Raw genomic sequence first — 113,782 nt, forward strand, 5'->3', positions numbered from 1 at the left:
ACCCGCGTGGCAGCGCAACAGGGGGAGACACAGGGCTGGGCGCGCAGACTGGCCGGTTACGCATGGCGTCACCGCACGGACGTCGTCCTCGCCCTCGGCTCCTCCCTCGGCGGCATGGCCGTCCTGGCGCTGGTCCCCCTGGTCACCAAGGTGATCATCGACGACGTGATCGGTGACCACAGCCGGGACATGGCCCCCTGGGCGGGCGCCCTGATCGCCGGCGCTGTCGCCGTCTACGTCCTCACCTACATCCGCCGCTACTACGGCGGCCGCCTCGCCCTCGACGTTCAGCACGACCTGCGCACGGCGATGTTCGGGACGATCACCCGTCTCGACGGGCGCCGCCAGGACGAGCTGTCCACAGGCCAGGTCGTCGGCCGTGCCACCAGCGACCTCCAGCTGATCCAGGGCCTGCTCTTCATGCTCCCGATGACCATCGGGAACGTCCTCCTCTTCCTGATCTCCCTGGTGATCATGGCGTGGCTGTCGCTGCCGCTCACGCTGGTCGCCCTGGCCGTCGCGCCCGCCCTGTGGTGGATCGCCAAACGCAGCCGCACCAAGCTCCACCCCGCCACCTGGTACGCCCAAGCCCAGGCCGCCGCCGTCGCGGGCGTGGTCGACGGTGCCGTCAGCGGCGTACGTGTGGTGAAGGGCTTCGGGCAGGAGGACCAGGAGACCGGCAAGCTCCGGGAGGTCGGCCGCCGCCTCTTCGCGGGGCGCATGCGCACCATCCGGTTCAACTCCCGGTACACCCCGGCCCTCCAAGCCGTCCCCGCCCTGGGGCAGGTCGCGATGCTCGCGGTCGGCGGCTGGCTCGCGGTCGGCGGCCACATCACGCTCGGCACGTTCGTCGCCTTCTCCGCCTACCTCGCCCAGCTCGTCGGACCGGTCCGCATGCTCGCCGTGGTCCTCACGGTCGCGCAGCAGGCACGGGCCGGCACCGAACGCGTCCTGGAGCTGATCGACACCGAGCCGTCGATGACCGAGGGCACCAAGGAACTCCCCGCCGACGCGCCCGCCACGGTCGAGTTCGACGACGTGTCCTTCGGCTACGACCGCGCCTCCGGCACCACCAGCCCCGTCCTCGACGGGCTGAGCTTCGAGATCCGCCCCGGCGAGACCCTCGCCGTCGTCGGCTCCTCCGGCTCCGGCAAGTCGACCGTGTCGCTGCTGCTGCCCCGCTTCTACGACGTGACGCGCGGCGCCGTCCTCATCGGCGGCCACGACGTCCGCGAGCTCACCCTCGACTCGCTGCGGGCCGCGATCGGCCTGGTCCCCGAGGACTCCTTCCTCTTCTCGGACACGGTCCGCAACAACATCGCGTACGGCCGCCCGGACGCGACCCAGGAGGAGATCGAGAAAGCCGCCCGCGCCGCCCAGGCGGACCGTTTCATCAGGGACCTCCCGGACGGCTACGACACCACGGTCGGCGAGCACGGCCTCACCCTCTCCGGCGGCCAGCGCCAGCGCGTCGCGCTCGCCCGCGCGATCCTCACCGACCCGCGCCTGCTGGTCCTGGACGACGCCACCTCCGCAGTGGACGCCCGCGTCGAGCACGAGATCCACCAGGCGCTCCAGCAGGTCATGCAGGGCAGGACCACGCTGCTGATCGCCCACCGCCGCTCCACCCTCAACCTCGCCGACCGCATCGCCGTCCTCGACGGCGGCCGGCTCGCCGACCTCGGCACCCACGAGGAACTCCAGCAGCGCTCCGCCCTCTACCGCCGCCTCCTCACCGACCCGGACGAACTCGGCGGCGTCTCACCCGGCCACACCCGGCCCGCGGAACCGACGGAGGACACCTCGGTACGGGACGAACTGGACGCCGAGTTCGACGCCGAGAGCGGCATCACGCCCAGGCTCTGGGCGGGGGAGCGCGAGCGCCGGGACATCGCGATGGACGGCAGCCCGGCCACCCCCGAGCTCCTCGCCCAGGTCGAGGCGCTGCCCCCGGCGACCGACACCCCGGGCGTCGACGAGGCACGGGCGGTCGCCGCCGAGGAGTCGTACGGCCTGCGCAGGCTGCTGCGGGGCTTCGGCCTGCCGCTGCTCGTGAGCCTGGCCCTCGTCGCCGTGGACGCGGGGACCAGCCTGCTGCTCCCGGTGATGATCCGGCACGGCATCGACGACGGCGTCACGGACATGGCCCTGGGCGCGGTCTGGGCCGCCTCCCTCCTCGCCCTGCTCAGCGTGGTCGTCCAGTGGGCGGCGCAGGTCGGCGAGATCCGGATGACCGGGCGGACCGGCGAACGGGTCCTGTACTCGCTGCGCCTGAAGATCTTCTCCCAGCTCCAGCGGCTCGGACTCGACTACTACGAGCGGGAGCTGACCGGCCGGATCATGACGAGGATGACGACGGACGTCGACGCCCTCTCGACCTTCCTGCAGACCGGCCTGGTCACCGCGTTCGTCTCGGTCGTCACCTTCTTCGGCATCATGGGCGCCCTGCTGGTGATCGACGTACAGCTCGCCCTCGTCGTCTTCGCGACCCTGCCCCCGCTGATCATCGCCACGTTCTTCTTCCGCCGGGCGAGCGTGAAGGCGTACGAACTGGCCCGCGAGCGGGTGTCGGTGGTCAACGCCGACCTCCAGGAATCGGTGTCCGGGCTCAGGATCGTGCAGGCCTTCCGGCGTGAGCGGGACGGGGCGGCGCGGTTCGCGGCGCGCAGCGACAGCTACCGGCGGGCGCGCATCCGGGGCCAGTGGCTGATCTCGATCTACTTCCCCTTCGTGCAGTTCCTGTCGTCGGTCGCCGCCGCCGCCGTACTGATCGCGGGCGCGGGACGGATCGACGCGGCGACCCTCACGACGGGCGCCCTGGTCGCGTATCTCCTCTACATCGACCTGTTCTTCGCCCCCGTCCAGCAGCTCTCCCAGGTCTTCGACGGCTACCAGCAGGCGACGGTGTCGCTGGGCCGGATCCAGGAGCTGCTCCAGGAGCCGAGCTCGACCAAGAACGCCGACGAGCCGCTCGAAGTCCTCTCCCTGCGTGGCGAGATCGCCTTCGAGGACGTGCACTTCAAGTACGGCCCCACCGACGCACCCGAAGAGGCCCTGACCGGCATCGACCTGCGCATCCCGGCCGGCCAGACGGTCGCCTTCGTCGGCGAGACGGGCGCCGGCAAGTCGACCCTGGTCAAGCTGGTCGCCCGCTTCTACGACCCGACGGGCGGCCGGGTGACCGTCGACGGCATGGACCTGCGGACCCTGGACCTCACCTCGTACCGCCACCGCCTCGGAGTCGTCCCGCAGGAGGCGTACCTCTTCCAGGGCACCGTCCGCGACGCCATCGCCTACGGCCGCCCCGACGCCACCGACGCCGAGGTCGAGGCGGCGGCCCGCGCGGTCGGCGCCCACGAGATGATCGCCACCCTGGAGGGCGGCTACCTCCACGAGGTCGCCGAGCGCGGCCGCAACCTCTCGGCCGGCCAACGCCAGCTGATCGCCCTGGCCCGCGCGGAACTGGTCGACCCGGACGTCCTCCTCCTCGACGAGGCGACCGCGGCCCTGGACCTCGCCACGGAAGCCCAGGTCAACCAGGCCACCGACCGCATCGCGGGCCGCCGTACAACCCTCGTCGTCGCCCACCGCCTGACCACGGCGGCCCGCGCGGACCGGGTGGTCGTCATGGACCACGGACAGGTCGCCGAGGACGGCACGCACGACGAGCTGCTCGCGCGCGGCGGGCGGTACGCCGAGCTGTGGCGGACGTTCGTGGGGGAGGACACGCCCGCGGCGGCCTGACCGACCGAGGTCGCGCGGCTCGGTGACGGCCGCGCAACCATCCGACATACGTCCCGCGTCCGTACACCAGTACGCTCATCGCGCGATACGGGAGGGACGTCTGTGAACACGGGTGCTGGGATTCGCCGGCGGCTGGCGCTCGGCTTGGCCGTGCTGACCGCCTCCGGGCTGCTCGCCCTCGCCGCGCCGGGGGACGCACAGGCCGCCGCCTCGTCCTGCGCGGGACGCAAGGTCAGGACGTTCTCGTTCGCCACCGGCACAGTGGAGGTGTACAAGCGGCGAGGGTACGTCTGCGCGGTCACTCTGGCCAAGCAGCCCGGCACGCGGCGGTACATGATGGTCAGCGTGCAGGCCCGGGGCCTCCAACCGGTCGTGGACGAAGGGCAGTTCACCCACCGGGCCGGCCCGAGGACCGTACACGCCGGTCACCGCTGCGTGCGGGTCGAAGGCGCGGTGGGCGGCGGATCGTACGAATCCGGCTGGATTCTCTGCTGAACCACGGCTTTCCTACAGGGTTTTCCCCATCAGAGCCCATCTCCCCTGGTGCTGAGGCGACTTGCTCCGCTAGCTTCCGGCGCACATCTGTACTTACTGGGGAGGGTGCATGCGCAAGGCGCTCAGATGGCTGCTGGCGCTCACGGTGCTCATAGGCACGTTGAGCACGGCGGGGGCGGCCACCGCCGCCGAGCCGGAGGCCATAGGCACCACAGGTACCACCGGCACCACCGCGGCCACGGACATCAAGGAACAACTCCTGTCCATACCGGGTATGAGCCTGATCGAGGAGAAGCCCTACACCGGCTACCGCTTCTTCGTCCTCAACTACACCCAGCCGGTCGACCACCGGAACCCGTCCAAGGGCACGTTCCAGCAGCGGATCACCGTGCTGCACAAGGACGTCTCCCGTCCGACGGTCTTCTACACCGGCGGCTACAACGTCTCCACGAACCCGGGCCGCCGCGAGCCGACCCAGATCGTGGACGGCAACCAGGTCTCCATGGAGTACCGCTTCTTCACCCCGTCCCGGCCCGACCCGGCCGACTGGACCAAGCTGGACATCTGGCAGGCCGCCAGCGACCAGCACCGCATCTTCAAGGCGCTGAAGAAGATCTACACCGAGAACTGGGTCTCCACGGGCGGCTCCAAGGGCGGCATGACCGCCACCTACTACGAGCGCTTCTACCCGCGCGACATGGACGGCGTCGTCGCGTACGTCGCGCCCAACGACGTCGTGAACAACGAGGACTCGGCCTACGACCGCTTCTTCGCCGGCGTCGGCACCAAGGAGTGCCGCGACCGGCTGAACGCCGTGCAGCGCGAGGCCCTGGTGCGCCGGGAGCCGCTGGAGAAGAAGTACGCGGAGTACGCCGCCGCCGAAGGCTTCACCTTCGACACCATCGGCAGCCTGGACCGGGCCTACGAGGCGGTCGTCCTCGACTACGTCTGGGGCTTCTGGCAGTACAGCCTGCTCTCCGACTGCGACTCGATCCCGGCGGACGCGAAGACCGCGACCGACGACGACATCTGGACCTCGATCGACACGATCTCCGGGTTCTCCTTCTACACCGACCAGGGCCTGTCGCCGTACACGCCGTACTACTACCAGGCGGGCACCCAGCTCGGTGCGCCGACGATCGTCTTCCCGCACATCGAGAAGAAGTACATCCGCTACGGCTACCAGCCGCCCCGGAACTTCGTCCCGCGCGACATCCCGATGAAGTTCCAGCCGTACGCGATGCGTGACGTGGACAGCTGGGTGAAGCACAACGCCCGCCACATGCTCTTCGTCTACGGGCAGAACGACCCGTGGGGCGCGGAGCGCTTCCGTCTCGGCAAGGGTGCGAAGGACTCGTACGTCTTCACCGCCCCCGGCCTCAACCACGGTGCGAACGTGGCCGGTCTGGTCCCCGACCAGAAGGCGCTGGCCACCGCCCGGATCCTGCAGTGGGCGGGCGTCGCCTCCGCCACCGTCCAGGCGGACCCGTCCGCGGCGAAGCCGCTGGCGAAGTTCGACGCCAAGCTGGACAAGCGGGACGCGGAGCGCGAGCCCGCGCTGCGCCCGTAACTCCCGTGCTGCGCCCGGCCGTCGGACCCCTCGCGGGTCACACCGGCCGGGCGCAGCCCACCGGGTGCTCGCCGCCGAGCTGGACGTACAGGGCCGTCGACAGCGGGCACTCGGTGCGCTTGCCGACCGCCTTGGTCACCTTGTACTCCGGCCTCTCGCCGGCCGTGCCGTCGCACGCGGTCTCGCGGACCCGGCCGTCGCCCAGCCCGTAGACGCAGTCGCCGACGATGGTGCGCGGCCCGCCCCCGCCGCCCGGGTCGCCGGGATGCGGCGGGCCCAGGTTGCGCATACAGGCGTAGCCCTGCGGTATCGCCCCGTCGCCGTCCTCGTCGGACACCTGGCTCTGTTCGCTGATGTGCAGCACGAAGTCCGTGGTCCCCGGGCACTGCGGCCCGTCGGCGACCGTGCCGTCGTGACGGGCCACGACCCGGGCAGCCGCGCGCTCACCGTCGCAGGCCACCTCGGTGAAACTGGTCGTGCCGAAGGAGCTGCACTCGTCGACCGCGAGGAACACCGCGCCGTACCCGGACGTCCGCGACGGCGAGGGCGACACCGCCGTACCCAGCAGCCCGTCCTCCTCGCCACCGCCGCCCGCACCGGACGCCGACCCCGAACATCCCGTCAACAGGGCGGCCAGCAGCGCCAGCAGTGCGCACACCGCCCCCACGGAACATCTCTCGCGCATCGCCATCCCCCCGGGTCCCCTCGCCCAGCGTGACCCGCCACGGCGGGCGCACGCCAGGCATACAGGGTGCTTTGAGCCTTTTGGGGGGCGTGCGCCGGTTGCGCGACGTACGGGCGCTACGCCCGGAGCGCTACCACTGGTCTACCTCCGGTACGACAGCCCGTGACCCACCGGATACAGCTCCCGCGCCGGATCGTCCGCCCGCGGCACCGGCACCGGCAGCTTCCCGCGCGGCGCCACCCGCCCCGCGATCACCCGGGCGGCGGCCCGCAGCTCGACGTCGGTCCAGGAGTATGCCGCCAAGCAGGCGCGTACGGAGGGCAGTTGGGCCACGTCGTACGGATTGCGGATCGCGACCGCCACCACCGGCTTCCCCGACGCCACCAGTTGCTCGACGAGCGTCTTCTGCGCACTGGCCGCGGTGACGTTGTACGTCCCCACCACCACCGCGTCCGCAGCACGCGCCGCCGAGACGGCCTTGGCGATCGTGGCGGCCGAGGGGTCCGCGCCCGTCGACAGGGCGGTGGCCGTGAAGCCGAGTTCGGTGAGCGCGCCCGCGAGCACCCCGGTGGGCGGCCCCGTCGTCCCGGACGGCGAGGCGGGATCGGCGCCGACGACGAGCACCTTGGGATACGTACGCCGGGACAGCGGCAACAGGCGCCCCTCGTTCACCAGCAACGTCGTCGTCCGCTCGGCGATCCGGTCGGCCGCCGCCAGGTGCGCCTCGATCCCGACGGTCTCGGTGACCCCGCGCTGACTGACGTACGGCTCCTCGAACAAACCCAGCTTCGACTTCAGCCGCAGTAACCGCAGGACCGACTCGTCGAGCCGTGCCTCGGTGAGCTCCCCGTCCTGTACGGCCTTCAGGACCGCGTGCCACGCGATGTCCAGGGACGGCGGGTTGAGGAGCTGGTCCGCACCGGCCTTGAGCGCGAGCACGGGGACGCGGTCGTCGCCGTACTTGGTGCGTACGCCCTCCATGCCCAGCGAGTCGGTCACCACGACCCCGTCGTAGCCGAGTTTCTCGCGCAGGATGCCGGTGAGGATCGGGCGGGACAGGGTGGCCGGGTCGCCGATGGGGGTCCCCCCGCTCGAGCGAAGTCGAGAGTGGGGGACATCGAGGGCCGGGACCATGATGTGCGCGGTCATGATCGAGTCGATGCCGGCGCGGATCGCGGCCCGGAAGGGCGGCGCGTCGAGCTCTTCCCACTGTGCGCGCGTGTGGTTGATGACCGGGAAGCCGTAGTGGCTGTCGACGGCGGTGTCCCCGTGCCCCGGGAAGTGCTTGGCGGTCGCGGCGACCTTGGCGCGTTGGTAGCCGGCGACCTCGGCGGCGACCAGTCCGGCCACCGCGTCCGGCTCGGAACCGAAGGACCGTACGCCGATCACCGGGTTCGCCGGGTTGACGTTCACGTCGGCGACGGGGGAGTAGTTCTGCCGGATGCCCATCGCCCGCAACTCCCGCCCCGCGACAAGACCGAGGGTGCGGGCATCGGCCCGCGAGTGGCCGGCACCGATGGCCATCGCCCCCGGGAAGAGGGCGGCGGGCTTGCCGACCCGGCAGACGATGCCGTGCTCCTGGTCGGTGGAGACCAGCACCGGCAGCCCGCGCGGCTGTTCCAGGGACGCCCTCTGTATCCCGTTCGACAGGTCCGCGAGCTGATGCGGGTCGCGGGTGTTGTGCGCCCAGGTGAAGTAGATGATCCCCCCGACCCGGTACTCGGCGATCAGCTCCGCGGCCGTGCGCACGCCGAGTTCCTCGAGGTTGGCGTCGATGTCGGCCTGGTCGGGGGCGGTGGCGGAGTGGCCGTAGACCCGCGTCACGAAGAGCTGGCCGACCTTCTCCTGCAGGGTCATACGGGAGATGAGGGTGCGGAGGTACTTGTCGTCGGGGACGGCGTACGACGTCCCGTCGACCGCCAGCGCGGCGGTGACGCCGGCGGTCGCGGCGAGGACGGTACGTCTGGAGGGGCGTGCGGTGTTTCCCGTGCTTCCGGTACTGGAGTCGCGCACGTGCGCTCCTTCCCTCATGAAGGAAACTTCCGAGGAGTCACCAATATCCGGGGAGTTTCTGCCGGTCAAGGGTGCGCACAGCAAGGCGGGAAGGGGTCGATACAGGCCAGGCGGCGTTGTTGGGGAACGAGTCGGTACCGGGCCGGCCGCAGGTCGGAGAGGGGCCGCCATCGGCGCTGTTGGAGGGGGGCGCGCCGATGGCGGCACGCTGCCGGCCGCGGTTCGGCGGAGAGGGTGGGTCAGCGTTCGCAGCCAGCAGCGAGGCCGACACCGGACCACGGTGACTCTCCGGCAGCTTGCGGGTTGGACGAGCGGGGTCGGGGCGGGGTTCCCGGTTCCCGGAAGTTGGTGCGGGCGGGCTCAGGGGGGCAGGAGGGGCAGAGGCGCCCGTCGACCTGCCCGGCACGTTGAATTCCGCCAACCTTCCAACATTCAACGGCTCTTGGCCGCATGATCTCCCCCAAAGGGACCCCGATTCCCGGCCGAGACCAGCCGAGAGAGCCGATCCCGGCCGACACCAGGAGGCAGCACGTGAGCACGAAGACCGGCCCCCAGAGATTCCCCGGCGCCAGCCGTGCCAATTGGTACCAGGACGACTATCCCGGTACGGCGATGGAGGTCGACGTCGTCGTCCTGCACACCACCGAGGGCCGCAGCCTGCCGGGCTACGGCGGCGGTTCCTCGGCGCCGAACCTGACGGCCGTGCCGGACCTCGCCGCCAAGAAGCTGAAGTGGTACCAGCACTTCGACATCGAGAGCTCGTCCAGGGCCCTCGTCAACAAGGCCCTCGGCGTCGAGACGAACACCCTGAACGTCTGCCAGGTGGAGCTGGTCGGCACCTGCGACCCCAAGACCCACACCAAGTGGAAGGCTGCCGGTCAGGCCCACATCTACTGGCCGGACGCCCCCGACTGGGCCCTGCGGGAGGTCGCGCGGTTCCTGGCGTGGATGCACGAGGAGCACGGCGTGGCGCTGTCCGGCCCGAAGGCGTGGCCGGCGTACCCCACGTCGTACGCGGACGGTGGCGACCAGCGGATGTCGTTCGCCGAGTGGAAGGGGTTCAAGGGCATCTGCGGCCACATGCACGTGCCAGAGAACGTCCACGGCGACCCCGGCGCGATCGACTTCGCCCGGGTGGTCAAGTACGCCAAGGACGATCTCGACCTCGGCGACGACACCCCGCCGCAGACCACGCCGTCGAAGCCGTCCAAGCCCACGGTGCCGGCGTTCCCCGGCCGCAAGTACTTCACAGAGGGGGCCTCGAACCAGTACGTCCTCCAGCTCGGCAAACAGCTGGTGAAGCGTGGCTTCGGCGACCACTACAAGGTGGGCCCCAGCCGGACGTGGGGCGAGGCAGACCGGCTCAACGTGCGCGACTTCCAGAAGTCCCGCAAGGAGCTGCGCGGCGACGCGGACGGCCGGCCGGGCCCGCTGACCTGGCGGCTGCTCTTCTCCTGACCGCCCGGGACCGCGGACCGTTCCAGGTCCACTCCAAGGTCCACTTCGCGGACGTTCCGGCACATGGGCCGGGGGTCGGGTCAGCATGGCCCCATGGCCGTCCGCTGACCCGGGCCCTGCGCGACCTGGGCGTGGACCTGCGCCACGAGGAGGCCGAGGGCCACCACCCGCTGACGGTGGTGGCGGCGGGCGTCGAGGGCGGCGAGGTCACGCTGGACGCGGGCCAGTCCTCGCAGTACCTGACGGCGTTGCTGCTGCTGGGCCCGCTGACGCGGACCGGTCTGCGGATCGCGGTGACGGACCTCGTCTCGGCGCCGTACGTGGAGATCACGCTCGCGATGATGCGGGAGTTCGGGGTCGAGGTGCGGCGGGAGGGGAACGTCTTCGCCGTCCCGCCGGGCGGCTACCGGGCCACGACATACGCGATCGAGCCCGACGCCTCCACCGCCAGCTACTTCTTCGCGGCGGCGGCCCTGACGGGCGGCGAGGTCACGGTCCCCGGCCTCGGCGCGGGGGCGCTCCAGGGCGACCTCGTCTTCGTCGACGTACTGCGCCGGATGGGCGCCGAGGTGACGATCGGTGCGGACGCCACGACGGTCAGGGGAACCGGCCGCCTGAACGGCCTCACGGTCGCCATGCGGGACATCTCGGACACCATGCCGACCCTGGCCGCGATCGCCCCCTTCGCCTCCGGCCCGGTACGGATCGAGGACGTGGCGAACACCCGGGTGAAGGAGTGCGACCGTCTGGAGGCCTGCGCGCAGAACCTGCGACGGCTGGGGGCGACGGTGGAGACGGGCCCGGACTGGATCGAGATCCGGCCGGGTGGAGCGGCTGACGGCCTGGTGGGTTCCGAAATCACGTCGTACGGCGACCACCGCATCGTGATGTCCTTCGCGGTGACGGGACTGCGCACGCCGGGAATCTCGTTCGACGACCCGGGCTGCGTACGCAAGACTTTCCCCGGTTTCCATGAGGAGTTCGGGGCGCTGCGCGCACGGTTGTGAGGGACGGCGAGGGTGAGCTTCAAGCTGGAGGGGCCTGTCCTGGAGGGCGCGTTGGTCCGCCTGGAACCGCTGGAGCACCAGCACGCGGCCGGGCTGGCGCAGGCGGCGGAGGAGAACCGGGACACATACGCGTTCACATGGGTCCCCCGGGCCGACGAGGTCCCCGCGTACATCGACGCACAGCTCGCCCGCGCGGCCACGGGACGACTCGCGCCGTACGTCCAGATCTCCGCGCGCACGAGCCGGGTGGTCGGCGCGACTTCCTTCTGGGAGCCCCGCTGCTGGCTGACCGACGACCAACTGGACGCCGTCGAGGTCGGCTTCACCTGGCTCGCCGCCTCCGCCCAGGGCACGGGCATCAACACCGAGGCCAAACTCCTGCTCTTCCGGCACGCCTTCGAGGAGTGGGACGTGTCCCGGGTCGACCTCAAGACGGACGCCCGCAACGACCGCTCCCGCGCGGCCATCCAGAAGGCCGGCGCCCGCTTCGAGGGCGTCCTGCGCAACTGGTCCCGCTCCTGGGCGCCGGGCGAGGACGGCCGCTTGCGCGACTCCGCGATCTTCTCGATCACGGCGGCGGAGTGGCCCCAGTGCCGGGGTCGGCTGGAGGAGCGGGTGGCGGGGTTGGCGGCGGGTGGGGGCCAAGCATCGCCTGCCGCTGGGTGAGCGCACCTACACCTGCACCGCGTGCGGAGCCGTCTCGCCCAGGGACAAGAACTCCGCCGGCGTGATGCTCGTCCGGGCTGGTCTCAACCCGGCTGATGCTGATGGCGCAAGAACTCCTGGAGCGCTGCTCCAGGAGGCTGCCTGAGCCATCCCCCTCGTTCACGAGGGGGAAGGATTCAAGCGCTGTCGTTGAGCAGCCGGGCCAGATGGTCGTGGCCCGCGCGCAGCAGGTCGGGGAGCGGGGTGGCCGCCTCGTACCAGCGCTTCTCGTACTCCCAGCACAGCCAGCCGTCCCAGCCGTGGCGGGAGAGGACGTCGACGCACTCGGTGAGCGGGAGGACGCCGGCGCCGAGGCGCAGGGGGGTGGTGTCGTCGGGGGAGGCGATGTCCTTGACCTGGACGTACCCCAGGTAGGGGGAGAGGGCTGCGTACGTCTCCGAGGGCTGTTCGCCGCCCAGCCAGGTGTGCATGACGTCCCAGAGGGCGCCGACGTGCCGATGGCCGACCCGGCCGAGGACGCGGATCGCGTCGGCGCCGGTGCGGTGCGAGTCGTGGGTTTCGAGGAGGATGCGGACGCCGAGGTCGGCGGCGTACTCGGCGGCCGTGCCGAGACGCCGGGCGGCCGTGGCGTCGGCCTCCTCCCGGCTCTGCTCGGCCGCACCGCCGGGGAACACCCGGATGAAGGGGGCGCCCAGGTCGCGGGCGAGGTCGAGCAGGCGGCGCATCTCCTCGATCACGGGGGCGTCGTCGCCCGGCGCGGCCACCCGCGCATACCCCGCGATCCCCAGCACCTCCACGCCCGCCGCCTTGAACTGGGCGGCCACGTCGGCGCGTTGGCCCAGATCGAGGCCGGGGTGGACCGGCTCCTCCGGATCCGCGCGCAGTTCGACGCCGTGGTAGCCGTACGTGGTGGCGAGCCGCAGTACTTCGGGGAGGGGCAGGCCGGGGACACCGAGGGTGGAGAACGCCAGTTTCATGGTCCCTACTGTCACTCGCCGGTCCCGGTGAGGTCCAGGCGCCAGTCCTGGCCGATCAGGTCCTTTCCGAACGAGCGGTGGGGTTTCTCGGCGACGAGGGCGAAACCGTGGCGCCGGTAGATGTGCCGGGCGGCGGAGAGGACGTCGTTGGTCCACAGGACCAGGTCGCGGTAGCCGACTCCGCGCGCGAAGTCGACCACCGCCCGGACCAGCCGGTCACCGATGCCGAGCCCCCGCGCGTCCGGCTCGACCAGCAGCAGCCGCAACCGGGCAGTGGCGGGCGCCTCGTCCCGTACGCACATCACGCAGCCCACCGGCCGCCCGTCCAGCTCGGCGATCCACACCCGCTCCAGGTGCGGATCGTGGTCCTCCGCGAAGTCGGCGACGATCCTCGCGACAAGCCCCTCGTAGTCGGCGTTCCAGCCGTACTCCGCCGCATACAGCGCGGCGTTGCGCTGCACGATCCAGCCGAGGTCGCCGGGGCCGGGCTCCCGCAGGACGACGTCCTCGCGGCGGGGCGGGCGCCCCTCGGAGAGGAGCTCCCGCACGGTCCGCATCGCCGCGGAGAGGCGGGGACGGTCGGCGGACGGGACGGTGGCGAGCAGCGCGCCGACGCTTTCGTTCGCGCGCTCGGCGAGCAGGTCGGCTCTCTCGCGTCCGCGCGCGGTCAGCGAGACGCGGCGCCGGCGAGGGTCCTGCTGGGAGGGGGCCCGCTCGATCAGCCCGTCCTGCTCGAACTTGTTCAGGATCCGGCTCAAGTACCCGGCGTCCAAGGAGAGTTCGGTGCGCAGGTCGGCCGCGTCCGTACGCGGGGAGTGCGCGAGTTCGTACAGGACGCGGGACTCGGTGAGCGTGTAGGGGGCGTAGAGGTGGCGGCTGTAGTCGAGGGCGCCGATGACGTTCGTGTAGAAGCGGTTGAAGGCGCGGATGTCCTGGACGGTCATGTCGACCCACCCCCGATGGTCCGATGGTTGACTCAGTCAGAGATATCGCTGAGTCGAGCGTAGGCCGCGGGGAGGCAACCCGTCCATGCCCTTGCGGAGCGAGCCCGCTGCGGGGGGCCGGGGACGGAGCCCCCTGAACAGGGCCCGCCCCTCGACCGACCGAGACGGGCGCCAGGGTGGGCAAAGGCCCCGGGGGTCCGGGGCAAAGGCCCCGGAGCGCCAATGCCGGTTCACCGCGCAAGCGCCGGCAAGCTCACCCCCGCGGCACCCCGGAGGACCCCCGCACCATCAGCTCCCCCCGAACCGTGGCGATGCCCCCCGGCGGCGGCTCCTCCCGCCCCATCGCGATCCGCCCCGCCCGCGCCCCCGCCTCCGCGAGCGGCAACCGAACCGTCGTCAGCGCGGGCACCGCGTCGATGCTGAAGGGGAGATCGTCGAACCCGGCCACCGACACGTCGTCCGGAATCCGCAGCCCGGACTCCCGCAGCGCCGCGCACGCCCCCAGCGCGACGGAGTCGTTCGCCGCCACCACCGCCGTCAACGACGGATCCCGACGCAGCAGCTCCAGCGTGGCCTCGTACCCGGACCGCCGGTCGTAGCGCCCGTGAACGGTCCAGCGCGGGTCCTCGTCGATGCCGTGGGCCTTCAGGGCTTCCCGGTGCCCCTCCAGCCGGTGACGGGTCGTCGTCCGTTCCTCGGGACCCGCGATGTAGCCCAGCCGCCGGTGCCCGAGCCCGATGAGGTGTTCGGTCAGCTCCCGTCCGCCCCCACGGTTGTCGAAGGTCAGCGCGATCGCCCGGGTGTCCGGCGCCGGCGGTCTGCCGCACAGCACCACGCGCGTCCCCGCGTCCGCGAGTTTGCGCAGCTTCGAGTTCATGGCCGCGGCGTGCGGCACGTTCTCCACCGCACCGCCGGTCAGCACCACGGCCGCCGCCCGCTGCCGCTGCAGCAGCGTGAGGTAGGTCAGCTCGCGCTCCGGGGAGCCCCCGGTGTTGCACACGACCGCCAGCCGCTCGCCCCCCGCGCGCCCGCCCGGTCCCCCGATCTCCGACTGGATCGCGCCGGCCATGATCCCGAAGAACGGGTCGGCGATGTCGTTCACCAGGATCCCGACCAGGTCGGACGTCGCCGCCGCGAGGGAACTCGCCGGGCCGTTGAGTACGTAGTCCAGCTCGTCCACCGCTCGCAGCACCCGCTCGCGGGTGGAGGCGGCGACGGGGTAGTTCCCGTTGAGCACGCGCGACACCGTCGCGGGGGAGACCTGGGCGCGGGCCGCCACGTCCGCCAGGGTCACCGTCATGTCGTCGTCCTCCGGTCGCGCATCTCGTCGTACCTCGTCGTACCTCGTCGTACACGGGCCTGCGGGCCCCACCGGTTCCCGCAGCCGTGAGTCGGCCACGGGTCAGCACCGGCCTGCCCTGGGTACAGGGTGAGTCAATGGTGTCGACCAGACCTTAAGGCTCCGACCCCCTGTTGTTCGCCCCCTCGAACAACTCAACCGCGTCACGGTCTTGTCTGGACCGCTGGTCAGAGGCTAGCTTCTCATCAGATAGAAAGCGCTTGCTGTAACGCTCATCAGCAGGGCGGGAATCCGACGCCCCGGCCTAGGCGTACGCGGCGCGCACAACCGCGTACGAAACGCGCGCGAACGCCGCGTACGACGCCTACGAAGGGAATGACGTGACACGCAAGACGGTGCGTATCGCCATGAACGGCGTGACCGGGCGCATGGGCTACCGCCAGCACCTGATCCGCTCCATCCTGGCCCTCCGTGAGCAGGGCGGCCTCGACCTCGGCGACGGCACCGTGCTGTGGCCGGAGCCGATCCTGGTCGGCCGCCGTGAGTACGCCCTGCGCGCGCTCGCCGAGCAGCACGGCCTGGAGCACGTCTCCACGGACCTCGACGCGGTCCTCGCCGACCCGACCGTGGACATCTACTTCGACGCCCAGGTCACCTCCGCCCGCGAGGAGGCGCTGAAGAAGGCGATCGCCGCGGGCAAGCACATCTACACCGAGAAGCCCACGGCCACCGGCCTCGAAGGCGCCCTGGAGCTGGCCCGCCTGGCCAACGCCAAGGGCATCAAGCACGGCGTCGTCCAGGACAAGCTCTTCCTCCCCGGCCTGCTCAAGCTCAAGCGCCTCATCGACGGCGGCTTCTTCGGCCGCATCCTGTCCATCCGCGGCGAGTTCGGCTACTGGGTCTTCGAGGGTGACTGGCAGGCGGCCCAGCGCCCCTCGTGGAACTACCGTGCCGAGGACGGCGGTGGCATCGTTGTCGACATGTTCCCGCACTGGGAGTACGTCCTGCACGAGCTGTTCGGCCGCGTGAAGTCCGTCCAGGCCATCGCCACCACCCACATCCCGCAGCGCTGGGACGAGAACGACAAGCCCTATGACGCCACCGCCGACGACGCCGCGTACGGCATCTTCGAGCTCGACGGCGGCGCGATCGCCCAGATCAACTCCTCGTGGGCGGTCCGCGTCAACCGCGACGAACTCGTCGAGTTCCAGGTGGACGGCACGGAGGGCTCGGCAGTGGCCGGACTCAGGAACTGCCGGGTCCAGCACAGGTCCGCCACCCCCAAGCCGGTCTGGAACCCGGACATCCCGGCCACCGAGGTCTTCCGCGACCAGTGGCAGGAAGTGCCCGACAACGCCGAGTTCGACAACGGCTTCAAGGCCCAGTGGGAGCTCTTCCTCAGGCACGTCTACGCCGACGCCCCCTACCACTGGGACCTCCTCGCCGGCGCCCGCGGCGTCCAGCTCGCCGAGCTGGGCCTGAAGTCGTCGGCCGAGGGCCGCCGTCTCGACGTGCCGGAGGTCACGCTGTGACCATCCGACTCCCCGACTTCAAGGGCGGATCGAGGACGTACGAGCCCCGCCCCGACCCCCTCGCCGTCACCTCCGGCACCGCCTTCACCTCCCGTACGGTCTTCTCCGCGGCCCACGTCGTCGCCGACCCGTACGCGGACGTGTCGCCCGACTCGCCCGCCGCCGTCGACTGGGACGCCACCCTCGCCTTCCGCCGCCACCTGTGGTCCCACGGGCTCGGCGTCGCCGAGGCCATGGACACCGCCCAGCGCGGCATGGGCCTGGACTGGGCGGGCGCGGCCGAGCTGATCCGCCGCAGCGCGGCCGAGGCCAAGGCGGTCGGCGGCCTCATCGCGTGCGGCGTCGGCACCGACCAGATCGCCGCCGGGACGCTGGAAGGGGTCCGCGCGGCCTACGAGGAGCAGCTCGCCCTCGTCGAGGAGTCCGGCGCGCAGGCGATCCTGATGGCCTCCCGCGCGCTGGCCGCGGCGGCCAAGAGCCCCGAGGACTACCTCGACATCTACGGCCACCTCCTGCGTCAGTCCACCGAGCCGGTGATCCTGCACTGGCTGGGTCCGATGTTCGACCCGGCGCTGGAGGGCTACTGGGGCTCGACGGACCTCGACGCCGCCACCGACACCTTCCTCGAGGTCATCGCCGCCCACCCCGACAAGGTCGACGGCATCAAGGTCTCCCTCCTGGACGCCCAGCGCGAGATCGACCTGCGCCGCCGGCTCCCGAAGGGCGTGCGCTGCTACACGGGCGACGACTTCAACTACCCCGAGCTGATCGCGGGCGACGAGAAGGGCTTCAGCCACGCCCTGCTCGGCATCTTCGACCCGCTGGGGCCCCTGGCGGCCGAGGCGGTACGGGTGCTGGACACCGGGAACGTGGCCGGCTTCCGCGAACTCCTCGATCCCACGGTCGAGTTGTCCCGCCACCTCTTCCAGACGCCGACCCGCTTCTACAAGACCGGCGTGGTGTTCCTGGCCTGGCTCGCGGGCCATCAGAGCCACTTCACCATGGTCGGCGGCCTCCAGTCGGCCCGCTCCCTCCCGCACTTCGCCCGCGCTTACGAACTCGCCGACGGCCTGGGCCTGTTCCCCGACCCGAAGCTGGCGGAGGAGCGCATGAAGACGCTGCTGAGCCTGTACGGAGTGACCCAGTGAGCACCGCAGATCTCTCCCGCTTCTCCATCAACCAGATGACCGTCAAGCAGCTGTCGATGCCCGAACTGGTCGACACCTGCCTGGAGCTGGGTGTACCGGGGCTGGGCCTGTGGCGCGAACCGGTCCAGTCGTACGGCGTGGAGGCGACGGCGAAACTGGTCCGCGACGCGGGCCTGAACGTCACCACCCTCTGCCGCGGCGGCTTCCTCACGGCCATCGACCCGGACGAGCGCGCGGCGGCCCTGGCGGACAACCGCCGAGCCGTCGACGAGGCCGCCACCCTCGGCACCGAGGTGCTGGTCCTGGTCTCCGGCGGCCTGCCGGCCGGCTCCAAGGACCTGCACGGCGCTCGGGAGAGGATCGCCGACGCGCTGGCCGAGCTGGGTCCGTACGCCGAATCCCACGGCGTACGGCTGGCCATCGAGCCGCTGCATCCCATGTACGCCGCCGACCGCTGCGTGGTCTCCACCCTCACCCAGGCCCTGGACCTCGCGGAACGCTTCCCGGCCCGGCAGGTCGGCGTCACGGTGGACACGTACCACATCTGGTGGGACGACACGGCCCCCGCGCAGATCGCCCGGGCCGGCGCGGGCGGCCGTATCCACACCTTCCAACTCGCCGACTGGACCACCCCGTTGCCGGAGGGCGTCCTCAACGGCCGCGGCCAGATCGGCGACGGCTCGATCGACATGCGGGAGTGGAAGGCGTACGTCGAGGCGGCCGGTTACACCGGCCCGATCGAGGTCGAGCTGTTCAACGACGCGTTGTGGGCACGGGACGGGCGCGAGGTGCTCGCGGAAACGGCGGCACGGTTCGTGGAACACGTCATCGGTTGAGCGACTGACGGCCGCCGGGTGGTGGGAGGCTCCCGGCGGCCGGATCTCGCTGGATCCCCTGTGTATAGGCTGTTCGCGTTGTGAACAGAACAGCGGAGAGCAAACACGGGGTGCGGATGCGTACGCGCAGGACGATGGCAGGAATCGCGGGGGCCGGTGTGCTCGCGATGGTGGTGACGGCGTGCGGGACGGGGTCGTCGGACTCGGGTGGTTCCGGTGACGGCGAGGGTGCCGATTCCGGCAAGGGAACGAGCAAACCCGTGGCGCTGGCGGTCGAGTCGACCGTGCGGGAAGGGACGTGGACCGGTTCGAGCGCCACGCAGCGGGTGAAGATCGCCCCCAAGCGGCTCGCACGCGGCACGGCCGCCGATCTCGAGGACGTGAACCTGGATGACGACCTCAAGGGCAGGGTCCCGTACTACCTGACCGTCGGCTACACCAACACCGGCTCGGACGCGGTGACTCAGCCGGGACCCGAGGGGAACTTCACGGTCACCCTCGCCGACGGCACGCCGGGCACGCCGGTCTCCCTGTGGAACACCAACCCGCTCGCCACGGGATCCGGTTCGGGCCTGCCGGACGACTGCGACAAGGGCGGTCCCGCCTCGGTCCCGCCGGGCGGTACCGCCACCGTCTGCCAACTGGTCATGGTGCCTGAGGGACATGAGCCCGCGACCGTCGCCTACTCCGACGAGACCGGTGGCACCCTGCTGTGGAAGGTCGGCGACGGCAAGGGTGACGACGACGGTCTGCTGGCCGCGGGCACCACCGCCGAGTCGTCCTGGAAGGACGGCACCACCAAGGGCGGTGCCGTCCCGATCCGCGTCACTCCGAAGAGCGTGCGCGCCGGAAGCCTCACCGACCTGAGCGACTACGACCTGAGCGACACGTCCAAGAACACCGTGCCGTGGTACGTGTCGATCGACTACCGCAACGCCGGCAAGGAGAAGCTGCTCCCGGTCATGGACGACGGCGTGGGCCTGCGCAGCGCCGGCGGCCGCGACGTGCGGCCCCTGCCCCTGCTCGACCTGTCCTTCTCCGCTTCCGGGGAGGGAGAGGGCATCGACCAGTGCCGCGGCAGCGTCCCGAACACCCGCCTGCAGCCGGGCTCCACGCTGACCCTGTGCGGCATCTACCTGCTCCCGAAGGGCGACCGCCCGTCGATGGTGTCGTTCCAGGGAGAGGGCACGGGAGTGAAGCCGCTCAGGTGGCGGGCGGGCTAGCGGAAAAAAATCTTCAGGACGCGTACAACCCTTCCCCCACCTGGCGGGTCGTATGTGGTGTCAGGGCTTCTCGGAGGGGGATCCGGGGGGATCGCGGGGGACCTGATGCGGAGGGGAAATCCCGAGGGGGCGCGGTCACTGACCGGGCCCCCTCGAAGTTTGTCCATGGCCGACGGCTCAGAAGGACCGACGGCTCAGAAGAAGACCCCGCACCGCAGCAGCACGTTCGCGTACGGCCGTGCCTCCCCGGTCCGTACGACCAGACGCGCGTCCCCCGACAGCTCCTTGAGCTTCTCGTGCGCGACCAGGGCCAGCTCCGGGAAGTGACCGTCCAGCAGCCCCGAAGCCGCCGGATTCGCCTTGCGTACCTCCGTCGCCGCCGTCGCGCCCTCCACCACCAGCTCGGCCAGCAGTCCCTCCAGTACCTCGGCGAAGGACGGCACCCCGGCGCGGAAGGCGAGGTCGACGACACGAGGGCCGTCGGGTATCGGCATGCCGGCGTCGCACACCAGCACGCCGTCCCCGTGGCCCAGCTCGGCGAGGGCCCCGGAGAGATGGCGGTTGAGGATTCCGGCCTTCTTCACAGCGAGGCCACTTCCGCCGCCGTCGGGAACGACTCCTGCGCGCCCCGTTTCGTCACCGCCGCCGCCCCGACCCGGGACGCGTACGCCGCCGCCTCCGCGAGCGAGGCGCCCGCGCCCAGCCGCCACGCCAGCGCCGCGGTGAAGGCGTCTCCCGCGCCGGTCGTGTCCACGGCGGACACCTTCACGGAAGGGACCCGGGTCACCCCCTCCGCGGACGCCACCAGCGCACCCTGCGCACCCAGCGTCACCACCACCGACCGCGGCCCCTTCGCGAGCAGGATCCGCGCCCAGTCCTCGGGCTGCTCGCCGACACGGGTGTCCCCGAGGATCACCTTCGCCTCGTGCTCGTTGACGATCAGCGGGTCACAGGCCGCCAGCAGCTCCGCGGGGAGCGGACGCGGTGGCGACGGGTTGAGGACGAAGCGGCTGTCCGGCGTGAGATTGCGTACGACCTCCACGACCGTCTCCAGCGGGATCTCCAGCTGCGTCGACACCACGCGGGAGGCGTGGAAGAGGCTCCCGGCCGCCCGGACGTCCCCCGGTGTCAGCCTGCCGTTCGCGCCCGGCGAGACCACGATGCTGTTGTCGCCGGACGGGTCCACCGTGATCAGCGCGACACCGGTCGGCGCACCGCCCACCAGGACGCCCACCGTGTCGACGCCGGCCGCCCGCTGCGAGTCGAGCAGCAGCCGACCGTGCGCGTCGTCGCCGACCCGGGCCAGCAGGGCCGTACGGGCGCCGAGGCGGGCGGCGGCGACCGCCTGGTTCGCGCCCTTGCCGCCGGGGTGGACGGCCAGGTCGGAGCCGAGGACCGTCTCTCCGGGCCCGGGCCGTCGTTCGACGCCGATCACCAGGTCGGCGTTGGCCGACCCTACGACCAGGAGGTCGTAGTCGTACATGAATGGACTCCCCTTGTGAGTGACCCGGGGCGGGCGGCCCGGTGGCCGCCCGCCCGCTCGTCGATGTCAGCCGCTGAAGCCGGCCACGTTCTCCTTCGTGACCACCTTCACCGGCACCTTCACCGTCTCCTCGACCTTCTTGCCCTCCAGCCCCTTCAGCGCGTTGTCCACGGCGATCCTGCCCAACTGGGTCGGCTGCTGCGCCACGGACGCGTACAGCGTGCCCGCCGCGACCGCCTCGAGGCCGTCCGGGGTGCCGTCGAAGCCGACGACCTGGACGGACGTGCCGGCCTTGGAGCCCAGCGCCTTGATCGCGCCGAGGGCCATCTCGTCGTTGGCGGCGATGACGCCCTGGACGTCCGGGTGGGCCTGGAGCAGGTTCGACATCACGTCGAGGCCCTTGGTGCGGTCGAAGTCGGCCGGCTGCTGGGCCACCACCTGGATGCCCGGATAGGCCTCGAGGCCCCTGGCGAAGCCCTCGGCGCGCTCCCGGGCGGCGGAGGTGCCCGCCTGGCCCTGCAGGATCACGATCTTGCCCTTGCCGCCCAGCTTCTCGGCGACCGTCTTCGCCGCGAGCTCACCGCCGGCGACGTTGTCGGAGGCGACCAGCGCGTCCACCGTGGCCTTGTTGACGCCCCGGTCGACCGCGATGACCGGGATCTTCGCCTTGTCGGCGGCCTCCACCGAGTTGCTCGCCGCGTCCGAGTCCACCGGGTTGACGATGATCGCGTCGAGGCTCGAACTGGTGAAGTTCTGCAGCTGGTTGGCCTGCTGGGAGGCGTCGTTCTGCGCGTCCGTGACGGTCAGGTCCACGCCCAGCTTCTTCGCCTCGGCCTGGGCGCCCGCCCGGATCTGTACGAAGAACGGGTTGTTGAGGGTGGACAGCGACAGGCCCATCTTCGGGGTCGAGGACGACGAGTTGCCGCTGTGCAGGAACGAGGTCGCGCCGACGATCGCCACGGTGACCACCGCGGCCAGCGCGTACGTCGTCGCCTGCTTGCCCCCGCCTCCGCCGGACGCGCCCGCGGCCACCGGGGTCGCCCCGGCCTTGCGGCGCAGGGTGTCGAGCAGCACCGCCAGCGCGATCACCACACCGATGACGACCTGCTGCCAGAAGGCGGACACCGAAAGCAGGTTGAGCCCGTTCCGCAGCACCGCCAGGATCAGCGCACCGATCAGCGTCCCGGACGCCTTGCCCGTACCGCCCGCGAGCGAGGCGCCGCCGATGACGACCGCGGCGATCGCGTCCAGCTCGTAGCCGTCCGCGGCCTGCGGCTGTGCGGAGGACAGCCGGGAGGCGAGCACGATGCCCGCGGCGGCGGCGAAGACCCCGGACAGGGCGTAGATGGCGAGCTTCTGCTTCTTCACGCGCAGGCCGGACAGCCGGGCGGCCTCCTCGTTGCCGCCGATCGCGTACATGGAGCGGCCGATGTACGTCCGGCCGAGCACGAAGGCGGCGATCAGCCCCATCACGATCATCACGAGCACCGGCACCGGCAGCCGGCCGCCGAGTGTGTCCCCGAGATGGGAAACGGACGCGGGGAAGGCGATCGGCGAGCCCTCGGAGATCACCAGCGACAACCCGCGGGCCACCGACAGCATGGCCAGCGTCGCGATGAACGGCGGCAGCTTGCCGTAGGCGATGAGGAAGCCGTTGACCAGGCCGGCCGCGATGCCGGTGGCGACCGCCAGCACGACCGCTACGACGACCGGGACGCCGTGCGATGTGGCGCTCCAGGCAAGAACGGTGGCCGACAGTGCCGCCACCGAGCCCACCGACAGGTCGATGCCCGCCGAGACGATCACGAAGGTGACGCCGAAGGCGAGGATGGCGGTCACAGCCGCCTGGACACCGACATTGAGCAGGTTGTCCGTGGTCAGGAAGTCGCCCGACAGCGCCGACATGGCGACGACGAGGACGATCAGCGCGGTGAGCGCGCCGTTGTCGAGGAGCAGACGGCGGACCGCCGCGGCGCCACCGGCGCCCGTTGTGCTTTTGAGCGTGTCAGCGGCCACGGCCGGCCTCCAGTTCACTTGTGGATGTGCTTACGGCGAGTGCCATCACCGCGTCCTGCGTGGCCTCGTCGGCGGACAGCTCGCCCGCGATCCGGCCCTGGGCCATCACCAGCACCCGGTCGCTCATGCCGAGCACCTCGGGCAGATCGCTGGAGATCATCAGGACGGCGGCACCGGCGGCCGTCAGTTCGTTGATCAGCTGGTAGATCTCGACCTTGGCGCCGACGTCGATGCCGCGCGTCGGCTCGTCGAGGATCAGCACCTTGGTGTCGGCGAGGAGCCACTTGCCGATGACGACCTTCTGCTGGTTGCCGCCGGACAGGGTCCGGACGTGCTGGCCGAGGCCCGCCATCCGCACGCCGAGCTGCTCGGCGATCCGCGCGGCCGACGCGTGCTGCCCCTTGAGGTCGACGAGCCCCGCGCGGGTCGCGGCGCGCATGGTCACCAGCCCGAGGTTCTCCTCGACGGACGCGTCCAGCACCAGGCCCTGGCCCTTGCGGTCCTCGGGAATCAGCCCGATGCCGGCGCCCATCGCCGCGTTGACGTCGTACTTGGGGACCGAGGCACCGGAGACCTTCACAGCACCCTTGTCGTACGGGTCCGCCCCGAACACGGCCCGCACGACCTCCGTACGGCCGGCCCCGACCAGCCCCGCGATACCGACGACCTCGCCGGCGCGCACCTCGAAGGTGACGTCGTGGAAGACACCGTCCCGGGTCAGCCCCTCGACCGTGAGCAACGCACCTCCCGTGTCGGTCCGTTCGCGCGGGTACTGCTGCTCGATCGAGCGCCCCACCAGGAGGCGTACGAGCTCGTCCTGGGGCGTGTCGGCGGGGACCTGCCCGACGCTACGGCCGTCACGGATGACCGTCACCCGGTCTCCCAGGGCGGCGATCTCCTCCAGGTGGTGCGTGATGAAGACGATCCCGACGCCGTCCTCGCGCAGCGTGCGCACGATGGAGAAGAGCTTCTCGACCTCCTCGGAGGTGAGTACGGCGGTCGGCTCATCCATGATCAGCACGCGCGCGTCCAGGCTCAGCGCCTTCGCGATCTCGACCATCTGGAGGCGAGCGATACCGAGTTCACGCACCCGCGCGCGGGGGGGCACGTTCACGCCGACCCGTTCCAGGAGGAGGGTGGCATCCGCCTCCATCCTCTTCCGGTCGATCATCCCCAGGCGGCGCGGCTGCCGCCCCAGGAAGATGTTCTCGGCGACCGTCAGATCGGGAACGAGGTTGAACTCCTGGTAGATCGTGGCGATCCCGAGACGCTCGGAGTCCTGCGCACCATGGATGCGCACCTCCTCGCCGCCGGCCAGGATCCGCCCGCCATCGGGCGTGTAGGCGCCGGAGAGCATCTTGATGAGGGTGCTCTTGCCCGCGCCGTTCTCACCGAGGAGTACGTGCACCTCGCCCCGGCGCAGGTCGAAGTCGACGCCGTCGAGCGCGACCACGCCGGGAAAGGTCTTCCTTATGCCCTCGATGCGCAGCAACTCGTCCTGGTTGCTCACGACTGGCTCCTTCTTACGGGGGACCGCACAGCGGGGGACTGTGCGGGGGGCGGCTGTGGGGAAGCCGGTGCCTCAGGGGAAGTCGGCGGCACCGGGGAAGTCGGCGGCACCGGGGAAGCCGGTTCGCCGCACGAGCGGCGTACGACGAGACGGGCGGGGAGCGTGACGGACCGCGGCGTCCGCCCCTCGATGCGGTCGACCAGCGCGCGCACCGCGGCCCGCCCCAACTCGCCCGTGGGCTGGGCGATCGCGGTGATCGGCGGATCGGTGTGCACGAACCACGGGATGTCGTCGAACGCGGCCAGCGCGATGTCCTCGGGAACCCGCAGCCCGCGCGCGCGGATCGCGTCCAGCGCGCCCAGGGCCATCAGGTTGTCCGTCGCGAAGACGACCTCGGGCGGCTCCGGAAGGTCGAGGAAGCCCTCGGTGACCCGCCGCCCGCTGTCGGCCTGGAAGTCGCCCTGGCCGATGTAGACGTCGGGGAGATCGAGGCCGTACGCGTTGAGCGCCACCCTGAAGGCCGTCACACGCTCCTGGCCGGTCGTGGTCGCCGCCGGGCCCGCGATGATCGCGAGCCGCCGGTGACCGAGGCCGTGCAGATGGGCGACGAGGTCGCGCACGGCCTCCAGTCCGTCCGCCCGGACGACTGGCACCTCCACGCCCGGAATCCACCGGTCCACGAAGACCATCGGCGTCCCTGCGCGCGCGGCGTCGAGCATCAGCGGCGAGCCGCCGTCGGTGGGGGAGACGAGGAGGCCGTCGATACGGCGGTCCAGCAGGTTGCGTACGTGGTGGTCCTGGAGGTCCGGCCGCTCGTCGGCGTTGCCGATGATGACGCTGTAGCCCAGCGCGCGGGCCTCCTCCTCCACGGAGCGGGCCAGCTCGGTGAAGTACGGGTTCATCACGTCGCTGATCACCAGGCCGAGGGTGTGGGTCTGGTCGGTGCGCAGGGAACGGGCGACGGCGTTCCGGCGGTAGCCCAGCACCTCGACGGCGGCCTGCACGCGTGCGCGTGCCTCCGCGCTGACCGACGGATGGTCGTTCAGGACACGCGAGACCGTGGCGACCGAAACGCCCGCCTCGGCAGCGACGTCCTTGATGCTCGCCATCGCCGCTCCACCTCCTTGTGGAACTCGCTCATGGAACTCGTCCGGAGCCCATGGAATCGATTACATCCGTGTGTAGAGAGGATTGGAATCGATTACACGCGAGTAAACAAGACCCCGAGACCGGATCGTGATGTCGCGGCGTCCTCCGGGGCGGTTCACGCTGGAGATGCGGGGTCGTTTCCTCGAGGGTCCTGGTGGGCCGGAACGGAGGACTCATGACGTCGGCGACTCGTAACGACGTTCCCATCGCGCTCGAAGGCGATGGAGTGGAGGTGCGCATCAAGCCCATCGGGGGCGGCCTCTCGGTCGGCTACGTCAGCCTGCCGCAGGGCACGGACATGGGCCCGGCCCTCAAGGGCATGCCGGGCGACGCGTGCCAGTGCCCCCACTGGGGCTACCTGCTCAAGGGGCGGCTGAAGATGCTCACGGCCGACGGTGAGGAGGAGTACGAGGCGGGTCAGGCGTACTACTGGGGACCCGGCCATGTCCCGGTGGCCCTGGAGGACTGCGAGTTCGTGGAGTTCTCCCCGACCGAGGACTTCCAGAAGGTCGTCGACCACGTGGTCGCCCAGGCCGGGTGAGTTGTCGGTGCCGGGCGGTCTTGTCGGTGCCGGGCGGTACCGTCGGATCATGGCTCAGGAAACGGGGAGCGGGGAGCGGCGACTCGCCGTGCTCGAAGGCGTGCTGGAGCGCATCACGTACGCCAACGAGGAGAACGGCTACACGGTCGCCCGGGTCGACACCGGCCGAGGGGGCGGCGACCTCCTGACGGTCGTCGGCGCGCTGCTCGGCGCCCAGGTCGGCGAATCCCTGCGGATGGAGGGCCGTTGGGGCTCCCACCAGCAGTACGGCAAGCAGTTCACCGTCGAGAACTACACGACCGTGCTCCCGGCCACCGTCCAGGGCATCCGCCGCTACCTCGGCTCCGGCCTGGTCAAGGGCATCGGCCCGGTCTTCGCCGACCGCATCACCCAGCACTTCGGCCTGGACACCCTCCAGGTCATCGAGGAGGAGCCCAAGCGCCTCATCGAGGTCCCCGGCCTCGGCCCCAAGCGGACGAAGAAGATCGCCGACGCCTGGGAGGAGCAGAAGGCGATCAAGGAGGTCATGCTCTTCCTCCAGACCGTCGAGGTGTCCACGTCCATCGCGGTCCGCATCTACAAGAAGTACGGCGACGCCTCGATCTCGGTCGTGAAGAACCAGCCGTACCGCCTGGCGTCCGACGTCTGGGGCATCGGCTTCCTCACCGCCGACAAGATCGCCCAGTCCGTCGGCATCCCTCACGACAGCCCGGAGCGCGTCAAGGCGGGTCTGCAGTACGCCCTTTCGCAGTCCACCGACCAGGGCCACTGCTACCTGCCCGAGGAACAGCTGATCACCGACGCGGTCAAGCTCCTCCAGGTCGACACGGGCCTGGTCATCGAGTGCCTCGCCGAGCTCGCGGCACCCCCGGAGGAGGGGGAGGACCCCGGTGTCGTACGGGAGAAGGTGCCGGGTCCGGACGGTGCCACCGTCACCGCGGTCTACCTGGTCCCCTTCCATCGGGCCGAACTCTCCCTGTCCGCCCAGCTGTTGCGCCTCCTGCGCACCGATCAGGACCGGATGCCCGGCTTCCGGGACGTGGCCTGGGACAAGGCGCTGGGCTGGCTCGCCTCGCGCACCGGGACGAAGCTCGCCCCCGAGCAGGAGGCGGCCGTGAAGCTGGCGCTGACCGAGAAGGTCGCCGTCCTCACCGGAGGCCCCGGCTGCGGCAAGTCCTTCACGGTCCGCTCGATCGTGGAGCTGGCCCGCGCCAAGAAGGCCAAGGTCGTCCTCGCCGCTCCCACCGGCCGCGCCGCCAAGCGCCTCGCGGAACTCACCGGCGCCGACGCCTCCACCGTCCACCGCCTGCTGGAACTGAAGCCCGGTGGCGACGCGGCCTACGACAAGGACCGCCCGCTGGACGCCGACCTGGTGGTGGTCGACGAGGCGTCCATGCTCGACCTGCTGCTCGCCAACAAGCTGGTGAAGGCGGTGCCTCCGGGCGCCCACCTCCTCTTCGTCGGGGACGTGGACCAGCTGCCCAGCGTCGGCGCCGGCGAGGTCCTCCGTGACCTGCTCGCCGACGGCGGCCCGATTCCGGCCGTGCGCCTCACGCGCGTGTTCCGGCAGGCCCAGCAGTCCGGCGTGGTGACCAACGCGCACCGGATCAACTCCGGGCAGCACCCCGTCACCGACGGCATGAAGGACTTCTTCCTCTTCGTCGAGGACGACACGGAGGAGGTCGGCCGCCTCACCGTGGACGTGGCGGCACGGCGAATTCCGGCCAAGTTCGGCCTCGACCCCCGCCGGGACGTCCAGGTCCTCGCGCCCATGCACCGGGGACCCGCCGGCGCGGGCAACCTCAACGGCCTGCTCCAGCAGGCCATCACCCCGGGCCGCCCCGAACTGCCGGAGAAGAGGTTCGGCGGCAGGGTCTTCCGGGTCGGCGACAAGGTCACCCAGATTCGCAACAATTACGAGAAGGGCACCAACGGTGTCTTCAACGGCACCGTGGGCGTGGTCACCTCGCTCGACCCGGTCGACCAGCGCCTCACAGTGCTGACCGACGAGGACGAGGAGGTGCCGTACGAATTCGACGAACTGGACGAGCTGGCCCACGCGTACGCGGTGACCATCCACCGATCGCAGGGGAGCGAGTATCCGGCCGTGGTCATCCCGGTCACCACCAGCGCCTGGATGATGCTCCAGCGGAACCTCCTGTACACGGCGGTCACCCGGGCCAAGAAGCTGGTCGTCCTCGTCGGTTCACGCAAAGCGATCGGCCAGGCCGTGCGCACGGTGTCCGCGGGACGCCGCTGCACGGCACTCGACTTCCGGCTCTCGGGACTGTGACCACAAAAAATGATCGATCAAATGAGTCATGTGGGTCACAGAGCCCTTCCGGAAGCGGGTTGGGGAGGGGCAGGATGAGCAAGTTGGCGGCACTCAGTGCCGCCGATAAGCCCAATGGTCGACCCCGAGTGCACTCTCCTGCGCCAAATGGGGGATGGTAGAGACAGTCAGGGCAACCTCGAAGAAGAGGCACAACGTCGGTGAGGGATGACGTGAGCGACAACTCTGTAGTACTGCGGTACGGCGACGGCGAGTACACCTACCCGGTGATCGACAGCACCGTCGGCGACAAGGGCTTCGACATCGGGAAGCTCCGTGCCCAGACCGGTCTGGTGACGCTGGACAGCGGTTACGGCAACACCGCCGCCTATAAATCCGCCATCACCTACCTCGACGGTGAACAGGGCATCCTCCGGTACCGCGGCTACCCGATCGAGCAGCTGGCCGAGCGCTCCACCTTCCTGGAGGTCGCCTACCTGCTGATCAACGGTGAGCTGCCCACCGTCGACGAGCTCACCGTCTTCCGGAACGACATCACGCAGCACACCCTGCTGCACGAGGACGTCAAGAACTTCTACCGCGGCTTCCCGCGCGACGCCCACCCGATGGCCATGCTGTCGTCGGTCGTCTCCGCGCTGTCGACGTTCTACCAGGACAGCCACAACCCGTTCGACGAGAAGCAGCGCAACCTCTCGACGATCCGGCTGCTCGCCAAGCTTCCGACGATCGCGGCGTACGCGTACAAGAAGTCGATCGGTCACCCGTTCGTCTACCCGCGCAACGACCTCGGCTACGTCGAGAACTTCCTGCGCATGACCTTCTCGGTCCCGGCTCAGGAGTACGTGCCCGACCCGACCGTGGTCTCCGCCCTGGACAAGCTGCTGATCCTGCACGCGGACCACGAGCAGAACTGTTCGACCTCCACCGTGCGCCTGGTCGGCTCCTCGCAGGCGAACATGTTCGCGTCGATCTCGGCCGGCATCAACGCCCTGTGGGGCCCGCTGCACGGCGGTGCCAACCAGTCCGTCCTGGAGATGCTGGAGGGCATCCAGACGAACGGCGGCGATGTCGACTCCTTCATCCGCAAGGTGAAGAACAAGGAGGACGGCGTCCGCCTGATGGGCTTCGGCCACCGGGTGTACAAGTCCTTCGACCCGCGCGCGAAGATCATCAAGGCCGCCGCGCACGACGTGCTGTCCGCCCTCGGCAAGTCCGACGAGCTGCTGGACATCGCGCTCAAGCTGGAGGAGCACGCGCTCTCCGACGACTACTTCGTCTCGCGCAACCTCTACCCGAACGTCGACTTCTACACCGGCCTGATCTACCGCGCCATGGGCTTCCCGACCGAGATGTTCACGGTCCTGTTCGCCCTCGGCCGCCTCCCGGGCTGGATCGCCCAGTGGCACGAGATGATCAAGGAGCCGGGCTCCCGCATCGGCCGCCCGCGCCAGATCTACACGGGTGTCGTCGAGCGCGACTTCGTTCCGGTCGAGGAGCGCTGATCGACGCAGGCGCGCTGCCGGAAGGTGGCGCGCCTGCGAGAACACGGCCGACAGCCAAAAACGGAAGGCGCCCTGCCGCCGGTCCCCCCACGGGCCGGCGTACAGGGCGCCTTCCCATGTCCCGGTGCGGATTCCCCCCACGGGATCCGGCCGGGCGTCTGTGAGAAACCAGCGCCTGAATCGCTGTTTGAGCAAAACGAGCAGAACTCGTCGTACTACTGCTGTGTGCGATCTGCCGGGACAGCGCACGGACGGGAGGGCCGCTCAAAGCTCCCCGGTGTACGTGTCCCGGCAACGCATCTCTGAGGAAGTCCCCCAAGACATCCTCAGATGCCAGTCAGCGCCCCCCAAGACGCCTTCTGACATCGTCAACTTAGACCTTCGAACTCCTTCGATGGTTACGTTCGTATCACTGTGATCTGCGTCTCTTGCATATGTCCGTTAGGTACGCAAGAGCCCGGATACTGCGAACGGGACCCAAGCGTAAGGATGATGCGCGAGCCTTGTGAAGAGCTTATGTGAGGGCGGCGCCGGACTCCAGGGGGGGGTCCGGCATCGGAATGCCCGGAGCCGAAGGCTGTTCGTCACCACCAACAGGATTGCTGAACCCGGTGATCGTGGGGGCGGCGACGGCCTTCACGTCCGCCGGAACCGGTACCGGCCGGCCGGTACCGGTTCCGGGGCGGGAGATCGGAAGCGGATCAGGGCTCAGGCCTTGCCGGCGAGCTCGAAGCCGGCCTCGTCGACGGCGGCCCGCACGGCCTCCTCGTCGAGGGGTGCCGCGGACACGACGGTGACCTCACCGGTCGAGGCGACGGCCTTCACCGAGCTGACACCGGGGATCTCGGAGATCTCGCTCGAGACGGAGCCCTCGCAGTGCCCGCAGCTCATGCCGGTCACCTTGTAGACGGCGGTGACGGTACCCGGGGTGTCGGTCTGGGTGCTCATGTCGTTCTCCTCGTCGGGGCGCGTGGGACTCTGCTCTCCCTCTCCACGTTATACCCCTAGGGGGTATTTCCCGAAGAGGGACACGGCGTGCCCGTGGGCGGGTGAGCGGTCTGAGCCGCGGTGAGGCCGGTCAGGGAGCCTGGGTCGCGGTCAGGCCGGGCCGGCCGAGTCTCTCCCCGACCAGCGGGTCGAGATAGCGGACCAGGGCGTTCTTCAGTTCCCGGACGTACGCCTCGCGCTCGGCGCCTTCGTGGGCGAGGACCAGTTCGAGGCCGGCCTTGTACATGCCCAGGCACATGTGCGCGGTACGGGAGAGGTCGCCCGGGGGCGCGTCGGGCAGGAACGAGGAGAGCAGGCCCTCGATGCGGGAGAGCAGCGTGGCGTGCAGGGCGTCGTGCGCCTCGGAGATCCGGCCGGGGGCATCGGGGCCGTGCATCAGCGCGAAGAACACCGGGTGCCGGCAGTTGAAGTCGATGAACCGCTCGACGGCTGCACCGACGGCCTCCTCCAGCGGGGTCACGGGGTCGACCGGTGCGAGCGCCTCGCCGTAGGTGTCCCGCATCTCGTGCATGAGGCGGTCGCCCAGCTCGATCGCGATCGCTTCCTTGTTCGGGAAGAACTGATAGAGCGTGCCCGGCGAGACGCCCGCCTCGCGGGCGATGGCGTTGGTGCTGGCGGCCGTGTAGCCGGTGGTGCAGAAGACGTGGGCGGCGGCTTCGAGGAGTTGGGCGATTCGGCGCTCACCGCGGGCCTGGCGGCGGCGCGGCGGCTGCTCCTGCTCCTGCTTCTCCTGGCTGTCGGGCACGTGTTTTCCCCAACTCTCCGGGCACGGTTGACAAACACGAGCGGTCGCTCGCATTCTGGTGGAACGCGAGCGAGGTCTCGTGTTTGCCATTTTATGCGCTCCACGGTGAAGGGGACACCGCACGATGACCGAAGTCAACGGCCCGCCCCGCGTAGGCGGCTGGGCCCGATTCGTGACCGCCCGCCCCCGGTTGTCGCTGCTCGCGGCCCTGGTGGTGACCGTGCTCGCCGTGCTGGCGGGCAGCGGGGTCGCGGACCGGCTGGGTGCCGGCGGCTGGGAGGATCCGGACGCCGAGTCGACGTACGCGACCAAGGCCCTGGAGCGCGATTTCCCCGACTCCCAGCCCAACTTCCTGCTCCTGGTGGACTCGGGCGGCTCCTCGGTCGACGACCCGGCGGTCGCCGCCGAGGCCGAGCGGCTCGCCGGGCGACTGGCCGGGGAGGAGGGCGTCATGGGCGTCAGCTCGTACTGGCAGTCCGGCGCCCCCGCCCTGCGCGCGAAGGACGGCCACGAGGCGCTGATCGCCGCCCGGATCGCGGGCGACGAGAAGGAGATGGGCGAGACCCTGGACCGCATCGCCCCGTCATACCGAGGCGCACACGGCCCGGTGGACGTGACGGTCGGCGGCCCGGTCGCCGTGCGGCACGAGATGCAGACGATCATCCAGGAGGACCTGACCCGCGCCGAGATGATCGCCCTGCCGGTGACGCTGGTGCTGCTGGTGATGGTCTTCGGCAGCGCGATCGCCGCCCTGCTGCCTCTCGGCATCGGCATCGTCGCGATCCTCGGCACGAACGCGGTGCTGCGCGGCCTCACCGAGGTCACCGACGTCTCCGTCTTCGCACTGAACCTCACCACGGCCCTGGGCCTCGGCCTCGCCGTCGACTACGCCCTCTTCATCGTCCGCCGCTTCCGCGAGGAACTGGCCGACGGAGCCGAGCCGTTGACGGCGGTCGGCACGACGCTGCGCACGGCCGGCCGCACCGTGCTCTTCTCCGCGCTCACGGTCGCGGTCTCACTGGCCGCGATGCTGCTCTTCCCGCAGTACTTCCTGCGGTCCTTCGCGTACGCCGGTATCGCGGTCGTCCTGCTGGCCGCCGCGGCCGCGCTGATCCTGCTCCCGGCGGCTCTCGTCCTGCTGGGCCACCGGGTCGACTCCCTCGACCTGCGCCGCGTGTTCCGGCGCGGCGGGCCACCGCGGGCGGCCGTGGAGGGGAGCGGCGCCTGGGCGCGCACCGCGAACCTCGTCATGCGCCGCGCCCCCTTCTTCGCCCTGGGCACCACGGCCGTGCTCGTCCTGCTCGGACTGCCCTTCCTGGGCGTGAAGTTCGGCACCGCCGACGACCGTCAGCTGCCGGCAGGCGCCGAGTCCCACGTCGTGCAGCAGCACATCAGGGACGGCTTCCCCGGCAGCCCCGGCGGCGGCCTCGAAGTGCTCGCCGAGGGGCCGGCGACCCAGGCGCAGTACGCCGCTTACAAGGAGCGGATCGGGGACCTGCCCGAGGTGCAGCGGGTGGACGGCCCGCTGGTCAAGGGCGACTCGGCGTACTTCACCGTGCTGCCGAAGGGCGAGGCGGTCGACGACCCGGCCCAGCGCCTGGTGGACGACCTGCGCGCCACGAACGCCCCCTTCGGCACGAAGGTGACCGGCACCGCGGCCGTCCTGGTCGACTCCAAGGACGCGATAGCCGAGCAACTGCCCCTCGCGGGCGCCTTCATCGTGATCGTCACCCTGCTCCTGGTGTTCCTGCTGACCGGCAGCCTGCTGATACCGATCCAGGCGGTCGTGCTCAACGCGCTCAGCCTGACGGCCATGTTCGGCGCGGTGGTCTGGGTCTTCCAGGACGGCCATCTGTCCGGCCTGCTCGGCTTCACCAGCCCCGGCTCGATAGAGACGACCCTTCCGGTCCTGATGTTCTGCGTGGCCTTCGGACTGTCGATGGACTACGGCGTCTTCCTGCTCTCCCGCATCAAGGAGGAGTACGACAAGACCGGCGACCACGACCGGTCGGTCCGGCACGGACTGCAGCGCACGGGCGGGCTGATAACGGCGGCCGCGGTGATCCTCGCCGTGGTGATGGTCGCGATCGGCACCTCCAGGGTGACCAACACCAAGATGCTCGGCCTGGGAATCGCGCTGGCGGTCGTGATGGACGCGATGATCGTCCGCAGCCTCCTGGTCCCGGCTGTCATGCGCCTCACGGGCCGGGCGACCTGGTGGGCCCCACAACCGCTGCGGCGGTTCCATGAGCGGTTCGGGCTGAGTGAGGGCGGCGGGGGATCGGAGCCGGCAGCGGAGCAGGACCGGGACAAGGTGGCGGCGCGCGGTTAACGTTCCGCCGTCAGAGGTGATCGGCGCAAAGGCGAGGCGGGCGTATGCGGGCTGTGGTGTTCGAGCGGTACGGGGAGCCGGCCGACGTACGGGAGGTGGCGGATCCGGCGCCCGCGGAGCACGGGGCCGTGGTGCGGGTCGAGGCGACGGGGCTGTGCCGCAGCGACTGGCACGGCTGGCAGGGCCACGACCCGGACATCAAGCTGCCGCATGTGCCGGGGCATGAACTCGCCGGTGTCGTCGAGGCGGTGGGCGCCCGGGTGACCGGCTGGCACCCCGGCGACCGTGTGACCGTCCCCTTCGTGTGCGCCTGCGGCAACTGCCCGTCCTGCGCGGCGGGCGACCAGCAGGTGTGCGAGCGGCAGACACAGCCCGGCTTCACACACTGGGGTTCCTTCGCCCAGTACGTGGCGCTGGACCATGCCGAGGTGAACCTCGTCGCGGTCCCGGACGAGATGTTCTTCGCCACCGCGGCCTCCCTCGGCTGTCGGTTCGCCACGGCGTTCCGGGCAGTGGTGCAGCAGGGCCGGGTGGCGGCGGGGGAGTGGGTCGCTGTGCACGGCTGCGGGGGCGTCGGCCTGTCCGCGGTAATGATCGCGGTGGCGTCGGGGGCGCGGGTGGTGGCGGTCGACGTGTCGCCGGGGGCCCTGGACCTGGCACGCAAGTTCGGTGCCGTGGAGTGCGTGGACGCGTCCCGCACCGAGGACACGGCGGCGGCGGTCCGCGAGCTGACCGGCGGCGGCGCCCACCTCTCCCTCGACGCCCTCGGCTCGCCCACCACCTGCGCGGCCTCCGTGCACGGCCTGCGCCGCAGGGGCCGCCACGTCCAGGTGGGCCTGCTGCCTTCGGCCGACGGCACGACTCCCGTCCCCATGGCCCGCGCGATCGGCCTGGAGCTGGAACTCCTCGGCAGCCATGGCATGGCCGCGCACACCTATCCGCCGATGCTGGAACTGGTCCGGGCGGGAGTACTGCGGCCCGACCTGCTGGTCACGTCGACGATAGGGCTGGCCGCGGTGCCGGCGGCGCTGGCCGCGATGGGAACGGCACCGGGGGTGGGGGTGACCGTCATCGAGCCGTGGAGCTGAGGACGGCCCCTTGTGGTCGAGGAGCCGAAGGACGGTCGGTCAGTCCAGTCTGCGACCGCGATTGCCCGGCCGGGACGCCACCCACGCCCGGACCGTGTCCGCGTACCAGAAGGGCTTGCCGCCCTCGACGTGGTCGGGCGGGGGCAGCAGCCCGTGTTTGCGGTAGGACCGCACGGTGTCGGGCTGGACCTCGATGTGCGCCGCGATCTCCTTGTAGGACCAGAGCCTTCGGTCGGTCATGAAGTGCACCTCCCTGCGCAGGCCGCGGCGGCGGCCGGGGGCGGCCGTCACGGGGTACCGGGCACAGCGCTGGCGATCACAAAGCCTGTGCCCGGTGAACGACGGTGACTGAGGGGAGGGCAGGGCCTGTGTGCCGGGTGTGACGCAGGAGCCGCGTACCCGGGACATGTGTGACGCGAAGGGGGTGTTCGTGACAGAAGTGACGCAAAGGCATACGTGGGCTCATGGCCGGGCGCGTTGACATACGGCGGAAAGAGGCTCCGCGGCTCAGGGCGGCCGCACAGCCCGAGGCGGGGGGGGGGCCCGCGCGGGGGGGGGGGCGCGCGCCCCCCCCCCCCCCCCCCCCCCCCCCCCCCCCCCCGGCTCCCCGCACCCCCCCGGTGCGTCCCGGTCCTTCGTCCGGGACGCACAGCGTGCCTTCAGCGAGCGTCGCCGGTCTTGGAGAAAACCGCACTAATTTCGTCCAGATCGAGGACAAGAATCGAGGACAAGACTCGTCGCCTCGCCTGCCATCCGGTCGATCGCCGGCGCCCCGGTCCGGGTCGGCACCTGAACCCGTACCTGCCGGGCCGCCGTGAACTCTCTCGGCGTGCACCCCGTCATCGCCTTGAACTCGCCGCTGAGATGCGCCTGGTCGTAGAACCCGCAGACCGCGGCCGTCTCCGCCTGCCCCCGCCCCGCCGCCAGCAGCCGCCGCGCCCGCTGCAACCGCAGCACGCGCGCCGCCGCCTTCGGACCCAGCCCGATCTGCTCCCGGAAACGGTTCTCCAGGTGCCGTACGCTCCAGCCGACCTCCTCGGCGAGCCGTCGTACCGGCATCGAACCGCCCGTCCGCACCAGCTCCGACCAGGCCCGCACCACCCGTGCCGAACACGGCGTACCGGCCGCCCACCAGCGCGCGAACACGTCGTCGAGCAGCCCGAAGCGGTCCTGCCAGGTCGGCAACGCGGCCAGCGCGGCGGAGAGTTCGCCGACGCGTCCGCCCAGGGCGTGCGGGAGGTCGTCGGGGTCGACGGTGCGGTCGGCGAGTTCGGACTGCGGGGTGCCGAAGAGGGTGAACGCGGCCCAGGGCGTGAGCAGCACCTCGATGCCGGACAGCCGTCCGGCGTGCTCGCCGACGGCCGGTGTGGTCGTGGGCCCGCAGTAGACCGACACGAGGGTGACCGTGGGCCGACCGGCGCGCGAGATGCGGACGGGCTGGTCGAAGCCCAGCAGCAGCGTCACCGCGCCGATGGGCGCCTCCAGCCGACGCCGCGGCCGTTCCATCGCCAGCCGCAGCCCGCGGTAGCTCATCACGCCGGGCCGCAGCCGCGGATGGGATAAGGCGAGGGCGGACTCCCAGGAACCCGCGGGGCCCTGCCCGGACCGGACCAGCACCGCACCCACCATCAGCCCCCCACGCAGCCCGCCTCCAGAGGGCACCCATCGTGCTACGGCGAGGAAGACATGCCCAGGGGCGCGAGGGAACTGCGCGACAAGCCCCCACAAGCCGCACCCGCCCGCGCACCCGCACAACCGGCACCCCCGTAGGCGCCCCGCCCCACCCCCGGAGGGCTACGCCCCGCACGACCTCAAGAACGCCCGGGTCCGCTGCGCGATCGGCAGCGGCCGGTCCGGCTCGCACGGGTACATGTCCTGCTCGACGATCGCGAACAGGTCGACGTCCAGCTTCTGCGCGGCCTCCAGGACGGGACCCAGGGCGGGCACGCCTGCGGGCGGCTCGCACATCACACCGCGCGCGACCGCAGGCCCGAACGGCACCTCGTTCGCCCGCACGTCGGCCAGGATCTCCGGGTCGACCTGCTTGAGGTGCAGGTACCCGATCCGCTCGCCGTAGGTCTCGATGAGCTTGACGCTGTCGCCGCCGCAGTACGCGTAGTGCCCGGTGTCCAGGCACAGCGACACCAGGTCGGAGTCCGTGCCGTCCAGGAACCGGACGACGTTCTCCTCGCTGTCGATGTGGGTGTCGGCGTGCGGGTGGACGACGATCCGCAGCCCGTACTCCTCGCGCACCCGCCGCCCCAGCCGCTCGGTCAGGGAGGCCAGATTGCGCCACTGCTCGGGCGTGAGCGTGTCCGGCTCCAGCACCTCACCGGTCTTGTCGTCCCGCCAGAAGGACGGGATGACCACCAGGTGGGAGGCCCCCATCGCCTGCGCCAGGACGGCGTTGTCCGCGACATGCGCCCAGGTCTTCTCCCACACGGCCTCGCCGTGGTGCAGGCCGGTGAAGACCGTGCCGGCCGACACCTTCAGGCCACGCCTGGCGGTCTCCTCGGTGAGGACGGCCGGGTCGGTCGGCAGGTATCCGTACGGGCCGAGTTCGATCCACTCGTAGCCGGACTGCGCGACCTCGTCGAGGAAGCGCCGCCAGGGCACCTGCCGGGGATCGTCCGGGAACCAGACGCCCCAGGAGTCGGGGGCCGATCCGATCCGGATGCGGGACAGTGAGGTCTGAGGTGACAACGACGTCATGGCCGCCAGCGTGCGGATCCGGAGCGGAGGTGTCAAGCCTCGTCCGAATGTCTGGACAAAGTATTGACATGGCTCACCATGCGGGACTAGAAAGCCGTCGGGACCAGAAAGCCGTGGAGAGCCGACACGAAGGGAAGTCGATGCCGTACGACCTGATCACCATGGGGCGGATCGGAGTGGACCTCTATCCGCTGCAGACGGGCGTCCCGCTGCCGCAGGTGTCGTCCTTCGGCAAGTTCCTCGGCGGCTCGGCCACCAACGTCGCGGTCGCCGCCGCCCGCCTGGGACGGCACACGGCGGTGATCACACGTACCGGCGACGACCCCTTCGGCACCTACCTGCACGAGGAGCTGCGGGGCTTCGGCGTCGACGACCGCTGGGTCACCCCGGTGCCGGATCTGCAGACGCCGATCACCTTCTGCGAGGTCTTCCCGCCGGACGACTTCCCGCTCTACTTCTACCGCCGGCCCAAGGCGCCCGACCTGGAGATCGACGCCCACGAGCTGGACCTGGACGCCATCCGCGAGGCCCGCATCTTCTGGGTCACCGGCACCGGCCTGAGCGAGGAGCCCAGCCGTACGGCGACCCTGGCGGCCCTCGCCCACCGGGCCAGGGCCCAGGTGACCGTCTTCGACCTCGACTGGCGCCCGATGTTCTGGAGCGACCCCGACACGGCCCGCCCCTTCTACGAAGAGGCCCTCCGTCACACCACCGTCGCCGTCGGCAACCTCGACGAGGTGGAGGTGGCCACCGGAGTGCGCGAGCCGCACGCCGCAGCCCGCGCGCTCATTGACGCCGGTGTCGAACTCGCCGTGGTCAAGCAGGGCCCCAAGGGCGTCCTCGCCGTCAACAGCAAGGGCGAGTCCGCCGAGGTCCCACCGCTCCCGGTGAACGTCCTCAACGGCCTCGGCGCCGGCGACGCCTTCGGCGGCTCACTCTGCCACGGCCTGCTGGAGGGCTGGGACCTGGAGAAGATCATGCGGCACGCCAACGCGGCCGGGGCCATCGTCGCCTCCCGCCTGGAGTGCTCGTCCGCGATGCCCACACCGGACGAAGTGACAGCGGCCCTCGCGGCGGGAGCGGTCCTGTGACCGCCGTCGCCCCCGTAGGAAACGGCCCCGTGCCCTCCGTCGACGTCTCCGAACTCGTCCGCCTGCGCACCCAGCACCCCGAGGCGATCGCGGAGGCCGCCGCCCGCCGCCCCCGCCGGCCGCTGCTCAACGAGACCGGCCGTCTGATGATCGTCGCCGCCGACCACCCGGCCCGCGGCGCCCTCGGTGTCGGCGACCGCAAGTTCGCCATGGCCAACCGCGTCGACCTGCTCCAGCGCCTGTGCCTGGCCCTGTCGCGCCCCGGCGTGGACGGCGTCCTCGCCACCGCCGACATCCTCGACGACCTGCTGCTCCTCGGTGCCCTCGACGGCAAGGTCGTCATGGGCTCGATGAACCGCGGCGGCCTCCAGGGCGCCAGTTTTGAACTCGACGACCGCTTCACCGGCCACCGCCCCGAGGACATCGAGCGCTTCGGCTTCGACGCGGGCAAGCTGCTTCTGCGGATCGACTACGACGACCCGGGCTCCCTCACCACTCTGGAGTCCACGGCCCGCGCCATCGACGACATGGCCGCGCGTCGGCTCCCCGTGTTCGTCGAGCCGTTCATCAGCCGCCGCTCCCCGGAGGGCAGGCTGAGCAACGACCTCTCCGCGGAAGCCGTCACCAAGTCGATCGCCATCGCCTCCGGGCTCGGCGGCAGCTCGGCCTACACCTGGCTGAAGGTGCCCGTCACCGAGAACCCCGACGACATGGCCGAGGTCATGGCGGCCTCCACGCTGCCCGCCGTGCTGCTGGGCGGCGAGGTCGGCGACGATCAGGACGGTGCGTACGAGAAGTGGCGGGGAGCCCTGCAACTGCCCACCGTGCGCGGCCTGGTGGTCGGCCGTTCGCTGCTGTACCCGGCGGACGGCGACGTGGCCGCCGCTGTGGACACCGCCGTAGGACTGTTGTGAGGGCCGCATGACGAGCAACGACCTCTACCTCGCGAAGGGCACCACGACCGGCGCCCGGTACGCCGTCGACATCGACCCGAAGCGGGCCGGCTGGACCCACAGCAGCCTGCGGATCGTCGAACTGGAGGCGGGCGGTACGCACGCCTTCGACACCGGGGACAGCGAGTGGATCGTCCTCCCGCTGCAAGGCGGATGCACCGTACAAGCAGAGGGCAGTGAGTTCCGACTCCTGGGCCGGGAAAGCGTGTTCGCCGGAGTCAGCGACTTCGCGTACGTGCCCCGTGACGCCCGGGCACAGATCGCCTCCGGCGCGGGCGGCCGCTTTGCTTTGGCAGGAGCGAAGTGCGAGCGACGACTCCCCGCCCGCTACGGCCCCGCGCCGGAGGTCCCGCAGGAACAGCGCGGCAGCGGCAACTGCCTGCGCCACGTCCGCAACTTCGCCTCGGCGGACGCCTTCGACTGCGACAAGCTGATCGCCGTCGAGGTGATCACGCCGGGCGGCAACTGGTCCTCGTACCCGCCGCACAAGCACGACGAGCACCGGCCGGGCGAGGAGGCGGAGCTGGAGGAGATCTACTACTTCGAGATCGACGGCCCGAACGGATTCGGCTATCAGCGCGTATCCCCTTCCCGTGAGGGCGGATCCGACGTCCTCGCGGAGGTCCGCTCCGGCGACGCCGTGCTCGTCCCCGACGGATGGCACGGCCCGTCGATCGCTCAGCCCGGCCACGACATGTACTACCTGAACGTCATGGCGGGCCCGGGCGAGACCCGGGAGTGGCGGATCTGCTTCCACCCGGCCCACGTAGAAAGCACAGGGGGTTACCGATGACCTCAACGACGAGGCTCACGGTCGCGCAGGCGCTCGTCCGCTTCCTGTCCGCCCAGTACACGGAACGCGACGGCGTGCGGCAGCGGCTGATCGGCGCGACCTGGGGCATCTTCGGCCACGGGAACGTCGCCGGGCTCGGCCAGGCGCTCGTGGAGTACGCCGACGAGATGCCGTACCACCAGGGCCGCAACGAGCAGTCCATGGTGCACGCGGCGGTCGGCTACGCGAGGCAGTCGGGCCGCCTCTCCACCCACGCGGTCACGACCTCCATCGGCCCCGGCGCGACCAACCTGGTCACCGGTGCCGCCCTCGCCACGATCAACCACATCCCGGTTCTGCTGCTCCCCGGCGACACCTTCGCCACCCGGGTCGCCGACCCGGTCCTCCAGCAGCTGGAACTGCCGTACGCCGGTGACGTGTCGGTCAACGACTGCCTGCGCCCGGTGTCGAGGTACTTCGACCGCGTCACCCGGCCGGAGGCCCTGATCCCGGCCGCCCTGCAGGCCATGCGGGTGCTCACCGACCCGGTGGAGACCGGGGCCGTGACGCTGGCCCTCCCGCAGGACGTCCAGGCCGAGGCGTACGAGTGGCCCGACGAGTTCTTCGCCGAGCGCACCTGGGTCGTACGACGTCCGGGCGCCGACCCGACCGAACTCGCCGAGGCGGTCGACGCGATCAGGACGGCCGAGCGCCCCCTGCTGATCGCCGGCGGCGGCGTCCACCACAGCCGCGCCGAGGAGGCCCTCGCCGAGTTCGCCGCGGCCACCGGCATCCCGGTCGCCTCCACGCAGGCAGGCAAGGGCTCCCTGCGCTACGACCATCCCCAGGACGTCGGCGGCGTCGGCCACACCGGCACCGCGACGGCCGACGAGCTCGCCCGCCTGGCCGACCTGGTGATCGGCGTCGGCACCCGCTACACCGACTTCACCACCGCCTCCGGCACCCTCTTCGAACACCCGGGCGTCCGCTTCCTCAACCTCAACATCGCCCCGTACGACGGCCACAAGCTCGCCGGCCTGCCGCTCGTCGCGGACGCCCGCAGCGGCCTCCAGGAGCTCACCCAGTCCCTGGGCATGCACGGGCACCGGGTCCCGGACACGTACGTCCGCGAGTACACGGAGGACAAGGAGCGCTGGGAACAGCGCGTCGACGCCTGCTACGAGGCCGAGGAGCCGGACGTACGCCCGACGCAGCCCCAGGTGCTCGGCGCCCTTGACGCCCTGGTCGACGACACGGACGTGATCATCAACGCGGCCGGTTCGCTCCCCGGCGACCTGCACAAGCTGTGGCGGGCGCGCTCCCGGGACCAGTACCACCTGGAGTACGGCTACTCCTGCATGGGCTACGAGATCCCGGCCGCCATCGGCGTCAAGATGGCGGCACCCGACCGGCCCGTGTGGGCGCTGGTCGGCGACGGCACCTATCTGATGATGCCGACGGAGATCGTGACGGCCGTACAGGAGGGGATCGCCATCAAGATGCTCCTCGTGCAGAACCACGGCTACGCGTCCATCGGCGGACTGTCCGAGACGGTGGGCGGCGAGCGCTTCGGCACCGCCTACCGCTATCAGTCCGAGGACGGTACCTACACGGGGGCGCCGCTCCCCGTCGACCTCGCCGCCAACGCGGCGAGCCTGGGCATGCGCGTGCTGCGCGCGAAGACCGTACGGGATCTGCGGGCCGCGCTCGCCGAGGCCCGGGCGGCCGACACTCCCACATGTGTCTACGTCGAGACGGAAACGGCAGACACAGTGTCGGGCCCGCCGCCGGCGCAGGCCTGGTGGGATGTACCTGTGGCCGAAACCGCGACCCGACCGTCCGCGGTGAAGGCACGTGAGCTGTACGAACGGCACGTCTCCACCCGACGCCGCCATCTGTGAAGGAGTACTCGGTCATGACGAAGATCGTCAACCACTGGATCGGCGGCAAGACCGTCGAAGGCGCGTCGGGTACGTACGGGCCGGTCACCGACCCTGCCACCGGCGCGGTCACCACGAAGGTCGCGTTCGCCTCCGTCGACGAGGTGGACGCGGCAGTCGCCGCCGCCAAGGACGCCTACGCGACCTGGGGACAGTCCTCCCTTGCCAAGCGCACGGAGATCCTCTTCCGCTTCCGCGCCCTGCTCGACGCCAACCGCGACGCCATCGCCGAGCTGATCACCGCCGAGCACGGCAAGGTGCACAGCGACGCGCTCGGCGAGGTCGCGCGCGGCCTGGAGATCGTGGACCTGGCCTGTGGCATCAACGTGCAGCTGAAGGGCGAGCTGTCGACGCAGGTCGCCAGCCGCGTGGACGTCTCGTCCATCCGCCAGCCGCTGGGCGTGGTCGCCGGCATCACGCCGTTCAACTTCCCGGCGATGGTGCCGATGTGGATGTTCCCGATGGCCATCGCGTGCGGCAACACGTTCGTGCTGAAGCCGTCCGAGAAGGACCCGTCGGCGTCCCTGAAGATCGCCGAACTGCTGGCCGAGGCCGGTCTGCCGGACGGCGTCTTCAACGTCGTCCACGGCGACAAGGTGGCCGTCGACCGCCTCCTGGAGCACCCGGACGTCAAGGCGATCTCCTTCGTGGGCTCGACCCCGATCGCCCGCTACATCCACACCACCGCCTCCGCCAACCACAAGCGCGTCCAGGCCCTGGGCGGCGCCAAGAACCACATGCTGGTCCTCCCGGACGCCGACCTCGACGCGGCGGCGGACGCGGCGGTCTCGGCGGCCTACGGTTCGGCGGGCGAGCGCTGCATGGCCATCTCGGCCGTGGTCGCGGTCGGCGCGATCGGCGACGAGCTGGTCGACAAGATCCGCGAGCGCGCCGAGAAGATCAAGATCGGTCCGGGCAACGACCCGAGCTCCGAGATGGGCCCGCTGATCACCGCCGTCCACCGCGACAAGGTGGCCTCCTACGTGGAGGGCGCGGCGGCCGAGGGCGCCGAGGTGGTCCTCGACGGCACCGGCTACACGGTCGACGGCTTCGAGGACGGCCACTGGATCGGCATCTCGCTCCTCGACAAGGTGCCCACCTCGGCGAAGGCCTACCAGGACGAGATCTTCGGCCCGGTCCTGTGCGTCCTGCGCGTCGACACGTACGACGAGGGCGTGGCCCTGATCAACGAGTCCCCCTTCGGCAACGGCACCGCGATCTTCACCCGGGACGGCGGCGCGGCCCGCCGCTTCCAGATGGAGATCGAGGCCGGCATGGTCGGCGTGAACGTCCCGATCCCGGTCCCCGTCGGCTACCACTCCTTCGGTGGCTGGAAGGACTCGCTCTTCGGCGACCACCACATCTACGGCAACGACGGCACGCACTTCTACACCCGCGGCAAGGTCGTCACCACCCGCTGGCCCGACCCGGCCGACGCCCCGGCAGGCGTCGACCTGGGCTTCCCGCGCAACCACTGACACCGACCGTTCAGGGGCCGTCCGTACACGGGCGGCCCCGTTCTGTGGCCGCTGCGCGGCCATCGAGGGGCGCGGGGAACTGGGCGACCAGCCACAACGCACCCGCAGCCGGCCGACAACAGAACCCGCCGAGCTCTCAGCCGCCGTACCACGCCCGCGGTACACGAAACCGCTCTCGTACCCCCATGGGATGGGGCGTGGTTCACCCCCCAGTCGATAACTCCCCGCCCACTTCACCCCGTACCGTTGACGCATGGATCTTCGACTGCCCCGGCTGCGAGACCTGCTCCGGCGGCCGCGACGGCTCGGTGCCGCCGCGGCCGCCGTCGTGGTGCTCGCCGGCGCCGGGACATGGACGGCCACCGCCGACGACGACGCGCCGCCGGTACGCCGCGCCGACCGGGTCATGGACATGGGGAACGGGGTGCGCATCGACACCTCGTTCTTCACCTCCACAGGAAACGGCCGCCGTCCCGCCGTCCTCCTGGCCCACGGCTTCGGCGGCAGCAAGAACGACGTCCGGCAGCAGGCTCAGAACCTCGCCCAGGACGGGTACGCGGTCCTGACGTGGTCGGCCCGCAGCTTCGGCAGGTCGACCGGCAAGATCGGGCTGAACGACCCGAAGGGCGAGGTCGCCGACGTCCGCAAGCTCATCGACTGGCTGGCGAAGCAGCCGCAGGTCCAGCTGGACAAGACCGGCGACCCGCGCGTGGGCATGGCAGGCGCCTCCTACGGCGGCGCGATCGCGCTGGAGACCGCCGGATACGACACCCGCGTGGACGCCATCGCCCCGGCGATCACCTACTGGAATCTCGCCGACGCCCTCTTCCCGAACGGCGTGTTCAAGAAGCTCTGGGCGGGCATCTTCGTCAACTCCGGCGGCGGCTGCGGCAAGTTCGAGACGCAGATCTGCCAGATGTACGAACGCGTCGCCGAGTCCGGCACCCCGGACGCGCAGGCCGTGAAGCTCCTTCAGGAGCGGTCGCCGTCGGCCGTCGGCGACCGCATCAAGGTGCCCACGCTGCTCATGCAGGGCCAGACCGACTCCCTCTTCCCGCTCGGCCAGGCCGACGCGGCCGCCAAGGCGATCCGTGCGGGCGGCGCCCCGGTCGACGTCGACTGGATCGCGGGCGGCCACGACGGCGGGGACATGGAGGGGACCCGCGTCCAGGCCCGCGTGGAGTCCTGGTTCGACCAGTACCTGAAGGACGACAAGGGCGCCGACACCGGCCCCGGCTTCCGTGTCAGCCGCACCTGGGGCGTCGACTCCACCGACGGTCAGGCGCTGCTGCGGGGCGCGAGCGACGACACCTACCCCGGCCTGCAGAGCGGACGGAAGTCCTTCGCCCTGACCGGCCGCGAGCAGAGGTTCGCCAACCCGGCGGGCGCCAACCCGCCCGCCGTCTCGGCCCTTCCCGGTCTCGGCGGTGGCGGCCTCGCCCAGCTCTCCTCGCTCGGCGTCGGCGTCTCGCTGGACTTCCCGGGCCAGTTCGCCCGCTTCGAGTCGGCGCCGGTCACCGACGACGTGCGGATCACCGGATCGCCGACGGTCACCGTCCACGTGAAGTCGACCGGCGACGACGCCGTCCTCTTCGCGAAGGTGTACGACGTCGGCCCGGGCGGCAGGCAGCAGGTGCTGCCCTCCCAGCTGGTCACGCCCCTCAGGGTCGAGGGCGCCAAGGCCGGCAAGGACGTGACGATCACGCTGCCCGCGATCGACCACAACGTCGAGCAGGGTCACCGGCTGCGCCTGGTCCTCGCCTCCACCGACCTCGGGTACGCCTCCCCGGCCACCCCGGCGACGTACACCGTCTCCCTCAAGAGCGACCTGAACGTGCCGACCGCACCCGGTGTGAAGACCGCGGCCGCCCCGCTGCCCGCGTGGGTGTGGTGGCTGCCGCTCGCCGGCGCGGTGGTCGCCCTGGCCCTGCTGCTGACCGGCCGCCGCCGTACCTCGGTGTCGCCCCCCGACCCGGAGCTCGCCGAGGTCCCCCTGCAGATAACGGACTTGAGCAAGCGCTACGCCAAGTCGGCGGACCGGTACGCGGTCAAGGAGCTGTCCTTCCGCGTGGAGAAGGGCCAGGTCCTCGGCCTGCTGGGCCCGAACGGCGCGGGCAAGACGACCACCCTGCGCATGCTGATGGGCCTGATCAAGCCGGACGACGGGGAGATCCGGGTCTTCGGCCGCGCGATCCGCCCGGGCGCGCCGGTGCTGTCCCGGGTCGGCGCCTTCGTGGAGGGCGCGGGCTTCCTGCCGCACCTGTCCGGCCGGGAGAACCTGGAGCTGTACTGGGCGGCGACCGGCCGCCCGGCCGAGGACGCCCACCTGGACGAGGCCCTGGAGATCGCGGGCCTCGGCGACGCGCTGGCCCGCGCGGTGCGCACGTACTCGCAGGGCATGCGCCAGCGCCTCGCCATCGCCCAGGCGATGCTCGGCATGCCAGACCTGCTGATACTGGACGAGCCGACGAATGGCCTGGACCCGCCGCAGATCCGCGAGATGCGCGAGGTGATGATCCGGTACGCGGCCGCCGGGCGCACGGTGATCGTCTCCAGCCACCTGCTCGCGGAGGTCGAGCAGTCCTGCACGCACCTCGTGGTGATGGACCGGGGCCGCCTCGTGCAGGCCGGTCCGGTCCAGGAGATCATCGGCTCCGGCGACACCCTGCTCGTCGGCACCGGAACCCCCGTGGAGGAGCCGGTCGTCGAGAAGATCGCCGCGCTGCCGGGCGTGGTCTCGGCCGTGCGCACCGACGACGGACTCCTCATCCGCCTCGACGCCGACGGCAGCGCCCAGCGCCTGGTCGTCGAACTCGTCCGGCTCGAAGTGCCCGTCGCGTCGGTGGGCCCGCACCGCCGACTGGAAGACGCCTTCCTCACCCTGATCGGAGGCTCCGCATGAGCACGCTCGTAGAGCGCACAGAGGTCGCCTCTGGTTACCGCGCGGGCCGCACGCTTCCCCTTCGGGTGGAACTGGCCCGCCAGCTGAAGCGGCGCCGCACCTTGGTCATGGGCGGGATCCTCGCCGCCCTGCCGTTCGTCCTGCTCATCGCCTTCGCCATCGGAGGCGAGCCGGACGGGGGCGGCGACCGGATCACACTGATGGACACGGCGACGGCGTCCGGCGCCAACTTCGCCGCCGTGAACCTGTTCGTGTCCGCGGGCTTCCTGCTGGTCATCCCGGTCGCCCTGTTCTGCGGGGACACGGTCGCCTCGGAGGCCGGCTGGTCCTCCCTGCGCTATCTCCTCGCCGCTCCGGTGCCGCGCGCCCGGCTGCTGTGGTCGAAGCTCGTCGTCGGGCTCGGGCTCAGCCTGGCTGCGATGATCCTGCTGCCGGTGATGGCCCTGGCCGTCGGCACCGCCGCCTACGGCTGGGGCCCGCTGGAGATCCCCACCGGCGGCTCGCTCGCCCCGGGCACGGCCGCCCAGCGGCTGGTGGTGGTGGTGGCGTTCATCTTCGTGTCCCAACTGGTCACCGCCGGGCTCGCGTTCTGGCTGTCGACCAAGACGGACGCCCCGCTCGGCGCGGTCGGCGGCGCGGTCGGCCTGACCATCGTCGGCAACGTCCTGGACGCCGTGACGGCCCTCGGCGACTGGCGCGACTTCCTGCCCGCGCACTGGCAGTTCGCCTGGGCCGACGCCATCCAGCCGAACGCCGAGTGGTCCGGCATGATCCAGGGCACGGCCGTCTCCATAACGTACGCCGTGGTGCTGTTCGCGCTGGCCTTCAGGGGTTTCGCCCGCAAGGACGTGGTGTCGTAGGTCAACGGAGGATCACCTACCGGTCTCGACGGCCGCCTTCCGTGCCCTCTTCGAGATCCATCCGCAACGCTCCGTAGCGCACGTTCCGTCCCCCCGCGCCGTCACAGTCACAGACATCGGCGTCAACAGACCAAGGGGGCACGGAACATGGAGCGCTATCGAATACGACGGCTGCGCGCCGCCCTGCTCGCGGTCACCGCGGCAGGAGGCCTGCTGCTCACCGGGTGCGGCGCGAGCGACAGCGGCGACAGCAGCAGCGGCAGGGACCGCGCGGAGGGGGCGACCGGCTTCCCGGCCCCGGACTACAGCCGGGAGAACGGGGAACAGGACGACGCGTCCCGCGAGGCCGCCCCCTCACCCGACCACCTCTCCACCTTCGCCCTGGACGTCGACACCGCCTCCTACGGCTACGCCCGCCGCACCCTCGCCGACGGACAGCGGCCCGACCCGTCGACGATCCGCCCCGAGGAGTTCGTCAACAGCTTCCGCCAGGACTACGAACGCCCCGACGGCAACGGCTTCACCGTGACCGTCGACGGTGCCCGCACCGACGAGGAGGACTGGTCCCTGGTCCGCGTGGGCCTGGCCACACGCGGCGCCGCTCAGCGGACCGGCGAACGCCCGCCCGCCGCCCTCACCTTCGTCATCGACATCTCCGGCTCCATGGCCGAACCGGGCCGACTCGACCTTGCCCAGGAGTCCCTCGGCGTGATGACGGACCGGCTGCGCGACGACGACTCGGTCGCGATCGTCACTTTCAGCGACCAGGCCGAGACGGTCCTGCCGATGACCCGCCTCGACGGCAACCGCGGCGAGATCCACGAGGCGATCGACGACCTGGAGCCGACCTTCTCCACCAACCTCGGCGCGGGCGTCGAGACCGGCTACGCCACCGCCGTCGAGGGCCTGCGCGAGGGTGCCACCAACCGGGTCGTCCTCGTCTCCGACGCCCTCGCCAACGACGGCGACACCGACCCCGACGCCATCCTCGACCGCATCGACGGCGCCCGCCGCGAGCACGGCATCACCCTCTTCGGCGTCGGCGTCGGCAGCGACTACGGCGACGCCCTGATGGAACGCCTCGCCGACAAGGGCGACGGCCACACGACCTACGTCTTTGACGCCGACGAGGCCCGTACGGTCTTCTGCGAGCAGCTCCCGAAGAACATCGACCTCACGGCCCGCGACGCCAAGGCCCAGGTCGCCTTCGACCCGGAGACGGTCGCCGAGTTCCGCCTGGTCGGCTACGACAACCGCCGGGTCGCCGACGACGACTTCCGCGACGACCGCGTCGACGGCGGCGAGGTCGGCCCCGGCCACACGGTCACCGCCCTCTACGCCGTCCGCACCGAGCCCGGCGCCGACGGCCACCTCGCCACCGCCACCGTCCGCTGGCAGGACCCCGAGACCCGCACCCCGCACGAGGAGTCCGGCCGGCTGGAGTCCGACTCCCTGGACGACTCCGTCTGGAGCGCGAGCGCACGCTTCCAAGTCACCGCGGTGGCCGCCTACTTCGCCGACGCCCTGCGCCGGGGTGACGACCGCTGGGACCCGCTGCCGGGTGCCCTTGCGATGAGCGAACTCGCCGGGCGCGCCGACGACCTGGCGGACACCACCGAGGACAAGGCGGTCCGGGACCTCGCCGAGACCATCCGCCAGGCGCGGCACTTCCCCCGGTAGCCCGTCGCAAGGGCGGACTAACCGACGCACACGGACGGCAGCGCCCGCCCGAGCCCCTCCAGATGCAGGAGGTCCAGCTCATGGCCGTACGCGGACCGCGCGGCGGCGACGGACAACCTCGGCACGCACGAGGCCGAGGCCCGCAGCCCCGCCGTCTCCTGCAAGGCGGCCAGCAGCCGCGTGGTGATGCGGTCCAGGGCCGGCCGGACCTCCTTCACCAGGTCCGGCCGCTCGGTGGGCCGCAGCTCGGGATGCGCGTCCCAACGGGCGTACAGCCCGCGCTGCACCACCTTGTTCGCCTCGATCTGGTCCCGGAAGACGGCCGTCACCGCATCCGGATCCAGCCCGAGCCCGACCGCCCGAGCGGCCACGTCGTCCAGGACCTGCTGCTCGCGCACCGGATCGTCGATCGGCTTGTCGGTGCCGTACTTGGCGGCGGCCACCTTGTCGGCGAGCAGCAGCCGCTCGGCGAACAGGTCGGTGAGCGGCATGAGTCCGGGGACGACGGCTGCCGCACGTACGGGAGCCGGGGCGGGCGCGGCGGCGGCCGGGCCGACGCCTGTGAGGGTTACGGCCGCCGTGGCGCACACGGCGACGAGGGCGGAGCGAAGGCGTTGGGGGCGCACAGGCTTTCCTTACGTGGGGGGTCGGTCAGAGAGCAACGTATCGACGCTGCTCCCGGCCACCGACGCCGGGCCCTGCCCGCACCAACTCACCTGCCGCACCATATCTGTTGGGCCACCGCGCGCCGCCACCCAGTCACCGAAACCGCCGAGAACGCGAACACGGTGACGACCGGCGCGGCGCGCCACCGGATCTCCGGTGACCCGCCGCGCCCGAGTCGTGGCTCAGTTGTTGTTGGTGCCGTTCGCGGACAGGACCGGGATGTCGTCCAGGCTGTGCGAGAGCGGTTCGTCGCCCTTGACCATGGTGGAGCCCTCGGCGCACTGCTGGTTCTGCGGGGCCGACAGGACCGGGATGTCCTGGAGCGCGACCGGTACGACGCCCACGATGGAACCGGCGTCGACCTTCGCGGGCATACCCACGCACGGCTTGTTCAGTGAGCCCTGGACGAGCGACAACTGCGGGCTCATGTCGCCGGCCGTGGTCGAGTTGCCGAACGCCTGGTCGGTGTCGCTGCCACTGACGGTCAGGGTGTCACCGTCGTCGGCGGTCGCCAGGGCCTGGGGGGCGGCCATGACCGAGACGCCGACAACGGAAGCGGCAACAGCCGCGGTTGTCCACAGCTTCTTCATGGTGTTTCCCTTCGAAAAGCGGACTCGGACGGGGAGTTACGTGATGAGCAACGGCTCAATGTCGCCCGGAGTTGCTTGAATTGACCCGATTGGCTGAGCTGTCGAGGGACGCGATCTGGTCGTGAATTGCAGACCAGTGGGCCGCCGGCAATTCGGCGGCCCACTGGCGAGGTTTTGTGAGAGGATCTCATCGGCTTGGGAAAGACCCGAATGAGCGCCCGACTCAGTTGTTGTTGGTGCCGTTCGCGGACAGGACCGGGATGTCGTCCAGGAAGTGCGAGAGCGGCTCGTCGCCCTTGACCATGGTGGAGCCCTCGGCGCACTGCTGGTTCTGCGGGGCCGACAGGACCGGGATGTCCTGGAGCGAGACCGGCACGACGCCCACGATGGAACCGGCGTTCGCCTTGGCCGGAAGGCCGATGCAGGGCTTGTTGAGAGATCCCTGGATGAGCGCCATCTGAGGGCTCATGCCGCCGTATGTGGCCGAGTTGCCGTACTGCTGGACGGCGCCAACGCCGCTGGTGGACGTCGTGTCACCGTCGTTGCCGGTTGCCAGCGCAGACGGTGCTGCAGCAGCCGAGACGCCGACGACGGAAACGGCGACTGTGGCGGCAGCCATAAGCTTCTTGATCACTTGCTGGTCCCTTCTGGAGAAACTCCGCCCACCGGAGCGACCTGGTTCAACTGCCGCTGCCATGCATGGTTGCTCTCCTTCACTCCGATGGCCCCACCTGGGTGAAGTCCCGAAGCCAATCCCGGCGCAGCGGGTGGACCCGAGGTGTACTTGCCGTCGGTGAAGACGGCACTGTGTCGGGCTGTCGGGCAACGGTTGTCTCACCCTCGGTGGCCGCTCGGGCCGCCCCGTTCCTTCCCCGCGTGGGCTGCCCGAGCCTTTCCGTGAACCGTCTCCCGGCGGCCCGTTTCCCGCACCGTTGAACCCATCGTTTTACTCAAGCGCGGCTCCGGTTCCTGTTCCGGGCAAGGCATTCGAGTGAATTACTGCGATGGTGCCGTTCCGCAGTTGCTTCTGCCGTCTATCACTCGTTTACAGCCTGCAGGTCATGGCGCGAGTCGTTCACGCTGTGCTCGCTCGGTTTCGGCCGACACAGGGTCATGACCGCAGTTATGGGAAGGGAAAGTTCATGAAGAAGAGCGCTGCTGTCGTCGCGGGCGCGGTCATGGCCATGGGGCTGGCCGCCCCCGCTTTCGCCGACACGGATGCCGCCGGTTCCGCCGCGAGCTCCCCGGGCGTCCTCTCCGGCAACCTGGTCCAGTTGCCTGTGCATGTCCCCGCCAATGCGTGCGGCAACACGGTCGACCTCCTCGGGCTGCTGAACCCGGCGTTCGGCACCGGCTGCGCCGTCGGCTGACGCCGCCGCGTCAGCCGGCCTGGCTGCCATGGCCGGCCTTGGGAAGCCCGTGCGGCGCCAAGGCCGGCTTTACACTTCTCCAAGCAGGAAGACAACGAAAAAGTGCGACAGACCCTGAGCAGGGGAACGATCGTGGCCGCCGCCGCGACGAGCATCCTGTCCCTGTACACCACCGCCGCCTTCGCCGACTCGGACGCGGACGCGGCAACCGACAGCTCGCCCGGTGTCCTCTCGGGCAACAGCGTCCAGGTGCCGTTGAGCAGCCCGGTGAACGTGTGCGGGAACTCCGTCGACGTGGTCGGCCTCCTCAACCCTGCGTTCGGCACCTCGTGCGCCAACGTCGACTCGGGCACCGTCCCGTCGCAGGCTGCTGCCTACGCGGACTCCTCGGACTCGCCCGGTGTCCTCTCGGGCAACAACGTCCAGGTGCCGGTGAGCAGTCCGCTGAACGTGTGCGGGAACTCAGCCAACGCGGTCGGTGCCCTCAACTCGACGTTCAGCAGCTCCTGCGGCGACGGCGACGCGGCTTCCAGCATCTCGGACGACCCCCTGGAGCAGGGCGGGCCGGAGGCCCCCGCGGACTCGTCCGGCGACGAGGAAGGCACGCCGGTCACCCCGGTCACCCCGGTCACCCCGGTCACCCCGGTCACCCCGGCTACCCCGGTCACCCCGGTCACCCCGGTCACCCCGGTCACCCCGGCTACCCCGGTCACCCCGGCTACCCCGGCTACCCCGGTCACCCCGGTCACCCCGGCTACCCCGGCTACCCCGGCTACCCCGGTCACGCAGGTGCCCGCGCCGCGCACCCAGCCTGCGGTGGAGTCGCCGAGCGCGCCGCGGTCCGAGTCCCTGCCCATGGGCCCGGCCGACGCACCGCTGACGTCCTCCGACACCCCGCTCTCCGAGCGTGCGCCCGCCCTGGCCGAAACCGGCAGCGAGAACGTCCTCGCCGCATCGGCCGCCGGTGCTGCACTGCTCCTCGGCGGAGCCATCCTGTACGGACGGGGCCGAGCCCGCATGTCCTAGGCAGCCGGCCGTGTCCGGCACTCCGCACCCGCCCCAGGGCCCCCGGCATCGGGACCGTTCAGGGGCGGCGTGCAGCCGGTTCCGTGACGTCCGCGTAGGCGCGCCTGCCGGGTGCGAGAATCACCCCATTGGCGGCAAAACTCTCGTATGCACCATGCGTTGACACAATGTCGGGCATCCGGCTCGAGTGTTGTGTCAACCTCAAGGAGTATCTCCATGTTGCGTTTCGCGAAGGGCTTGGCTCTGACCTCCGTTGCCGCCGCGGCCGTGGCGGGCACCGCCGGTGTCGCCGCTGCCGACGCCGGTGCCCAGGCCGCCGCCGCCAGTTCCCCGGGCGTCCTGTCGGGCAACGTCGTTCAGGTTCCGCTCCACGTTCCGGCCATCGCTTGTGGTAACACGGTCGACGCCATCGCGCTCCTGAACCCGGCGTTCGGCAACAGCTGCGACAACAGCTGACTGCGGCGGCGCCTTCCGTCGGCCGCCCTTCCTCAGGGGAGGGCGGCCGCTCGCGCAGGTCGAGTCGCTGGGTGCCCTCGGCCGCGGCCTGGTGGGCAGCCCCAGAGGACTTCCCCTCAAGGACTGATGTACCGCCGAAAGGGCCGATTACGTCCCCGGCGGAATGGGCCCCTTCCTGTTCGTCGCTCGTAATCCCTCGTTCGTGTGGAGAGCCGTCGGCAAATCGGCTGTACGGGTGAGACAGCGGCCGGGTGCGTGTCGGCGCGTGGATAGGGTTCCGCGGTGACCTCAACCTCAAGCGAAACGCGCGCTTTCCGTGCCGCTGATCTGGGCACGCTCGTCGTGATGGCCTGGAGCGGTGCAGCCCCCGACGGCGACATGCCCTACCTCCTCGTCTACTCCCTGGGGGACGGCGCAAGCGGCCCGGAGGCTTCATCAGCCGCCGTCGAGCGGCTGCTGCTCAGCACCGGACTGTCCCTCGGCGAGGAACTCGTGGACGCCGCCGGCCGGCCCAGCCTGCCCATCAGCCTGCTCGTCGAGGCCGGTAGGGCCGTCGTCACCATGCCCCACCTCAACGCCCAGTGTCTGCCGCCGCCGGAGTGGCTCGACGCCGTCGGACGACGTGGACACGCCTACCTCGTCTTCACCACGCTGCCCTGGCCCGAGGCCGAGCCCGGCAAGCCCGTCGACCCCGAGACGCTGGCCGCCTTCGCGGGCGCCGAGGAGACACTCAGGGCCGCGGCGCACGTCCTGCTCCCGGCCCGCCGCCTGCGCGGCTGATGGCCAGGACCGCAGGCGCCGGCCGGGCGTTCGCCCTGTTGCTGGTGGTCACGGGCACCGCCGGACTGCTCGCTTCCTGGGTCATCACGATCGACAAGTTCAAGCTGCTCGAGGACCCGGACTTCACGCCGGGCTGCAGCCTGAACCCGGTGGTCTCCTGCGGCAACGTCATGCAGAGCGACCAGGCCTCGGCCTTCGGGTTTCCCAATCCAATGCTGGGCCTGGTCTCCTACGGCATCGTGGTCTGCGCAGGTATGAGCCTGCTGGCGGGGGCGCGACTCCCCCGCTGGTACTGGCTGACCTTCGAGGCCGGCACACTGTTCGGGATCGGATTCGTGTCCTGGCTGCAGTTCGAGTCGCTGTACCGGATCAACGCCCTGTGCCTGTGGTGCTGTCTGGCGTGGATCGCCACGATCTTCGTCTTCTGGTACCTGACCTCATTCAACGTGCGGAATGAATTCTTGCCCGCGCCCGGTTGGTTGAGGACGTTCTTCGACGACTTCACCCACGGGCTGCCGCTGCTGCACGTCGGCGTTGTCGGGATGCTCATCCTGACGCGGTGGTGGGACTTCTGGACAGGGTGACAATCCAGTAGGCCAGGGGGCGCGGTTGCGCATGTCCATCCCCTGCGACGCGTTGGCGCTCACTCGATCCAGCGAATTCACTCCCGGTGTACGGCCTCGCCGCCTGCCCGCTCCACTGGGGATGAACGCCTCATCCGTGGATGAACGTCCCCCGTCGGTGAGTTGTCGGCCCCACGCCCATGTCCGCGCCACCTGGAGGTTCGTGAGGGCCCCGGTGGACGAAGGCGCTGGCCTGGCCGGCCGCCGGGGCGGAGCATCAGAGGGCCCGCCGGCACGACTGGCGGCGCGGCAGACGGCCGTCCATCTCCTGGCTGGGCGCTTCGGTAGGTTGGATCGCCGCCCCCGGTCGGTTTGCCCCGTCAGCGGTTCGAGGCGTGAGTTGCGACGGGCGGTGGCTGCGAGTGGTGCATGTGGATGCGGCCTTTACCCGCGGCTTTGGCCGCGTACATGGCCAGATCCGCCTGATGCAGGAGTTCCTCCGGAGTGACTTGTGGGGCGGCCACCGCCATTCCGATCGAGGCCGAGACCACCGTATCCGTGCTGCCGATCCGGTACGGCTTCGTCAGAGCTGACAGGATCCTCGCGGCGACTTCCCTGGCGCTCGAAGGGGACGTCCCCGCCTCCCATTCCAGGAGGGCCGCGAACTCGTCGCCTCCGAGGCGGGCGATGGTGTCTCCCGCCCGTACGGACGCCTGGAGCCGACGAGCTGCATGAGCCAGGAGGGCATCGCCTGTCGCATGTCCGGCCGAGTCGTTGACCGCCTTGAAGCCGTCCAGGTCCACGAAGAGCACCACGGGGGGAGCCGCGCCTGTGGTCCGCTTCCGCAGGGCGTGGGCGACTCTGTCCGAGAACAGGGCGCGGTTGGGAAGGCCGGTCAACGCGTCGTGGAAGGCCAGGTGCTCCAGCTGCGCCTGCTGCGCGACCCGCTCGCTCACGTCGCGACTGATGAAGATCATGCCCTCAGGATGGTGGCTGATCGTCGATTCGACATGGCGCCAACGCCCGTCGGCGCTTCGCAGGCGGCAGGACACGCGATGGCCCGGACCGCAAGCACCGGACGCGGCGTCCTGCTGCAGCCTCTGGACGGCTTGCATCAGCGGCGCCACGTCCTCCGGGTGGCAGAACAGGGGCAGATGAGCACCCACCACTTCCTCGGGCCGGTAGCCGAAGACCGGGTGGACCGCCGGGCTGACGTAGAGCACCACCCCGTCCCGACTGATGGTGGTGATCACGTCAAGCGTGCCGTCGACCAACGTGCGGTAGTGGGCTTCACCGGCTACGGCCTCCTGCGCGATCCGCAGATGGTCGGCGTGGGTGACGCCCTGCCGGGCCCCGAGCGCGAGAAGCACCGAGCCCGCCAAGGCGGTCATCACGATGTCGACGGGGCCGCCGGTGACGGCGTGAGCCGAGATGGCCAACGCGCAGACGACCAAGGGCACAAACGCCGCCACGACCCCGCTGACGGGCATCGACCGCTGGTCGAATCCCATGCCGCCGACGCCCCCGGGCAGCCACGGTGCGACGGAGGCGAGGGACAGTCCGGTCATCCAGCAGGCTGCCGCGAGGGGAATCCCGCACCAGTTGCCCGGCACGGGCAGGAGGATGCGCAGTATGTCCCCTGCGGACAGGAGGATGAGGGCCAGGATGGCCACCGTGTTCGCAGTGCGCTCGGTGTGCTCCATGCAGAAGCGCAAGGCGACCAGGAGCCCCAGCACCAGAATGCCCGTCACGACGCGTGCGAGAGCGAGCAGTGAGGTCGACACGTCATCGCCCTGGTCGGCACGGTGCAACAGCAGCACCCACCCCGATGTGAGCAGGGAGCCTGCGATCAGCCAGCTGTCCAGCAGCCGTCGTAGCCAGGTCATGGTCGTGCCGTTGTCCGCGGCAGCCATCACCAGCGCGACGAGGGCGCCCCCCAGGCATGCGGCGATCCCGGCGCCCGCCAACGGACGGACCATGGACTGGACGAGTCCTTCGGAATGCGCCCCAGGTGAGTCGATCCGACTTGCCAGCAGGTGGTGAAGGCCGCCTGCCGCGACCGAGACGGCGAACAGCACGAGTCGAAGTCGGACCTTCCGCGGGGCGGTCCGGGCGCGTGCCAGGAGAGACAGAGCGGCCACGCCATGCGCAGCCGGCACCCCCATGCCCGCCGGCCCGAACACGGCTGCCGTCACATTTGCCCCGGCGGCGACGGCCAGTGCTGCGCCCCCGCACAGGATCGTGCCCACCCCCGCGATGTGCAGGCGGCCGACGCGAGCGGTGCGAAGAGAACCGGCTCGACCGGCCCTCCCGTGGATCATGCGAACCCCCGACGGTGATCGAGCACAGAGAGGCAGTCGAAAATTCGCTCGAGACTGCTCCAGTGAAAATAAGAGGCTAGGAGGATCTTCTCGCAAGCTACATGACCGGCTTTAACGGGCTTCACTTGATGTAATGAAAATTCTGCCTATTTGAGGACGCCGACACCTGCGAACCGGTAAAGGAGTGCGCACCGCCAACCCGGCGGGAGGTGTGCCCCATCAGGCATGCGGTGCGCTGTGGAGGTGACCCATCAGTGAAGGTTGTCGGGTCCGTCCTCAGAAGCGGTGCAGGGCAGTTGGGCGACTCGCGCGCAGGGGCGGAAGGCCGTGTGCGGTCCCGTGAGGTCGCCCTCCGCGCAGGGGCAGCCGGCGTCGTCCGCCAAGCACCGCCGACATGGCGTGAAGTGCAGCTGGTGACCGATCCGGACGGCCGGCTGCTGTGGATCTCACGCGTACTGCCTGGCCGTGCGCTGGTGTCGCACGACTGAAGTCGTGGCGGATCTTCCGCAGGTCCCGGTGCGGCCCGAACCGAATGTCGTCCATCGCCGCAGCCGTCCTCACCCTGGGAGCGCCAACGCTGAAAAGCCGCATTGAGCGAAGTGGTGTAGGCGTGCGGAGTTCGCGACTCCGCAGATTACAGCCGGGGTAAGCCCGACACCGGGCCGCCGGACTCGTGCCGGCCACCCGGACTCCAGTGGTCCTGATCGCGAATGCCGGAATGCGCCGTTCGGACGGCACCAGATCGAGTGGCACCGGCGGCCATGCCGTTCTTCCGGCGGGTAATAGCGCCTACCTGTCCTACGCTCATCACGCCGTAGAGTCGAATCACTACGGAAGGTAATCAGGAATGCTCGGCGGCTGGCGGCATCTGTGTCGGCGGACATTCTCCAACGCCGGTGGCCGCCCCAGCCGTTCGTCAATGCAGTTCTTCCCCGAATTCCACGCCGCGACGGCGCCTAAGTCAGCGCTCCCGAATAGGACGTGTGGCTCCGGCTCAGACTTGGTGTGGTACCGAAAGGTGGCTCCGCACGTAATGGCACGTGTCTTGGCGATCTATGGCACCCGGCCCGAGGCCGTGAAAGTCGCTCCCGTAGTGAAGTCGTTGCGCGACAGCGGACGCCATGAACCGGTCGTGGCGGTGACCGGTCAGCATCCACACCTGGTTGAGCAGATCCATCGGACGTTGCAGGTCGGGGCGGACCTGGACCTGCGTGCCTTCGAGCCGGGACAGCCGCTCGCGTCGATGACCGCACGGGTGGTCGAACGCGCCTCCGCCGCGATTGCGGAGGTGCAGCCGGAACTCGTTTTGGTTCAGGGGGACACCACCAGCGCGTTCGCGGCAGGCATGGCCGCCTTCTACGCCGACGTTCCGCTGGTGCATCTGGAGGCGGGGCTGCGTACGGGCTGCCGGCGCGCTCCATTTCCGGAGGAAATGAACCGCTCGCTGCTCGGCTGGCTCACCGACCTCCACCTCGCTCCCACTGTCGCGGCGAAGCAGAACCTGGTCGGCGAGGGGGTTGGCGCCAGCCGTGTCGTGGTGACCGGCAACACGGTGATTGACGCACTCCAGGAGGTGCTGCGGATCTCTCCGCCGCTCCAGGACCGCTGGCTGGCGGAAATCCTCGCCGACGCGATCGACAGTGTTCGCCGACCCGGGATCGTTACGGTCACCACCCATCGCCGGGAGTCTTGGGGGGCGCCGATGGAGGAGATTTTCGCGGCGGTCAGTGAATTGGCGCGTAGATACTCCGGCCACCGGTTCGTCATCCCGCTGCATCCGAATCCGTTGGTGCGCGGAGCCGCCCGAACCCACCTCGCAAGGCGGCCCAACATTCACGCCGTCGAGCCGCTGTGTTACCCGGACTTCTGCCAGCTGATGGCAGCGAGCACGATCGTCATGACCGACTCGGGCGGCGTCCAGGAGGAGGCGCCGTCGCTCGGCGTGCCGGTCGTGGTGCTCAGAGACACCACCGAGCGGCGGGAGGCGGTCAGCGCGGGAACGGCCGTCCTGGCCGGTACCAGGGCGGGCGCCATTATCCGGTGCGTCAGCGAGCTCATCGAGGACGAGGAGCGGTATGGCCTGATGGCGCAGAGTGTCAACCCATACGGCGACGGCCAGGCGGCGCTGCGGTGCGTCGCCGCGATCGATGCGCTGACGGGCGGCGGCGAGCGGTTGCCGGACTTCGTCCCCGAGCCGGTGAGCCGGGTGGGGGCTGGTCTGTGATGTGTCGGCGGCTGCGGGCCATGACGCCAGAAACGGAGTGAGCATGAGGATCGCGATGGTGACCGCCGCCTATCTCGACGTCGGGGTCGGCGGCATCGAGTCGCATGTCTACGAGGTATCCCGCCAGTTGCAGCTGCTCGGCCATGACCCGGTGGTGTTCCGGACCAGCTCCGGTGCGGGCCGGCTGCAACCGCCGGCGGATGTGCCGCTGGTCGTTCTGCGGCCGGGGGAGTTGCCGCCACAGTACGGGCGGTCGCCTGTCACCGAGGTCGCGCGCCGGATCCTCGACGGCTTCCAGGCGGCAGGGCAGGCCAGGCGGGTCGTCGACACCGCCCCCGACGTGGTGCACTTCCACGACCTGTGCGAGGCCCTGCCGATGGCCCTGTGGCTGCGCCGCCGGCTGCCGGCCCCGCAGGTTTGGACGAACCATCTCGGTGAGTTCCTCGCCCTCGCCCGGTACCCCGGCGGGCGCACGGTGACCCGGCTGCTGACGGCGCCGTACCAGCTCGGCATCGGCCCGTCGAGCGAGCTGGCCCGCCAGGACGCCTGCCGGCCCCCGATGCGGTTCATCTCCAACGGTTACGATCCGGCGCGCTTCCACCCGGTCAGCCTGGCGCGCCGGGCGTCGCTGCGCGCCGGGTTCGGCCTGGACCCGGACCAGTTCGTCGTGCTCGTGCCAAGACGGTGGGCGCCCACCAAGGGCGTCCTGCACTTCGCCCAGGCAGTCCGCCGCTGGGTGCCGTCCGGCCGGCCGGCCACCGTGTTGTTCGCCGGGAGTGGCAGCGACCGGTACACGGCGTACCAAGAGGCGGTGCGGCGGGAGTTGGCCGGGGCGGCGGTCGAGGTCCGCACGCTCGGAGCCGTCGCCACCGCGGACATGCCGGCGCTGTACCAGGTCACGGACCTCACCGTGATCCCGTCCCTCAAGGAGGCCACCAGCCTGAGCGCGATCGAGTCGCTGGGCTGCGGAGTGCCCGTCCTCGGCACCCGGGTCGGCGGTCTGCTCGACCTGCGCGACGCCTGCGGCGACTGCCTGACGCTGGCGCGGCCGGGGGACCCGGACGCGCTGCTCGGCGGACTGTCGACGTTCTTCCGGCCGGAATACCGCTGGGACGGCGAGCGGGCCGCGCAGATCGCGACCGGGATCGAGAAGCGGTTCTCGTGGGCGTCGGTTGCCGAGTCCGTGGAACGCGTCTACCTGGAGGCCACGGCGTGAGAATCCTCTACTTGCAGCACGTCGACTGGAACTGGATCCCGCAAAGGCCGCATTTCCTGGCCGCCGAGCTCAGTCGGCTCGGCCACGACCTCCACGTCTTCCATCTCCGGGCGTGGCGACGGTCCGGCCTGGTCGACCAGGACCCGGGGATCGAGCTGCCGGTCGCCCCCACCGCGGTCGGCTGCCTGCCCCGCTGGTCGCGGCCGGTGGTGCGGCAAGGTGACGCCGCACTCTTGCGCCGACCCGCCCGTACCGCTCGGGCGCTGCGGCCGGAGGTCGTCTGGGTCACACATCCCCGGCTGGAGCCGCTGGTCCGGGAACTCACCGACATGCCGGTGGTGTACGACTGCATGGACCTGGCCCCGGACATGGCCGGCGCGGACCAGCGCTACGTCAGGAGCCTGGAAACGCGGCTGGCCGCTCGGGCGAGCACGACGATCGCCTCGTCCCCGCGCATCGCGGACGAACTGAGCAGGCGATATGCCGCAGCAGCAGGCCCGCTTCTCGTTCGGAACGCGTGCCGGGCTGATTTCGCCTGGCCGGCGCTGGCGGCCTCCGACGCCAGGCCGGATTCCGGGGACGGTCCGGTCCGAGCGCTCTTCTTCGGCACGGTCGGACCCTGGCTGGACATGGCGCTGCTCGAGGCCCTCGCCACCGCGCCGGGCGTCCACCTGAAGATCATCGGCCCGGTCCGGACCGAGTTGCCGCCGAAGGTGCGACCGTGCGTGTCGGGTGCGATGCCGCAACTCAAGTTGCTGGAGCTCGCCAGGACCTGGCCGGACGTGCTGCTTCTTCCGTTCCGGACCGACGATTTCGCCGAGTCGGTCGATCCGGTGAAGCTCTACGAGTATGTCGGGCTGGAACGCCCGATCCTCGCGCCTCCACTGAGCGTGCTCCAGCCGGCGGGGCCCTTTCTCACCTACTACCGATCCGTCCCGCAGGCGTTGGCGGCGGTGCGGGCCGTGCGGGCCCACGACATGCCCGGCGACCGGTCGGCCCGGCGGGCGTTCGTCGCCGACAACACCTGGTCCGCCCGTGCGCGCGAGGTCGACGCGCTGCTGGCGAAGGGACTCGACCGATGACCTCATACAGCGTCGGAATCGTCTCCTACGGGTCCTTCGACCTGGCGCACGGGGCCCTCCGGTCGGCACTGCGGCAGGTATCCCCGCCGACCACGATCGTGGTCGTCGAGAACTCGCAGCGGCCGGAACACTGGCAGTGCTGGACATCTCTGGTCCCGGCGGGCTCTGAACACCGGTCCAGCCGCCAGACCGGAGCCCAGGCGCACCCGGTGCGCGAGGTGCTGTCGTGGCGGTCGGGCGGCACGACGTGTGTCGTGGTCCGGAGCGCCGAGAACGGCGGCTACTGTCGCGGTAACAATCTCGCCCTCGCGTATTGCGACGAGCCGTACCACCTGGTCCTGAACCCGGACTGCGTGCTCCTGCCCGGTGCGGTGACGGACATGTTGCGGGTTCACGCAGCCGATACCGGGGTCGTGTCCGGTGTGCTGGTGAAGACTCCGGTAGCGGGGCCGGGTGACGGGACACCGTCGGAGCGGAAGGTCGACTGTGCCGGCGGATGGGTCTCCCTCCTTACCGGCCGGACCAGGAGGTTGACCGACCCGCCGACGCCTGACGCGGTGCCCGCGGGCGCCCGGGTCGCGGGCGGGGGCGTCTTCACGTACTCGGGCGCGTGCGCCCTGTTCGAGCGGGCCTCGCTGGACCGGATCGGCGGATTCCCCGGCGACCTGTTTCTCTACTACGACGAGCTGCTGGTGACCCTGCGGCTGCGGGAAACCGGTCGGCAGCTCCGGCTGATCCCCCAAATCGTCGGTGTCCATCAGCGGCACTCCACGACGCGGGGCAGCGGGAACGGACGCACCCCGCTGGAGGCCTACCATGCTGCCCGGTCGGCGGCTGTGGCCGCACGCACGATCGGCCTCGGCACGTCCGTGTGCTGGACGGTGGCCCGGCTCGGCTGGAGCCTGCGACTGCTGGCCGCGTCGCGGCCAGCGGCCGGCGCGAGCCTGCGTGGAATGGTCGCCGGACTGCGCGTGGTCCGGCCATGACCGGGTTCGTGTCGGCGGCGGTCGTGCTGGCCTGTCTCGGAGCGCTGGTCGGTATCCAGCGGCGGATCAGCCCGGCATTCCTCCTGGTGCTGACCATGGCCCCGATCCTGGTCGGCTTCGAGGTGGTCGGCGCGCGACTCGGTTCCGCTCCGCACAGCTGGGCGGTGTACGCCACGGTCCCGGCGTTCACCTGCGGCGTGCTCGCCGTGGGCCGGCGCGGCGGTGAGGCCGGGGTGGTGCCGCGATCCGGGCGTGCGGGGGTGCGCCCGGCGGGGCTCCGGGGGTCGCAGCAGATCGGGCTGGCCGTGTCGGCGCTTCTCGTCTGTGGCCTGGCCGTGACCCACTTCAGCATTGTGGGCATTCCCGTGCTGAGCGAGAACCCGGAGATGGAGCGGTTCAACCTCGGCGCGTCCGGCCTGTTCGGTCTGCCGAGCCGCGGTGTGCTGTTCTGTCTGCCGATCCTGGCCATGCTGTGCGGGGTGAAGTACGACCGCCTGCCGAGGTGGGTCACCGGCGTGGTCTGGTCGGTGTTCGTGCTGTCCCGGCTGGCACTCGGTTTCAAGGGCGGCCTGGTCGAAGTGCTGGTCGTTCTCGTCACCGTCGTGCTGCTCCGGGGCCGCGTGCGGCCGGCGGCTGTCATCACCGGCCTGCCGCTGCTGGCGCTGGCGCTGTACTACGGCACCTGGATCGGAAACCAATACCAGACCGTGGCCCGCTCCGGCGGCGCGTCCCTCGACTACCTGCTCGACAGGCTCACCCTCGTCGCGGCAAGACCCGCGTGGTACTCGCTGATGCTGGGCCGGACGGTCACCCAGGGCGACCCCGTGTTCGGCTACGACCTGCGCTACTTCGCCGCACGCTACCTGGGGCTGGGTGGCGGCCCTGTGTTCGCCTACGACGAGATCGTCTCCTCCTACGTCACCGGGACCCCGTTGAGCGGCGGCTTCTTCCTGGTGCCGGTCACCACTGGCGGCGCGGCGTACCTGATCAACAGCGTCGGGGCGGTGCTCGCCGTGGTGGTCGCGGGGACCCTCGGCTACGCCTGGCAGCGCTGTTGCGACCGGATTGCGGCCAGCCGGGAGGTGCTCGCCATGCTGGCGTGCATCACCTTTGTCCTGGCGGCGCGGACATTCCTGATCAACGGCGGCGGCGTGTACGTGGTGGTGAACTACGGGTTCGCGCTGACGCTGCTGGCCATTCCCTACCTCGTCGTCGTCACCGTGGTGCGGATACAGGAGGAGAACGACGCGCGCCGCCGGGGCCGGTCGCCGGTCGCCGGTCGCCGGCTCCGACACGCACCGCCCCGCAGCCAGGACCGGGGTCGAGGCGTGAGCTGTGCCCGGCTGGTCGGCACCGGTACGCCGCGCAGGTCCGCCCGCGGCCCGGACCAGCGCGAGTCATGAGAGCGAGCCTGCCCCGACTCGTGCTCTACTGCACCGGTGCGGTGAGCCTCGGACTCAACACACTGTTCCTTTGGCCGGTGCTGGCCCGCCACGCCTCTCCGGACCTCCTCGGCCAGCTGGCCACCCACCTCACCCTGGTCGGCCTGCTCAGTCCGGCCGCCGCGGCCGGACTGCACATCTACGTGCTGCGGCACGCGGCCCATCCCGACCCGCAGGTCCGCCATCAGGCGGTGCGGGTCGCGGTGGCGTCGATACGGAGCGTGATCGGGCCGGCGGTCGGCCTCGCGCTGGTGTTGTTGCCGTTCTGGCCAGCGGCAGGCAGCGCGATCCTGGCTGTGCTCTGCACCGGGGCCGGCCTCGTTGTGGTCGCGCTCATGCGCGGTCTGGACCGGCCCTGGAGCTTCGCCGTGTTGACGCTGGGCGGCCAGACCGTGGCGCCGGCAGCGGCAGCGATGGCGCTCGTGCGGACCGGCTCGGTCAACACCGCGATGCTCGTGTTTGCGGCCGTGGTGGTCCTTCCCGCGGTCGTGGCCAGCCGCGACGCCGCAAGCCCGGCCACCCGCCCCGACCGGGTGGCGACCGGCCGCGTGGCGACCCGCCAGGACGACCGGTCCGTGCTGGCCGAGGCGCTGCGCTTCTCGGTGCCACTGATGCCACACCTGGTCCTGATCCTCGCGCTGGTGCAGGGGATCCGCGTTCTCGTGGCGGTGACGCAGGGTTATTCGGCGGCCGGATACTTCCAGTTCGCGGCCATGCTGGGTGGGTTTCCGATCACGGCCGTGCTCGTCCTGCGCGGTCACTGGTCGACCTGCGCGCTTCGGTGCCAGGACGATGAGGCGTTCTACCGGGAGACGCTGAGGTACGGTCAGCGGCTTGCCTGGATGTCCGTGGCACTTGCCGTCATCGCCGGCGTCTCGGCGCTGCAGCTTCTGCCCATGCTGCTGCCGTCGTCGTACCCCGTGCGGCCGATCGCGCTGGCCATCGCCGCACTGCTACCGGCGGTCACCCTCCAGTGCGTCGGAGATCTGCAGGCCGAGATGGCCCTGCGGAGCGGTAAGGGCGGCTCGGTGTCCATCGCGACCGGCATTGGCGCGTGTGTCGGAGCGGCGGTCGTACCGCTGGCTGACGGGTCGCTGGGGCTGGCCGCCGGGGGACTGGCCGTCTCCGCTGGTCTGTCTGCCCGAGCCCTGGTCAGCGTCCTCTACCTGAGGCGGGACGGCATCCGCATCGTGCTCTCCACGCAGCTGCGGGCTTCGGTCGCCGCGTGCTTGCTGGTCGGTGTAGGGGTCGCGATCATGGTTTGAGGCCGACCCGGGTCGGCGCCTTGACCCCGGCCACGGGCGAGCGCTTGCCCCGAGCCTGGACGTCCTGGCGCGGGCGTTGAGCTGGGCTGTGGCCACTTCGGTGGCGAGGGCGATGCGGTCGCGATCGCCGAAGGAGCGTCCCGGCCGGGGCGGTCTTGCGGAAGATGCGCCACCAGCCCTCTTGCAGCAAACGAACTGGCCGCGGCCTTCCATCGCCTCGCCGCACTGCCCAGCCCGGCCGGCTGACCGGCAAATCCCTGCCCGCCACGACCCGAAGGACCCTCAGGCGCACGCGGACTTCCGCGGTGACCGCACGGCCCGCGCGCCCTGGGGCGGCTTCGGCCCCGCAACAAACATCTCGGCGGTCCGCCAACCGCTGCTGCTCCCGCCCACCCGCTCCACCGCGGTCGGACCGCCCTCGTCGGGATACCTCGTCCCACCGGCATACACCCACCGCCGACGCCGTCACCGCGAAGTGAAAACCTCAATGGCGTGTCGGATCGCCGACCGCGAGGGTTCTCTGCGCTCCGTCAGGCCGTAGGGTGGCGACCACTCTGCCCAGCGACTTGGTAAAGAGAGCTCGCCAAAGCGGGCCACACCACACCTCCACCACTCGATGCAAGGCCCATGCCGCGAAGAGCACGGCAATGAGCACACCGAAGTAGGTCACGATTCTGTTCTCGTTGGTCGCGAAGCGGGAGAGCGCCATGTAACCGATATGGGCATGCAGGAGATAGATCGGGTAGCTCAGGTTGCCTGCGAGGCGTGAACCTCGGAGATGCAGCGAGGCCCCTTTCCCTGAGTTCAGAAAGAGAAAGAACGCAAAGAAGGACAGGATCACCATCACGATGACCTGCCTCGAGTATTGGATGCCGTCATTGGCGGGCAGAATCGGTAGTTTCGCGAGGGCCGTTTCGATACAGAGGATAGCGCTGACCGCCACTGCCATGGAGGCGGACATCGAGGCGCGCCGTTTCAGGACTGCGAATGCCGCGCCAGCAGCGAAGAAGGTGAACTGACCTCCGAAGAACAGCAGTTTCGGAAGGTCTGCCAGCAGAACAACCAGCATCATGGCAGGCCACAGGAGGAAGGCCCGCTCAAGATGGTTTCGCCATCCCGACAGCAGGAAGAGAAAGACGAGCAGATAGAAGGCGAGTTCGAACTCCAGGCTCCAGTACACACCGTCGACGTATTTCTCACCAGCCACACGGGGCACCATAGTGAGATTAGCGAGTACTTGAGCTGGGTGGACCGATGTGCCTGCACTCCGCACGCCCCAGAACACCGCGACCAGGGAGGTAAGGAGAACGGCTGCCCAGAAGGCCGGGAAAAGCCGGATCGCTCGGGAAACTGCGAATTCTGCCGCACTCCTGCCCTGCGCAGAAAAAAAGATCACATACCCACTGATCATGAAGAAGAAAGGAACGCCCAGATATCCGTACATGGCCCATTCGGAAATACCCGGGATGTGGTCGATTGACGTGACCTTGCCGTTCTCGATCCCATTGTATAGATAGTGGAAACACAGTACGCACAGTGCGGCGGAAAGTCTCGCGTAGTCGAGTAGTTCCAGTCGTTTCACTCAGCGATAATACAAAGTCAGCCGAGGTTGTCCCGGTAGGCCGTCACGTGGCTACTCCGAATGAGCTGTTTCCGGCAATGATCGGTGGCGCTGAGGGATCGCGTCATGCGGAAGCTGGCGGGCGCGCTCTCGTAACCCGGTGTCGGCGACGGTGAAGGGGCAGGAGAAAGTCCAGCCCGCGGACTTTCGTGAGGTCCGTCAGCTTGCTGACGGAGCCCCTTCGGTTGTGCCGGCTCAGGAACTACCGCCTCTTTCCGCGAACCAAGAAGCAGTCACAGACCGGAGTTGATCAGCGACGTCCCGAACACGGATGGCCTCGGGTCTCGGCCAGGACGAGGCGTCGAGAACATCGGCCCTGGACACGCGTTGAAGAAGCGTCGCCCGAACGTCGCGACCGACCGACCCACCATAATCATCGAATCGGAAATCGCGCGGGCTATTTGCATCCCGAGCCAGAGGCATCGCCGGCGTCTTCATCACATCCGCGATCACCAGTCCGTGCAAGCTGCTGGTCAGCACCCACTCAGCACGCCCGATGGCCGCGAGCACGTCATCAAGCGGATCCGAGGTGTACACGACGCGGGCGTTCAATCTTTGCGCGTGAGATTTCAATTTACCGCTTGTCCGCGCATTTCTTTTAGCGCTGTAGTGTGCCACCACCACGCCACCGCTCTTCCTGTCGCCTGGCGCAAGGCGCCCTTCGAGTAGTAGAGCCGGATCACCCAGAGTCGTAGTCTGAGGTAGTTTTAGCAACTTTCGTGTTTCAGGTCCGCGAACGGCTAGCAGGTTGAGGCGGTGCACTCCGCGTCGAACTCGATCCAGTAAGTCCGAGGAATCGAGTTGAGGTAGACCTGCCCCGATCACGGTGGTTCCTTCACCTGCCTCCAGGGCTGCCCTCTGGAGAACTGAACCCAATGTGAACACCTCCGCTGCAGGGGCATCCGAGTGCCTCACCGCGGTCGTTTCACCAAGCTCCATACGGAGGATTGAGGGGGCGAGTTCATCACCGAAGTTACGGAGCGCCCAAGGTGGCAGTAGACGCCCATCATTCCGACGCGTCCAGAGGTGACGGAGGTCAAGGGCCTTCTGGCGGCGGGTTCCCGTCATCGGTCTCCACCAGAAGAGCCGGATCGGGGGCATGGTCGTGATCATGGCCAATGAGCCTTCCTGTCATAAATACCACCGCCCTCAACGACCAACGAAATAATGTTCAGAAGTGAAGTTGAGGGTGATGTCGGCCTGCAGTGTCCCGGGAGCCGATTTATCGATCCAAGGAAGTATGCCGGGCTGAACAGCCGCGGTTTCGTGCCTGCATCAAGTGAACCCTGGTGATTCCGCGAGTTCGGCCTTATGCGGGTTGTTCTGGCCGGCCATGGGTTCAGCTGCCGTGATCGGGAAGATCGGCACTACTCAGTATGCTCCGTCCGAAGCCATGACGGCCCTGAAGGTGCGCCAGAGAATGATGAGGTCACCCGTTAGTGACCAGTTCTCGACGTAATAGACGTCCAGTCGGATTGCTTCCGTGAAGTCCAGGTTCGATCGGCCGGACACCTGCCAGAGGCCGGTCATGCCAGGGCGGACGGTGAGCCGGCGGGTGGCCACGTGGTCGTAGCGCTCCACCTCGAAGTGTCGCTGCGGGCGGGGGCCGACCAGGCTCATGTCGCCCTTGAGCACGTTGAAGAGCTGCGGCAGTTCGTCGAGGGAGTAGCGACGCATCACCCGACCGACCGCGGTGACTCGTGGATCATCGACCACCTTGGGGAGTTCAGCGATGCTCTTGCCCTCTGTTGCGACCAGCGCAGCCAGTTCGGCGTCCGCGCCGACCCGCATGGAGCGGAATTTGATCATCCGGAAAGGTCTGCCGTCGCGCCCGATGCGGTCCTGTACATAGAAGGCCGGGCCTTCACTGGTGAGCTTCACCAGTGCCGCACACGCCATCAGGGCCGGGCTCAGGGCGAGGATGAGCAGCGAGGCGCCGACTCGATCGAACAGTGTCTTCGCCAGGCGCGACGCGCCGGCGTATTGGGGTTCGTCGAGATGAAGGATCGGCAGGCCGGAGATCTCGTGAAGGTGAAGGCGCGAGCCGTCTACGTTGACGACGTTCGGCGAGAGCATCAGCTCGATGCCAGTGCCCTCGAGCCCCCAGGCGAGCTCGCGAAGGCCGTCTGGGCCGAGGTGTTCAGTGTCGGTCACCATCACCGCGTTTGCACCGGTCAGCCAAAGCATCTCCTGCAATGTGTGGTTACGGTCGAGGACCGCGATCCCTCTTTCCGTGACAGGCTCTTCAATGCCTGCATCGTCGGGCACCCATACACCGGTGACGCGGTAACCCGACTGCGGAATCCCAGCCAGCGAAGCGGCGATCCTGCATGCTGACTCGCGGTCGCCGATGACCAGGACGTTTGACAGCGCCCGGCCTGCGGCTCGGTGGCGGTGCAGCTGCATCCGGGCGACCTTCCGCCAGACCAGCAGGCTCATCAGGCCCAATGGGAAGGCGGCCGCCAGGTAGAGGCGGGAGGTGTCGATCTTCAGCGCCACGGCCAAGACGGCCATCAACGCGAATGCTGCCCAAGTGGCTCGGATGACGCGGAGGTACTCCTCGGTCCCGTGACCGATGACGCGGGGGCTCCGGGTCCGGAAGGCGTTGAGTGTCAGCCACCACACGATCGCCATGGCGACACCCAGGACGTCATATGACGGGGAGAAGGGAGCGTCGGCGCGTGCCTCTGACGCCAGGCCGAACCGTGCTGCTCTGACGATTCCCAGCACCACTAGGAGTACCGCGAGGTCACCGAGGCCAAGGATCCTCGTGTACGGCCTGCGCCAACCAGGCGGGGCGGTGGCCGTGACGGCGTACCGTCGAGCCCAGATCGGATCCAGGGTCTGATCGAGCATGGGTGCCCCCGTTCTTTCGCTTACCTGAGGGAAATTATGCCAATCTTCCCCTAGATGTCATGATTTGACGATTGTTTACTTACATGTGGTGTTTTAACGATCTCATCGATGTGACCGTGACTACAACCCGGCACGCCCGGCCCCTTCGTCGCAGACAGGTGAAGTGACCTGACGCTTCACCTGGCTTGGGTGACGGGGAGGAGGCATCTTGGAGCCTCGCGACTACCTGTGGATCGCCCGACCGGGTACGCCTCGACCGCGGAGCTCTTCGTCAGCGAGCCGGGCTCGGGCAGTGGGCAGGCCTGCCGAGGCAGCCTCTTCTCCCCGCAGTGCGTCACGTCGTTCGCAGGGCTTGCCGCGAAGCGGGATATGACCGGACGCGTCATCGACCAGCTCCACCCGAGCTTCACGCCCGCCACTCTCCAGGAGAAGGTGTCCCTCGGTGGTGCCAGTCACCGCGATCCTCATCAGCACGGTGACTGGCACCGACCCGACCGCGCTCCACCAGCAGCTTCCCGCCCGCGTCCGCACCGCTTGGCTACCGCACCAGGCTGGCGTCCGGCGAGAAGAGCGGAGCAAGCGGATGGTCACCGTCGCGGCCGTCTACGACGCCGATCCGACCGTGCCCCGCCCCAACGTTGTCGTCCTGCCCGGCGCTGACCGCATGGCCCTGCCCGCGGTACGCGAGCGGCCGACCGCCGACCGTCCGCCGCGCCCGTCGATGCCTCCGGTGCCGCACACCGCGCGGTCGAGACGGGGCACGCCCGCACCGGGCACCTGGTGCGGGCCGCCGCCAAGCGGCTGGAAAGGACTCTCGCGGAGATCCACGCGCGCCCGGACCGCCGAACTTGGCGGTCAGAAGATAGGGGTGCGGGAGTGCACGCACGTGTGTCCTTTCGGCCGCCTCGTCCTGGGGGACAGGTGGCATACGGCAGTGTCACCGCCAAAGCTCAGGTTGATGTCGTCCTTCTGTCTGTTGCTCATTTATGTTCCGAATTCCGTCGCCTCTGGGAGCGTGACGCCCGGTCAGGGTGTGTTTCACCCGTTGTGCCGCAAAAGAGGTATGGAATGCTTGCATCCGCCGGAGAGACGGCACACGACTGGTCGCCCCTGGGGCGGCGGCCGGCACAGGGAAGCCGGGCAGCCAAGTGCGTCATCGTCCTGCGTGACCGCGGTCGGGCATTGGTTGTGCCGTTTCTCCCTCGACGAACTGCCGCAGCTGGTGAATGAGAGGTCCGCGAGGACTCGACGTTCACCGGGGAAGCCCGCCGGCGCCTTCAGGTCCGACCCGGACATCTGGACCTGGAATACGTTGACGCGTGGTCCGTCCGGCTGGACTTGGCGATCCTCTTCCGCACCCTGCCCGCCGTGCTGCGCGGCAATGGCGCCTATTGGGGCCAGCGTGGAGGCATGCTGCGTTTTAGGAGACTCGACTTCCGCTCTGCCAGCCGCCGCCTGCTTCGTGATCGCCGCGTCCTGTTGTCGGTGTGCACTGTCGCCGGCCTGCTGTTGGCAGGTGCGGGCTGGATCGCCGTCACCGGTGTGCTCGCGCGCAGCGAGCTGCTCGCCGCCCAACGGAGTCTGGATACTCTGCGGGGGCAGGCTGCCGCTGATCCGACAGGGGGTTCCACCCAGCGCCTGCGGACTGTTGATGCCGCCGTGCACCGTGCCGCGGGGCATGCGGCCCGGGCACACCGCCTCACCACCGGGCCGGCCTGGTACCTTGCGGCCCACTTGCCTCTTCTCGGAGGACCGCTGCGGACGGCGAGTGGTATCGCCGAAGCATCCGACCGGCTGACCCACGAGGTGCTTCCTCCGCTGGCGCGCACCGCCGCCCACCTGGGGGCCGCCGCAGGAGCCGACAGCGGACACCTCGATCTCGCCGCGCTGCGCCGTGTGGCTCCCCTTCTGGAGCGTGCCGCGCGCAGCGCCTCGGATGTGCGGACGGAAGTCGACGCGCTGCCGCACGGTACGTGGCTGCCGACCGCGGACATCGCCCGGGCCCGGCTCGCGGAGCAACTTGGCCCGATCAGCACCGTCACGGACGAAGCCGCCATGGCGGCCCGGGTGATTCCGCCCATGCTCGGAGCGGACGGGCCGAGGCGTTATCTGGTGGTGTTCGAGAACACCGCCGAGGCCCGGGGCACTGGCGGGCTTCCCGGGGCGTTCGCGGTGGTCACGGCTCAGGGGGGCCGACTGCGCTTCGAGGACTTCGGCAACGACACCGAACTGTCCGACATCCGTGCCGCGGTCGACCTGCCGGACGAGTACGCCAGGCTCTATGGGCGCAACGCTCCGACCCGGATGTGGGTCAACACGAATATGAGCCCGCACTTCCCGTACGCCGCCCGCATCTGGGCCGCCGCCTGGCGCGCGCACACCGGCGAGCGACTGGACGGGGCGTTCTCGCTCGATCCCGGTGCGTTGTCCGGTCTGCTCGCGGCGTCCGGATCGGCCTCGCTGGCCGACGGGACCGCAGTCACCGCTGCCAACGTTGTGGACCTCACTCAGCGCACCAGCTATGCGGCGTACAAGAACATCCCGGAGCGCAAGGCGTTCTTCCTCGATGTCGCGCGTGCCGTCGCTGATCGGCTGATGGGAACTGTGGACGATCCGGCGCGCCGCCCGGCGCTGTTGACGGCCCTGCGACAGCAGCTGAAGGAGGGGCGCGTCAAGGTGTGGAGCGCCCACCCCGGCGAACAACGTGAAGTTCAGGAGCGTACTTTCGGCGGTGCCCTGCCGGATGGGCCCGCGCCGCTCGCCGGGCTGGTGGTGACCAATGCGGCGGGCAACAAACTGGACTATTACCTGGAACGCCACCTGGTGTGGGAACCGGGCCGCTGCACGGCGAAAAACCGTGAGGTCACCGTGACCGTACGCCTGGCCAACCGGGCACCGGCCTCGGGGCTGCCCTCATATGTCACCCAGCGGACGGACAAGCCGCCCTACCCGACCCGGCCGGGCGACAACCGGCTGCTGGTGTCGTACTTCGCCAGCGGGCAGGCCGGGCTGATCAAGGCGACCTTGGACGGTCAGCCCACGCAGCTCAATCATGCTGCCGAGCGTGGACATCCGGTCTACACCCTGGATCTGGAGCTGCCTGTGGGTTCCACCCGCACCCTGGTGCTGCACCTGCTGGAGCCGCGCAGCGACCTTGCCCCGATCGTGCTGCGTCAGCCGCTGGTCCGTCCGCTGCAGGCCACTGTGCGGCCGTACGGTCCATGTGACGGCTGATCACCGGCGGCGTGACGGCCCCTCAGGTCGAGTCGTCGTCATGTGTTTGAGCCGCTGGCCCGTCAGCGAATCAGTGCGCCCCCGGCTTCGCCGGGACGAACAGGACCCGGAACATCTTGGGCCAGAACTTGCCGGTGATCAGGAACTGCTGGGTGCCGGGGACGGCCGCGATGCCGTTCAGGACGGATCCACGCACCTTTTCGTCCTCGCGCAGCAGGCCCGTGGCGTCGATGCTCGCCGTCACCGCACCGGTCGCGGAGTCGATGCGCATGATCCGATCGGTGGGTAGGACGTTGGCGTACACGGCGTCGTCGACGCACTCGAGTTCGTTCAACTGCGGTACCGGCCGGGCGCCCTGGCGGACGGTGATCCCGCCCGTCTCAGCAAGTGTCCTCGGGTTCCGGAACGTCAGCCGGGACGATCCGTCGCTCGTCACCAGCCGGTTCCTGGACCTCTGGAGGCACGCGCCCCAGCCCTCGTCGGGGTACGGGACTCGGCGGACCTCCGACAGGGTCCTCGTGTCGCGTTCGATGGCGATCCCGTTCCGCCAGGTCAGCTGCCAGAGCGTACGGCCGAGCACGGTGAGCCCCTCGCCGAACAACGGCGAGGGCATCGCCACGCTGACCGTGGGGCGACTGCCGGGCGGACCTGCCCGGACCGACGACCGCCCGGACAGACCGGTGCCCTCGTACAGGGTGCCGTCGGCCATCTCCAGCCCCTGGGTGAACGCCTGAGGGTCGTGTGTAAGGATCTCCAGCACTTTGACCCGTAGCCGCTCGACACCGTCGGCGGAGGTCGACACACGCCCTACGGCCGTCGGCACAGCGGAAGTGCGGTGGTCCGACGCGCTTTCCGTCGAGGACGAGGTGAGCAGCGCCCCTGCGAGAACCGCTGCAACCGCTGCCACCGCGAGGCGTACGCGCTCAGCCACGGCAGGCCTTGCCCGGCTTCACGGTGGCCCTGAGCGGCGTCAACGAGGCCTGCCCCCGAATGGTGGGTGTGCCGACCGCGTGCGGCTGCCGCAGGTGCGGTACCAGCGCGCGGCCGCCCGGGGTGGCCCCGGTCAGGTCGGCGCCGGCGCCGGCGTAGGAGGGCACCAGCAGGCGGTGATCGCCCGGACGCGTGCGATGCGGAAGACAGTCGAGGAGCCGCTGCTCGGCCGCCGGGCGCTCCACACCTTGAGGTCCCACTGGGCGTCGTACACGGCGGCGAGCAGGCCAGGCAGCAGGTGCAGGGTGTCGGAGGCGTCCGTCAGGAATCCGGCAAGGGCTCGTGCCGCCTCCACGAAGCAAGCCTTGCGCTCGGCGTCGTCCATGGCCGGGGCGACGCGGCCGAGACGAGAACTGCTCGTGGGCCCGGTCGGCCGCCAGGGGCCAGGTGGAACGCGGCAACCGGCGGGTGTCGTCCCGCACCTCTGCCGCGATGGGTGCATGCGCTCGGGCGGCGTGTGCGGCTGCGGCGCGCAAAGCCCGCTCCACAGCGCTCTCACGCGGCGCACCGGAGGCCGCGCCGCGTGCCGGCGTTGGTGTCACCGACTGCCGTAGCGGGGCCCGGTGTTTCTGGGCGGCGAGCAGTTCGGAGCGGGCGAGTCGTCCGGTGCCCCCGATCCAGGCGGTGCCGGCCAGGGCGAGCGCGGCGGCCGCCGGTAACGCGTTCCTGAGAGTACGACGGCGGGCGGGGGCAGGGCGTGGTGGGATGGCGCTGCGCTCCTGACGCTCCGTCATGAACTGACTACGGCGCACGGCCAGGATCAGCGCCTTGTCGGCGCGGCCCATCAGCGGTTCGGCGACGGGAACGGCAGCCGATGCTGCCGGTGCCGGAGCACCCCGCCGTGTCGGCGAAGTCGTCGTGTCCTTCACTCCCTCGGTCGAGTTCAGGCCGGGCGACGTGATGGCGGCCTTTGAACAAGATTTGAATACACCCACAAAAGGGATGTATGGCTGCAGATTGGCGTGACATTACCTGGAGATCACCGGATGGCGTAGTGCTCGCTCTTTCAAGGTGTCCGTGCACCCTGGCGGCGGACCAGGTGTGAGGTGAGTGTCTGCCTCCGGGCTGATTGTTGAGCCGACATAGGGGTGCTTCCTCGCTTGAGGTGGTCGGGCCCCCTATCTTCAGCGGGGAATATTGGGAGGAAAACGTCCGCTTCGGACGATTTGCTCGGTTCTATGAGGGGTGCAGCTTGGATCTCCACGGATTCCTGAAGGCTCTTGCCAGACGCTGGCTGACCGTCGTGGTCTGCCTGGTTCTCTCGGTCGGGGCGGCGGTTGCCGTCACAACATGGAGCACCCCCGAATACGAGGCCGGGACGCAGCTCTTCGTCGCGACCCGCACCAGTGAGGACACCACCCAGCTGAACCAGGGGCAGACCTTCTCGCAGGCACGCGTGCAGTCCTACGCCGCCATCGTGCCGACCCGACAGGTGACCGGGCCCGTGGTGCGAGAGCTGAAGCTGCGCACCACACCGGAGGAGCTGGCATCCCGGATCACCGCCGAGGCCCCGCTCAACACAGTGCTCATCAATATCACCGTCCGGGACACCGACCCCAAGCGTGCCGCGAGCGTAGCCAACGCCGTCGCGGCGTGTTTCAGCGCCGTCGTGGAGCGGCTGGAGACGCCCAGGCCGACGGACCCGAAACAGCTGGCGGCGATCGAACGGGGTGCCCCCGGCCCCGTCTCGCCCGTCTCCATGGGCGTCACCCAGCAGGCGGTCGCACCCTCCGATCCCGTCTCACCGCGCCCCCTGCTCAACCTGGCCGTGGGAGTCTTCGCCGGACTGCTGCTCGGTGCCGGACTCGTCGTCCTGCGCGAGACCCTCGACACCACCCTCAAGACCGTCGAGGCGCTCGGCGAGATCACCGGTCTGTCGAGCCTCGGAGCCATTCCGTACGACAAGAGCGCCCCCGCACAACCACTCATCACCGCCGCCGGTCACTCCCAGCGCACCGAGGCCTTCCGCAAGTTGCGCACCAATCTGCAGTTCGCCCAGGTCGACGACCGACCGCGGATCATCATGGTGACCAGTTCGTTGCCCGGCGAGGGCAAGACCAACACCTCGGTGAACCTGGCCCTGTCCCTCGTTGAGGCGGGCGTCTCCACCTGTCTGGTGGACGCCGACCTGCGCCGCCCGTGTGTGGCCAAGACCTTCGGCCTCGTCCAGGACGCCGGACTGACCACCGTGCTGATCGGACAGGCCCGCGTCGAGGAGGTGATGCAGCAGGCCGGCAACCAGCTCTCGGTGCTCGCCAGTGGCGCCGTACCGCCGAATCCCACGGAGCTGCTCGCCTCGGCGCGCATGAGCGAGGTCCTGAGTGAGCTCGCGAGTACCTACGAGGTGGTCATCGTCGACACCGCTCCGCTGCTGCCGGTCGCCGACACCATCGGCCTCGCCCCGCTGGCCCAGGGCACGCTGCTCGTCGTCCGGGCCTCGAAGACCAGCCGTGAGCAGGTCCGCACCGCCGCCCAGGCGCTGGAACGGGTGGGCAGCCGCGTCCTCGGCACTGTCTTCAACATGGCCGTGCCCCCGAAGGGCGACAGCTACGGCGCCTACGGGTCGTACGGCGAACTGCCCGCGCCCCGTTTGTCGGCCCATCAGAAGGAGGCCGCCGTGACCGACCTCGCGGGTGAGAAATGAGCCGAGCGGTGCGGGTCTGACATGCGGCAGCGCACCTCGGTTGATCCGAGGTGCGCTGCCGAGGTGTGTCGCTGAGCTGACGGCTTGTCGGAACGGGTCAGAACGGGGTGACTCTGAGGAGACGCTCCTTGACGGCATCCCCGTCCTGTGACGGCCAGGACCAGTTGAGGCTGCCCGCGGACTGCAGAGCCGCCTTCACGGTCTGCGGCGATGCGGTCGGGTGAGTGGCCCGGTACAGCGCCGCGCCGCCCGCCACGTGCGGCGCGGCCATGGAGGTGCCGGACATGGTGGCGTAGCCGCCGTTGAAGTAGGTCGACCGGATGCACACGCCCGGTGCGATCAGGTCGACGTCAGGGCCGTAGTTGGAGAAGTCGGCGAAGGTGTCGTCCTGGTCGGTGCGACAGGTCGGCCCGGCCAGGCCGCCGGGTTTCCCGTCGAAGTCCGCCAGTGCGCTGACGGTGATCACTTCGTTGTATGCCGCCGGCACCATGTCCTTCGCGTCGGCGTGGTCGTTGCCGGCTGCCACGGCGTAGGTGACGCCCTTGGCGACCGAGTTGCAGATGGCCTGGTGCATGAGGTCGCCGTTGGTCTTGCCGCAGTTGCCGTCGTCGGTGCCGGCACCGCCCAGGCTCATGTTGGCCACGTCGATCTGGTCGGCGTGCTGGGTGACGTAGTCGATGCCGCACAGGACGGTCGAGGTGGATCCCATGCCGAGGGGGCTGAGCACCTGCACCGGCCACAGCCGCGCACCGGGTGCCACCCCGACGACCCCGGTTCCGTTGTCCAGGGCGCCGATGGTGCCCGCTACATGCGTGCCGTGGCCGTGCTGGTCGGTGGGCGGCAGGTAGGGCATCCAGCAGTTCACACCCCCGGACCGGTTCACATTGAGATCCGGGTGGTTCATGCTGATTCCGGTGTCGATGACTGCGACATCCGCATTGACCCGCTTGTCCACACTGTTGATGGCCGCGGTCGGGCTGAGGTCGGCGTCGACCCGGTTCACGCCGGTCGGGACCGACTGATCCGTGACACGGACCACTCGGTCCCGCTGCACCGACTTCACCTGCGGGTCGCCGGCGAGCGAGGCCGCGGTGCGCGCAGTCATCGACGCCGCATAGCCGTAGAGGGCATGGCGATAGACATGGTGCACGAAGGCGCCCATGTCGGAGGCGTGCTCGGTCGCCGCCGTCACGGCGTCGTTCATGTCCTCCTGTCTGTCGGTGCCGGTTTCCTTGAGCGTCACGATGTACCGGCCGGCGATTGCGCCGGCCCTGTCGGACGCAGTGGCTGCGGGCGGGGACTCTGCTGCGGCCGATGTGGCGACTGCGCTCGGCGTACCAGCCGCGAGGGCCAGCGCGAGGAGGGTCACCCCAATGGTTTTGGGCATCCCGGACCTTTCTCGAATGCGTCGGAGTGACGAGCCAGATTGACTGTTATGGCCTGAATATCCAGCTCGTTCTGGTTCCTAGAGCTTGCAGGTGTGCGAGGGGTGGCGACGTCCCGACTTTCGGCGGTACGGGATTTTCCGACCATCTGTCAGCCGTGTGGCCCTATGGCTGTTTCCTGCGACGGTGCGAGAGCGTCAGCGTTCCGCGGGGGTGAGCGACGCTCCTGTCACTCGGATGCTGCGCATCTGGGTCACAGCCGAGTTCGTTGTGGGGTGTATGACGACCACGCAGCCCGGCTCGGACGCCGCCGAGCCCTCCGCCGTGCACGGGACGTGGATCCGGCGGAGCTGCCATGTGTGACGGACGGTTTCCCGGTGACCCTCCCGGCGGTCACGTCCGCGAGGAGATGCAGCAGGCGTCCTTGCGCACATGCCCTTCGGGGCACCGTCAAATCCGCGGTGGCGGAGAGCTGCTGCCGCTGTTGCGGATCGTCGGCTTCCTGATCGCCGCGGTAGCGACCGTCATCGCCGCCATGGCCAGTGTGTTCAGCGGCATCGTCGCCTACGACCCGTTGCGCGAGGTGGTGGTGACCGCGAGATCCGCCTGCCTCGGTGCGAACAGCTGGTGGCCGCTGCTGGTGTACGGGCCCTGGATGGTCGCCTCGCTGTCGATCCTGCAGTCCGCTCTGCACCGGCATCGCGCCGCGCCCTCGTGGTGCGTCGTGTTGTTCATCTCCGCCGTGGCCGTGGCGCTGTGCATCGTCCGGGCACCGCGGACCCTCCCCGGTATCTCTGCCGCGGCACTCCCCGTCATCGGGGCGATGACCGGTTTTCAGCAATTGGTACGCCACATCGCACTGGCCCGGCGGCCGCCCTGGGATGCCGTCCCCCGCCATCACGGGACCTTCTGCTCCTGCAGGTAGGAGCGTCCTGCCGAACAGCTCGGATTCGGCCTGGCCGCCGAGTCATTGGGGCACGGGCAGGGCATCCGGCGGCCCTTCCGGGAGTGCGAAGCAGGCAACTCGACGCGGCAGCAGGTGCCTTACGGGCCTGGGCGCTTTCCGGCTGTCCTGGCGTCAATCCGGTGATCTTCGTGCCCCATATGGCCTCTTATCCGTCGGTAGACGTTATCGGCTGCTTTTAGGCGCCATATATGCCTATACCGTACTCGCGGGTCGCACCATGGCGTCGGCCTGATCCCACCAGAGGAGCGTGAAATGCGATGACGACGTCATCGAAATGGCGTGCCGCCCTGGCGGCAACAGCAGCCTCTGCTGTACTGACCGCTGCACCAGTGCTGGGGGCGCAGTCCGCCTTTGCCCAGCCGTATCCGCCCCTTCCCCCGAGCCTGACCCTGAGCTCCACCGTTGTCGGTGCAGGAGACGACGTCGACTTCACGGGGACGGGCTTCGAGGCGAACCAGGACGTGGAAGCAGACCTCGCGTCCAGGATCGTCGTTCTGGGGCACTTCACGGCCGACGCAACCGGCGCGGTGGAGGGAACTGTCACTATTCCTGAGAGGACCAAGCCGGGCGAGCACCTCTTCCTGCTCAGGGCTGAGGACCCGGACCTCACTCTCACGGCGGAGATCACCGTGACCGACGGCGATCCCGACCACTACCCGGGTGGCGGCCGGCCTGGCGGTGACCACGGCGGTGACCACGGCGGCAGGCCGGGTGGTGACCACGGCGGTGACCACGGCGGTAGGCCGGGTGGTGACCACGGAAGTGACCCCACCGGCGAGCCGGGTGGTGACCACGGAAGTGACCCCACCGGTGAGCCGGGCGGTGAGCCGGGTGGTGACCACGGAAGTGACCCCACCGGTGAGCCGGGCGGTGAGCAGGGCAATGACAACGGCGGCAAGTGGGGCCACGACCACCACGGCAAGCCGCACCTCGCCAACACTGGTGGGGAACGCTCGGCCCTCCTGATGGGTGGGGCTGCCGGACTGCTCCTGCTCGGTGGTGGGGTGCTCTTCCTCACCCGGCGGGTGAAGCGCGGCTGACCGACGCAAGCCCGTCTTGGGGCTGCGACAGCCGCGGCAGTATCTGTGTGACGGCCGACAGCAACGAACCTGACACTGCCCCGCTCCACGGCGCAGTGTCAGGCACCGGTTGGCGGCCGTCGCCGTCTGTTTTGCGGCCGGCTCCGTGCTGAAACGCGATGACCAGACCGCAGACACACAGGTGGGATCCGTCCCGCGATGCTCAATGGGGCGTTCGCGTGCGTCATGGCTGGCACGGACCGTCCATCGCCGCGCCCGGCCGGTGGTGGCGGCCTGCAGGAGGGCCTGCCCGATCCCGGCCGGGATCAGCTGCTCGGGGCGCGAGATGCGGTCGAAGTACTTCGACACGGCGCGGAAGGCGTCGTTGACGGTGACGTCGCCGCCTCGGGATCACACTGTCGCAAGGGGGACGCGACGAGCAGGGCGGACAGGACGAGCAGTCCGCTTGCCCGACAGCGGCCCGAGATCCCCGACCGCGGTGCTGAGGGTGGTTGCGGCAGCAGCAGCGGACCTCCGACTGCGACAACTCGGCCTGGGGTGCCGGTCGGGCATTCGGTCGGCGACGGTGACCCCGGCGAAGGTACCGACACCGAAGAGCACCAGGTGCGCTGTTTCGGCACGTTGGTGACAGGCGACACGCCTTGAGCGGTCCTTGAAAGGGGTGAGGGCCTCCGGGTTCGGTGTGGATTGCGACATCTACCACCGGCACCTAGGAGGCCCTCGTTGTCCCACCGTAATGCCCCGCTGACGCCGACCGGCAGGCTGCGTCCGGCCCGGTGCGTCGTCGACGACGGCTGGCCTGTGTGACGGGCCGCGGAACGGGCTTCCAGGTCAGCCACACCGCCGCCGCCCGCTACCGCCACCACTCCTCGACATCCTGGCCGCCGAACCCGAGGAGAGCGCTCGCATCCGCAGCGGGACAGGCACCCGCTCGGGCGGGCGCCCCCTCACCCCCGGCACCCGCTCCTTCTCCAGGTGCGGAGACAAATGTCGAGCAAGTCGTCAAACCCTGCGGACCATGCCACCAAGGTGCGCTCCGTCACCCCAGCCTGAGACAGTCGATGACGCCACCGCATCTCTGTCGCCGCGCCGGCCTGTTACAAGAGCGGTGAACGCTCCAGGCCGGCCCTCCAGCCGCATCGCGACGGACACAAGAGCTTCGCCTGGAGCGACTACCGCGACCTGCTCATCACCGCCCACCAGCGGTTCGGCGGTCCGACCGCGCTCGTCCGGGACCTCAACCTCAACGTCCATCTGGCCTATGGGTCACGACAGTTCATCGCGAGCCGGGACTTGCTGACTGTCCAGCGGCTACCTGCCTGCTCACCCGACGTCAGACTGGCCGAGGGAATCTGGTCCCTGATGTGGCGCGGCCGGCTGTCCGACACCGCCTGCACCGTCCTCGAGCACCTCATCAAGACCGTCCGGCACGGCCTGAGAACGATTCAATACCGTCCCGGCCTCATCGACGGATGCCCAGCCGGCAGGACTGTCCATCACACCGATGAAAACCCGAATTCAAGCCCAGTAGTCCACTGCGGGGCGTTTCATACCTCTTCCGTCACCTCGCATGCATGCCCCCGTTATTCGTATGCCGCGAATTCCTCGTATGCGACACCGCTTGCGGAGGTTCGAGGCTCAGCCGCCAGGACGACGAAAGAAACGACTGTGTGGAACACCGCTCTTTGGGTATTGCTCGTTTGTGCTTCCGCCTGCGTCATGGGATCCCTCATGGCGTCGCATCCGCTTGGCGGGACGTGCCGTGTCGACGTCCTTGAACTGCGTCGGCGTCGCCACATGATCGAAGTGCTGGAAAAGAACACACGTCCGCTGCACTGTGAGCCGGGTGTCGCTGGTACCGGTGACCTCCCTTCATCTGTTCGAACGCATCAGGAATGACCGAAGGATAGTGGCCATAATATGGCTTTCGCTGTAGCAGTGGTACATGTCGTAATGGCCTCCAGATAAGATACTTATCCACGCATTACGTCACTCGTTTGCCGCGCATCCAAGGGGAAAGGGCGGCGTTAGTCGGGGCATGACCAGGGTAATGAATTTCGGGCTGCTCACGGGTCGCGAGGACCGGAGGGGTCTGGCTGGGGGGCGCGTGGTGACGATGGGGCCGTACGTCTACACTCCGTCCTCGGCACTCTCCGCGCCCGGCGCCAACGGCACCCTCAGTAAAGAGGGACGGCCCGTCGCACTGCAGGTCACCGAACCGCTGCTGCAGAGTTTTCTGGATACCGTGGCGCGGTTGGAGGCCGATCTCGTCCAACGGTGGGGAACCTTGGAAGTTCAAGGTACCTCTCCTCTGGCCGAATGATCAGGCTGCCATGAACGACGAGCGTATCGACTACCACTCGGGGTATTACGCCGATCACCGCGACCAGTTCGGTGTGGGGGCCACCGGGCGGCACCGGGGCGCGGCCGAAGGGTTCCAAGCACCTCTGGTGCCGCCGGATCCGGCATGGGATCCGGCCGAGGAACTCGCCTACATGCTCCAGGATGCCTTGGCGGGCGAGCGTTGCTCCACCGCACCACCGGTCCCCGACGAGATGTCGGCAATCAACCCGCCACCGGGCGGTCCCCTGAGTAACCTGCAGGACATCACGGCTGAACTGCCGCCACTGACGGCAGTTCCCCGGAGGCATCGCAAGCTGCGTGAACGCAGGCGTCTCAGCGGTCTGCGCGTCCTCAGCTACCTGATCGCCGCGTTGGCCGCGGTCATCACATCGATGGTGAGTGTGTTCGGCGGCATGGCCACCTATGAGCCACTGCGGCAAGTCGCCGTTCTCCACACGCAGAGCGGTGCCGCTTCCTGGTGGCCGTTGCTGGTTTACGGCCCATGGCTTGTGGCGGCTCTGTCGATCCTACGTGCTGAGCTGCACCGATGTCGTGCCGTCCACTCCTGGCTGGTGGTGGTGGTGTTCTCCTCCGCGGCGGTACTCCTGTGTGTCGTCCACGCAGGTGGAAGCGTCACCGGTGCCGCTGCGGCCGCTTTGCCGAGTTGCGCGTCTCTGGCATGTTTTCAGCAACTCGTACGCCAGATCGCCCTGACGCGGCCGTATCGACGAACCAGGCCCCGGCACCGATTGCGGCTCTCAGCAATGAATTCTCGCCTTCCTGACGCGGAATCGGTCTGTGTGATGGCGGACGGGGATTCTCCAGAGTCGCGCATGCACCGGCCGGGTCTCTGAGAACGGGTGCGGGCTCCGACCCGTACTGCTCAGAGTCCGAGGCACGCGGGAGGGCATCATCCGGTCCGCACAGCCGCGGCGATCCGATCCACTACATCCTCGATCAGGGCCAGGCACTCCCGCATCTCTTGGGGAGGGGCGCCAAGAGGGTCGTCGATGTCGTCGTCACCGGGGTGCGCCGACGCGGCACCGCGTCGAGCGGCCGCGCCCCGGACGAGAGACACGAACCGTGCAGCCGGATCCCCAACGCCCGCTGCGTCCTCCGCGCGCACCAGCCGGGCGAACTCGCAGAGGGTGAAAGCGCGGGCCAACGCCCGTACGGGAGAGAGCCGCACAGCGGCCTCGCGATGCTCCGTCGCGGCCCCCAACACCAGATCCGAGTCATCGACCAACTCCTTCGTCAGCCGGCGGGAGTTCGTCCCGGAGGGAGCCGCGCCGCGCTCGCGGAGGAAGGACGCCGCTGTGGTCGGCATGGGCGTACCCGGGACCGCCCTGGTGCCCGCACTGCTCAGTCGGATCACTTGCCGAGTCTCGAGCAGCCGCTGCCTGAGCAGACACTCGGCGAGGGGAGAGCGATAGAGATTGCCGGTGCACACGACAAGTACGCGAAACGCGGATACCTGCATGCCGGGTGACGCGACGGTAGAGGGGTCGGGAATATGGAGCATGAACTCAGTATTCACCGGTGTCTTCCGTCGGACGGGGAGATGCACGCGCGCCAGGGCATCGGACCGCCGTTTCGGGTGCGAACGCCGTCGAGTCGCCGACGCCGGTAGGGCCACTTGGGTGAGTGCCCCTCAGGCTGGGGCCCCAACATGAGGTTTCCCTTCGAGCGGTGCCGGGGGTTGGGCCGTCGCTCATGCCGCGTTGCTTCGGCGCTGATGGGGACAGGTCGGGTCGTGGTCGGTGGCGCGGCTGGTCCACCATCGTTCGCAGCAGGCGGCGTTCAGCTCGGCGCAGGCGATGGCTTCACACAGCTCGTCGCGGTTCGTGGTGCACCGGCCCTTCTGCCGCCGGAGGACGGCGATGGTGCGGTGCTCGTCGGCGAGGACGGACTCACGGACGACAGCGATGACCGGGACGATTGAGGCGACGGCGAACAGCGGTACGGACCACGCGGATCCGCCGTACTGGTACTGGCGTACGGAGTACCAGGCGAGCCAGAGTGACGTCAAGCTGTAGAGGGCGCAGAGCAGGCGACTGGGGAGGCTCATGGGCTTCCTCCGATCTCTGTGAGGGGTACGCCCTGGTTCAACTGTCGGTAGAGGTCGCGGGTTCGGTCCATTTGGGGCCGGCGCGTGTCAGGCGTCCGAGGCGTCGTGCCGCGGACGGGTGCGGCTCTGACGGCCACTCCGGCAGGTCTCCGTCCCAGTCCGGATCTACGGCCCATGCCTGCACTGCCACTGGGCCGATGGCCAGTTGCGACGCGTCACCTCGGGTGAGGACAGCTGGCCCATGGCACTGCCGTCACGCGCTGACCGCACGGTGGTGCGCTCGCGCGTGTGACGAGGCGTCCTCGGTGGCGTGTGCACTGTCAGTGGGTGCGGCCATTGTTGTGGAGGGCGGATTCTCGGGTGGGCGTGGCGCAGGTCGGGCATGGTCGCCTCGTTCCGGCCTGCGCGGCCATTCTTCCGATGGCCACCTGAAGGGCCAGTTCCACTGCTGCGGTCGCGAACAGCGCACCGGTGCCGTCGGGCGGGACCAGCCAGCGCAGCCGTTCTCCGGGTCGATGCGGCGCCGGCACCGCGATCCACGAGCCTCTGCCCGCATAGCGGATACCCGAGCCGATCCAGCGGCCGTCGGGGTCCGGCGGCAGGAAGAAGGCCACCCGGCGGGCGGCGGTGTCCGCGAGCGCGGGACCGGGCGGCTGCGGAATGCACAGCAGAGTGTCGAGGACCGGCATGCCCAGTTCCTCCGGCACGCTCAGTACGTCCCACAACCGCCCGCAGGCCAGCACCGCGATACCAGTCCCGCCACGCCACTGCCGTTTGCAGGCGCGCGGGTCGGTCGCGGCGGCTGCCAGCCATTCCATGGCCTTACGCGTGACTGAGTTCATGGTGTCCTTCCGGGATCCGATTGCCCGCGCAGGGCTGGACGTAACTCCCCTTTACAGCCAGGGTGGTCGAACCCGGCATGTTCATACTTGTGGATATTTCTACGGCGCGGAAGGGGTGGCGAACCGTGGCGAATGATTCCGTAATGTTCGCTGCTGGAGCAGATGTTCTCCGGACCAGCCCCCGTGCCCCGTCCCGCCGAAGTGCACACTTGCCGTGTTGGCGACACGAGAGCCGGGGGGACGGCCGTGGCGATGCGGCGGCGGTGTCACGGCGGCGGTGCGGACCCGTGGCCTTCGCGGGTGCGGGGGCAGTCTGCAAATGTCTGGCTGCGTACCCGTCCTACGTTCACCAGCGGGCATCTGCCCTTCAGGTTGGTGCGGATGCGGTGAGTGCCGCGCTCCGGCCTCTGTCGGTCGACGGGGTGCTGCTCTTGGCGACAGTGGGGTGTTGGGGCCTGCCCAACATGTCTGCGGGCTGCATGCGGGTTGCCGCGCCGCAGACGAGTCGTGCGCGCAGTTCGGAGGGGGCGACCAGGTCGACGGCGTCGCCGGTGACCGGTGCACGAACATGCCGTCGGCGCCGGCGACGGCGTAGGTGGTGAGGGTGTGTACGGCGTCCTCGTGCAGGTCTGGCCGACGGGGACACCTGTGGATACGCGGACGTGCAGACAAGTCGTGGTGCCGTCATTCGTGACGGCAGTGGTTTCGGTGCGGCGTCGGTTATAGAACCAGTCGGGCACGGGTGGGCCGTCCCGCCGCAGGAGGTAGGTGGCGTCCTGGAGGCGTCGGCATTCCTCGGGTGGGATGTCCCCCGCGTTGGCCTGGTGTTTGTTCCATACATCGTGGATGTCGTCTTCGACTTGTTGGCGTTTGGCGGACTGATGCCAGTGGCTACGGGCGAGTTCGATGGTGTCGAGGAGCGCTGCTGCGCTGGGCAGGAAGAGCGCCACGAGGAAGGTGAGCAGTGTCATGTCGCGTACGAGGGCGAACACGATGATCGCGAGAGCCCACATGCTGCCGCTGATTGCCAGGAATGTGCCGTAGGCGTGGTGGTCCCGGCGGCTCCAGACTGCGCTCTGGCGCTGGCACAGCAAGACGTCGCCGGGCCATGGGGTGTCGCCCAGGTTGACGCTGTACCAGTCGAGAAAGGGGCTGTGGTCGGAGATACGGCGGGCGGCTGAGGAGACGTCGTCCGGCACGGGCTGCCGGCCGACAAGGGCTTGGTTCCAAGGAAGGTGGAAGAGCTTCGTGTCGTACAACTCCTGAATGGTCACGGCGCGCAGGGAGGCGCTGTGCTCCAGGCCGGAGAGCACGGTTCGGCCCAGCACCAGCCAAAGGGCGGCGATCGCTCCGCGGGTGCCCGCGCCCGCCGGAAGGAAGACCGCAAAGAGGGGCGCGGTCAAGGCCAGGAGGACGTTGCCCCAGGTTCTGATGCGGCGCCACCACATCGCCGCCCGGTACAGGTGGGAGTAGGCCAGCAGCCTGTTGAGGTGCTCCGGCTGGTCCTGGCGTTCCTTGATCCGGCTGGAGGTGCCGGGGCGTACGGGAGGCTGCTGGCCGGTGGTCATGACTTGGTGAAGAGGGGGCCGAAGAGGAGCTGCCAGTTCGCCAGCGCGTCGCCGGTACGGCCCGCGCGTTCGAGTCGGAGCGCCTCCAGCCGCTCACCGCGCGCATCGCGACCCATGGCCCGACGGTGCGCCCCGTGTGGTTTCTGTGGGAGGACGGAGCTTTTTGGGTCCTGACGGGACCGTGGGCCAGGCTTTTCGATCACGTCAGGTCAAATCCCAAGGTCGCCCTCGTCGTCGACGTCTGCGATATCGCAACGGGCCTTGTCCAACAGGTGATTGCTCGCGGCCATGCCGAACTCGTGCCCTTCGACGTACCGCGAGGCCGACGCAAGCTCACCCGCTACCTCGGCGCGGACGAGTCCCGCTGGGACGCACGCTTCGTTCACTACCTGCACGACGACCCCGGGCATAGGGGCACGATGTGGTTGCGGCTGGTACCCGACTCGCTCACTGCACAGGATCTGAGTTATTCCAGTACCGCGTGACCGAGGTCGACGTCGCCACCCAGCGGCACAGGACCGTTCCCTCGCTAACGCGGATACGGCTGGTGCGATGGCTGTGGCACCCGACAGTCATGTAGCGATTACGCATCGAAATTGTGCTGTGGGTGTGAAGAGTCGTGACCTTCAGCTAGATCGATGCCGGGCGGTCCGCCGAAATGCGGATCAGGGGGACAGGAGCGGCGTACATGGCCAGTACCCGGCGTCATGTGGTCATCGCGCAGGAACAGGGGAGCGTGGACCTCGCGTACGCGTGCGTTGAGCAGCGGCGGTCAGAGGATGCGGCGGCGGACGCCGTGTACCGCGTGCACAACGAGATGCCGGCGCCCGGTGCTTCGGGTGTACGAGCCGGTATTTCGGCGCGGGGTGACGAGCCATTGGTGATCATGCGGGTGGGCGTCCGGGGCGGCGAGTCGTTCCTCGTCGGTCGGCAGTCCGTGTGGAACGAGGAACGTGACCTGGTGGTCGTCTCGTCCGCGGCCCAGCAGGCCATCGAGTGGCGGCTGGCGACCGAGGAGGATCCCGGCGAGCTCCTGTTGAGGCGAAGACTGCACTTCCAGCGCCGCAAGCCGCGGATCGTGACCGGCTACCTCGACGAGCTCCTGCTACGGCAATACGACGCCGAACTGGACGACCAGACTGCGACGGCCGAGCCCGTGAGAGCCGGAGCACCGGATGGGGCGGTCGAGGAGGGCCCGGAGTCCGCGGCCGGGGCGGAGGCGGTCGAGGAGAATGTGGCGCCGTCGCTGGAGTCCCTGCTCCTGGACGACCTGGACCTGCCCCGCGACGGGACCATGCGGGACATCGTCGAGACGGTGCAACGCGAGCAGCTTCTGCTGGTGGCTCACCAGCGTCCCGGCGCGCTCGTCATCCAGGGCGGACCGGGAACCGGGAAGACCGCCGTGGGCCTCTACCGTGTGATGTGGCTGCTCGACAATCAGCACTGCTCGGCCAGCGACGTTCTCGTCGTGGGCCCGCACCAGGGCTTTCTCGACTACGCCGGACAAGTACTGCCCGCACTTGGCGGAGGGGACGTCACCACCCTCACCCTCGACCGCCTCCTGGCCGGCGACCGGACCGCAGCCGCGACGGCCACCGACTCCTTTTGAGACCGCGTTCCTCAAAGGTGACGATCGCATGGCCGACGTGCTGCGTCGGGCCGTTGAGGCACACTGCCGACCCGGTCGCGCCAGAGTCGCGCGGCTGCTGACGGATCGTGAGGATGACGAGGCGGTCTTTCGTTTCGTGTGCGAGGGGCGCACGTACGAGGCCGACGTCGATGGACTGCTCGCCCTCGCACGCGAGGCCCTGCGTGAGTCCGGTCCCTTTCAACGTGCGCCAGGCCAACTTCCGTCTACGTCTGGCGGGCAAGCTCCTTCTCTCCGTTCCGGGAGCCACACCCGAGGACATCTTGTCGAGCAAAGAGGTCGCTGCCTTCATCCAACGGGTGTGGCCCCGGCTCAACTCGGCGGACGTGTACACACGCCTCCTGGACAGCCCCAAGACGCTGGACGCGGCAGCGCCGCTGCTCACTGTCGAAGAGCGGTCCGCGCTTCGGCGGCCGCAACCCGGCAGGACGGCGTGGACCGTTGCTGATCTCGTGTGCCTGGATGAGCTGGAGTGGCTGCTCAACGGCTCGGGCAACCGGCGCAGCTACGCCCACATCGTGGTTGACGAGGCCCAGGACCTGACCCCGATGCAGGCACGGGCCCTGTCACGCCGGTGCCGGTCGGGCTCCATGACCATCCTCGGCGACCTAGCTCAGGCCGCCGGCCCGCACGAATACCACTCGTGGCGCGAGCTGGTGGGACTGCTGACCGAAGGCTCGGCATGGACGGTCGAGGTTCTCCAGACGGGGTTCCGACTCCCGCCGGAGGTCGCGGACTTCGTCGAGCCTCTGGCCCGGGCGGCCGCGCCCCGCGTACCGGTCGCCCGTTCCGTCCGACCCGCCCGCGAACAGACCGTGCACGTACAGCCGGTCGACAGCCCGGAGCACTTGATCGAAGCCGTTGTCGGACGCGTCGCGGAGACCACCTCGGCGCGGGACGAACGGTCCACAGCCGTCATAGCCCCGGCCGACGAACGCCTTCAGTACCTGCTTCGCGCCGAGCTGGGCAAGATCGATTCCTCCAGTGTGCCGGTCCTGGAACTGCACGAAGCCAAGGGCATCGAGTTCGACCACGTCGTGGTCGTGGAGCCTGCAGCCATCGTGGGCGACATACGCTCAGGAATGCGTGGCCTCTATGTCGCGCTGATGCGCTGCACCCAGTCACTCAGCGTCGTCCACCACGCTGCGCTGCCCGCGCCCCTCGGCGGAGATGAGACCCCCGAACTGCCCCCGGCCGCAGCCCCCTTGCCCCAGGAGACGTCTCCCACCATGCCCCCAGAACCAACCATCACATCTCTTCCTCAGACCCCTGCGGACTTCGAGGACTTTCTGGAGGCGGCTGTGGCTGCCGACAGAAGGCAGCCCATCCAGGAGCGCCTGCGCCACCGGCTCCTGGCGCAGCTCTGGGAATCCGGAGAACCCAAGGACGAGGATGCCGCGGACATCATCCGTACAGGCGACAACGGCACCCATCTCTTCGAGGTGCTGCACACCGAACAGCCCACCTACTCCGATCTCCGCGAGGCGGCGACGCGGACCGCTGAGATCCGCTTCGCGCTGGGTCGCCCGGTCGATCAGGTCTTCCTGGTCTGCGCCGCCGTTCCGGCGGAGCCCTGGGCGGTCGCCGCTGTGGAAGGGGCCTTCGGTGTTGCGGTGATCTGGTGGGAGACCGGGGCTTGGCACGGATCCGAAGCCGATATGGCCGTGCCGCCACCGCGCAGCGCGTAGCCGTCTGTCGTGCTGTCGCTGACCGGCTGTTGCGCGCCGTCAGCGTTTCCTGGGCTGTTTCTCCGCTTGCCGCGCAGTGTCCCTCCTCGGGGAGTTGGCGGGGTTGAGGGTGAGCCACGCGGTGAGCGCGGCGTGCAGTTCGACGATCTCGTCGCGGTGGAGTGTCGCGCCGTGGTGGAAGGCGTGCAGGCGTACGTCGTCCGCGGTGATCGAGTAGCCGACGGGGAGGTGCGCGGGTCCGGTGAGCTGGGCGCCGTTGGTCATGGCGTCGCAGCTCGGCGGCGCGTGGCGTCAGGGCGGCGGGCGCTGGGCGTGGGGCGGGGATGGGGCCGCGGGGGTCGGGTGGGTGCGCCGATGGCGGTATAGAAGGCGTGGATGGCGTCCTCGAGGTTCCGGGGCTTGGAGGGGGCGGTGCCGGCGAACTCCGCGAGCAGTTCCGGGGCGGCCGGATCCGGGTGGTGGAATCGTTCCTCGGTGAGTGGTGGTTCCGGGGCTTGGAGTTGCACACAGGCGGGCGGGATCAGTACCTCGTGGTATCCGCGGGCGGTGTACTTGGCGTGCAGGTTGCGCAGGTCCATCACGCGGGCGTGGACGGGGTTCTCGCCGCTCGGCATCCGTGGCCGCGATGCCCTGCCGAGTTGCCCGTACGGCCCGCTGGTCAGATGCAGCCGCCCTGTCTGGGTGACCAGCGCGGTGGTCTGGTGTGTGCCGTTGCCCAGTCGGTACCCCACCACGGTCGTCGGCATCGATCCTCCTACTGGTTCTGGACCGGGCCGTTGAACCGCTCTGGGATCATCGTAGGTTCCAAAGATCCTGGAAGGGTTCACTGTAGAGATCTCCGACAATGCCTGCGTATATCCATAGATCATCACAGATGCCTACGGGAGTATATTTATCTCGCTTCCCAAGCAAAAACCACCAGTTGCCCACAGTGGTCGTTATTCCCTTGAAAAGGGAGCAAGCCCGGCGTAGACCGCTGTCACGAGGTAACGGGGGAAGGGCACACCCATGGAGGATATGGGTAGGATTAATATACATGGTGACGTGGGCGGACAGGTCGTTGTCGGGGAACACAACATCGTCATCAACGCCCAGTACGGCGCACAGGTTTCGTACCGCGCCGAGGGGCCACCGCGCGTCCGGCCGCGGCAGCACCCACACGGCCCCGCGATACACCGACGAGCTGCGGCGCTCATCGGCCGGGACAGTGAACTCGCAGCGATCGGGGCCTGGTTGGCCGGAGGGAAACCAGTACAGGTTTTCGGGCCGCCGGGCATTGGCAAGAGCGCGCTGCTGCGCCGGTTCGCCGCCGGCCAGGCCACGCACGGCCATCTCCTTGTCCACCTGACCGCGACCGGATTGCCGATGGAAGATCTCTTCCAGGAGATCTTCCAAGCCTGCTACGAGACGGAAGACGGACGGGGTTTCGACGGATACAAGCCCGAACCGGCCACACTGCGCCGCCACTTGGGCGGCCTTCAGGTGCTGCTCATCATCGATGATCTCCAGCTCTCTCCCGAGGACATGGCAGTCCTCCTCAATACGACGCGAGGCTGCGATCTACTCACTGCTTCAATTGAGTGGACGGCAGGCGTTGACAGCCGTCCCATGCGCCTCGAAGGGCTGCCCGAGGACGCCGCGTTCGCGTTGCTGGTACGAGAGTTGGGGCGCACGCCGTACGGGTACGAGGGGGACGTGGCCCGGCGGCTGATCGCTACCGTCCAGGGACATGCGCAGACCGTGGTGCAGACGGCCGCGGCGATGAACGCGGCAAGCCGCGGCAACGCCGCCTCGCAGGCTCCGTGGCTGCACGGAGCCTTACAGATCGACCAGACAGCCCTCGCTGTCGGCGCCGCAGCCCGGCTCTCCGAGAAAGCCGCCGGGCTCCTGCGGCTGCTGTGCGCACTCGATCCACTGCCCGTATCCACCACTCTGCTGTATGCGCTCGGCGAACGCCTCGACCAATCGGCGCTGGCGGAACTCACGGCACTGCGCCTGATCGAGGCGGACGGCGATGGCTTCCGCTCTTGTGGGCGGTTCGCCGCACTCGTTGCCCAGCAGGCCGGTGTCGTACGGGACGCAGCGTACCTGGCGCCCCCACTGCTTCAGTGGCTGCGGACCCGCGCCACTCGGCGCGAGGCTGGGGCCGAGGCCGCGGTGATCGGACGGATCCTGGCTGCGGCGGCCTGGTGCGGTGACCACACGGTCGTGCGGGACCTCGCACGCGCCGCCGCGCCGCTGCTGGCGCTCTCACTGCACTGGGGCATGTGGGGGCGTGTCCTCGAATTCGGGAGGGTGGCAGCGCACACCCTGGGGGCCGGCGCGGACGAGGCGTACTTCGTCCATGAGGCGCAGATGCGGCGTATCGCCTTGGGCGCGGTGGCCATGGGCGCGGTCGGCGGTGGTGGCGGCGCCGGGATGGCGGCGGCGGACGGCAGCGAGGGGTTCGGCAGCGGGGTGCAGGGAAGCGAGATGCCGAGCCCTGGCCCGCACGGGAGCGGAATATCGGGCCATGGCTCAGTGGGGAGCCGGAGCGCCCGCGGGGCACACCGGTCGTTGCAGAGCACGGTCTCGTCGCATCCGGTCGCGGTGGGAGTTGGCGCGGTGGTGCTGGCAGCGAGCGGGACGTTCGGGGCCGTGGCTCTGAACCGAGGCGGTGGCGGTCCGCCGCCTCCGCCTCCCCCATCAAGCTCCACGCCGTCCAGTACGACCGTGACTTCGTCGAGGACGGACACGACCGACCCGAGCACGACGGGCACGGGTCCGAGCACGAGTACCGACAAGCCGTCGTCGCCTTCGACGACTCCTCCCGCCGGTGGGCGGCCGGTCGACCCCGGAGGTGACCCGTGCCCTCCCGTCCCACTTGGCACGCGCGACTTCGGAACGGTGACCATCGGCGAGGAGAAGACCGAGACTGAGAGCTTCCCGTGGCTCGAATGCGACGACGAGAAGGCCCTGAAGGTCAATGACCAGAACAGCTGGAAGGCAGCGCTGACGTCCTGCCCGCCGGCGTCCGGTGAAGGAGAACCCTGCGTCTTCCAAGTGACCTTCAGTCCCACGAAGCCAGGGAACTACAGCGCGCTCGTCACGATCCCCGACGACGACGGCGACGAGGACATCACGCTGACCGTGACAGGGACAGCCGTGATCGGGCCCACCGAGCCCACCACTCCTTCGACAACCACATCGCCCCCCACCTCCGACTTGCCATCGGACTTGCCTTCCGTACCCACCTTCCTCCCCGAACCAACGCCCGAGCCGGAAGATCCCGTCATCGAATGAGGAGGCCTCATGCCTCACGCACCAGGCGATCACTACGACGTCCGCACCCAAGGCGTCTCCGGCCAAGTGGTAGTGGGCCGCAACAACACCGTTTCCCGGGTGCAGATGTCGTCTGTCACCACCGTCACCGAGCAGGAACTCGCCGAACTGCGGGCCCAGTTCGCCCGCGTACGCGCTCTCCTGCCGGAGGACGCCCCGGGCCGTGCTGGTGAACTCCTCGACGAACTGGAGGAGTCTGCGACGGCGCCGGAGCCCGACCTGTCCACGATGGAGTACGTACGCCGTTGGTTCGGCCGCCATCTGCCCGCTCTGGCTGGTGCGGTCACGAGTCTGGTCGTCCACCCGGTCGTCGGACGGCTGGTCGAAGCGGCAGGCGGCACCCTGGCGGACGAGTTCCGGCGCCGCTTCGGAGATGAGAACGCGTAACCCCCACTGGCTCACCTCACCGGAGTCGAACCGGGATGTCCGCGACCGACATCTCACACGCAGAGCGAACCGATCCCCGAAACCACCCCAACTTGAAACCGGCGAATCCTCAAGTAACGCCTACTCAAGGGGCTAGCGCTCGCTTCGCCGAACCTGGATGCCGTGAGTTCCGCGGTCTCCCCGGTGGCCTTGCGGTCTCCGGCGCGGTGGTGGGGCCGTTGACCGGCGGGGCATCGCCGGTCAGAAGACGGTGCCACGGTCGTGGCGGGTGCTGCCCGCTACGGCAGTGCCGGCATTCATCGACAACGCCGCGTGCTGCGGCTGGTTGCACCGGCGGTGACGCGATCACGGTGGCAGGCCGTCGGCACCGACCCCGTGATAGATGACCTATCGTCACTCCAGGCGTGGATCATGACCGTTGCTTCGGAGGCTTCGAGGCAGAAGGCGAGACATCGCATGTGACCTGCGGAAACGGGCTGCCCTAGAGAAGCGCCCTGCTGCGGACTGACTCGCGAACCCGCAGGTCAAGTGGCATGCCCATCGCTCTAGCGCCGCGAATTATGGCGAACGCCGGATCGGGTGAGCAGCTGATAGGCGGGCCCGCCGATAATGATCAGTGCCAACACTCCATAGTAAATCGCCTTGCGCTGCCGGTCTCGCGCTGCCCCCAGGCGTATTCACCTCGTGTTCTCGTACACGGCGCAGAACGCGCCCGACGACGAGCCCGGGAGTTCTCAGCCGCCTACCTGTGCGGCGAACGACTCGGCATGTGTCGGCACCGTCGCCACCAATGCGATCCACGACCCGTCCGCGAACACGAGCTCGAAACGGCCTCGCTGGAGAACGCCCTTGGGGTTCGCGCGGACTCCGAGGACGGTAGACCGGGGGGTCTCCCACTGCAGTTCGTACGCCCGACTGGTCTGCCAGAGTTTTGCGCGGTCTGCGAGTGCGAGCACCCGGCGGTCGGTGAACGCGACCGCCAGTGTCGTGGCGGGCAGGCGCGCGGCGCTGTAGTGCGTCACCAGGAATTGCCCGGCCTGGCTCTCCCAGCCGCCGTGCATGCCCTTGCCGTGGGTCGCCCGGGTGAGGGCGTTGTCGGTCGCCTGTTCAGCGCCTTCCATCGTCCGCTCGAACCGGGTGACGGGCTTCGGCTCGTTCGGCCGCAGGAACCTCTGTACTGCCCCGGGGAGGCGGGACTTGACCCGGCGCTCCAGCTCCGACTCCTGGGGTGGCTGCCGCAACCAGACCGGCCGCTCTGGTACCCCAGGAGCCGTCTCGCACTCGCATACCGCGAGCAGCCCCTCTCCAAGCTGGAGGAACGGTTGGACCCGGTCACGGCTGGCCTTGTTCATCCTGTGATTCTCTCTGATCGACGAGTGGTCAGCCGAAGGGGTTGTCCCAATAGCGAGGCTCCACCGTCTGCTGATCCTTGTTCGATGGATTGGCGATGCCCAGCTCCTCACGAGCGGACGTGCTGGGGGCGCGGCTTCCCGCCAGTCGGTCGTCGACTTCGTCGGCGCCGATGCCCGCGGCCCCTACCAGGCCCTCCTGCTCGGTCTGCCCGACAGGGTCACCGGTGAGGCCGACCGCACCGAGCACCGCCTTTCCGGTGTGCTTCACGACCCGATGGGCGGCGAACGCGGACAACCCGTCGGCGGTCTTCAAGTCGCCGACGTGCTTCCAGGTCCACGGCTTGGCCGTGCTGAACCTGTTGGTCTTGGCGACCGCCTTGAGCGCCTTCATAGCATCCGCGATCTTCCTCAGCGCGCTGGCGAGCCGCGCCACCAGACTCGCGATCCGGGTGGCAGCCAAGGAGCCTTCAGCGGCAGCCGCTGCAGCCCCGGCAGCTGCGGAAATGCCGGCAGTCAGCACGGCGAAGGCCGCAGAGGCAGCGAGGGTGATCAGGGCCCATTCGATCAACTCACGGATGACCGTCTCGACCATGTCCTGGATCATGCGGCATTCTTCGGCCGCTTCACGAAGCAGCTCAGCCGTGGCGTCCATGTCCGCGGCCTCAGCTTCGAATTCCTTCTCCAGGTCAACGAGCTCGTTCATAAACGCGTCCGCCGCGTCACCAGACCACTCATGGACGAGATCCGCGCGGTCACGGCGCTGGTCGGCGATGAGATCACGGAGCTCATCAGCCTGCTTGGCCCACAGGTCGGCTGCGCTTTGCAGTCCCTCGGGATCACCGGTGACGAATTCGAGTTGTTCGGCCAGCGGTTCCACCAGCGGGCGCATCAGCTCGTCCAGGAGCCCGCTGAGCGGGCTCATCCAGTCGTTGACCTTGCTGTAGGCATCGACCGCCGCGCCTGCGGGCCCGCTCAATTCGCCCACCCGGCCTCAGCTGCTATGGACCGAAGCTGGTCCGCCGTGTGGTCCTCCATCGCCTGGTATGAGCGGGCAGTCTTCTCAATGAGTTCGGCGATCTGCTCCTGCTGTCCTGCGGCGAAGTCGAGGTTCTCCAGCGTGGCATCGACGCGCTCGCGATAGTCCTGACCGGTCTCCTGGGACTCCGGGAGCTTGCCGAAGGCATTCGCGTCGGGGGAATGCGCACCCAACGCCTGACGGATCTCCCGCAACCGGTCGGCGCGATCCTGCGCAGTCCTCGAGAATCGCTTCAACGCATCCTGCGTGACAGCGTACTGCTGCGCCATGTTTCCCCCTCCAGCGTCCTAGATCAACGATTTGCAAGACTACACAGGCCGCATTGGCCAGGAATGCCTCGTACTCCAGTGTTCGTCCAGCTTTCTGTTACTGGTGCGGATAGCGGTCGGCCGGCGGCTGTTGCTGGTACGGAGCGGAACCGGGGTAGGAATTCGGGGGATAACTTCCGTATCCAGGCTGCTGATTGAACGGGTTCTGTTCCGCTGCCCGACGGCGCTTTGCCCGTCGGACCAGAAGCAGGGGTACTCCGATCAGGACGAGCACGCCGAGGGCTGCCAGGGTGCTGAGCGCGATGACGGACTTGGTGGTCAGGCCGCTGCCCGCGTCGTCGGACGCGGAGGACGGTGCAGTGCTGCCCGTGGAGTCGGACGCGGGCGTGGTGAGCGGGCCGTTCTTGGAGCCTGCCGGGATGTTCTGCTCAAGGGCGGCAAGCGGCACGATCTTCTGGCTCTCGCCCAGGAGATGGGACAAGGTCTGGTCCACGACCAGCGACGCGTCGCCGTACTCCCGGCGGTCGTCCCCGTCGTCGCCCAGCAGCGCCGCGGCCTGGTTGGTGTCGTACGCCGACAGCACGGTGTACGCGGCGAGGCGCCGACGTTCCGGCTCCGGGACCCAGGACGCCCCGGCGTGACCGGGCAACCTGCCGGGGCGACCGCCGGCGGCCTGCTGGAACGCCGGCTTATACGAGAGCGCTCCCCAGGTGTGGATGATCAGGCTGCGCCAGCGGCTCATGGTCTGCTCCGTTCCAGATGGCGAAGGGCGGCGCAGTCTAAGAGGAACCCGCGCTCCGTCCGTCCGCCGCGGGGCTCAGCCGACCTGTTCGAAGACCATCGACCACCAGCTGTCCGGCTGCGCGAACGCGTACCGGTCGCGGGCCCTGAGGTATTCCACGAGCGTGTCCGTGTACGAGCCGCGGTCCTGCGGCGCGGCGTGCTCCAGGTGCTTGGTGCGCAGCGCGAAGCGGTACAGGAACTCGACGAGGTCGGCGAGGGTTCGGTTGACGATCTCGGCCTGCGGTTCCTCGCCGAAGGACATGAGGATCACGTAGCCCCGCTCCATGTCGAGGCAGTAGCGCATCGCGGGGTCGTCGGTGGGTCCGCCAAGCACGAGGATGTGTGTCTCCGCGCCGCCCGCGGCCACCGGCACCACGGTGAAGGGATCGGGTCCCTCGTCGGCGGTGTCGAGGGTGAACAGGACGTCGACGAGCACGGGCACACCGACGTCGCACAGCACCTCGGTGTCGGCCTCGGACAGTCCGCGCTCCTCGGCGACGGCACGGTCCAGCGTGACCACGCGGTCCGCGCCGAACAGCTCCGTCATCTCGTCATGGGTGGCCATGCGTCCTCTACTTCCCCTTCGTCGTACGCCTGGCTGTGTCGGCCCGTCGGGCCCTTTCCGACCGCGCCGGCGGTTCAGCCGGCGAGACCGGCCCGTCGTAGCAGCTTCAGCCAGTCGTCGTACTCCACCAACTCGTCGTCGATCCCCGCAAGTCGTGCGTACTCCGGGATGGCCAGCCGCTCCAGGAAGAACGCCTCCAGCCCGGGCGCGAGCTGCTCGAAGCGCTCCGCGTCGACCCAGTCGCCGCCTTCTTCCGGGGCGCCGAGGACGCCGCCGCCCGCGCGGTCGAGGAACACGGGCGCCTCGTTGATCATCCCGACGCAGAACAGCTTCTCCGGGGAGAGCGGCAGCGGGGAGTCGACCACGGGCCCGCAGTAGAACTGGTGCTCCTCGGCCTCCTCCAGGCCGAAGAGCTGCACGGACGGCCCGCAGCTCGCGCCGTCCAGTACCCGGCAGAAGTTCAGGAACTCCCGCGGCACCCCGTCGGCCTCCGCGTCGGCCGCGGTCTCCTCGTCGACCGTCCCGCCGAGCGTGAACCGGAGCAGGTCCGTGCTCTCCGCCAGCGCCGTCCGCAGGGCGTCCACCGTGGTGATCAGACGGGACGATCCCGGGCTCGCGCTAGTCATCTGGCCACCACTTGATGTCGATATTGATCGGATTGCCGTCCGGAAGATCCCTGATCTGCGGGCGGATCTGCTGCGTGCCGATATCGAAGTTCGTCGTCCGGTCGAGCATCCGCAGGTTACGCCACGCGTCCGGACCACCGGTCTGGAGCTCGTTGACGTGGTCCGGTTGCATTTTACGGGCGGCCACCGCGGCCTCTTCGGCGAACTCGGGGTCGTCCTTGTGGTTCCTGCGGATCAGCGCCTCCAGCGCGCCTTTGTACTGCTTGGTGATCTCCTTGTCGCGGTAGTCCTCGGTCTTGCCCTTGAACTTGAAGAGGTTGCCCTCCTCGCCTAGCCGCTGAAGGGCCCTCGCCTTGCGTTCGAAGGCCGGCTTGGGCATGCCGGGCTTCCACTGCAGGGTGACGGTGTGCGGGTCCTTCGTGGTGTCCGGGCGGTCCTTGCCGATACCGCCGCCGTCGCGGACCGTGTCCTGGTTGCGGGAGCGGTTGACGATGCTGTCCAGCATGGTCGCCAGCGCCTTGTCGTTGCGCTCGTGGTTCTCGCCCATGACTCGCACGCCCTTGGACACGTCCTGGAGGTGCTTGTGCAGCTGGTCCTCGGCCTTCTCTATGGCCTGGAGGATCTTTTCCGCCCCGCCCTCGACGGTCGCCGCCATGGTGCCGCGGCCCCGCGTCCGGTCCAGCCCGGCGCGGCTGCGGCGCAGATGGGGACGGGCGCCGGACTCGTGCTCGTCGGCCTGGGAGGTGATCCGGGCGGCCAGCCGGTCGTGCAGGTCCTTGTCGTTGCGCACGGTGTCGCTCACGCACCGCCTCCCCGCCCGGTGAGCGTCCCGCCGGCGGCGTCCAGGCCGTCGGAGAAGCCCTCGCCGCCCGCGCGCAGGGTCTTGCCGGGGCTGTAACCGTCCTGCAGGCCGACGGCGTTGGCGCCGACCTGGATGGCGAGGTCGGCGGCCATGTTGCCGAGGGCGGAGTAGACCGGTCCGGTGACGACGGCCATGAGCTCTTCGACGAGGAGGTGCTCCGCCTCCTTCAGCAGCCGCCGGACGACGACGCGCGTGGCCTGGGTGGCGCCGAGCGCGCCGACCTCGGAGAGTCCGAGCGTGAACGGCGCGGCGGCCTGGGCGGCGATGATCTCCGCGGCGAGGATGCCCAGCTGGACGATGGCCGCCACCTTGGCGCCGGCCACCGCGACGGCCGCGCCGTCCAGGGCCATCGCACCGAGATCGGCCGCCTCGGCGACGCGTTCCAGATGGATGCCGCTGACCTTGCCCCAGTGCTGCTCGAAGGCCGCGGTCGCGATGCCCTCGTTGCCCTCCAGGAACTCGCGGACGAAACGTTCCGTCGCGTCCCTGCCGTCTCGCATCTGGGAGGCGAAGGAGCGCAGGCCGTCGGCCATGTCGCGGTAGTCGTCCTCGTCGACGTTGGGCCACTCGACGCCGATGAGGTCCAGCACCCAGGCCGCCTCGTCGGGCAGCACGACTCCCATCCGCGATCCCCTTCCGCCTCGGCAGAGCCAATTAGTTCACTCTTGCGACGGTCGAACTCTACTGTGACGGGAGATTGCTGACGGTGTGGGGGATGAGCAAGTCCCGCCAGTGGAGCGGGAGGTGGACGGCCTTGGATTCGGGGGCCGGGGCTCAGCGCTGGCGGAAGCGGCCCTCCGGCCGGGGTCCACCCAGACCGGAGGGCCGCCCGGGCCCGGCCAGGTGCTTGGGGACCGAGCGGGTCTCCGCGACGTGCCGTTGCGCGTCCTGTTCGGCGCGCTCCCGCTCGTCCTCGGCGCGACGTTCCTGCTGCCAGTCGTCGAAGCGTCCGCCGGCCTCGCGGGCCTCGGCGGCCGAACGCTTCTCCCCGGCTCGGCGCACCTCGGCGGCGCCGGAGAACAGGGCGGCCATGTACTCCGGGTCGGTGAACGCCTGCTCCGCCGTCAGGTCGCCGCGCAGGACCGCGGTGGCCATCTCCCGCAGCTTCGGGTCGGGGCCGCTGCTCAGGCTACGCAACGTGCGGTGCAGGCTGCGGGCCCGCTCTTCGTCCTTCGCGACGTCCAGCAACTCCCCCCGGTCCACCTTGCGTCCGTCCGGCACGCGAACCTCCTCCGTCCCTTCCTCTACGTCAGTCACACCATTGTCCAACAGGCGTGCGGGGGATGGGAGTCGGGAAAAGCGGCCAGCGGCTGGCGTCCGGCCAAGGCGCGTGGATCTGGCGGGTGAGCCGGTCGAGGGTAGCGACCGGGGCGAAGTCTTCCCGTAGGCAGGACGGAACCCTGGCGGAGCTGGCCGAAGCGGTCGACGAGGTGCTGCTCGGCCTTGGGGACGGCATCACCCGGGTCCAGCGCAAGCAGTACGCGGCCTACCAGCGGCTGCGGAACTTCGCCTGCGTCTGCCCGCCGCAGCAGACCAAGCTCCTCGTCCACCTCAAGGCCGACCCGACGGCGGTCGACCTCTTTCCCGGTTTCACCCGGGATGTGACGGGGCTTGGCCACCACGGCACAGGTGACCTGGAGGTGCAGCTGCGGACGGAGCAGGACCTGGAGCGGGCCCAGGACCTGTTCCGCCTCAGCTACGCCGCAGCGTAGAGGGCTGATGGTCTCGGCCGTGGGCGCCAGGAAGCGCAGTTTGAAGTTGTCGGCTGTCGTCGTGGTGGTGCCCTTCGGCGCGGCGGACGGGGAATGGCGGTGGATCTACAAGGATGCGGCGGATCCCCGGGTTCGCTAACCGGGGATCCGCCGCTGTATTGCCGCCCGCATCTGAGCCAAGCAGGCGTACCGTTCGCCATGTCAACGCACTTTCCCAAGCGACGCGGGGCACGTTCGTCGGCATGACAGGTGGCCTGCGGAACCAGCCGATCGGCACCACTGTGGATCCGGGCGTGAGCGGTGGAAAGTGGGAGCGGGTGGAGGATGGCGCGCCATCGCCGCCCGGGCCGGGGCACAGGCGGTGTCCCGTGTCCCGCAGTGGTGTGGCCGGCGGGCTGCCTCTTACGGCCCACTGGGGGCAGGAGGATCTGGTCCGCGCCCGGCTGAGTGGGAAGGCGGAAGCTGCGCCTCTGAACAGTAAAATCGCCCTCCCGAAGGTGGCCGGCGCCCCGGGCCCCGAGGCCCGGGGCGGTGTCATCGGACCGTCTCCGAGCGCTGTGCCGACAGGCCGTGGGCCACGAGCGCGGCCTCCACCCGGCCGGTGATGTGGCACTTGGCGTAGATGCTGCTGATGTACGCCTTCACGGTTGTGGGCCGCAGCGCGAGCCGTCGGGCGATCTGGCTGTTGGACAGGCCGCCGCCGAGCAGGGCCAGGACCTCGTGCTCGCGTGACGACAGCCTGCTCAGGACGGAGTCCGGGGTGCCGAGGTCCGGTCGCCGGGCCACCGGGGCGCGCAGCAGCAGGTCCCGCAGGCTGGTGCGGGGGAGGACAGCGGCACCGTCGGCGACGGCGTACAGCGTGTACGCCAGCATGTGCGGTGGCAGGTCCTCGGGGACGAAGCCGGCGGCCCCGGACATCAACAGGGGCAGCGGGACGGTCTCGGCGTCGCCGATCAGCACGATCGGCGGCATGTCGGACAGGGTGACGCCTGAGCCCATCAGCCCCCGCACGCCGGGCATCAGGGCCTCGACCAGCAGGATGTCGGTCGTCTGGCGGACGCCTGGCTCATGGTGACGGCCAGGCCCGTCGCCACCGGCAGTCACCGGGTCGGCAACGCTGTCCCGTTCGTCGACGACGAAGTCGCCTCGCGCCTGGAGTAACTGGACGATACCCGCGCGGAAGAGAGCACTGCGATGGATCAGCGTCACATGTATCACTTGGCTCCCCCAAATGACGATCTTACGAACGCAATCTCGACAGGTTAGCCAGCTGTTTCGTCGTTCCAGTCCAAGTCCGAGCAAAGAGTCGCGCCCGGCGACGGCGTCTGCCGCAGGGCGGAAGCCGTGAGGATGAGGACAGACCGTCTCCCCCGGCGGACGAGGCGCCGGTGCCCCGGGTCAACTCAGGGGATGAGCCAAGGAATTCCGCCCGTGGCTGGAAGACGCCCCTGGGCCCGCTGCCTAGCGTTTGACGTGTCTTCGGGACCGCAGACGCACCATACGGTCCCCCTCCCCAGCGCCCAACCGGCGCCGCACTCCGCGGAGTTCCATGAACCGATCGCTGATCATCGCCAGGATCACACCGGGCACCGAGGCCGAAGTGGGCCGCGTCTTCGCCGCATCGGACGCCACCGACCTGCCGCGGGAGATCGGGGTGCGTGAGCGCTCCCTGTACTCCCTCGGCGACCTCTACGTCCACCTCGTGGAGTTCGACCGGGACACCGAGGACGCCATGGCCGTGGCCCAGCAGCTCCCGGGCTTCCGGGACATCAGCAGGCAGCTGGACCCCTTCATCTCCGCATACGACCCGCAGACGTGGCGTTCGCCGAAGGACGCCATGGCCCGTCGCTTCTACCACTGGAAGCCCTGACCACGTTCCGAAGGCTTTGACCGAGAGGCTCCGAGAGATGTCCGCACCGCGTTTCACGCTCGCCGATCTGATGTCCCTGCTCACCGCGAAGGCCGGTCTTCCCGTCGCCGCGCAGACCGCCGACCCCACGCTCGGCTTCGAGGACCTGGACCTCGACTCGCTGGCGTTCCTGCAGCTCCAGGGCGAACTCCAGGACACGTTCGGCTTCGAACTCCCCGAGGAGGACTTCAAGACGTGGACCTTCGGCCGGATCGTCGAGTACGTCGACGAGCGGGCCGCCGACCGCAGCCAGGCCGCCTGACCGGCCGGGGAGGACCGCCCACATGACGATCGAGCAGCAGGCCCGGCAGATCGGGCACACCGACAACTCCGTCTACATAGACGCCGGCATCGACCTGGTCTGGGAGTTGACCAACGACGTGGCGTCCTGGCCCCGGCTCTTCACCGAGTACGCGGCCGCGGAGATCCTGCACCAGGAAGGCGACACCGTTCGCTTCCGCCTCTCCCTGCACCCGGACGACACCGGCAAGGTGTGGAGCTGGGTCTCCGAGCGCACCGTCGACCGCGCCGCCCGGCGGGTCACGGCGCGCCGCGTGGAGCCCGGACCCTTCGTCTACATGAACATCCAGTGGATCTACCAGCCGGAGGGCGACGGCACCCGGATGCGCTGGGTGCAGGACTTCAAAATGCGCCCCGACGCCCCGCTGGACGACGGGGGCATGACCGACCGGATCAACGCCAACACGACGATCCAGATGGACGTCATCCGGCAGAAGATCGAGCAGGCGGAGGGTCGCGGACGCGACTGACGCCCGCCCGGCCGCACCCCGCCCGCGACCATCTGCGCCGCGACCATCTGCGCCGCGCCCATCTGCACCGCGACCGCCTGTGCCATCTGCACCGCGACCGCCTGCGCCATGCCCGCTTCACCGTGACCGAGGAGAGACGTGACCATCCAACACCCGGGGCGGCGTCCCACTGCCTCCGCGAGCGTCAGCCGCCACGACGTACCGTCCAACCGCCGCCGCGGCGGCGACATCCGCACCCTCCTCTCGCCGGCCACCGTGGGAGCCGAGGCGGGCTTCCTGGGCACGCTGACCCTGGAGCCGGGGGAGGTCGTCACCGAGCACTGGCATCCGTACTCGGAGGAGTTCCTGTACTGCGTGCGCGGAGAGATCGAACTGACCGCCGACGACGAGAAGCAGGTGCTGGGCGCCGACCAGGCCGTGCACCTTCCGATCGGGGTGCGGCACCGGCTCGTCAACGACGGCACCGAGACCGCGTTCCTGGTCTTCTGCCTGGGGCCGCTGGCGCCCCGGCCCGAACTAGGTCACGTCGACACCGAGCCGCTGCCGCAGCAGCAGTCCGCGGGGAGCAGCCGATGACCGCGCTCGCGCCCCTGGTCGCCGTCCGCGGCATCGAGCCCACCGCACCGGCGGCCGCACAGCCCGACGCCCGGTCCGCACCGGGCGGTGTGCCCGAGGCGGCAGCGCCGATCGGGTTGTTCGACGTCTTCTGCCTCGGTCCGCTGGCGCTGCGGCCCGAACTCGGCCAGCGGGACATCCGGCTGGCGCCGCTGACGGAGCACACCGGGAGCTCCCGATGAGCGGCGCCCGGCGGGTGGCCGTCACCGGGATCGGTGTCGTCGCACCCGGCGGCATCGGCCGCGAGAGCTTCTGGGACGCCCTCACCGGTGCCCGTACCGCGACTCGTCCGATCAGCCTCTTCGACGCCTCGGACTTCCGCTCCCGGATCGCCGCGGAGGTCGACTTCGACCCCGCAGCCTGCGGACTCACCGTGCAGGAGATCCACCGCAACGACCGGTTCATCCAGTTCGCGTTGGTGGCCGCCGACGAGGCCGTGGCCGACAGCGGTCTGCGCGACAGCGGTTCGGCGGCCGGCCCGCTGCTCGCCGACGGGGAACGCGTGGCCGTCAGCATCGGCAGCGCGGTGGGCGCCACCACCCGGCTGGAGGACGAGTACGTCCTGGTCAGCGGCAAGGGCGCCCACTGGGAGGTGGACCCGCGCTATGCGAGCCGCTTCCTGCACCACGCCCTGGTCCCGTCCGCCGCCGCCACCGAGGTGGCCGTCCGCTACGGCGCCCACGGACCGGCCACCGTCGTCTCGACCGGCTGCACTTCGGGCATCGACGCCATCGGCTACGGCAGTCAGCTGATCGAGGACGGCGACGTCGACATCGTGATCGCCGGCGCCTCGGACGCACCGATCTCGCCCATATCCATGGCCTGCTTCGACACCATCCGGGCCACCAGCGCCCGCAACGACGACCCGGAACACGCGTCACGCCCCTTCGACGGCACCCGCGACGGATTCGTCATGGGAGAGGGATCAGCGGTGCTGGTCCTCGAGGAGTACGAGCACGCGGTGCGCCGCGGGGCACGCATCTACTGCGAGATCTCCGGGTACGCCAACCGCTGCAACGCATACCACATGACCGGGCTGCGCCCCGACGGCGCCGAGATGGCGCAGGCCATCGGCGACGCGCTGGGCCAGGCCCGGCTCGATCCGACCGCGATCGGCTACATCAACGCCCATGGGTCCGGCACCAAGCAGAACGACCGGCACGAGACCGCCGCGTTCAAGCGCAGCCTGGGCGAGCACGCGTACGCCGTGCCGGTCAGCTCGATCAAGTCCATGGTCGGGCACTCGCTAGGCGCCATCGGATCCATCGAGGTCGCCGCGACCGCCCTGGCCATGCAGCGGTCCGTGGTGCCCCCGACGGCCAACTACCAGGTCCCCGACCCGGAATGCGACCTCGACTACGTGCCGAACACCGCCCGCGAGCACCGCATCGACGCGGCGCTCTCGGTGGGCAGCGGCTTCGGGGGTTTCCAGTCGGCGATCGTCCTGACCCGTCCCGGACACCCCGCGAGGAGTGCGGCATGAGCGCGTCCCGAGTGCTGGTCACCGGAATCGGAGTGGTGGCCCCGAGCGGCGTCGGCGCCGAGGAGCACTGGGCCTCGCTGCTGCGGGGCGAGCTGAGCGTGGCACCGGTCGAGGGCTTCGACACCTCGCGCCACTCCGCCGTACTCGCGGGCCAGGTCCGCGGGTTCGTTCCCGCGGAGCACGTCGACGAACGGCTCATGGTGCAGACCGACCGCTGGAGTTGGATGTCCCTCGCGACGGCGCGCATGGCTCTGGACGACGCGAAGTACGACCCGGCCGACCACGACCCGTACGCCACCTCGGTGTTCCTCTCGGCGGGCTCCGGCGGCAACGAGTTCGGGCAGCGTGAGATCCAGGCGCTGTGGAGCCGGGGCCGGCGTGCGGTCGGGGCCTACCAGTCGATCGCCTGGTTCTATGCCGCGAGTACCGGCCAGGTCTCCATCAAGCACGGCACCAAGGGTCCGTCGGGTGTGGTCGTCAGCGAGGCCGCGGGCGGCCTGGACAGCATCGGCTGGGCTCGGCGGGCGCTGCGGCGCGGCACCTCGGCGGTGCTGGTCGGCGGTACCGAGGCCGGGATCACGCCGTACGCGCTGACCTGCCAGGCCACCAGCGGGCGGCTCAGCGAGGCACGCAATCCCCGGCAGGGGTACAAGCCCTTCGACATCGGGGCCAACGGCCATGTGCCCGGCGAGGGCGGCGCGGTGCTGCTCCTGGAGGACGCGGACGCCGCCGAGCGGCGCAGCGCCCCACGCGTGTGGGGGGAGATCGCCGGCTACGGCGCCACGCACGACGCGCACCACCACGAGGACATCGCCCCGGACTCCACGCAGCTGGCCCGGGCCGTGCGGATCGCTCTGGACGACGCGAGGGTCACCGCGGACCAGGTGGACCTGGTCGTCGCCGACGGAGCGGGCAGCCCCGAACTCGACGCTCTGGAGCTGGACGCGCTGGGCGCGGTCTTCTCAGGCCGTGCTACCCCCGTTCCGGTGACCGTGCCGCAGGGCTTCACCGGGCGGATGATGGCAGGCGGTTCGTCCCTGAACGTGGCCACCGCGCTGCTCGCGATGCGCGACGGGTTCGTGCCCGCGGTGGGCAACCTCGACCAGCCCGTGCCCGCGTCCCACCTCGACCTGGTCCAGGGTTCCGCCCGCCGGACGGAGGTGCGCACGGCACTGGTCGTCGCCCGCGGGTTCGGCGGCTTCAACAGCGCGCTGGTGCTGCGCGCGGCCTGAGCCGCAACGGCCCGGAACCGTAAGGAACTTCCCTGCACAACCAGTACTCGACTCATATCCGAGGAGCTCCGAAATGAACCGTTATGCCCTGGCTTTCCGTGTCCGGCCCGGCACCGAGCAGGACGTCGCCGAGCTGCTGTCGACCTATGACCCGCCGAAGCTGGAGATAGACGAGGAGACTCGACTGCTCGGCACCGCCGTCTTCATGAAGGGCAACCTCGTCGTCCGCGTGATGGAGATCGAGGGCGATCTCGCCAAGGTCGCCCCGCACCTCGCCGCCGACCCGTCCGTCCAGGCGGTGGAGCGCAAGCTCAACGAGTACCTCGAAGAGCCCGTCGATCCCTCGGACCCCGAGGCCCGCCGCACGTTCCTGGCCAAGCGGCTGATGCACACCGTCCTGCACCGCGAGGCCCCCAAGCCCGCGGCCAAGTGAGTCCCGCCCTTCTCCGAGGAGTTGACATGCCCCGCTATGCCCTGCTGTACCCGGTGAAGCCGGACAAGGCCGAGATCGCACAGCGCATCTTCGTCGGCAGCGGCGACCCGCCGCTGGTCGAGGGAGGCGTCCGTCTGCACAGCACATCGGTGTTCAGCAAGAACGGCCAGTTCGTACGGATCCTGGACCTCGACGGCGACCTGTCCGCGGCGGTGGAGATGCTGTCCCGCGCCACCGCGGTGCACGACGTCGGCCGTCAGATGTCCCAGGTCTTCGAGGGGGACTACGACTTCACCACGCTGGACGGCCTGCGTGCCTTCTTCGCCGACAACCTGATGACCACGGTCACCGACCGCCGGGGCGAACGCGAAGGGGACGCCGCGTGAGCAGGGTCGCGGTGCTCGGGCTGGGGGCGATGGGGTTTCCCCTCGCCCGCCGGCTCGCGGAGACGGGGCACACGGTGCGGGCCTGGAACCGGACACCGGGACGCGCAGGTCTCGCGGAGTGCGGGATTACGGCGGCGGCCACACCCGGCGAGGCGGTGGCCCAGGCGGAGTACGTGATCACGGTTCTCGCCGACGACGCCGCCCTGACTGCAACGCTGGAGGGCGGACTGCTCGACGCGCTCGGTGCCGGCCAGCTCGTCCTGAACTTCGGGACCGTGGCCTCCGCGACGATCCAGGAACTCGCGCTCCGGGTGGCGGAGCGCGGGGCCGAACTCCTCGACGTCGGGATGCTCGGCAACGCGGTGCACGCGGGGCGGGGCGAGCTGCGGCTGTACGTGGGCGGGGCGCAGGATCAACTGGAGCGCGTCCGGCCCCTGTTGCGGGACCTGGCCAAGGAGGTCACGCACATCGGACCGCTCGGCTCCGGCATGGACCTCAAACTGGTGCTCAATCTGCTGATGGGCCTTGAGATGCAGGCCCTCGGCGAGGTCGTCGCGCTCGGCGAGGCCCTGGGACTGGACCGGTCCGTGGTCCTGGACTCGGTCACGGTCAGCGGCTTCAGCGCGCCGGTGATGGGCTTCAAGGCGCGCCGCATGGCTTCCGGCCGTTACGGCGCCCCCGACTTCCGCCTCGCCCTGATGACCAAGGACCTCCGCCTCGCTGAGCAGGCGGCGCACACCCGCGACACGGCCCTGCCCATGACCGCGGCCGCCCATTCGGCCCACCACGACGCCGTGTCCCGCGGCTGGGGCGACCTGGACTGCGCGTCCATCGCCCATGCGCTGCCCGGCGGCACACCGGACCCGTCGCACCGGGCGGCCGGGGGGCGGCCCGGGCCACCCGGAAACCGGCCCGGAGCGACCGGCGATGCGGCCGGAGGTGCGCGGTGATCATCGACATCCATGGGCATCTGTCGCCCCCGGAGGCCGCCCGGCGGTTCCCGATGCCGCCGAGTCTGACCGATGTGGACGGGATGATCGCGGACCGCGAGGCCGCCGGGATCGATCTCACGATCATCGGGAGCCCGGTGGGCGCGGGCGCGATGATGCGCGTGCCGGGCATGGACAACTACGCCCAGCCCCGCGACCGGTTGCGCGCGTTCCACGACTGGATGGCGGGGGTGTTCGCCCGCTTCCCGGAGCAGCTGCGCGGCTATGTGTACGTGAACCCGTTCGGCGACGACGACCACTTCGAGGGTGTCCGGGAGACCCTCGCCGACCCGCACTTCGTGGGTCTGATCGTCAACTCCTCGGTGCAGGGCCGCTTCCTGGACTCGCCGGACGCGGACTCCTTCTTCGCCTTCGCCGACGAGATCGGCAGACCGGTGCTGGTGCATCCGCCCGCGGAACCGGCGGGCGGCGCCGCGGTGACGGACTTCCGGTTCGTCGAACAGATCGTCCGGCACGCCGACATGGGCACCGGCCTCGCGATGATCGCCTTCGCCGGGTGGCTGGAGAAGTACCCGGACCTGAAGGTCATCGGCTCCACGGGCGGCGGTGCGATCGCCTCCCTGGTCGAGCGCCTCGACGCCGCGGCCCGCCCCCGCCCGTGGGGAGCCGCAGGCACGCCCCCGCAGGGCTCCGCGGGACCGGCCGGTCCTCCGGCCGGGGGCCGTCCCGACGCCCCCGCCCGCCCGGCGGCACCCGGCGCCTCCGTCCGCCGTATGTACGTCGACACCGCCGTCTCCAGCCAAGCGCACCTCAAGCTCAACGCGGAGGTGCTCGGCCCGGAGCACCTGCTCTTCGGCACCGACTCGCCGCCCCTGCCGCGCCGGCTTCCGGATCTGCTCCGCGCCGTCGAGCAACTGCCGCTCGACGAGGACGGGCGACGTGCCGTGCTCGGCGGCAACGCCGTACGGCTCTTCGGACTCGACCGGACGGCCGCGACGGCCCTCGTCTCCCCGCCCACGGCGGAAAGGTCTTCGCATGTCTGACACCCTCTCCGAACGCCCCGAAGCACCCCAGGGGCTGCTCGGCGCCGAGCCGGCCGCCGACCGTGCCCGGATCGTCTTCCTGGTCCGTGTCCCGCTCGGCCGCACCGCCGACTTCCTCAACGCCTATCAGCAGATACGGCACCTCGTCGCGGACGGCACCCCGGGCCATCTGGTGGACCAGCTCTGCCGGTCGGACACCGACCCCGAGCAGTGGCTGATCACCAGCGAGTGGCGGGACATGGCCTCCTTCCGCGCCTGGGAGAGCAGTGAGGCCCACCGTGAACTGGTGCGCCCGCTGCGCGAGGCGATGACGGAAGCGCGCTCGCTGCGCTTCTCCGTACGCGCCCAGACGTCCGCGGGCGAGGTGGTCTGACATGACCCGCGGACGTGTCTTCGTGGCCGGCGGCGGCATCGGCGGCCTCGCCACGGCGATCTCGCTTCGCCAACAGGGTTTCGACGCGGTCGTGTTCGAGCAGGCCCACAAGCTGGTCGCGATCGGCGCCGCCATCGGCGTCCAGACCAACGCCGTACGGGCCCTGCGGGAAATCGGCGCCGTGGACGACGTACTGCGGGCCGGCGTGCCCATCGAGCACTACCGCTACTACTCGTGGCGCGGCCACCGCCTGGTCTCCTGGCCGCAGGGCGACATCGGCCGCAGCATCGGCGAGCCCACCGTCGTTGTCCACCGCGCCCAGCTCCAGCAGGCCCTGCTGGACGCGCTGCCCGAGGAAGCGGTCCGGCTCGGTCGTACCGCCGTCGGCTACCGCGAGGACGAGGACGGCGTCACCCTCCTCTTCGAGGACGGAACCGAAGAGCACGGGGAGCTGCTGGTGGGCGCCGACGGGCTGCGCTCGGTGATCCGCGCGCAGCTGCTCGGTCCGGCCGAGCCCCGCTACTCCGGCTGGGTCGCGCTGCGCGGCATCGCACCGTCCTTCAGCCATCCCGCGGTGCCGATCGGCATCGCCCGCCAGACGCTCGGCAGCGGCCGCAGCTTCGGCATGTGGCACATCAGCGACGGCCGCCTCTACTGGGTGGCCACGATCGCGGTACCGGAGTCCGTGCGGGACGTTCCCGGAGAGGCGCGCAAACGCTGGATCCTCGAGCGGTTCCGCGACGCCCATGCGCCGGTGGCCGAACTGATCGAGGCGACCCCGGCCGACGCGATCCTGCGCAACGAGATCCACGACCGCCCGCCCGCGCCGACCTGGAGCGGCCGCCGGGTCACCCTGCTCGGCGACGCGGCACATCCCACCACCCCGGTCACCGGTCAGGGCGGCGGCCAGGCCATCATCGACGCGCATGTGCTGGGCCAGGAGCTGGGCAGGTGCCCGGAGTTGACCACCACGTCGGTTGCCGAGGCCTTTGCGGCCTACGAGGCCCGGCGGCGACCCGTCACCTCCTCGATCACCGAGGAGGCGCGGCGCATCGGTGCGATGCACCACTTCAGCAGCCCGTTCCTGTGCCTCGGACGCGACCTGTCCCTGAAGCTGACGCCCCCGCGGGTGTGGCGCCGGCGCATGGAGGACCGCCTGGCGTTCTGAGCCGGCGGTACTTCCCCGAGCCCGTGGGCCGGCGAGGAACCCCCGCCTCGCCGGCCCACGGCCCCTGTGTACGTCAACCGCGTACGTCGTCGACGCCTTGCGAAGGACGGTGTCTGTCACCCATGCCGGATATATCAGGACTCCTGTTTTCCAGTGAGTCCGTCACCGAGGGCCATCCCGACAAGATCTGTGATCTGGTCAGCCTGGCCCAGGACCCCACCGCCCGGGTCGCCATGGAGACGATGGTGACCACCGGACACGGTCGGCGGCCGGCTCGGCGCCGAGCAGCCCCTCGGGTGCTTCGGGAACGGCTCGACCGCGTCGACGGCCTGCGCCACGCGACCGGTCTCTGACGGGGGCACTCGGATGCGTATCGCGGTCACCGGGTCCATCGCGACCGACCATCTCATGCTGTTTCCCGGGCGCTTCAGCGAGCAGCTCGTCCCCGACCGGCTCGCAGCGGTCTCACTGTCCTTCCTCGCCGACGAACTCGACATCCGCTACGGCGGGGTCGCGGCCAACATCGCCTACGGCCTCGGTGCGCTGGGCCGGCGCCCCCTCCTGGTCGGGGCGGCCGGGCGGGACTTCGGGGAGTACCGCGGCTGGCTGGAGGCCGCCGGGGTGGACACCGCGCAGGTGCGCGTGTCCGACAGCAGGTACACGGCCCGCTTCGTGTGCACCACCGACGCCGACCAGAACCAGATCGCGACCTTCTACAGCGGGGCGATGGCCGAGGCGGCCGACATCGACCTGGAGGAGGTACTCGAGCGCGCCGGCGGCGCCGACTTCGTGCTCGTGGGGCCCGACGATCCGACGGCGATGCTGCGACACGCCGCTGCCTGCCGCAGACTCGGCCTCCCGTTCGCCGCCGATCCGTCCCAGCAGCTGGCCCGTATGACGGCGGCGGACGTGACCGCGATGATCGAGGGCGCCCGGTATCTGTTCACCAACTCCTATGAGCGGGCGCTGCTGCTGCGCCTCGTCGGACGCACGGCATCCGAAGTGCTGGAGCGGGTGGGGGCGTGGATCGTCACCCTGGGCCAGGAGGGCGTCCGTATCGACACAGCCGGGTCCGGATCCGTCCACCTCCCGGCGGTGCCGGCGGCGTCCGTCACCGATCCGACCGGGGCCGGCGACGCATTCCGGGCCGGTTTTCTGGTGGGGCTCCTGCGGGGTCTCGGTGACCGGGCGTCCGCCCAACTCGGAGCCACCCTGGCGACCATGGCTCTGGAATTTCCCGGAAGTCAGGGATATCGGTGTTCAGAAAGCGATCTCATCGCCTGGTCGGCCCAGCACTATGATGTATGTCCCATGCCGAGTTCGTCCCAAGTTCAGCGATAGTGAAGCGGTCACGGGTATAAATAATTGTCGGCGCGCCACCTTCCAGGTGGGCCGCATCCAACAGGCACCATGTCCGTGATTTCCGGGGGACGTTCATGCAGGCCTTGTCAAGACATACATCCATGGTCGCCATACCAGGCGACGAACAGGCCGTTTCGGCCGTCGAATCCGATGTCCGGGTGCTGATATGCGAGCGCCAGGAGATCTATCGCATCGGTTTGCGGACGGTTCTGGAAGCCGACGACGGCCTGGCCGTCATCGGCGAGGCCGGTTCGCAGGCGGAGGTCCTCTGCCTCGCCGCCACCCTGCGACCGCATGTGGTCCTGGCCGGGGACCCGGGCCCGTGCTCCGCCGTGCCGGAGGTCATCAAGAGCCTGAGCGGGCTGGGGGTGGGAGTGGTGGTGCTCACGGAGAAGTCGGGGGACGTTCCCACGATGCTGCTGGCGGGCGCCCGCGGCTACCTCCCCCGGCTGGCGCCGCCGGACCGGCTGCGCGACGCCGTACGGGCTGTGGCACGCAACGACACGGTGCTGGACTGTGATGCGACGGAGGCCCTGGTCAGACGGCTCACCCAGGCGGCGTCCGGGGGGAGCGAGGCGCACTGCAGGGCCGCGTGGGGCTCCGAGTGCGGG

At 69.7% G+C, this 113,782-nt stretch carries 100 protein-coding genes and 6 pseudogenes (1 of these 106 cut by a window edge); 64 read left to right on the forward strand and 42 right to left on the reverse strand.

The features are described from left to right. The first annotated feature begins 6 nt into the window (after window positions 1-6). From ACFYO2_RS19205 to ACFYO2_RS19215, 3 genes are all read left to right on the forward strand, one after another. The gene (locus ACFYO2_RS19205) at window positions 7-3,744 is read left to right on the forward strand and encodes an ABC transporter ATP-binding protein (RefSeq protein WP_388350086.1); all 3,738 of its coding nucleotides are present in this window, start codon (window positions 7-9) and stop codon (window positions 3,742-3,744) included. A 102-nt stretch (window positions 3,745-3,846) separates the two neighbouring features. Beyond that, on the forward strand, window positions 3,847-4,239 hold the full coding sequence (locus ACFYO2_RS19210; RefSeq protein WP_388350088.1) for a hypothetical protein: 393 nt from the start codon (window positions 3,847-3,849) through the stop codon (window positions 4,237-4,239). Window positions 4,240-4,348: 109 nt separating this feature from the next. Beyond that, window positions 4,349-5,809 (forward strand): S28 family serine protease, encoded by a 1,461-nt coding sequence (locus ACFYO2_RS19215; RefSeq protein ID WP_388350089.1) that lies wholly within the window; start codon window positions 4,349-4,351, stop codon window positions 5,807-5,809. A gap of 37 nt (window positions 5,810-5,846) precedes the next feature. On the opposite strand, the gene ACFYO2_RS19220 is transcribed toward ACFYO2_RS19215, so the two are convergent. Together ACFYO2_RS19220 and ACFYO2_RS19225 are read right to left on the reverse strand one after the other, a co-directional pair. Then, window positions 5,847-6,494, reverse strand: coding sequence for a hypothetical protein (locus ACFYO2_RS19220; protein ID WP_388350091.1), 648 nt, complete (start codon window positions 6,492-6,494; stop codon window positions 5,847-5,849). A 141-nt stretch (window positions 6,495-6,635) separates the two neighbouring features. Then, the gene (locus ACFYO2_RS19225) at window positions 6,636-8,525 is read right to left on the reverse strand and encodes a glycoside hydrolase family 3 protein (RefSeq protein ID WP_388350093.1); all 1,890 of its coding nucleotides are present in this window, start codon (window positions 8,523-8,525) and stop codon (window positions 6,636-6,638) included. Between the two features lie 513 nt (window positions 8,526-9,038). Here ACFYO2_RS19225 and ACFYO2_RS19230 point away from each other — a divergent pair. From ACFYO2_RS19230 to ACFYO2_RS19245, 4 genes and pseudogenes are all read left to right on the forward strand, one after another. Further along, a complete protein-coding gene (locus tag ACFYO2_RS19230; protein WP_388350095.1) occupies window positions 9,039-9,965 on the forward strand; it encodes a peptidoglycan-binding protein in 927 nt (308 codons plus the stop codon). Window positions 9,966-10,066: 101 nt separating this feature from the next. Continuing rightward, window positions 10,067-10,972: pseudogene (gene aroA / locus ACFYO2_RS19235) on the forward strand (3-phosphoshikimate 1-carboxyvinyltransferase); the annotation flags it as partial. A gap of 12 nt (window positions 10,973-10,984) precedes the next feature. After that, window positions 10,985-11,638, forward strand: a complete 654-nt coding sequence (locus tag ACFYO2_RS19240; RefSeq protein WP_388350097.1) for a GNAT family N-acetyltransferase — start codon at window positions 10,985-10,987, stop codon at window positions 11,636-11,638. Beyond that, window positions 11,616-11,783, forward strand: a pseudogene (locus ACFYO2_RS19245) (RNA-guided endonuclease TnpB family protein); the annotation flags it as partial. The gene ACFYO2_RS19240 and the pseudogene ACFYO2_RS19245, both read left to right, overlap by 23 nt. Before the next feature lie 31 nt (window positions 11,784-11,814). Here the strand turns inward: ACFYO2_RS19245 and ACFYO2_RS19250 are convergent. The 3 genes from ACFYO2_RS19250 to ACFYO2_RS19260 all read right to left on the reverse strand — a co-directional run bounded on the left by ACFYO2_RS19250 (window position 11,815) and on the right by ACFYO2_RS19260 (window position 14,859). Further along, the gene (locus ACFYO2_RS19250) at window positions 11,815-12,615 is read right to left on the reverse strand and encodes a sugar phosphate isomerase/epimerase family protein (protein WP_388350099.1); all 801 of its coding nucleotides are present in this window, start codon (window positions 12,613-12,615) and stop codon (window positions 11,815-11,817) included. A gap of 11 nt (window positions 12,616-12,626) precedes the next feature. Continuing rightward, window positions 12,627-13,559: a GNAT family N-acetyltransferase gene (locus ACFYO2_RS19255; RefSeq protein ID WP_388350100.1), complete on the reverse strand. Its 933-nt coding sequence runs from the start codon at window positions 13,557-13,559 to the stop codon at window positions 12,627-12,629. A 253-nt stretch (window positions 13,560-13,812) separates the two neighbouring features. Next, the gene (locus tag ACFYO2_RS19260; RefSeq protein ID WP_388350102.1) at window positions 13,813-14,859 is read right to left on the reverse strand and encodes a LacI family DNA-binding transcriptional regulator; all 1,047 of its coding nucleotides are present in this window, start codon (window positions 14,857-14,859) and stop codon (window positions 13,813-13,815) included. A 380-nt stretch (window positions 14,860-15,239) separates the two neighbouring features. On the opposite strand from ACFYO2_RS19260, the gene ACFYO2_RS19265 reads away from it, so the two are divergent. The 4 genes from ACFYO2_RS19265 (at window position 15,240) to ACFYO2_RS19280 (ending at window position 19,598) form a co-directional block, all read left to right on the forward strand. Continuing rightward, window positions 15,240-16,391 carry a Gfo/Idh/MocA family protein gene (locus tag ACFYO2_RS19265; protein ID WP_388350104.1) on the forward strand — a complete coding sequence of 384 codons (1,152 nt, stop codon included), beginning with the start codon at window positions 15,240-15,242 and terminating at the stop codon, window positions 16,389-16,391. Beyond that, a complete protein-coding gene (locus tag ACFYO2_RS19270; protein ID WP_388350106.1) occupies window positions 16,388-17,539 on the forward strand; it encodes a dihydrodipicolinate synthase family protein in 1,152 nt (383 codons plus the stop codon). Before ACFYO2_RS19265 ends, ACFYO2_RS19270 begins: the two co-directional genes overlap by 4 nt. Window positions 17,540-17,574: 35 nt before the next feature. Further along, a complete protein-coding gene (locus ACFYO2_RS19275) occupies window positions 17,575-18,375 on the forward strand; it encodes a sugar phosphate isomerase/epimerase family protein (protein WP_388350403.1) in 801 nt (266 codons plus the stop codon). A 134-nt stretch (window positions 18,376-18,509) separates the two neighbouring features. Further along, complete coding sequence (locus tag ACFYO2_RS19280) at window positions 18,510-19,598, forward strand: hypothetical protein (protein WP_388350108.1); 1,089 nt, start codon at window positions 18,510-18,512, stop codon at window positions 19,596-19,598. A 194-nt stretch (window positions 19,599-19,792) separates the two neighbouring features. Here ACFYO2_RS19280 and rbsD read toward each other — a convergent pair whose 3' ends face one another. From rbsD to ACFYO2_RS19305, 5 genes are all read right to left on the reverse strand, one after another. Next, entirely contained in the window at window positions 19,793-20,182 is a 390-nt protein-coding gene (gene rbsD / locus ACFYO2_RS19285; protein ID WP_388350110.1) for a D-ribose pyranase, read from the reverse strand. Further along, window positions 20,179-21,081: a ribokinase gene (locus ACFYO2_RS19290; RefSeq protein WP_388350112.1), complete on the reverse strand. Its 903-nt coding sequence runs from the start codon at window positions 21,079-21,081 to the stop codon at window positions 20,179-20,181. The genes rbsD and ACFYO2_RS19290 overlap by 4 nt, the downstream gene beginning before the upstream one ends. A gap of 66 nt (window positions 21,082-21,147) precedes the next feature. Next, window positions 21,148-23,097, reverse strand: coding sequence for a substrate-binding domain-containing protein (locus ACFYO2_RS19295; RefSeq protein ID WP_388350114.1), 1,950 nt, complete (start codon window positions 23,095-23,097; stop codon window positions 21,148-21,150). Next, window positions 23,087-24,607 (reverse strand): sugar ABC transporter ATP-binding protein, encoded by a 1,521-nt coding sequence (locus tag ACFYO2_RS19300; RefSeq protein WP_388350116.1) that lies wholly within the window; start codon window positions 24,605-24,607, stop codon window positions 23,087-23,089. The genes ACFYO2_RS19295 and ACFYO2_RS19300 overlap by 11 nt, the downstream gene beginning before the upstream one ends. Continuing rightward, a complete protein-coding gene (locus tag ACFYO2_RS19305) occupies window positions 24,604-25,716 on the reverse strand; it encodes a LacI family DNA-binding transcriptional regulator (protein WP_388350117.1) in 1,113 nt (370 codons plus the stop codon). Before ACFYO2_RS19305 ends, ACFYO2_RS19300 begins: the two co-directional genes overlap by 4 nt. Before the next feature lie 215 nt (window positions 25,717-25,931). On the opposite strand from ACFYO2_RS19305, the gene ACFYO2_RS19310 reads away from it, so the two are divergent. The 3 genes from ACFYO2_RS19310 (at window position 25,932) to ACFYO2_RS19320 (ending at window position 30,092) form a co-directional block, all read left to right on the forward strand. After that, window positions 25,932-26,297 (forward strand): hypothetical protein, encoded by a 366-nt coding sequence (locus ACFYO2_RS19310; protein WP_388350119.1) that lies wholly within the window; start codon window positions 25,932-25,934, stop codon window positions 26,295-26,297. A 49-nt stretch (window positions 26,298-26,346) separates the two neighbouring features. Beyond that, complete coding sequence (locus ACFYO2_RS19315; RefSeq protein WP_388350120.1) at window positions 26,347-28,590, forward strand: ATP-dependent RecD-like DNA helicase; 2,244 nt, start codon at window positions 26,347-26,349, stop codon at window positions 28,588-28,590. A gap of 212 nt (window positions 28,591-28,802) precedes the next feature. Continuing rightward, window positions 28,803-30,092: a citrate synthase gene (locus tag ACFYO2_RS19320; protein WP_388350122.1), complete on the forward strand. Its 1,290-nt coding sequence runs from the start codon at window positions 28,803-28,805 to the stop codon at window positions 30,090-30,092. Between the two features lie 708 nt (window positions 30,093-30,800). On the opposite strand, the gene ACFYO2_RS19325 is transcribed toward ACFYO2_RS19320, so the two are convergent. After that, a complete protein-coding gene (locus ACFYO2_RS19325; RefSeq protein ID WP_388350124.1) occupies window positions 30,801-31,040 on the reverse strand; it encodes a heavy-metal-associated domain-containing protein in 240 nt (79 codons plus the stop codon). Between the two features lie 130 nt (window positions 31,041-31,170). After that, window positions 31,171-31,845, reverse strand: a complete 675-nt coding sequence (locus ACFYO2_RS19330) for a TetR/AcrR family transcriptional regulator (protein WP_388350126.1) — start codon at window positions 31,843-31,845, stop codon at window positions 31,171-31,173. A 124-nt stretch (window positions 31,846-31,969) separates the two neighbouring features. Between ACFYO2_RS19330 and ACFYO2_RS19335 the strand changes: the two genes are divergently transcribed. Both ACFYO2_RS19335 and ACFYO2_RS19340 read left to right on the forward strand, forming a co-directional pair. Beyond that, a complete protein-coding gene (locus tag ACFYO2_RS19335; RefSeq protein WP_388350128.1) occupies window positions 31,970-34,177 on the forward strand; it encodes an MMPL family transporter in 2,208 nt (735 codons plus the stop codon). Window positions 34,178-34,221: 44 nt separating this feature from the next. After that, complete coding sequence (locus tag ACFYO2_RS19340; RefSeq protein WP_388350130.1) at window positions 34,222-35,265, forward strand: zinc-dependent alcohol dehydrogenase family protein; 1,044 nt, start codon at window positions 34,222-34,224, stop codon at window positions 35,263-35,265. 39 nt (window positions 35,266-35,304) lie between these two features. On the opposite strand, the gene ACFYO2_RS19345 is transcribed toward ACFYO2_RS19340, so the two are convergent. From ACFYO2_RS19345 to ACFYO2_RS19355, 3 genes are all read right to left on the reverse strand, one after another. Beyond that, complete coding sequence (locus ACFYO2_RS19345) at window positions 35,305-35,505, reverse strand: helix-turn-helix transcriptional regulator (RefSeq protein ID WP_388350131.1); 201 nt, start codon at window positions 35,503-35,505, stop codon at window positions 35,305-35,307. Window positions 35,506-35,958: 453 nt separating this feature from the next. Then, window positions 35,959-36,771: a helix-turn-helix domain-containing protein gene (locus tag ACFYO2_RS19350; protein ID WP_388350406.1), complete on the reverse strand. Its 813-nt coding sequence runs from the start codon at window positions 36,769-36,771 to the stop codon at window positions 35,959-35,961. A gap of 288 nt (window positions 36,772-37,059) precedes the next feature. Beyond that, the gene (locus ACFYO2_RS19355; protein WP_388350133.1) at window positions 37,060-37,977 is read right to left on the reverse strand and encodes a sugar phosphate isomerase/epimerase family protein; all 918 of its coding nucleotides are present in this window, start codon (window positions 37,975-37,977) and stop codon (window positions 37,060-37,062) included. Between the two features lie 140 nt (window positions 37,978-38,117). Between ACFYO2_RS19355 and iolC the strand changes: the two genes are divergently transcribed. From iolC to ACFYO2_RS19395, 8 genes are all read left to right on the forward strand, one after another. Beyond that, window positions 38,118-39,068 (forward strand): 5-dehydro-2-deoxygluconokinase, encoded by a 951-nt coding sequence (gene iolC, locus ACFYO2_RS19360; RefSeq protein ID WP_388350135.1) that lies wholly within the window; start codon window positions 38,118-38,120, stop codon window positions 39,066-39,068. Then, window positions 39,065-39,982, forward strand: a complete 918-nt coding sequence (locus tag ACFYO2_RS19365; protein WP_388350137.1) for a deoxyribose-phosphate aldolase — start codon at window positions 39,065-39,067, stop codon at window positions 39,980-39,982. Before iolC ends, ACFYO2_RS19365 begins: the two co-directional genes overlap by 4 nt. Window positions 39,983-39,989: 7 nt before the next feature. Then, window positions 39,990-40,814, forward strand: coding sequence for a 5-deoxy-glucuronate isomerase (gene iolB, locus ACFYO2_RS19370; RefSeq protein ID WP_388350139.1), 825 nt, complete (start codon window positions 39,990-39,992; stop codon window positions 40,812-40,814). Then, window positions 40,811-42,694: a 3D-(3,5/4)-trihydroxycyclohexane-1,2-dione acylhydrolase (decyclizing) gene (iolD, locus tag ACFYO2_RS19375; RefSeq protein ID WP_388350141.1), complete on the forward strand. Its 1,884-nt coding sequence runs from the start codon at window positions 40,811-40,813 to the stop codon at window positions 42,692-42,694. The genes iolB and iolD overlap by 4 nt, the downstream gene beginning before the upstream one ends. A gap of 14 nt (window positions 42,695-42,708) precedes the next feature. After that, on the forward strand, window positions 42,709-44,211 hold the full coding sequence (gene mmsA, locus ACFYO2_RS19380) for a CoA-acylating methylmalonate-semialdehyde dehydrogenase (RefSeq protein WP_388350143.1): 1,503 nt from the start codon (window positions 42,709-42,711) through the stop codon (window positions 44,209-44,211). 253 nt (window positions 44,212-44,464) lie between these two features. Beyond that, window positions 44,465-47,113 carry a CocE/NonD family hydrolase gene (locus tag ACFYO2_RS19385; RefSeq protein WP_388350145.1) on the forward strand — a complete coding sequence of 883 codons (2,649 nt, stop codon included), beginning with the start codon at window positions 44,465-44,467 and terminating at the stop codon, window positions 47,111-47,113. Then, entirely contained in the window at window positions 47,110-47,973 is an 864-nt protein-coding gene (locus ACFYO2_RS19390; RefSeq protein WP_388350146.1) for an ABC transporter permease, read from the forward strand. The genes ACFYO2_RS19385 and ACFYO2_RS19390 overlap by 4 nt, the downstream gene beginning before the upstream one ends. Window positions 47,974-48,120: 147 nt before the next feature. Next, window positions 48,121-49,653 (forward strand): von Willebrand factor type A domain-containing protein, encoded by a 1,533-nt coding sequence (locus ACFYO2_RS19395; RefSeq protein WP_388350148.1) that lies wholly within the window; start codon window positions 48,121-48,123, stop codon window positions 49,651-49,653. 17 nt (window positions 49,654-49,670) lie between these two features. Here the strand turns inward: ACFYO2_RS19395 and ACFYO2_RS19400 are convergent, their stop codons facing one another. The 3 genes from ACFYO2_RS19400 to ACFYO2_RS19410 form a co-directional block, all read right to left on the reverse strand. Beyond that, window positions 49,671-50,279 carry a chorismate mutase gene (locus ACFYO2_RS19400; protein ID WP_388350150.1) on the reverse strand — a complete coding sequence of 203 codons (609 nt, stop codon included), beginning with the start codon at window positions 50,277-50,279 and terminating at the stop codon, window positions 49,671-49,673. Window positions 50,280-50,501: 222 nt separating this feature from the next. After that, window positions 50,502-50,909 (reverse strand): rodlin, encoded by a 408-nt coding sequence (locus tag ACFYO2_RS19405; protein ID WP_388350152.1) that lies wholly within the window; start codon window positions 50,907-50,909, stop codon window positions 50,502-50,504. Between the two features lie 223 nt (window positions 50,910-51,132). Continuing rightward, window positions 51,133-51,543: a rodlin gene (locus tag ACFYO2_RS19410; protein WP_388350154.1), complete on the reverse strand. Its 411-nt coding sequence runs from the start codon at window positions 51,541-51,543 to the stop codon at window positions 51,133-51,135. A 508-nt stretch (window positions 51,544-52,051) separates the two neighbouring features. On the opposite strand from ACFYO2_RS19410, the gene ACFYO2_RS19415 reads away from it, so the two are divergent. The 5 genes from ACFYO2_RS19415 to ACFYO2_RS19435 all read left to right on the forward strand — a co-directional run bounded on the left by ACFYO2_RS19415 (window position 52,052) and on the right by ACFYO2_RS19435 (window position 55,125). Further along, entirely contained in the window at window positions 52,052-52,279 is a 228-nt protein-coding gene (locus ACFYO2_RS19415) for a chaplin (protein WP_388350155.1), read from the forward strand. Window positions 52,280-52,381: 102 nt separating this feature from the next. Beyond that, window positions 52,382-53,305 (forward strand): chaplin, encoded by a 924-nt coding sequence (locus tag ACFYO2_RS19420; RefSeq protein WP_388350158.1) that lies wholly within the window; start codon window positions 52,382-52,384, stop codon window positions 53,303-53,305. Between the two features lie 216 nt (window positions 53,306-53,521). After that, entirely contained in the window at window positions 53,522-53,761 is a 240-nt protein-coding gene (locus ACFYO2_RS19425) for a chaplin (protein ID WP_388350160.1), read from the forward strand. 282 nt (window positions 53,762-54,043) lie between these two features. Then, the gene (locus ACFYO2_RS19430) at window positions 54,044-54,541 is read left to right on the forward strand and encodes a DUF5949 family protein (RefSeq protein WP_388350162.1); all 498 of its coding nucleotides are present in this window, start codon (window positions 54,044-54,046) and stop codon (window positions 54,539-54,541) included. Then, complete coding sequence (locus tag ACFYO2_RS19435; RefSeq protein ID WP_388350165.1) at window positions 54,541-55,125, forward strand: vitamin K epoxide reductase family protein; 585 nt, start codon at window positions 54,541-54,543, stop codon at window positions 55,123-55,125. The genes ACFYO2_RS19430 and ACFYO2_RS19435 overlap by 1 nt, the downstream gene beginning before the upstream one ends. Window positions 55,126-55,484: 359 nt before the next feature. Here the strand turns inward: ACFYO2_RS19435 and ACFYO2_RS19440 are convergent, their stop codons facing one another. Further along, entirely contained in the window at window positions 55,485-57,083 is a 1,599-nt protein-coding gene (locus ACFYO2_RS19440) for a diguanylate cyclase domain-containing protein (RefSeq protein ID WP_388350168.1), read from the reverse strand. 714 nt (window positions 57,084-57,797) lie between these two features. Here ACFYO2_RS19440 and ACFYO2_RS19445 point away from each other — a divergent pair. The 7 genes and pseudogenes from ACFYO2_RS19445 to ACFYO2_RS19475 all read left to right on the forward strand — a co-directional run. Continuing rightward, window positions 57,798-58,006, forward strand: a pseudogene (locus tag ACFYO2_RS19445) (IS5/IS1182 family transposase); the annotation flags it as partial. Between the two features lie 452 nt (window positions 58,007-58,458). Continuing rightward, window positions 58,459-59,649, forward strand: a complete 1,191-nt coding sequence (wecB, locus tag ACFYO2_RS19450) for a non-hydrolyzing UDP-N-acetylglucosamine 2-epimerase (RefSeq protein ID WP_388350171.1) — start codon at window positions 58,459-58,461, stop codon at window positions 59,647-59,649. A gap of 43 nt (window positions 59,650-59,692) precedes the next feature. Next, window positions 59,693-60,865, forward strand: coding sequence for a glycosyltransferase family 4 protein (locus ACFYO2_RS19455; protein WP_388350173.1), 1,173 nt, complete (start codon window positions 59,693-59,695; stop codon window positions 60,863-60,865). Next, window positions 60,862-61,947 carry a glycosyltransferase gene (locus ACFYO2_RS19460; RefSeq protein ID WP_388350176.1) on the forward strand — a complete coding sequence of 362 codons (1,086 nt, stop codon included), beginning with the start codon at window positions 60,862-60,864 and terminating at the stop codon, window positions 61,945-61,947. Before ACFYO2_RS19455 ends, ACFYO2_RS19460 begins: the two co-directional genes overlap by 4 nt. Continuing rightward, window positions 61,944-62,933 carry a glycosyltransferase gene (locus tag ACFYO2_RS19465; protein WP_388350178.1) on the forward strand — a complete coding sequence of 330 codons (990 nt, stop codon included), beginning with the start codon at window positions 61,944-61,946 and terminating at the stop codon, window positions 62,931-62,933. The genes ACFYO2_RS19460 and ACFYO2_RS19465 overlap by 4 nt, the downstream gene beginning before the upstream one ends. Further along, window positions 62,930-64,336 (forward strand): hypothetical protein, encoded by a 1,407-nt coding sequence (locus ACFYO2_RS19470; protein WP_388350181.1) that lies wholly within the window; start codon window positions 62,930-62,932, stop codon window positions 64,334-64,336. The genes ACFYO2_RS19465 and ACFYO2_RS19470 overlap by 4 nt, the downstream gene beginning before the upstream one ends. After that, window positions 64,333-65,640: a lipopolysaccharide biosynthesis protein gene (locus tag ACFYO2_RS19475; RefSeq protein ID WP_388350183.1), complete on the forward strand. Its 1,308-nt coding sequence runs from the start codon at window positions 64,333-64,335 to the stop codon at window positions 65,638-65,640. Before ACFYO2_RS19470 ends, ACFYO2_RS19475 begins: the two co-directional genes overlap by 4 nt. A gap of 484 nt (window positions 65,641-66,124) precedes the next feature. Here the strand turns inward: ACFYO2_RS19475 and ACFYO2_RS19480 are convergent, their stop codons facing one another. The 3 genes from ACFYO2_RS19480 to ACFYO2_RS19490 all read right to left on the reverse strand — a co-directional run bounded on the left by ACFYO2_RS19480 (window position 66,125) and on the right by ACFYO2_RS19490 (window position 70,117). Then, window positions 66,125-67,222 carry an acyltransferase family protein gene (locus ACFYO2_RS19480; protein ID WP_388350186.1) on the reverse strand — a complete coding sequence of 366 codons (1,098 nt, stop codon included), beginning with the start codon at window positions 67,220-67,222 and terminating at the stop codon, window positions 66,125-66,127. 234 nt (window positions 67,223-67,456) lie between these two features. Continuing rightward, complete coding sequence (locus tag ACFYO2_RS19485; protein WP_388350188.1) at window positions 67,457-68,374, reverse strand: polysaccharide pyruvyl transferase family protein; 918 nt, start codon at window positions 68,372-68,374, stop codon at window positions 67,457-67,459. 258 nt (window positions 68,375-68,632) lie between these two features. Next, the gene (locus ACFYO2_RS19490) at window positions 68,633-70,117 is read right to left on the reverse strand and encodes a sugar transferase (RefSeq protein WP_388350191.1); all 1,485 of its coding nucleotides are present in this window, start codon (window positions 70,115-70,117) and stop codon (window positions 68,633-68,635) included. 1,338 nt (window positions 70,118-71,455) lie between these two features. Between ACFYO2_RS19490 and ACFYO2_RS19495 the strand changes: the two genes are divergently transcribed. Next, the gene (locus tag ACFYO2_RS19495) at window positions 71,456-73,351 is read left to right on the forward strand and encodes a DUF4012 domain-containing protein (RefSeq protein WP_388350194.1); all 1,896 of its coding nucleotides are present in this window, start codon (window positions 71,456-71,458) and stop codon (window positions 73,349-73,351) included. A gap of 70 nt (window positions 73,352-73,421) precedes the next feature. Here ACFYO2_RS19495 and ACFYO2_RS19500 read toward each other — a convergent pair whose 3' ends face one another. Both ACFYO2_RS19500 and ACFYO2_RS19505 read right to left on the reverse strand, forming a co-directional pair. Continuing rightward, on the reverse strand, window positions 73,422-74,153 hold the full coding sequence (locus tag ACFYO2_RS19500; RefSeq protein ID WP_388350195.1) for a glutaminyl-peptide cyclotransferase: 732 nt from the start codon (window positions 74,151-74,153) through the stop codon (window positions 73,422-73,424). Window positions 74,154-74,414: 261 nt separating this feature from the next. Beyond that, window positions 74,415-74,666, reverse strand: coding sequence for a hypothetical protein (locus ACFYO2_RS19505; protein ID WP_388350198.1), 252 nt, complete (start codon window positions 74,664-74,666; stop codon window positions 74,415-74,417). Between the two features lie 867 nt (window positions 74,667-75,533). Here ACFYO2_RS19505 and ACFYO2_RS19510 point away from each other — a divergent pair. Beyond that, window positions 75,534-76,985 (forward strand): polysaccharide biosynthesis tyrosine autokinase, encoded by a 1,452-nt coding sequence (locus tag ACFYO2_RS19510; RefSeq protein ID WP_388350200.1) that lies wholly within the window; start codon window positions 75,534-75,536, stop codon window positions 76,983-76,985. 97 nt (window positions 76,986-77,082) lie between these two features. On the opposite strand, the gene ACFYO2_RS19515 is transcribed toward ACFYO2_RS19510, so the two are convergent. After that, window positions 77,083-78,372 (reverse strand): S8 family peptidase, encoded by a 1,290-nt coding sequence (locus tag ACFYO2_RS19515; protein ID WP_388350203.1) that lies wholly within the window; start codon window positions 78,370-78,372, stop codon window positions 77,083-77,085. 353 nt (window positions 78,373-78,725) lie between these two features. On the opposite strand from ACFYO2_RS19515, the gene ACFYO2_RS19520 reads away from it, so the two are divergent. Both ACFYO2_RS19520 and ACFYO2_RS19525 read left to right on the forward strand, forming a co-directional pair. Continuing rightward, a complete protein-coding gene (locus tag ACFYO2_RS19520; protein ID WP_388350205.1) occupies window positions 78,726-79,295 on the forward strand; it encodes a hypothetical protein in 570 nt (189 codons plus the stop codon). Window positions 79,296-79,594: 299 nt separating this feature from the next. Continuing rightward, window positions 79,595-80,377 carry a cadherin repeat domain-containing protein gene (locus tag ACFYO2_RS19525; protein ID WP_388350208.1) on the forward strand — a complete coding sequence of 261 codons (783 nt, stop codon included), beginning with the start codon at window positions 79,595-79,597 and terminating at the stop codon, window positions 80,375-80,377. A 497-nt stretch (window positions 80,378-80,874) separates the two neighbouring features. Here ACFYO2_RS19525 and ACFYO2_RS19530 read toward each other — a convergent pair. Beyond that, window positions 80,875-80,980, reverse strand: a pseudogene (locus tag ACFYO2_RS19530) (MFS transporter); the annotation flags it as partial. 1,435 nt (window positions 80,981-82,415) lie between these two features. Between ACFYO2_RS19530 and ACFYO2_RS19535 the strand changes: the two are divergent. Continuing rightward, window positions 82,416-82,700: a hypothetical protein gene (locus ACFYO2_RS19535; RefSeq protein WP_388350211.1), complete on the forward strand. Its 285-nt coding sequence runs from the start codon at window positions 82,416-82,418 to the stop codon at window positions 82,698-82,700. A gap of 10 nt (window positions 82,701-82,710) precedes the next feature. Next, entirely contained in the window at window positions 82,711-83,574 is an 864-nt protein-coding gene (locus ACFYO2_RS19540) for a DUF2637 domain-containing protein (RefSeq protein ID WP_388350214.1), read from the forward strand. Between the two features lie 56 nt (window positions 83,575-83,630). On the opposite strand, the gene ACFYO2_RS19545 is transcribed toward ACFYO2_RS19540, so the two are convergent. From ACFYO2_RS19545 to ACFYO2_RS19560, 4 genes are all read right to left on the reverse strand, one after another. After that, window positions 83,631-84,242 (reverse strand): low molecular weight phosphatase family protein, encoded by a 612-nt coding sequence (locus tag ACFYO2_RS19545; RefSeq protein ID WP_388350409.1) that lies wholly within the window; start codon window positions 84,240-84,242, stop codon window positions 83,631-83,633. Between the two features lie 189 nt (window positions 84,243-84,431). Further along, entirely contained in the window at window positions 84,432-84,788 is a 357-nt protein-coding gene (locus ACFYO2_RS19550; RefSeq protein WP_388350215.1) for a hypothetical protein, read from the reverse strand. A gap of 320 nt (window positions 84,789-85,108) precedes the next feature. Further along, complete coding sequence (locus ACFYO2_RS19555; RefSeq protein WP_388350218.1) at window positions 85,109-85,630, reverse strand: bifunctional DNA primase/polymerase; 522 nt, start codon at window positions 85,628-85,630, stop codon at window positions 85,109-85,111. A gap of 266 nt (window positions 85,631-85,896) precedes the next feature. Beyond that, window positions 85,897-87,198: an S-4TM family putative pore-forming effector gene (locus tag ACFYO2_RS19560; protein ID WP_388350220.1), complete on the reverse strand. Its 1,302-nt coding sequence runs from the start codon at window positions 87,196-87,198 to the stop codon at window positions 85,897-85,899. A gap of 104 nt (window positions 87,199-87,302) precedes the next feature. Here ACFYO2_RS19560 and ACFYO2_RS19565 point away from each other — a divergent pair, with 104 nt between their 5' ends. The 3 genes from ACFYO2_RS19565 (at window position 87,303) to ACFYO2_RS19575 (ending at window position 90,534) form a co-directional block, all read left to right on the forward strand. Then, window positions 87,303-87,683 (forward strand): pyridoxamine 5'-phosphate oxidase family protein, encoded by a 381-nt coding sequence (locus tag ACFYO2_RS19565; RefSeq protein WP_388350411.1) that lies wholly within the window; start codon window positions 87,303-87,305, stop codon window positions 87,681-87,683. Window positions 87,684-87,886: 203 nt separating this feature from the next. Continuing rightward, window positions 87,887-88,807: a UvrD-helicase domain-containing protein gene (locus ACFYO2_RS19570; RefSeq protein WP_388350223.1), complete on the forward strand. Its 921-nt coding sequence runs from the start codon at window positions 87,887-87,889 to the stop codon at window positions 88,805-88,807. A 302-nt stretch (window positions 88,808-89,109) separates the two neighbouring features. Next, window positions 89,110-90,534, forward strand: coding sequence for a hypothetical protein (locus tag ACFYO2_RS19575; protein ID WP_388350226.1), 1,425 nt, complete (start codon window positions 89,110-89,112; stop codon window positions 90,532-90,534). A gap of 39 nt (window positions 90,535-90,573) precedes the next feature. On the opposite strand, the gene ACFYO2_RS19580 is transcribed toward ACFYO2_RS19575, so the two are convergent. Further along, a complete protein-coding gene (locus ACFYO2_RS19580; RefSeq protein WP_388350229.1) occupies window positions 90,574-90,798 on the reverse strand; it encodes a hypothetical protein in 225 nt (74 codons plus the stop codon). Further along, window positions 90,795-91,280: a hypothetical protein gene (locus ACFYO2_RS19585; RefSeq protein WP_388350232.1), complete on the reverse strand. Its 486-nt coding sequence runs from the start codon at window positions 91,278-91,280 to the stop codon at window positions 90,795-90,797. The genes ACFYO2_RS19580 and ACFYO2_RS19585 overlap by 4 nt, the downstream gene beginning before the upstream one ends. A gap of 262 nt (window positions 91,281-91,542) precedes the next feature. Here ACFYO2_RS19585 and ACFYO2_RS19590 point away from each other — a divergent pair, with 262 nt between their 5' ends. After that, window positions 91,543-93,816 (forward strand): hypothetical protein, encoded by a 2,274-nt coding sequence (locus ACFYO2_RS19590; protein WP_388350234.1) that lies wholly within the window; start codon window positions 91,543-91,545, stop codon window positions 93,814-93,816. A 9-nt stretch (window positions 93,817-93,825) separates the two neighbouring features. Then, window positions 93,826-94,242: a hypothetical protein gene (locus ACFYO2_RS19595; protein ID WP_388350237.1), complete on the forward strand. Its 417-nt coding sequence runs from the start codon at window positions 93,826-93,828 to the stop codon at window positions 94,240-94,242. 734 nt (window positions 94,243-94,976) lie between these two features. On the opposite strand, the gene ACFYO2_RS19600 is transcribed toward ACFYO2_RS19595, so the two are convergent. The 9 genes from ACFYO2_RS19600 to ACFYO2_RS19640 all read right to left on the reverse strand — a co-directional run bounded on the left by ACFYO2_RS19600 (window position 94,977) and on the right by ACFYO2_RS19640 (window position 100,956). Beyond that, on the reverse strand, window positions 94,977-95,594 hold the full coding sequence (locus ACFYO2_RS19600) for a hypothetical protein (protein WP_388350240.1): 618 nt from the start codon (window positions 95,592-95,594) through the stop codon (window positions 94,977-94,979). Between the two features lie 28 nt (window positions 95,595-95,622). Next, complete coding sequence (locus ACFYO2_RS19605) at window positions 95,623-96,579, reverse strand: WXG100 family type VII secretion target (RefSeq protein ID WP_388350243.1); 957 nt, start codon at window positions 96,577-96,579, stop codon at window positions 95,623-95,625. Then, window positions 96,567-96,899, reverse strand: coding sequence for a hypothetical protein (locus ACFYO2_RS19610; protein WP_388350246.1), 333 nt, complete (start codon window positions 96,897-96,899; stop codon window positions 96,567-96,569). Before ACFYO2_RS19610 ends, ACFYO2_RS19605 begins: the two co-directional genes overlap by 13 nt. Before the next feature lie 97 nt (window positions 96,900-96,996). After that, on the reverse strand, window positions 96,997-97,641 hold the full coding sequence (locus ACFYO2_RS19615; protein ID WP_388350249.1) for a hypothetical protein: 645 nt from the start codon (window positions 97,639-97,641) through the stop codon (window positions 96,997-96,999). A 75-nt stretch (window positions 97,642-97,716) separates the two neighbouring features. Beyond that, window positions 97,717-98,247, reverse strand: coding sequence for an SUKH-4 family immunity protein (locus ACFYO2_RS19620; RefSeq protein ID WP_388350251.1), 531 nt, complete (start codon window positions 98,245-98,247; stop codon window positions 97,717-97,719). Window positions 98,248-98,321: 74 nt separating this feature from the next. Beyond that, window positions 98,322-98,873, reverse strand: coding sequence for a hypothetical protein (locus ACFYO2_RS19625; protein ID WP_388350253.1), 552 nt, complete (start codon window positions 98,871-98,873; stop codon window positions 98,322-98,324). Continuing rightward, window positions 98,866-99,675: a hypothetical protein gene (locus ACFYO2_RS19630; RefSeq protein WP_388350256.1), complete on the reverse strand. Its 810-nt coding sequence runs from the start codon at window positions 99,673-99,675 to the stop codon at window positions 98,866-98,868. The genes ACFYO2_RS19625 and ACFYO2_RS19630 overlap by 8 nt, the downstream gene beginning before the upstream one ends. Further along, window positions 99,672-100,358: a hypothetical protein gene (locus ACFYO2_RS19635; RefSeq protein WP_388350259.1), complete on the reverse strand. Its 687-nt coding sequence runs from the start codon at window positions 100,356-100,358 to the stop codon at window positions 99,672-99,674. The genes ACFYO2_RS19630 and ACFYO2_RS19635 overlap by 4 nt, the downstream gene beginning before the upstream one ends. Window positions 100,359-100,509: 151 nt before the next feature. Beyond that, window positions 100,510-100,956 carry a hypothetical protein gene (locus tag ACFYO2_RS19640; protein WP_388350262.1) on the reverse strand — a complete coding sequence of 149 codons (447 nt, stop codon included), beginning with the start codon at window positions 100,954-100,956 and terminating at the stop codon, window positions 100,510-100,512. A gap of 158 nt (window positions 100,957-101,114) precedes the next feature. Between ACFYO2_RS19640 and ACFYO2_RS19645 the strand changes: the two are divergent. Beyond that, a pseudogene (locus tag ACFYO2_RS19645) lies at window positions 101,115-101,447 on the forward strand (DUF5655 domain-containing protein); the annotation flags it as partial. 534 nt (window positions 101,448-101,981) lie between these two features. On the opposite strand, the gene ACFYO2_RS19650 reads toward ACFYO2_RS19645, so the two are convergent. After that, window positions 101,982-102,656: a LuxR C-terminal-related transcriptional regulator gene (locus tag ACFYO2_RS19650; protein ID WP_388350265.1), complete on the reverse strand. Its 675-nt coding sequence runs from the start codon at window positions 102,654-102,656 to the stop codon at window positions 101,982-101,984. A gap of 340 nt (window positions 102,657-102,996) precedes the next feature. Between ACFYO2_RS19650 and ACFYO2_RS19655 the strand changes: the two genes are divergently transcribed. The 16 genes and pseudogenes from ACFYO2_RS19655 to ACFYO2_RS19730 all read left to right on the forward strand — a co-directional run. Next, entirely contained in the window at window positions 102,997-103,317 is a 321-nt protein-coding gene (locus ACFYO2_RS19655) for a TcmI family type II polyketide cyclase (protein WP_388350268.1), read from the forward strand. Window positions 103,318-103,354: 37 nt separating this feature from the next. Beyond that, window positions 103,355-103,618, forward strand: coding sequence for an acyl carrier protein (locus ACFYO2_RS19660; RefSeq protein WP_388350271.1), 264 nt, complete (start codon window positions 103,355-103,357; stop codon window positions 103,616-103,618). A gap of 22 nt (window positions 103,619-103,640) precedes the next feature. After that, window positions 103,641-104,126, forward strand: a complete 486-nt coding sequence (locus tag ACFYO2_RS19665; RefSeq protein ID WP_388350274.1) for an SRPBCC family protein — start codon at window positions 103,641-103,643, stop codon at window positions 104,124-104,126. Window positions 104,127-104,264: 138 nt separating this feature from the next. Beyond that, window positions 104,265-104,702, forward strand: a complete 438-nt coding sequence (locus ACFYO2_RS19670; protein WP_388350277.1) for a cupin domain-containing protein — start codon at window positions 104,265-104,267, stop codon at window positions 104,700-104,702. Further along, complete coding sequence (locus ACFYO2_RS19675; RefSeq protein WP_388350280.1) at window positions 104,699-104,923, forward strand: hypothetical protein; 225 nt, start codon at window positions 104,699-104,701, stop codon at window positions 104,921-104,923. The genes ACFYO2_RS19670 and ACFYO2_RS19675 overlap by 4 nt, the downstream gene beginning before the upstream one ends. After that, window positions 104,920-106,224 (forward strand): beta-ketoacyl-[acyl-carrier-protein] synthase family protein, encoded by a 1,305-nt coding sequence (locus tag ACFYO2_RS19680; protein WP_388350283.1) that lies wholly within the window; start codon window positions 104,920-104,922, stop codon window positions 106,222-106,224. Before ACFYO2_RS19675 ends, ACFYO2_RS19680 begins: the two co-directional genes overlap by 4 nt. Beyond that, the gene (locus tag ACFYO2_RS19685; protein ID WP_388350286.1) at window positions 106,221-107,456 is read left to right on the forward strand and encodes a beta-ketoacyl synthase N-terminal-like domain-containing protein; all 1,236 of its coding nucleotides are present in this window, start codon (window positions 106,221-106,223) and stop codon (window positions 107,454-107,456) included. Before ACFYO2_RS19680 ends, ACFYO2_RS19685 begins: the two co-directional genes overlap by 4 nt. A 73-nt stretch (window positions 107,457-107,529) precedes the next feature. Next, complete coding sequence (locus ACFYO2_RS19690) at window positions 107,530-107,889, forward strand: SchA/CurD-like domain-containing protein (protein ID WP_388350288.1); 360 nt, start codon at window positions 107,530-107,532, stop codon at window positions 107,887-107,889. 26 nt (window positions 107,890-107,915) lie between these two features. After that, window positions 107,916-108,275, forward strand: coding sequence for a SchA/CurD-like domain-containing protein (locus ACFYO2_RS19695; RefSeq protein ID WP_388350291.1), 360 nt, complete (start codon window positions 107,916-107,918; stop codon window positions 108,273-108,275). Next, entirely contained in the window at window positions 108,272-109,225 is a 954-nt protein-coding gene (locus tag ACFYO2_RS19700; protein ID WP_388350294.1) for an NAD(P)-dependent oxidoreductase, read from the forward strand. The genes ACFYO2_RS19695 and ACFYO2_RS19700 overlap by 4 nt, the downstream gene beginning before the upstream one ends. Then, window positions 109,222-110,268, forward strand: a complete 1,047-nt coding sequence (locus ACFYO2_RS19705; protein ID WP_388350296.1) for an amidohydrolase family protein — start codon at window positions 109,222-109,224, stop codon at window positions 110,266-110,268. The genes ACFYO2_RS19700 and ACFYO2_RS19705 overlap by 4 nt, the downstream gene beginning before the upstream one ends. After that, window positions 110,261-110,641, forward strand: a complete 381-nt coding sequence (locus tag ACFYO2_RS19710) for an antibiotic biosynthesis monooxygenase family protein (RefSeq protein WP_388350298.1) — start codon at window positions 110,261-110,263, stop codon at window positions 110,639-110,641. Before ACFYO2_RS19705 ends, ACFYO2_RS19710 begins: the two co-directional genes overlap by 8 nt. 1 nt (window position 110,642) lies before the next feature. Next, entirely contained in the window at window positions 110,643-111,809 is a 1,167-nt protein-coding gene (locus ACFYO2_RS19715) for an FAD-dependent monooxygenase (protein WP_388350300.1), read from the forward strand. A gap of 131 nt (window positions 111,810-111,940) precedes the next feature. Continuing rightward, window positions 111,941-112,066 (forward strand): annotated as a pseudogene (locus tag ACFYO2_RS19720) (S-adenosylmethionine synthetase N-terminal domain-containing protein); the annotation flags it as partial. A 109-nt stretch (window positions 112,067-112,175) separates the two neighbouring features. Next, complete coding sequence (locus ACFYO2_RS19725; protein ID WP_388350308.1) at window positions 112,176-113,150, forward strand: carbohydrate kinase family protein; 975 nt, start codon at window positions 112,176-112,178, stop codon at window positions 113,148-113,150. 122 nt (window positions 113,151-113,272) lie between these two features. Continuing rightward, on the forward strand, window positions 113,273-113,782 hold the 5' portion of the coding sequence (locus tag ACFYO2_RS19730; RefSeq protein WP_388350310.1) for a LuxR C-terminal-related transcriptional regulator. 216 nt of this gene lie beyond the right edge of the window; the window shows 510 of its 726 coding nt (coding positions 1-510); its start codon is at window positions 113,273-113,275; the stop codon falls past the right edge of the window.

It is taken from the genome of Streptomyces sp. NPDC006602 (genome assembly GCF_042870385.1).
Taxonomy (GTDB): domain Bacteria; phylum Actinomycetota; class Actinomycetes; order Streptomycetales; family Streptomycetaceae; genus Streptomyces.

Excerpts from the sequence above, each read along its gene's own strand:
- ACFYO2_RS19305 (WP_388350117.1), bottom strand. The coding sequence starts at position 25,716 with ATGGCGAGCATCAAGGACGTCGCTGCCGAGGCGGGCGTTTCGGTCGCC.
- iolB (WP_388350139.1), top strand. The coding sequence starts at position 39,990 with ATGACGAGCAACGACCTCTACCTCGCGAAGGGCACCACGACCGGCGCC.
- ACFYO2_RS19710 (WP_388350298.1), top strand. The coding sequence starts at position 110,261 with ATGTCTGACACCCTCTCCGAACGCCCCGAAGCACCCCAGGGGCTGCTC.
- ACFYO2_RS19340 (WP_388350130.1), top strand. The coding sequence starts at position 34,222 with ATGCGGGCTGTGGTGTTCGAGCGGTACGGGGAGCCGGCCGACGTACGG.
- ACFYO2_RS19580 (WP_388350229.1), bottom strand. The coding sequence starts at position 90,798 with ATGACCAACGGCGCCCAGCTCACCGGACCCGCGCACCTCCCCGTCGGC.
- ACFYO2_RS19570 (WP_388350223.1), top strand. The coding sequence starts at position 87,887 with ATGGCCAGTACCCGGCGTCATGTGGTCATCGCGCAGGAACAGGGGAGC.
- ACFYO2_RS19225 (WP_388350093.1), bottom strand. The coding sequence starts at position 8,525 with ATGAGGGAAGGAGCGCACGTGCGCGACTCCAGTACCGGAAGCACGGGA.
- ACFYO2_RS19315 (WP_388350120.1), top strand. The coding sequence starts at position 26,347 with ATGGCTCAGGAAACGGGGAGCGGGGAGCGGCGACTCGCCGTGCTCGAA.
- ACFYO2_RS19260 (WP_388350102.1), bottom strand. The coding sequence starts at position 14,859 with ATGACGGTGACCCTGGCGGACGTGGCGGCCCGCGCCCAGGTCTCCCCC.
- ACFYO2_RS19350 (WP_388350406.1), bottom strand. The coding sequence starts at position 36,771 with ATGGAACGGCCGCGGCGTCGGCTGGAGGCGCCCATCGGCGCGGTGACG.
- ACFYO2_RS19290 (WP_388350112.1), bottom strand. The coding sequence starts at position 21,081 with ATGTACGACTACGACCTCCTGGTCGTAGGGTCGGCCAACGCCGACCTG.
- ACFYO2_RS19655 (WP_388350268.1), top strand. The coding sequence starts at position 102,997 with ATGAACCGATCGCTGATCATCGCCAGGATCACACCGGGCACCGAGGCC.
- ACFYO2_RS19475 (WP_388350183.1), top strand. The coding sequence starts at position 64,333 with ATGAGAGCGAGCCTGCCCCGACTCGTGCTCTACTGCACCGGTGCGGTG.
- mmsA (WP_388350143.1), top strand. The coding sequence starts at position 42,709 with ATGACGAAGATCGTCAACCACTGGATCGGCGGCAAGACCGTCGAAGGC.
- ACFYO2_RS19555 (WP_388350218.1), bottom strand. The coding sequence starts at position 85,630 with ATGAACTCAGTCACGCGTAAGGCCATGGAATGGCTGGCAGCCGCCGCG.
- ACFYO2_RS19345 (WP_388350131.1), bottom strand. The coding sequence starts at position 35,505 with ATGACCGACCGAAGGCTCTGGTCCTACAAGGAGATCGCGGCGCACATC.
- ACFYO2_RS19690 (WP_388350288.1), top strand. The coding sequence starts at position 107,530 with ATGAACCGTTATGCCCTGGCTTTCCGTGTCCGGCCCGGCACCGAGCAG.
- ACFYO2_RS19615 (WP_388350249.1), bottom strand. The coding sequence starts at position 97,641 with ATGAGCCGCTGGCGCAGCCTGATCATCCACACCTGGGGAGCGCTCTCG.
- ACFYO2_RS19535 (WP_388350211.1), top strand. The coding sequence starts at position 82,416 with ATGACCAGGGTAATGAATTTCGGGCTGCTCACGGGTCGCGAGGACCGG.
- ACFYO2_RS19355 (WP_388350133.1), bottom strand. The coding sequence starts at position 37,977 with ATGACGTCGTTGTCACCTCAGACCTCACTGTCCCGCATCCGGATCGGA.
- ACFYO2_RS19685 (WP_388350286.1), top strand. The coding sequence starts at position 106,221 with ATGAGCGCGTCCCGAGTGCTGGTCACCGGAATCGGAGTGGTGGCCCCG.
- iolD (WP_388350141.1), top strand. The coding sequence starts at position 40,811 with ATGACCTCAACGACGAGGCTCACGGTCGCGCAGGCGCTCGTCCGCTTC.
- ACFYO2_RS19385 (WP_388350145.1), top strand. The coding sequence starts at position 44,465 with ATGGATCTTCGACTGCCCCGGCTGCGAGACCTGCTCCGGCGGCCGCGA.
- ACFYO2_RS19390 (WP_388350146.1), top strand. The coding sequence starts at position 47,110 with ATGAGCACGCTCGTAGAGCGCACAGAGGTCGCCTCTGGTTACCGCGCG.
- ACFYO2_RS19660 (WP_388350271.1), top strand. The coding sequence starts at position 103,355 with ATGTCCGCACCGCGTTTCACGCTCGCCGATCTGATGTCCCTGCTCACC.
- ACFYO2_RS19665 (WP_388350274.1), top strand. The coding sequence starts at position 103,641 with ATGACGATCGAGCAGCAGGCCCGGCAGATCGGGCACACCGACAACTCC.
- ACFYO2_RS19525 (WP_388350208.1), top strand. The coding sequence starts at position 79,595 with ATGACGACGTCATCGAAATGGCGTGCCGCCCTGGCGGCAACAGCAGCC.
- ACFYO2_RS19590 (WP_388350234.1), top strand. The coding sequence starts at position 91,543 with ATGGAGGATATGGGTAGGATTAATATACATGGTGACGTGGGCGGACAG.
- ACFYO2_RS19540 (WP_388350214.1), top strand. The coding sequence starts at position 82,711 with ATGAACGACGAGCGTATCGACTACCACTCGGGGTATTACGCCGATCAC.
- ACFYO2_RS19490 (WP_388350191.1), bottom strand. The coding sequence starts at position 70,117 with ATGCTCGATCAGACCCTGGATCCGATCTGGGCTCGACGGTACGCCGTC.
- ACFYO2_RS19680 (WP_388350283.1), top strand. The coding sequence starts at position 104,920 with ATGAGCGGCGCCCGGCGGGTGGCCGTCACCGGGATCGGTGTCGTCGCA.
- ACFYO2_RS19440 (WP_388350168.1), bottom strand. The coding sequence starts at position 57,083 with ATGGTCCGTCCGTTGGCGGGCGCCGGGATCGCCGCATGCCTGGGGGGC.
- ACFYO2_RS19610 (WP_388350246.1), bottom strand. The coding sequence starts at position 96,899 with ATGGCGCAGCAGTACGCTGTCACGCAGGATGCGTTGAAGCGATTCTCG.
- ACFYO2_RS19595 (WP_388350237.1), top strand. The coding sequence starts at position 93,826 with ATGCCTCACGCACCAGGCGATCACTACGACGTCCGCACCCAAGGCGTC.
- ACFYO2_RS19675 (WP_388350280.1), top strand. The coding sequence starts at position 104,699 with ATGACCGCGCTCGCGCCCCTGGTCGCCGTCCGCGGCATCGAGCCCACC.
- ACFYO2_RS19585 (WP_388350232.1), bottom strand. The coding sequence starts at position 91,280 with ATGCCGACGACCGTGGTGGGGTACCGACTGGGCAACGGCACACACCAG.
- ACFYO2_RS19280 (WP_388350108.1), top strand. The coding sequence starts at position 18,510 with ATGGCAGGAATCGCGGGGGCCGGTGTGCTCGCGATGGTGGTGACGGCG.
- ACFYO2_RS19695 (WP_388350291.1), top strand. The coding sequence starts at position 107,916 with ATGCCCCGCTATGCCCTGCTGTACCCGGTGAAGCCGGACAAGGCCGAG.
- ACFYO2_RS19560 (WP_388350220.1), bottom strand. The coding sequence starts at position 87,198 with ATGACCACCGGCCAGCAGCCTCCCGTACGCCCCGGCACCTCCAGCCGG.
- ACFYO2_RS19455 (WP_388350173.1), top strand. The coding sequence starts at position 59,693 with ATGAGGATCGCGATGGTGACCGCCGCCTATCTCGACGTCGGGGTCGGC.
- ACFYO2_RS19485 (WP_388350188.1), bottom strand. The coding sequence starts at position 68,374 with ATGATCACGACCATGCCCCCGATCCGGCTCTTCTGGTGGAGACCGATG.
- ACFYO2_RS19545 (WP_388350409.1), bottom strand. The coding sequence starts at position 84,242 with ATGCTCCATATTCCCGACCCCTCTACCGTCGCGTCACCCGGCATGCAG.
- ACFYO2_RS19395 (WP_388350148.1), top strand. The coding sequence starts at position 48,121 with ATGGAGCGCTATCGAATACGACGGCTGCGCGCCGCCCTGCTCGCGGTC.
- ACFYO2_RS19215 (WP_388350089.1), top strand. The coding sequence starts at position 4,349 with ATGCGCAAGGCGCTCAGATGGCTGCTGGCGCTCACGGTGCTCATAGGC.
- iolC (WP_388350135.1), top strand. The coding sequence starts at position 38,118 with ATGCCGTACGACCTGATCACCATGGGGCGGATCGGAGTGGACCTCTAT.
- ACFYO2_RS19425 (WP_388350160.1), top strand. The coding sequence starts at position 53,522 with ATGTTGCGTTTCGCGAAGGGCTTGGCTCTGACCTCCGTTGCCGCCGCG.
- wecB (WP_388350171.1), top strand. The coding sequence starts at position 58,459 with ATGGCACGTGTCTTGGCGATCTATGGCACCCGGCCCGAGGCCGTGAAA.
- ACFYO2_RS19715 (WP_388350300.1), top strand. The coding sequence starts at position 110,643 with ATGACCCGCGGACGTGTCTTCGTGGCCGGCGGCGGCATCGGCGGCCTC.
- ACFYO2_RS19405 (WP_388350152.1), bottom strand. The coding sequence starts at position 50,909 with ATGAAGAAGCTGTGGACAACCGCGGCTGTTGCCGCTTCCGTTGTCGGC.
- ACFYO2_RS19250 (WP_388350099.1), bottom strand. The coding sequence starts at position 12,615 with ATGAAACTGGCGTTCTCCACCCTCGGTGTCCCCGGCCTGCCCCTCCCC.
- ACFYO2_RS19550 (WP_388350215.1), bottom strand. The coding sequence starts at position 84,788 with ATGAGCCTCCCCAGTCGCCTGCTCTGCGCCCTCTACAGCTTGACGTCA.
- ACFYO2_RS19600 (WP_388350240.1), bottom strand. The coding sequence starts at position 95,594 with ATGAACAAGGCCAGCCGTGACCGGGTCCAACCGTTCCTCCAGCTTGGA.
- ACFYO2_RS19275 (WP_388350403.1), top strand. The coding sequence starts at position 17,575 with ATGACCGTCAAGCAGCTGTCGATGCCCGAACTGGTCGACACCTGCCTG.
- ACFYO2_RS19520 (WP_388350205.1), top strand. The coding sequence starts at position 78,726 with ATGTGTGACGGACGGTTTCCCGGTGACCCTCCCGGCGGTCACGTCCGC.
- ACFYO2_RS19465 (WP_388350178.1), top strand. The coding sequence starts at position 61,944 with ATGACCTCATACAGCGTCGGAATCGTCTCCTACGGGTCCTTCGACCTG.
- ACFYO2_RS19635 (WP_388350259.1), bottom strand. The coding sequence starts at position 100,358 with ATGGGAGTCGTGCTGCCCGACGAGGCGGCCTGGGTGCTGGACCTCATC.
- ACFYO2_RS19335 (WP_388350128.1), top strand. The coding sequence starts at position 31,970 with ATGACCGAAGTCAACGGCCCGCCCCGCGTAGGCGGCTGGGCCCGATTC.
- ACFYO2_RS19255 (WP_388350100.1), bottom strand. The coding sequence starts at position 13,559 with ATGACCGTCCAGGACATCCGCGCCTTCAACCGCTTCTACACGAACGTC.
- ACFYO2_RS19515 (WP_388350203.1), bottom strand. The coding sequence starts at position 78,372 with ATGCCCAAAACCATTGGGGTGACCCTCCTCGCGCTGGCCCTCGCGGCT.
- ACFYO2_RS19310 (WP_388350119.1), top strand. The coding sequence starts at position 25,932 with ATGACGTCGGCGACTCGTAACGACGTTCCCATCGCGCTCGAAGGCGAT.
- ACFYO2_RS19435 (WP_388350165.1), top strand. The coding sequence starts at position 54,541 with ATGGCCAGGACCGCAGGCGCCGGCCGGGCGTTCGCCCTGTTGCTGGTG.
- ACFYO2_RS19625 (WP_388350253.1), bottom strand. The coding sequence starts at position 98,873 with ATGACTAGCGCGAGCCCGGGATCGTCCCGTCTGATCACCACGGTGGAC.
- ACFYO2_RS19415 (WP_388350155.1), top strand. The coding sequence starts at position 52,052 with ATGAAGAAGAGCGCTGCTGTCGTCGCGGGCGCGGTCATGGCCATGGGG.
- ACFYO2_RS19470 (WP_388350181.1), top strand. The coding sequence starts at position 62,930 with ATGACCGGGTTCGTGTCGGCGGCGGTCGTGCTGGCCTGTCTCGGAGCG.
- ACFYO2_RS19325 (WP_388350124.1), bottom strand. The coding sequence starts at position 31,040 with ATGAGCACCCAGACCGACACCCCGGGTACCGTCACCGCCGTCTACAAG.
- ACFYO2_RS19620 (WP_388350251.1), bottom strand. The coding sequence starts at position 98,247 with ATGGCCACCCATGACGAGATGACGGAGCTGTTCGGCGCGGACCGCGTG.
- ACFYO2_RS19725 (WP_388350308.1), top strand. The coding sequence starts at position 112,176 with ATGCGTATCGCGGTCACCGGGTCCATCGCGACCGACCATCTCATGCTG.
- ACFYO2_RS19220 (WP_388350091.1), bottom strand. The coding sequence starts at position 6,494 with ATGCGCGAGAGATGTTCCGTGGGGGCGGTGTGCGCACTGCTGGCGCTG.
- ACFYO2_RS19505 (WP_388350198.1), bottom strand. The coding sequence starts at position 74,666 with ATGGACGACGCCGAGCGCAAGGCTTGCTTCGTGGAGGCGGCACGAGCC.